Source organism: Pseudomonas acericola (SeqCode) (assembly GCF_053456465.1).
The window spans coordinates 1-115,343 of record NZ_JBRFJB010000008.1 but is presented as its reverse complement, the minus strand read 5'-3'; the positions used below and the strand labels follow the sequence as shown (position 1 = coordinate 115,343).

At 60.8% G+C, this 115,343-nt stretch carries 95 protein-coding genes and 1 tRNA gene (1 of these 96 running past the window's edge); 41 read left to right on the top strand and 55 right to left on the bottom strand.

Annotated elements, in window-relative coordinates:
* A protein-coding gene (locus tag ACU688_RS24035) for a CynX/NimT family MFS transporter (protein ID WP_448186633.1) crosses the window boundary here: on the bottom strand, nt 1–757 show its 5' portion. Its footprint begins 413 nt before the window's first position; 757 of the gene's 1,170 nt are visible here — the first part of the coding sequence; it begins with the start codon at nt 755–757; its stop codon lies beyond the left edge, outside the window.
* 108 nt (nt 758–865) lie between these two features.
* Here ACU688_RS24035 and ACU688_RS24030 point away from each other — a divergent pair, with 108 nt between their 5' ends.
* The 11 genes from ACU688_RS24030 to ACU688_RS23980 all read left to right on the top strand — a co-directional run bounded on the left by ACU688_RS24030 (nt 866) and on the right by ACU688_RS23980 (nt 10,030).
* Nucleotides 866–1,717, top strand: coding sequence for a LysR family transcriptional regulator (locus tag ACU688_RS24030; protein ID WP_448186632.1), 852 nt, complete (start codon nt 866–868; stop codon nt 1,715–1,717).
* Between the two features lie 240 nt (nt 1,718–1,957).
* Nucleotides 1,958–2,770, top strand: a complete 813-nt coding sequence (locus ACU688_RS24025; RefSeq protein ID WP_448186631.1) for an energy transducer TonB — start codon at nt 1,958–1,960, stop codon at nt 2,768–2,770.
* A gap of 51 nt (nt 2,771–2,821) precedes the next feature.
* Entirely contained in the window at nt 2,822–3,544 is a 723-nt protein-coding gene (locus ACU688_RS24020; protein ID WP_085986520.1) for a MotA/TolQ/ExbB proton channel family protein, read from the top strand.
* 1 nt (nt 3,545) lies between these two features.
* Complete coding sequence (locus ACU688_RS24015; protein ID WP_159932397.1) at nt 3,546–3,947, top strand: ExbD/TolR family protein; 402 nt, start codon at nt 3,546–3,548, stop codon at nt 3,945–3,947.
* A gap of 331 nt (nt 3,948–4,278) precedes the next feature.
* Nucleotides 4,279–4,860 carry an alpha/beta hydrolase gene (locus ACU688_RS24010; RefSeq protein ID WP_124526238.1) on the top strand — a complete coding sequence of 194 codons (582 nt, stop codon included), beginning with the start codon at nt 4,279–4,281 and terminating at the stop codon, nt 4,858–4,860.
* A 49-nt stretch (nt 4,861–4,909) separates the two neighbouring features.
* A complete protein-coding gene (locus tag ACU688_RS24005; RefSeq protein WP_448186630.1) occupies nt 4,910–5,830 on the top strand; it encodes a sigma 54-interacting transcriptional regulator in 921 nt (306 codons plus the stop codon).
* Nucleotides 5,831–5,974: 144 nt separating this feature from the next.
* Nucleotides 5,975–6,757, top strand: a complete 783-nt coding sequence (locus ACU688_RS24000) for a MetQ/NlpA family ABC transporter substrate-binding protein (RefSeq protein WP_448186629.1) — start codon at nt 5,975–5,977, stop codon at nt 6,755–6,757.
* Nucleotides 6,758–7,100: 343 nt separating this feature from the next.
* Nucleotides 7,101–7,766: an amino acid ABC transporter permease gene (locus ACU688_RS23995; protein ID WP_017736876.1), complete on the top strand. Its 666-nt coding sequence runs from the start codon at nt 7,101–7,103 to the stop codon at nt 7,764–7,766.
* The gene (locus tag ACU688_RS23990; RefSeq protein ID WP_159960790.1) at nt 7,747–8,406 is read left to right on the top strand and encodes an amino acid ABC transporter permease; all 660 of its coding nucleotides are present in this window, start codon (nt 7,747–7,749) and stop codon (nt 8,404–8,406) included. The genes ACU688_RS23995 and ACU688_RS23990 overlap by 20 nt, the downstream gene beginning before the upstream one ends.
* Nucleotides 8,403–9,179: an amino acid ABC transporter ATP-binding protein gene (locus ACU688_RS23985; RefSeq protein ID WP_448186628.1), complete on the top strand. Its 777-nt coding sequence runs from the start codon at nt 8,403–8,405 to the stop codon at nt 9,177–9,179. The genes ACU688_RS23990 and ACU688_RS23985 overlap by 4 nt, the downstream gene beginning before the upstream one ends.
* The gene (locus tag ACU688_RS23980) at nt 9,176–10,030 is read left to right on the top strand and encodes a transporter substrate-binding domain-containing protein (protein ID WP_017736879.1); all 855 of its coding nucleotides are present in this window, start codon (nt 9,176–9,178) and stop codon (nt 10,028–10,030) included. The genes ACU688_RS23985 and ACU688_RS23980 overlap by 4 nt, the downstream gene beginning before the upstream one ends.
* Before the next feature lie 124 nt (nt 10,031–10,154).
* Here ACU688_RS23980 and ACU688_RS23975 read toward each other — a convergent pair whose 3' ends face one another.
* Entirely contained in the window at nt 10,155–11,315 is a 1,161-nt protein-coding gene (locus ACU688_RS23975) for an AAA family ATPase (protein ID WP_448186627.1), read from the bottom strand.
* Nucleotides 11,316–11,436: 121 nt separating this feature from the next.
* On the opposite strand from ACU688_RS23975, the gene ACU688_RS23970 reads away from it, so the two are divergent.
* From ACU688_RS23970 to ACU688_RS23955, 4 genes are all read left to right on the top strand, one after another.
* Nucleotides 11,437–12,519 carry an efflux RND transporter periplasmic adaptor subunit gene (locus ACU688_RS23970; RefSeq protein WP_448186626.1) on the top strand — a complete coding sequence of 361 codons (1,083 nt, stop codon included), beginning with the start codon at nt 11,437–11,439 and terminating at the stop codon, nt 12,517–12,519.
* Nucleotides 12,516–13,586 carry an efflux RND transporter periplasmic adaptor subunit gene (locus ACU688_RS23965; RefSeq protein WP_448186625.1) on the top strand — a complete coding sequence of 357 codons (1,071 nt, stop codon included), beginning with the start codon at nt 12,516–12,518 and terminating at the stop codon, nt 13,584–13,586. The genes ACU688_RS23970 and ACU688_RS23965 overlap by 4 nt, the downstream gene beginning before the upstream one ends.
* The gene (locus ACU688_RS23960) at nt 13,583–16,642 is read left to right on the top strand and encodes an efflux RND transporter permease subunit (protein ID WP_448186624.1); all 3,060 of its coding nucleotides are present in this window, start codon (nt 13,583–13,585) and stop codon (nt 16,640–16,642) included. Before ACU688_RS23965 ends, ACU688_RS23960 begins: the two co-directional genes overlap by 4 nt.
* Nucleotides 16,643–16,856: 214 nt before the next feature.
* Nucleotides 16,857–19,031, top strand: coding sequence for a glycoside hydrolase (locus tag ACU688_RS23955; RefSeq protein ID WP_448186623.1), 2,175 nt, complete (start codon nt 16,857–16,859; stop codon nt 19,029–19,031).
* Between the two features lie 108 nt (nt 19,032–19,139).
* Here the strand turns inward: ACU688_RS23955 and ACU688_RS23950 are convergent, their stop codons facing one another.
* The 12 genes from ACU688_RS23950 to ACU688_RS23895 all read right to left on the bottom strand — a co-directional run bounded on the left by ACU688_RS23950 (nt 19,140) and on the right by ACU688_RS23895 (nt 31,107).
* A complete protein-coding gene (locus tag ACU688_RS23950; RefSeq protein ID WP_448186622.1) occupies nt 19,140–19,766 on the bottom strand; it encodes a class I SAM-dependent methyltransferase in 627 nt (208 codons plus the stop codon).
* Between the two features lie 39 nt (nt 19,767–19,805).
* Nucleotides 19,806–20,450 (bottom strand): methionine ABC transporter permease, encoded by a 645-nt coding sequence (locus ACU688_RS23945; protein WP_017736886.1) that lies wholly within the window; start codon nt 20,448–20,450, stop codon nt 19,806–19,808.
* Nucleotides 20,440–21,555 carry a methionine ABC transporter ATP-binding protein gene (locus tag ACU688_RS23940; protein ID WP_448186621.1) on the bottom strand — a complete coding sequence of 372 codons (1,116 nt, stop codon included), beginning with the start codon at nt 21,553–21,555 and terminating at the stop codon, nt 20,440–20,442. The genes ACU688_RS23945 and ACU688_RS23940 overlap by 11 nt, the downstream gene beginning before the upstream one ends.
* The gene (locus ACU688_RS23935; RefSeq protein WP_448186620.1) at nt 21,552–22,367 is read right to left on the bottom strand and encodes a MetQ/NlpA family ABC transporter substrate-binding protein; all 816 of its coding nucleotides are present in this window, start codon (nt 22,365–22,367) and stop codon (nt 21,552–21,554) included. The genes ACU688_RS23940 and ACU688_RS23935 overlap by 4 nt, the downstream gene beginning before the upstream one ends.
* A 72-nt stretch (nt 22,368–22,439) precedes the next feature.
* Nucleotides 22,440–23,792 carry an LLM class flavin-dependent oxidoreductase gene (locus ACU688_RS23930; protein WP_448186619.1) on the bottom strand — a complete coding sequence of 451 codons (1,353 nt, stop codon included), beginning with the start codon at nt 23,790–23,792 and terminating at the stop codon, nt 22,440–22,442.
* On the bottom strand, nt 23,792–24,985 hold the full coding sequence (locus tag ACU688_RS23925) for an SfnB family sulfur acquisition oxidoreductase (protein WP_448186618.1): 1,194 nt from the start codon (nt 24,983–24,985) through the stop codon (nt 23,792–23,794). Before ACU688_RS23925 ends, ACU688_RS23930 begins: the two co-directional genes overlap by 1 nt.
* A 39-nt stretch (nt 24,986–25,024) precedes the next feature.
* On the bottom strand, nt 25,025–26,266 hold the full coding sequence (locus ACU688_RS23920) for an SfnB family sulfur acquisition oxidoreductase (protein WP_448186617.1): 1,242 nt from the start codon (nt 26,264–26,266) through the stop codon (nt 25,025–25,027).
* Nucleotides 26,267–26,453: 187 nt separating this feature from the next.
* Nucleotides 26,454–27,218, bottom strand: coding sequence for a hypothetical protein (locus tag ACU688_RS23915; RefSeq protein WP_448186616.1), 765 nt, complete (start codon nt 27,216–27,218; stop codon nt 26,454–26,456).
* Nucleotides 27,219–27,608: 390 nt separating this feature from the next.
* Nucleotides 27,609–28,355 (bottom strand): L-cystine ABC transporter ATP-binding protein TcyN, encoded by a 747-nt coding sequence (tcyN, locus tag ACU688_RS23910; RefSeq protein WP_448186615.1) that lies wholly within the window; start codon nt 28,353–28,355, stop codon nt 27,609–27,611.
* Nucleotides 28,356–28,358: 3 nt separating this feature from the next.
* On the bottom strand, nt 28,359–29,024 hold the full coding sequence (tcyL, locus tag ACU688_RS23905; protein ID WP_003187646.1) for a cystine ABC transporter permease: 666 nt from the start codon (nt 29,022–29,024) through the stop codon (nt 28,359–28,361).
* Nucleotides 29,024–29,818, bottom strand: coding sequence for a cystine ABC transporter substrate-binding protein (gene tcyJ, locus ACU688_RS23900; protein WP_207040967.1), 795 nt, complete (start codon nt 29,816–29,818; stop codon nt 29,024–29,026). The genes tcyL and tcyJ overlap by 1 nt, the downstream gene beginning before the upstream one ends.
* A gap of 293 nt (nt 29,819–30,111) precedes the next feature.
* Nucleotides 30,112–31,107 (bottom strand): D-cysteine desulfhydrase, encoded by a 996-nt coding sequence (locus ACU688_RS23895; protein WP_448186614.1) that lies wholly within the window; start codon nt 31,105–31,107, stop codon nt 30,112–30,114.
* Nucleotides 31,108–31,274: 167 nt separating this feature from the next.
* On the opposite strand from ACU688_RS23895, the gene epsC reads away from it, so the two are divergent.
* Entirely contained in the window at nt 31,275–32,201 is a 927-nt protein-coding gene (gene epsC / locus ACU688_RS23890; protein WP_448186613.1) for a serine O-acetyltransferase EpsC, read from the top strand.
* Between the two features lie 5 nt (nt 32,202–32,206).
* Here the strand turns inward: epsC and ACU688_RS23885 are convergent, their stop codons facing one another.
* Nucleotides 32,207–37,285, bottom strand: a complete 5,079-nt coding sequence (locus ACU688_RS23885; RefSeq protein WP_448186612.1) for a dermonecrotic toxin domain-containing protein — start codon at nt 37,283–37,285, stop codon at nt 32,207–32,209.
* Between the two features lie 370 nt (nt 37,286–37,655).
* Here ACU688_RS23885 and betT point away from each other — a divergent pair, with 370 nt between their 5' ends.
* The 3 genes from betT to mgrA all read left to right on the top strand — a co-directional run bounded on the left by betT (nt 37,656) and on the right by mgrA (nt 42,295).
* On the top strand, nt 37,656–39,617 hold the full coding sequence (gene betT / locus ACU688_RS23880; RefSeq protein ID WP_257782090.1) for a choline transporter BetT: 1,962 nt from the start codon (nt 37,656–37,658) through the stop codon (nt 39,615–39,617).
* A 203-nt stretch (nt 39,618–39,820) separates the two neighbouring features.
* Entirely contained in the window at nt 39,821–41,149 is a 1,329-nt protein-coding gene (locus ACU688_RS23875; protein ID WP_448186691.1) for an OprD family outer membrane porin, read from the top strand.
* Nucleotides 41,150–41,257: 108 nt separating this feature from the next.
* Nucleotides 41,258–42,295, top strand: coding sequence for an L-glyceraldehyde 3-phosphate reductase (mgrA, locus tag ACU688_RS23870; protein WP_124526217.1), 1,038 nt, complete (start codon nt 41,258–41,260; stop codon nt 42,293–42,295).
* Between the two features lie 193 nt (nt 42,296–42,488).
* On the opposite strand, the gene ACU688_RS23865 is transcribed toward mgrA, so the two are convergent.
* The 9 genes from ACU688_RS23865 to ACU688_RS23825 form a co-directional block, all read right to left on the bottom strand.
* Nucleotides 42,489–42,911, bottom strand: coding sequence for a type II toxin-antitoxin system VapC family toxin (locus ACU688_RS23865; RefSeq protein ID WP_448186611.1), 423 nt, complete (start codon nt 42,909–42,911; stop codon nt 42,489–42,491).
* The gene (locus ACU688_RS23860) at nt 42,908–43,153 is read right to left on the bottom strand and encodes a FitA-like ribbon-helix-helix domain-containing protein (RefSeq protein ID WP_448186610.1); all 246 of its coding nucleotides are present in this window, start codon (nt 43,151–43,153) and stop codon (nt 42,908–42,910) included. The genes ACU688_RS23865 and ACU688_RS23860 overlap by 4 nt, the downstream gene beginning before the upstream one ends.
* A gap of 82 nt (nt 43,154–43,235) precedes the next feature.
* Nucleotides 43,236–44,072 (bottom strand): taurine dioxygenase, encoded by an 837-nt coding sequence (gene tauD, locus ACU688_RS23855; protein ID WP_448186609.1) that lies wholly within the window; start codon nt 44,070–44,072, stop codon nt 43,236–43,238.
* Between the two features lie 11 nt (nt 44,073–44,083).
* A complete protein-coding gene (tauC, locus tag ACU688_RS23850) occupies nt 44,084–44,917 on the bottom strand; it encodes a taurine ABC transporter permease TauC (protein WP_448186608.1) in 834 nt (277 codons plus the stop codon).
* Nucleotides 44,914–45,693: a taurine ABC transporter ATP-binding subunit gene (gene tauB / locus ACU688_RS23845; RefSeq protein WP_124526214.1), complete on the bottom strand. Its 780-nt coding sequence runs from the start codon at nt 45,691–45,693 to the stop codon at nt 44,914–44,916. Before tauB ends, tauC begins: the two co-directional genes overlap by 4 nt.
* A 16-nt stretch (nt 45,694–45,709) precedes the next feature.
* Entirely contained in the window at nt 45,710–46,687 is a 978-nt protein-coding gene (gene tauA, locus ACU688_RS23840; RefSeq protein WP_448186607.1) for a taurine ABC transporter substrate-binding protein, read from the bottom strand.
* A gap of 262 nt (nt 46,688–46,949) precedes the next feature.
* Nucleotides 46,950–48,533 (bottom strand): glutamate--cysteine ligase, encoded by a 1,584-nt coding sequence (gshA, locus tag ACU688_RS23835; protein WP_448186606.1) that lies wholly within the window; start codon nt 48,531–48,533, stop codon nt 46,950–46,952.
* 215 nt (nt 48,534–48,748) lie between these two features.
* Nucleotides 48,749–49,132, bottom strand: coding sequence for a PaaI family thioesterase (locus tag ACU688_RS23830; RefSeq protein ID WP_305432181.1), 384 nt, complete (start codon nt 49,130–49,132; stop codon nt 48,749–48,751).
* Nucleotides 49,132–51,465, bottom strand: a complete 2,334-nt coding sequence (locus tag ACU688_RS23825) for a Tex family protein (RefSeq protein ID WP_448186605.1) — start codon at nt 51,463–51,465, stop codon at nt 49,132–49,134. Before ACU688_RS23825 ends, ACU688_RS23830 begins: the two co-directional genes overlap by 1 nt.
* Before the next feature lie 354 nt (nt 51,466–51,819).
* On the opposite strand from ACU688_RS23825, the gene ompR reads away from it, so the two are divergent.
* Nucleotides 51,820–52,560 (top strand): osmolarity response regulator transcription factor OmpR, encoded by a 741-nt coding sequence (gene ompR, locus ACU688_RS23820; RefSeq protein ID WP_017737550.1) that lies wholly within the window; start codon nt 51,820–51,822, stop codon nt 52,558–52,560.
* A 117-nt stretch (nt 52,561–52,677) separates the two neighbouring features.
* Nucleotides 52,678–53,991 (top strand): ATP-binding protein, encoded by a 1,314-nt coding sequence (locus ACU688_RS23815; RefSeq protein ID WP_017737551.1) that lies wholly within the window; start codon nt 52,678–52,680, stop codon nt 53,989–53,991.
* A gap of 139 nt (nt 53,992–54,130) precedes the next feature.
* Here ACU688_RS23815 and rimK read toward each other — a convergent pair whose 3' ends face one another.
* Nucleotides 54,131–55,036, bottom strand: coding sequence for a 30S ribosomal protein S6--L-glutamate ligase (gene rimK, locus ACU688_RS23810; RefSeq protein WP_003187674.1), 906 nt, complete (start codon nt 55,034–55,036; stop codon nt 54,131–54,133).
* The gene (gene rimB, locus ACU688_RS23805) at nt 55,033–55,515 is read right to left on the bottom strand and encodes a retropepsin-like aspartic endopeptidase RimB (RefSeq protein ID WP_017737552.1); all 483 of its coding nucleotides are present in this window, start codon (nt 55,513–55,515) and stop codon (nt 55,033–55,035) included. The genes rimK and rimB overlap by 4 nt, the downstream gene beginning before the upstream one ends.
* 297 nt (nt 55,516–55,812) lie before the next feature.
* On the opposite strand from rimB, the gene ACU688_RS23800 reads away from it, so the two are divergent.
* The 3 genes from ACU688_RS23800 to ACU688_RS23790 all read left to right on the top strand — a co-directional run bounded on the left by ACU688_RS23800 (nt 55,813) and on the right by ACU688_RS23790 (nt 58,951).
* Entirely contained in the window at nt 55,813–56,220 is a 408-nt protein-coding gene (locus ACU688_RS23800) for a S4 domain-containing protein (protein ID WP_207041092.1), read from the top strand.
* Nucleotides 56,221–56,327: 107 nt separating this feature from the next.
* The gene (gene hslO, locus ACU688_RS23795) at nt 56,328–57,230 is read left to right on the top strand and encodes an Hsp33 family molecular chaperone HslO (RefSeq protein WP_448186604.1); all 903 of its coding nucleotides are present in this window, start codon (nt 56,328–56,330) and stop codon (nt 57,228–57,230) included.
* Between the two features lie 179 nt (nt 57,231–57,409).
* Nucleotides 57,410–58,951, top strand: a complete 1,542-nt coding sequence (locus tag ACU688_RS23790) for a phosphoenolpyruvate carboxykinase (RefSeq protein ID WP_448186603.1) — start codon at nt 57,410–57,412, stop codon at nt 58,949–58,951.
* Between the two features lie 249 nt (nt 58,952–59,200).
* Here ACU688_RS23790 and ACU688_RS23785 read toward each other — a convergent pair whose 3' ends face one another.
* Nucleotides 59,201–59,557: a DUF1493 family protein gene (locus tag ACU688_RS23785; RefSeq protein WP_448186690.1), complete on the bottom strand. Its 357-nt coding sequence runs from the start codon at nt 59,555–59,557 to the stop codon at nt 59,201–59,203.
* Between the two features lie 274 nt (nt 59,558–59,831).
* Nucleotides 59,832–60,314: a hypothetical protein gene (locus ACU688_RS23780; RefSeq protein WP_448186602.1), complete on the bottom strand. Its 483-nt coding sequence runs from the start codon at nt 60,312–60,314 to the stop codon at nt 59,832–59,834.
* Nucleotides 60,315–60,687: 373 nt separating this feature from the next.
* On the opposite strand from ACU688_RS23780, the gene ACU688_RS23775 reads away from it, so the two are divergent.
* The 3 genes from ACU688_RS23775 to ACU688_RS23765 all read left to right on the top strand — a co-directional run bounded on the left by ACU688_RS23775 (nt 60,688) and on the right by ACU688_RS23765 (nt 64,542).
* Entirely contained in the window at nt 60,688–61,863 is a 1,176-nt protein-coding gene (locus tag ACU688_RS23775) for a tetratricopeptide repeat protein (RefSeq protein ID WP_124526201.1), read from the top strand.
* Nucleotides 61,864–62,148: 285 nt separating this feature from the next.
* Complete coding sequence (locus ACU688_RS23770) at nt 62,149–64,086, top strand: RecQ family ATP-dependent DNA helicase (RefSeq protein ID WP_448186601.1); 1,938 nt, start codon at nt 62,149–62,151, stop codon at nt 64,084–64,086.
* A gap of 24 nt (nt 64,087–64,110) precedes the next feature.
* Entirely contained in the window at nt 64,111–64,542 is a 432-nt protein-coding gene (locus tag ACU688_RS23765) for an acyl-CoA thioesterase (protein WP_124526199.1), read from the top strand.
* Nucleotides 64,543–64,686: 144 nt separating this feature from the next.
* Here ACU688_RS23765 and ACU688_RS23760 read toward each other — a convergent pair whose 3' ends face one another.
* The 4 genes from ACU688_RS23760 to ACU688_RS23745 all read right to left on the bottom strand — a co-directional run bounded on the left by ACU688_RS23760 (nt 64,687) and on the right by ACU688_RS23745 (nt 69,530).
* Nucleotides 64,687–65,160: a glycine zipper domain-containing protein gene (locus ACU688_RS23760; RefSeq protein WP_017737565.1), complete on the bottom strand. Its 474-nt coding sequence runs from the start codon at nt 65,158–65,160 to the stop codon at nt 64,687–64,689.
* Between the two features lie 200 nt (nt 65,161–65,360).
* The gene (locus ACU688_RS23755; protein ID WP_017737566.1) at nt 65,361–67,709 is read right to left on the bottom strand and encodes an FdhF/YdeP family oxidoreductase; all 2,349 of its coding nucleotides are present in this window, start codon (nt 67,707–67,709) and stop codon (nt 65,361–65,363) included.
* Complete coding sequence (fdhD, locus tag ACU688_RS23750; RefSeq protein ID WP_448186600.1) at nt 67,706–68,545, bottom strand: formate dehydrogenase accessory sulfurtransferase FdhD; 840 nt, start codon at nt 68,543–68,545, stop codon at nt 67,706–67,708. Before fdhD ends, ACU688_RS23755 begins: the two co-directional genes overlap by 4 nt.
* Before the next feature lie 97 nt (nt 68,546–68,642).
* Nucleotides 68,643–69,530, bottom strand: coding sequence for a LysR family transcriptional regulator (locus tag ACU688_RS23745; RefSeq protein WP_448186599.1), 888 nt, complete (start codon nt 69,528–69,530; stop codon nt 68,643–68,645).
* A gap of 143 nt (nt 69,531–69,673) precedes the next feature.
* Between ACU688_RS23745 and lysM the strand changes: the two genes are divergently transcribed.
* Nucleotides 69,674–70,114: a peptidoglycan-binding protein LysM gene (lysM, locus tag ACU688_RS23740; RefSeq protein WP_257782597.1), complete on the top strand. Its 441-nt coding sequence runs from the start codon at nt 69,674–69,676 to the stop codon at nt 70,112–70,114.
* Between the two features lie 110 nt (nt 70,115–70,224).
* Here lysM and yrfG read toward each other — a convergent pair whose 3' ends face one another.
* Nucleotides 70,225–70,887 carry a GMP/IMP nucleotidase gene (gene yrfG, locus ACU688_RS23735; protein ID WP_017737570.1) on the bottom strand — a complete coding sequence of 221 codons (663 nt, stop codon included), beginning with the start codon at nt 70,885–70,887 and terminating at the stop codon, nt 70,225–70,227.
* Between the two features lie 87 nt (nt 70,888–70,974).
* On the opposite strand from yrfG, the gene nudE reads away from it, so the two are divergent.
* Together nudE and cysQ are read left to right on the top strand one after the other, a co-directional pair.
* Entirely contained in the window at nt 70,975–71,541 is a 567-nt protein-coding gene (gene nudE / locus ACU688_RS23730) for an ADP compounds hydrolase NudE (protein ID WP_017737571.1), read from the top strand.
* Nucleotides 71,538–72,374, top strand: a complete 837-nt coding sequence (cysQ, locus tag ACU688_RS23725) for a 3'(2'),5'-bisphosphate nucleotidase CysQ (RefSeq protein WP_448186598.1) — start codon at nt 71,538–71,540, stop codon at nt 72,372–72,374. Before nudE ends, cysQ begins: the two co-directional genes overlap by 4 nt.
* A gap of 138 nt (nt 72,375–72,512) precedes the next feature.
* On the opposite strand, the gene ACU688_RS23720 is transcribed toward cysQ, so the two are convergent.
* Genes ACU688_RS23720 through rfbB form a run of 7 tightly spaced genes read right to left on the bottom strand, consistent with a single transcriptional unit; the run spans nt 72,513 to nt 79,545 of the window.
* Nucleotides 72,513–72,968 (bottom strand): YiiD C-terminal domain-containing protein, encoded by a 456-nt coding sequence (locus ACU688_RS23720; RefSeq protein ID WP_448186597.1) that lies wholly within the window; start codon nt 72,966–72,968, stop codon nt 72,513–72,515.
* Nucleotides 72,965–74,341, bottom strand: coding sequence for a sigma-54-dependent transcriptional regulator (locus tag ACU688_RS23715; protein WP_448186596.1), 1,377 nt, complete (start codon nt 74,339–74,341; stop codon nt 72,965–72,967). Before ACU688_RS23715 ends, ACU688_RS23720 begins: the two co-directional genes overlap by 4 nt.
* A complete protein-coding gene (locus tag ACU688_RS23710) occupies nt 74,338–76,146 on the bottom strand; it encodes a sensor histidine kinase (RefSeq protein WP_448186595.1) in 1,809 nt (602 codons plus the stop codon). Before ACU688_RS23710 ends, ACU688_RS23715 begins: the two co-directional genes overlap by 4 nt.
* A 36-nt stretch (nt 76,147–76,182) precedes the next feature.
* Nucleotides 76,183–77,052 (bottom strand): dTDP-4-dehydrorhamnose reductase, encoded by an 870-nt coding sequence (gene rfbD / locus ACU688_RS23705; RefSeq protein ID WP_448186594.1) that lies wholly within the window; start codon nt 77,050–77,052, stop codon nt 76,183–76,185.
* Complete coding sequence (gene rfbC / locus ACU688_RS23700) at nt 77,049–77,594, bottom strand: dTDP-4-dehydrorhamnose 3,5-epimerase (RefSeq protein WP_448186593.1); 546 nt, start codon at nt 77,592–77,594, stop codon at nt 77,049–77,051. The genes rfbD and rfbC overlap by 4 nt, the downstream gene beginning before the upstream one ends.
* Complete coding sequence (gene rfbA / locus ACU688_RS23695; protein ID WP_448186592.1) at nt 77,591–78,466, bottom strand: glucose-1-phosphate thymidylyltransferase RfbA; 876 nt, start codon at nt 78,464–78,466, stop codon at nt 77,591–77,593. Before rfbA ends, rfbC begins: the two co-directional genes overlap by 4 nt.
* On the bottom strand, nt 78,463–79,545 hold the full coding sequence (rfbB, locus tag ACU688_RS23690; RefSeq protein ID WP_448186591.1) for a dTDP-glucose 4,6-dehydratase: 1,083 nt from the start codon (nt 79,543–79,545) through the stop codon (nt 78,463–78,465). The genes rfbA and rfbB overlap by 4 nt, the downstream gene beginning before the upstream one ends.
* Nucleotides 79,546–79,695: 150 nt before the next feature.
* On the opposite strand from rfbB, the gene ACU688_RS23685 reads away from it, so the two are divergent.
* The 3 genes from ACU688_RS23685 (at nt 79,696) to ACU688_RS23675 (ending at nt 84,272) form a co-directional block, all read left to right on the top strand.
* On the top strand, nt 79,696–82,596 hold the full coding sequence (locus tag ACU688_RS23685; RefSeq protein ID WP_448186590.1) for an aminotransferase: 2,901 nt from the start codon (nt 79,696–79,698) through the stop codon (nt 82,594–82,596).
* A gap of 122 nt (nt 82,597–82,718) precedes the next feature.
* Complete coding sequence (gene aguA, locus ACU688_RS23680) at nt 82,719–83,825, top strand: agmatine deiminase (protein WP_448186589.1); 1,107 nt, start codon at nt 82,719–82,721, stop codon at nt 83,823–83,825.
* 234 nt (nt 83,826–84,059) lie between these two features.
* A complete protein-coding gene (locus tag ACU688_RS23675) occupies nt 84,060–84,272 on the top strand; it encodes a hypothetical protein (protein ID WP_017737582.1) in 213 nt (70 codons plus the stop codon).
* 125 nt (nt 84,273–84,397) lie between these two features.
* Here ACU688_RS23675 and ACU688_RS23670 read toward each other — a convergent pair whose 3' ends face one another.
* Nucleotides 84,398–86,467, bottom strand: a complete 2,070-nt coding sequence (locus ACU688_RS23670; RefSeq protein ID WP_448186588.1) for a TonB-dependent receptor — start codon at nt 86,465–86,467, stop codon at nt 84,398–84,400.
* Between the two features lie 409 nt (nt 86,468–86,876).
* On the opposite strand from ACU688_RS23670, the gene ACU688_RS23665 reads away from it, so the two are divergent.
* Nucleotides 86,877–88,172, top strand: a complete 1,296-nt coding sequence (locus ACU688_RS23665; RefSeq protein ID WP_026136539.1) for an OprD family porin — start codon at nt 86,877–86,879, stop codon at nt 88,170–88,172.
* A 73-nt stretch (nt 88,173–88,245) separates the two neighbouring features.
* Here the strand turns inward: ACU688_RS23665 and ACU688_RS23660 are convergent, their stop codons facing one another.
* From ACU688_RS23660 to ACU688_RS23620, 9 genes are all read right to left on the bottom strand, one after another.
* The gene (locus tag ACU688_RS23660) at nt 88,246–90,375 is read right to left on the bottom strand and encodes a M48 family metallopeptidase (protein ID WP_448186587.1); all 2,130 of its coding nucleotides are present in this window, start codon (nt 90,373–90,375) and stop codon (nt 88,246–88,248) included.
* Nucleotides 90,376–90,441: 66 nt separating this feature from the next.
* Nucleotides 90,442–92,007 (bottom strand): M48 family metallopeptidase, encoded by a 1,566-nt coding sequence (locus ACU688_RS23655; RefSeq protein ID WP_448186586.1) that lies wholly within the window; start codon nt 92,005–92,007, stop codon nt 90,442–90,444.
* Between the two features lie 12 nt (nt 92,008–92,019).
* On the bottom strand, nt 92,020–92,385 hold the full coding sequence (locus ACU688_RS23650) for a hypothetical protein (protein WP_448186585.1): 366 nt from the start codon (nt 92,383–92,385) through the stop codon (nt 92,020–92,022).
* A gap of 38 nt (nt 92,386–92,423) precedes the next feature.
* Nucleotides 92,424–93,767 (bottom strand): CHASE2 domain-containing protein, encoded by a 1,344-nt coding sequence (locus ACU688_RS23645; protein WP_448186584.1) that lies wholly within the window; start codon nt 93,765–93,767, stop codon nt 92,424–92,426.
* A gap of 140 nt (nt 93,768–93,907) precedes the next feature.
* Complete coding sequence (locus tag ACU688_RS23640) at nt 93,908–96,337, bottom strand: TonB-dependent siderophore receptor (RefSeq protein WP_448186583.1); 2,430 nt, start codon at nt 96,335–96,337, stop codon at nt 93,908–93,910.
* A 99-nt stretch (nt 96,338–96,436) separates the two neighbouring features.
* On the bottom strand, nt 96,437–97,384 hold the full coding sequence (locus ACU688_RS23635) for a FecR domain-containing protein (RefSeq protein WP_448186582.1): 948 nt from the start codon (nt 97,382–97,384) through the stop codon (nt 96,437–96,439).
* Nucleotides 97,384–97,884, bottom strand: a complete 501-nt coding sequence (locus tag ACU688_RS23630; protein WP_207041053.1) for a sigma-70 family RNA polymerase sigma factor — start codon at nt 97,882–97,884, stop codon at nt 97,384–97,386. Before ACU688_RS23630 ends, ACU688_RS23635 begins: the two co-directional genes overlap by 1 nt.
* A 228-nt stretch (nt 97,885–98,112) precedes the next feature.
* Nucleotides 98,113–98,403, bottom strand: a complete 291-nt coding sequence (locus ACU688_RS23625) for a type II toxin-antitoxin system RelE/ParE family toxin (RefSeq protein WP_448186581.1) — start codon at nt 98,401–98,403, stop codon at nt 98,113–98,115.
* Complete coding sequence (locus ACU688_RS23620) at nt 98,366–98,632, bottom strand: CopG family ribbon-helix-helix protein (protein ID WP_448186580.1); 267 nt, start codon at nt 98,630–98,632, stop codon at nt 98,366–98,368. Before ACU688_RS23620 ends, ACU688_RS23625 begins: the two co-directional genes overlap by 38 nt.
* A 354-nt stretch (nt 98,633–98,986) precedes the next feature.
* Here ACU688_RS23620 and ACU688_RS23615 point away from each other — a divergent pair, with 354 nt between their 5' ends.
* From ACU688_RS23615 to ACU688_RS23600, 4 genes are all read left to right on the top strand, one after another.
* Nucleotides 98,987–99,322, top strand: a complete 336-nt coding sequence (locus tag ACU688_RS23615) for a DMT family transporter (protein ID WP_448186579.1) — start codon at nt 98,987–98,989, stop codon at nt 99,320–99,322.
* Nucleotides 99,319–100,215 (top strand): DMT family transporter, encoded by an 897-nt coding sequence (locus ACU688_RS23610; RefSeq protein ID WP_448186578.1) that lies wholly within the window; start codon nt 99,319–99,321, stop codon nt 100,213–100,215. Before ACU688_RS23615 ends, ACU688_RS23610 begins: the two co-directional genes overlap by 4 nt.
* A 25-nt stretch (nt 100,216–100,240) precedes the next feature.
* On the top strand, nt 100,241–101,125 hold the full coding sequence (locus ACU688_RS23605) for a hypothetical protein (protein WP_448186577.1): 885 nt from the start codon (nt 100,241–100,243) through the stop codon (nt 101,123–101,125).
* A 726-nt stretch (nt 101,126–101,851) separates the two neighbouring features.
* Nucleotides 101,852–102,997, top strand: coding sequence for a DUF4238 domain-containing protein (locus ACU688_RS23600; RefSeq protein ID WP_448186576.1), 1,146 nt, complete (start codon nt 101,852–101,854; stop codon nt 102,995–102,997).
* A 269-nt stretch (nt 102,998–103,266) separates the two neighbouring features.
* Here ACU688_RS23600 and ACU688_RS23595 read toward each other — a convergent pair whose 3' ends face one another.
* Complete coding sequence (locus ACU688_RS23595; RefSeq protein WP_448186575.1) at nt 103,267–104,298, bottom strand: hypothetical protein; 1,032 nt, start codon at nt 104,296–104,298, stop codon at nt 103,267–103,269.
* Nucleotides 104,299–105,472: 1,174 nt separating this feature from the next.
* Between ACU688_RS23595 and ACU688_RS23590 the strand changes: the two genes are divergently transcribed.
* Together ACU688_RS23590 and ACU688_RS23585 are read left to right on the top strand one after the other, a co-directional pair.
* A protein-coding gene (locus ACU688_RS23590) for an IS3 family transposase (protein WP_448186574.1) occupies nt 105,473–106,623 on the top strand; the annotation gives its coding sequence in 2 pieces (ribosomal slippage) (nt 105,473–105,710 and nt 105,710–106,623; 1,152 coding nt in all).
* A complete protein-coding gene (locus ACU688_RS23585) occupies nt 106,616–106,987 on the top strand; it encodes a hypothetical protein (protein ID WP_448186573.1) in 372 nt (123 codons plus the stop codon). The genes ACU688_RS23590 and ACU688_RS23585 overlap by 8 nt, the downstream gene beginning before the upstream one ends.
* A gap of 95 nt (nt 106,988–107,082) precedes the next feature.
* Here the strand turns inward: ACU688_RS23585 and ACU688_RS23580 are convergent.
* The 4 genes from ACU688_RS23580 to ACU688_RS23565 all read right to left on the bottom strand — a co-directional run bounded on the left by ACU688_RS23580 (nt 107,083) and on the right by ACU688_RS23565 (nt 112,184).
* A tRNA-Thr gene (locus ACU688_RS23580) sits at nt 107,083–107,158 on the bottom strand.
* Nucleotides 107,159–107,266: 108 nt separating this feature from the next.
* The gene (locus tag ACU688_RS23575; RefSeq protein WP_448186572.1) at nt 107,267–108,643 is read right to left on the bottom strand and encodes an HlyD family type I secretion periplasmic adaptor subunit; all 1,377 of its coding nucleotides are present in this window, start codon (nt 108,641–108,643) and stop codon (nt 107,267–107,269) included.
* Nucleotides 108,633–110,786, bottom strand: coding sequence for a type I secretion system permease/ATPase (locus ACU688_RS23570; RefSeq protein WP_017734865.1), 2,154 nt, complete (start codon nt 110,784–110,786; stop codon nt 108,633–108,635). The genes ACU688_RS23575 and ACU688_RS23570 overlap by 11 nt, the downstream gene beginning before the upstream one ends.
* A gap of 45 nt (nt 110,787–110,831) precedes the next feature.
* On the bottom strand, nt 110,832–112,184 hold the full coding sequence (locus ACU688_RS23565; RefSeq protein WP_207041060.1) for a TolC family outer membrane protein: 1,353 nt from the start codon (nt 112,182–112,184) through the stop codon (nt 110,832–110,834).
* A gap of 341 nt (nt 112,185–112,525) precedes the next feature.
* Between ACU688_RS23565 and ACU688_RS23560 the strand changes: the two genes are divergently transcribed.
* Nucleotides 112,526–115,343, top strand: a 2,818-nt coding sequence (locus ACU688_RS23560) for a retention module-containing protein (RefSeq protein ID WP_448186571.1), incomplete at its 3' end; no start/stop codon positions are given.

Below are 115,343 nucleotides of genomic sequence, written 5' to 3'. Positions count from 1 at the left end.
CGAGCACCTGGAAGATGGTCATGAACGCCAGCAACGAACCGCTGGGCAGCACGTCCCAGCCTAGCTGTTGATAAAACGCCGGCAGCCACGCCACCAGGCTCATATAGCCGCAGTTCACCAGGCCGAAATACAGCGCCAGCAACCACGCGCGCCGATTGCGCAGACCCTTGAACGCCGGGATCTCCCTGGCGCTTTTTTCCGCGCCCAGTGGCAACCACGCCCACAACAGCAACGCGCCCAGCGCCGGCAACAGCCACACGCCCAGGCCCGCCTGCCAATCGCCGAACTGCGTGGCCACCAGCGGGCTGAGCAGCGCCGCGAGCCCGCCGCCGGCCATCAATGAGGCCGAGTACACGCCCATCGCCACCGGCACGCGGTGCTGGAATTCGCGCTTGATCATCGCCGGCACCAGCGCCTGGATCAGCGCCACGCCAGCACCGCCCAGCAACGCCGTGACCAGCAGCGCAGCGCCCTGGCCCATCAGCCAGCGCGCGAGGCACGCCAGCAGGATCATCATCAGGCCCAGGGCGATGCCGCGCCGCTCACCCAACTGCGCCTCGACACGCACGCCGACCAACGCCACCAAGCCCATGCAAATTACCGGCAGGCTGGTGAGCAGGGCGCTGCTCTGGAAACTCAGGCCGGTGGCCAGGCGAATTTCGCCGAGCAATGGGCTGATGGAACTGAGGATCGGCCGCAGGTTGAGGCCCAGCACAATCAGCAGGCCCCAGCCGGCGAGGGATTTATTGAGGGTCATGCAGCGCCCTTGCGGCAGATAAATGAGGCGTGAGTATGGCCAGTGGCGCAGGTATTCTGAAATTAAATATAACCATGAAAACCAGTGGCAAATGGAATGGTGAGCGCCATGTTCGATCCCGTGTTGTTACGCAGCTTTGTCGCCGTGGTGGATTGCGGCAACTTCACCCGCGCCGCCGAGCGCCTGCACTTGACCCAATCCACCGTGAGCCAGCAGATCCGCCGCCTGGAAGACGTGGCCGGCTGCCAGTTGCTCGACCGCGACCAGCGTCATGTGGTCGCCACCACCGAGGGTGAACGCCTGCTGGCCTACGCGCGGCGCCTCCTCGCGCTGCATGAAGAGGCTGCCGATGTGTTGATCAACCAGCAGAGTGACGGCGTGTTGCGCCTCGGGGTGCCGGAGGATTTTGCCTCCGAGCGCCTGATGCCCTTGCTGTCGGCGTTTGTGCTGGCGTATCCACGGGTGCGCCTGGAAGTCACCAGCGGCCTCGGTCCGGAGTTGCAGCGCCAGTACCGCAGCGGCGAATTCGACGTGTTGCTGGTCAAGCAAATGGGCGACAGCGACGACTGCCTGGCCTCCTGGCCGGAGCCGCTGTGTTGGGTGGACAGCCGCAGCACGCCATCCCTGGGGCGTGACCCGCTGCCGCTGGTGGCGTTTCCGGTGGGCGGGTTGTACCGCAATGAAATGCTGCAACACCTGGAAGTGGGCGGCTGGCGCTGGCGCATTGGCTACTCCAGCGCGAGCCTGGCCAGTGTGTGTTCGGCGGTGGCGGCGGGGTTGGGGATCAGCTTGTTGCCGCGTCGTGTGGTGCAGGCGGGGCACCTGATCCTCGGCGAAGACAGCGGTTTGCCGGCGGTGCAGGGCGTGCGCCTGGCGTTGTATGCGCGCAACGGCTTGGGCGCGGCGGGGCAGTGTTTGCAGGGCGAGTTGTTCGATTTGTGCGCAAACAATCCCCATTGAGGCATGCCTTTGCTGAATATTTTGTATGCCTGTAAAGCATTGAAAAAAAACACCTCAGCGCCAGGCCACGGAAGACGTGGCTTTGGCGTTTCTGAATGTTTCGTTTATTCAGTTTAGATCTATGTATAACTTTAAAGATTACTTTAAGAGATAAGCGTCTGGCCCCGATGATTCAGCCCTCGACGGTCTTCCACGCAGGCCCGTCGGTTTTTTTGTTTCAAGACCGTAGGGAGTGAATCAATGGGCAATGTCCAGACCGCCGCCAGTGCACAAGAGGCGCAATGGCGCCAGGCACCGAGTGGTGAGTTGGTCGACCTTGGGCGGCCGCACCGCGCGCCGTTGGGGCAACTGCGAACGCAGAAGACCCCCAAGCGTTTCTCCAGCCGTCGCGAAGGGATTCTGCTGGGCCTGCTGGTGCTGGCCCTGCACGGTGCGGTGATCTACTGGGTGGCGCAGAAGCCCACGCCGGTGCTGCCGATCGTGCCGCCGGAAATTCCGCCGATGACCATCGAATTTTCCCAGCCGGCGCCGCCGGTGGTTGAACCGCCACCGCCCGTGCCGCCACCACCGCCGCCGCCTGTGGTCGAGCCACCGCCGCCGGTAGTGGATGAGTTGGCCGCCAAACCGGCGCCGCCAAAACCGATTCCAAAACCCAAGCCAAAGCCGGTGCCGAAGCCTGAGCCCAAGCCCGCACCGAAACCGGTCGAGCAACCGCCCGCGCCACCGACACCCGCACCGCCAGCGCCTCCTGCTCCACCGGCGCCGGCCCCGGTCACACCGGCTTCGGCCAACGCCGCGTACTTGAAGAACCCGGCGCCCGAATACCCGTCACTGGCCCAGCGCCGGGGCTGGGAAGGCACGGTGTTGCTGCGGGTGCATGTGCTGGCCAGCGGCAAGCCGGGTGAGATCCAGATCCAGAAAAGCAGCGGTCGCCAGCAACTCGACGACGCCGCACTGGCAGCGGTGAAGCGCTGGAGCTTCGTACCGGCCAAGCAGGGCGACGTGGCCCAGGACGGCTGGGTCAGCGTACCGATCGACTTCAAGATTCACTAACTATTCGGCTGCGGTGTGTTGCACACACCGCGACCTGCACAGAGGGAACACATCATGGCATTAGCATCTCCACTTGAATCCATCGAAAGCGCGGTGATCTGGCTGCTGGTGGTCTTTTCGGTCGCGACCTGGGGCCTGGCGCTGTTGAAGGGCGTGCAGTTCGGTCGCCTCAAGGCGCAGGATCGCAAGTTCCACAAACAGTTCTGGGCGGCGTCGAGCCTCGACTCGGCCGCCGAGCTGGCGGAAACCCAACCCGGCGCCGCTGCTCGTGTGGCCCAGGCCGGTTACGCGGCGATCCAGGTCGGTGACACCCCGCACGCTGCGGATTTGAGCCAGGCCATCAACCACCAGGACCGCCTCGAACGCGCCCTGCGCCAGCAGATCGTGCGTGAGCGTCGCTCCCTGGAAACCGGCCTGGCCGTGGTCGCCAGTATCGGCAGCACCTCGCCGTTTATCGGCCTGTTCGGCACCGTGTGGGGCATCATGGAAGCCCTCAAAGGCATCAGCGCCGCCGGCTCCGCCAGCCTCGAAACCGTGGCCGGGCCGATTGGTGCCGCGCTGGTTGCAACGGGCGTTGGTATTGCCGTCGCCGTGCCGGCGGTGCTGGTCTACAACTACTTCCTGCGTCGCCTCAAGCTCACCGCTGCCGACCTCGACGACTTCGCCCACGACTTCTACAGCCTGGCGCAGAAAAATTCGTTCCGCGTGCTGCTGCACCCGGCGCTGAACAAAACTGCGGCCGGCACCCCGCAAAAAGTGAAGGAGGCGTCCTGATATGGCCTTCTCCACGCAAGACAGTGATGAGGTGCTGAGCGAGATCAACGTCACGCCGCTGGTGGACGTGATGCTGGTGCTGCTGGTGGTGTTTATCGTCACCGCGCCGCTGCTGACCAACGCGATCCCGATCAACCTACCGAAGACCGAGGCCGTGGCGCCGGTGGAGCAGAAGGACCCGCTGGTGGTGAGCATCGACGGCGCTGGCAAAGTGTTTATCAACAAGGACGAAATCCAGCCGAACCTGCTGGAATTCAACCTGCAAGCGGCGAAGGCCAAGGACCCCGATGTGCGGGTGCAACTGCAGGCCGATGATGGCGTGAATTACGGCGAAGTGGCGCGCGCCATGGCGTCTATCGAACGCGCGGGGATTACCAAGCTGTCGGTGATTACCGCTCGTTAAGCGACACAAGCCTCGACAATTTTTTGGCCGTCTCCTTGGCAGGGTGCGGCCTTTTTTTTGCGCGCAATTTAACGAAAACCACCTTTTCCAATTTGGAACAGGGTCAATGTGGGAGCTGGCTTGCCTGCGATGCAGGCACCTCGGTGTATCAGTTGCACAGAGGGGATGCCATCGCAGGCAAGCCAGCTCCCACACAAGCCAGCTCCCACAGGTTGACTATCTGTGGGTTGTGAGTTTTTGGTTATTAATAAATAGCTTCTTATTCCTTAACGAATATAAAACCCGTCCCTATACTGTCCTACAACGTTAAACGCTGCAGGAGGGCACACCCATGCACAGCGAGTCGATTCGTTATCTGATCGTGCCGGGCTGGCAAGGATCGCCAGAAGATCATTGGCAAAGTCATTGGCAGAACAGCCTGCCCAACAGCGCCCGCGTGGAGCAGGCCGATTGGCTGACGCCGCGCCGCGAAGACTGGGTGGCCGCGCTGGCCGAGGCCATCGCCGCCGACAGCACGCCGGTGATCCTGATCGCCCATAGCCTGGGCTGCATCACCGTGGCGCATTGGGCGGCGACGGCGCCTGTGCAGTTCTTGCGGCAGGTGCGTGGCGCCTTGCTGGTGGCGCCGGCCGATGTCGAACGGCCTGCTTGCTCGCCGGCCCTGCGCAATTTCGCGCCGATTCCTACCGACCTGCTGCCGTTTCCGAGCCAGGTGGTCAGCTCCGACAACGACAGTGCCGTCAGCGCCCCACGGGCCCTGGAGTTGGCGCGTCAGTGGGGCGCCGAAGCCGGCATCCTCTCGGGCGCCGGGCATATCAATGTGAAATCCGGCCATCAGCGCTGGGAGCAGGGTTTTGCCTACCTCTATCGCCTGCAAAACCGCCTTGAGCACCACGCCCGCCGTAGTGCCTGAACATTTTTCAACGCCCCGTCCCTGAGTGGAGCCGGGGCGGGAGCCTGCCATGAGTCTGCATGAAACCTACGGCCAGCCACTGCTGACCTTTCCCGACGCCGATAAAAGCCCGCTGAGCATCCGCGCCAAGGCGCTGGTGTTTGTCGACCCCCGTTCGCGCCAACTGCGCGAAGACCTCGAAAGCCTCGCGCCGCGCGCCTTGCCCGTGTTGATTCGCGGCGAGACTGGCAGCGGCAAGGAGCTGCTGGCACGCCACATCCACCGTGGCAGCGATCGCGGCGGCTTGTTTGTGTCGGTCAACTGCGGCGCGATCAGCCCGACTTATGCCGACGCCGAGCTGTTCGGTTACGCCGCCGGCAGCCACAGCGGCGCCGCCAGCAGCCGGGCCGGCTGGTTTGGTTCGGCCAATGGCGGCACCTTGTACCTGGACGAGATCGGCGATTTGCCGTTGCCGATCCAGGTCAAACTGCTCGCCGCCCTGGAAAACCACGAAGTCACCCGTGTCGGCGCCCATCAGCCGAGCCCGGTGGATGTGCGCCTGGTCGCCGCCACCAGCATCGACCTGGCCCAGGCCGTGGCGGCGGGCAAGTTCCATGAGCGGCTGTTTCATTACCTGAGCGAAGGCCAGCTGGAACTGCCGGCGCTGCGTGAGCGAGTGGGCGATATCTTGTCCCTGGCGGAATATTTCCTCGGCATCTATAGCCAGCGCCTGGACCTGCCGGTGCCACTGATCAGCGACGCCGCCCAGCAGGTGCTGGAACAGCACAGCTGGCCGGGCAACACTCGCGAGCTGGAAAACGTTATTCACTTTGCGTTGCTGGTGAGCAGTGGCGACGAAATCCTGCCCGAACACTTGAACCTGCCGGTGGCGGGCTCGCCGCTGGAGCAAGTGCAGCGGATCTTCAACGCTGCCAGCCCGGCTGAGCAGGAAACGTTGAGGAACTTTCTATTTCAAAAAGCAGCTACATGAGCAAAATGGAATATCAAAGTGAATAAAAGATATTGTTCGGGAATAAAAAATCTAGGTATTGTCCGTTTCACGCCGCGATAGCACATCGCTGGCACATCACATAACAAGCGGCCGTCACCGACGCCCCGGAATTAAGGACACTGCATGAAAAAGGTTCTGTTGTTTACCGCGCTGGCGGCTGCCCTGACTGCAAGCTTCGCCCAAGCCAACGAGAAACTGGTGGTTGCTGCCACGCCGATCCCGCACGCGGAGATCCTTGAGCTGATCAAGCCGACCCTGGCCAAAGAAGGCGTGGACCTGGAAATCAAAGTCTTCACCGACTACGTACAACCCAACGTCCAAGTGGCCGAGAAGCGTCTGGACGCCAACTACTTCCAGACCCTGCCGTACCTGGAAAACTTCAACAAGGGCAAGGGCACCAACCTGGTGACCGTGGTCGGCGTGCACGTTGAACCGTTCGGCGGCTACTCGAAAAAGATCAAGAAAATCGAAGACCTGAAAGATGGCGCCACCGTGGCCATCCCGAACGAAGGCTCCAACAGCGGCCGTGCCCTGTTGCTGCTGCAAAAAGCTGGCGTGATCACCCTGAAAGATCCGACCAACGCCCTGGCCACGCCGAAAGACATCGCCAGCAACCCGAAACACCTGAAATTCAAAGAGCTGGAATCGGCCCTGCTGCCACGCGTGCTGGACCAGGTTGACCTGGACCTGATCAACACCAACTACGCCCTGGAAGCAGGCCTGAACCCAGCGAAAGACGCGCTGATCCTGGAAAGCTCGGATTCGCCGTACGTGAACTTCCTGGTGGCCCGCCCGGACAACAAGGACAGCGACGCGATCCAGAAACTGTCCAAGGCCCTGACCAGCCCGGAAGTCAAAGCCTTCATCGAGAAGAAGTACAGCGGCGCGGTCGTGCCGGCGTTCTGATGTAGCTGAAAACCCCCTTCAAGGTTTCAACGCCGACGGCTCCCACAGCGTCGGCGTTTTTTATTGGGCCTGGAATACGCTTAAAACTGTGGGAGCTGGCTTGCCTGCGATAGCGGTGTATCAGCCAGACCATCTGTATCTGACAGACCGCCATCGCAGGCAAGCCAGCTCCCACAGGGGATTTTTGCAAGTTTGCGGCAGTTAGGTTTTTGCGTGATATCAATATGCTATTTGGGTATTTAAATATTTGTTTTTATACCTTTAAAGTCTGCGCTACCCGACGTTACCCACGCCGGATCGAACCGCGCACGCCGCATTACCCCTGCGGCGTTTTGGACTGCCGATGACCTTCGATTTCGCATTTATCCTCACCACCCTGCCGGCGTTTTTAAAAGCCGTGGGGGTGACGCTGCAAGTGGGCCTGATCGCCATCGCCACCTCGCTGTTGGTGGCGCTGATCAACGCCGCGCTGCTGGTGTTTCGCACGCCGTACCTGTCACGCCTGGTGGCGCTGTACGTGGAGCTGGCGCGCAACACGCCGCTGCTGATCCAACTGTTTTTCGTCTACTTCGCGCTGCCGGCCCTGGGCTTCAATATCTCCGGGTTCTGGGCGGCGATCATCACCATGACCTTCCTCGGCGGCGCCTACCTCACCGAAGTATTGCGTGCCGGTGTGGAAGCGGTGCCGCTGGCGCAGATCGAGTCGGGCAAGTCCATCGGCCTGTCCGACTGGCAGCTGCTGCGCCATGTGATCCTGCCCCAGGCCGGCATTCTCAGCCTGCCGGCGCTGTTCGCCAATTTCATCTTCCTGCTCAAGGAGACCACCGTGGTCTCCGCCGTGGCGGTGCCGGAGATTCTCTACACCACCAAGAGCTACATCGCCCTCTACTACAAGACCTACGAAATGCTCGCCGTGCTGACGCTGATTTGCGTGCTGCTGTTCTTGCCGCTGTCGCTGCTGCTCAGCCGTCTGGAAAGGAGGCTCCAGCATGGCCAGTTCGGGTCTTGAGTTGTTGTGGGTGTCGTTGCCGCAACTGGGCAAGGGCGCTGCGCAAACCCTGTCGATTTCCTTCTTGAGCATCGCCTTCAGCACCGTCGGCGGCGTGCTTTACGGCGTGCTGCGCACCTTGAACAACAAGCTGATCAACGCGGTGTTGCGGGTGTACTTGGAACTGTTCCGCGCGATCCCGGTGCTGGTGTGGTTGTACCTGCTGTTTTTCGGCCTGCCGATTTTCTTCGGCCTGAGCATTCCGAGCTTCTGGTGCGCGGTGCTGGTGCTGTCGCTGTGGGGCGCCAGTGAGGTCGGCGAAGTGGTGCGCGGCGCGTTGCATTCGCTGCCCCGGGGCCAGCGTGAAGCGGGCTTGTCGATTGGCCTGTCCGATCCGCAGCTGTACGGCTATGTGCTGCTGCCCCAGGCACTCAAGCGCATGACGCCACCGACCATCAACGTCTACACGCGCATCATCAAGACCAGCTCCCTGGCGGTGCTGATCGGCGTGGTGGACGTGATCAAGGTCGGCCAGCAAATCATCGAACGCACCTACGAATCCGTGTTGATTTACGGCGTGCTGTTCCTGTTTTTCTTCTTTATCTGCTACCCGTTGTCGGCCGCCTCCAAGGTGCTGGAACGGCGCTGGGCCCAAGCATGAGCGCATTGATCGAGTTTCAGGGTTTCAACAAATATTTCGGCGAAGCGCAGGTGCTCAAGGGCATCGACCTGAGTGTGCAAAGCGGCGAAGTGGTGGTGATCCTCGGCCCCAGCGGCTGTGGCAAAAGCACCTTGCTGCGCTGCCTGAACGGGCTGGAAGTGGCCCACAGCGGTAGCCTGCGTTTTGCCGGAAACGAGCTGTTGGACAAAAAAACCGACTGGCGCCAAGTGCGCCAGGACATCGGCATGGTGTTCCAGAGCTACCACCTGTTCCCGCACATGAGCGTGCTCGACAACATCCTGCTCGGCCCGCTGAAGGTGCAAAAACGTGACCCCCGCGAAGCCCGCGAGCAAGCCGAAAAACTGCTGGAGCGCGTGGGCCTGGCCGACAAGCGCGACGCCTTCCCGCGCCAGCTCTCGGGCGGCCAGCAGCAACGCATCGCCATCGTCCGTTCGCTGTGCATGAACCCGCAAGTCATGCTGTTTGACGAGGTCACCGCCGCCCTCGACCCGGAAATGGTCAAGGAAGTGCTGGAAGTGATCCAGGGCCTGGCCCGCGATGGCATGACCCTGCTGATCGTCACCCACGAAATGGCCTTCGCCCGCGCCGTCGCCGACCGCGTGGTGTTTATGGAGGCCGGTCGCATCCTCGAACACAACACCCCCGAGGCATTCTTTACGAACCCGCAGACCGCACGCGCGCAGCAGTTCCTGGAGAAGTTCTCCTTTGTTTCAACACTGCCCAAAAAGACCAAGGAACTGGAGCTGACATGAAAAAACTACTGCTGCCACTGTTTGCCGTCGCCCTGCTGGCCGGCTGCGATAAAAAGGCCGAAGAGCCTGCCAAACCCGTCGCCGCTGCCGCGAGCGCTATCGACAAGATCAAGGCCCGCGACAAGCTGATCGTCGGCGTATTCACGGACAAGCCGCCGTTCGGCTTTGTGAACGAAGCCGGGCGCTACGTGGGTTTTGATACCGACATCGGCCGCCAATTCGCCAAGGATTTGCTCGGCGATGAAAACAAAGTCGAATTCGTCGCGGTCGAGCCGGCCAGCCGCATTCCGTTCCTGCAAAGCGACAAGGTCGACCTGATCCTCGCCAACATGACCGTGACGCCGGAGCGCAAGGAAGCGGTGGACTTCACCAACCCCAACCTGAAAGTCGCGGTGCAGGCCCTGGTGCCCAACGACAGCGTGGTGAAAAGCCTGGATGACCTGGCGACCCGCACCACCATCGTGACCACTGGCACTACCGCCGATATCTGGCTGACCAAAAACCACCCGGACTGGAAACTGCTCAAGTTCGAGAAAAACTCCGAATCGCTGCAAGCGCTGTCGGCGGGCCGTGGTGATGCGTATGCGCAAGACAACCTGGTGCTGTTCAGCTGGGCCAAGCAGAACCCGGGCTACCGCGTGCTGGAAGAGAAACTCGGTGATGAAGCGCCTATTGCGCCAGCGGTGAAGAAGGGCAACATCGAACTGCGCGACTGGGTGAATGCCGAGTTGGCGAAGTTGGGCGAGGAGAAGTTCCTGCTCAAGCTGTATGACCAATATGTGCGCAAAGAGCTGAGCGATGACACCAAGCCTGAGAGTGTGATTGTTGAAGGCGGTAAGTGGCAGGGTTGATCCCTTGCTTATGCGGTGAATGATCTACCGCTATCGCAGGCAAGCCAGCTCCCACATTTGAAGGTGTTCACCGTGCAAAATGTGGGAGCGGGCTTGCCCGCGATGAGGCCCTCCCAGTCACCCCCTATTCCGGCCAATGCCAAGCCGGCGCATCCAAAATCCCCTGCCCCACAATCCGCGTCTCCCCCAAGACCTTCTCCAGCACAATCGAATTGCACCCTTCATCCTGCTGCAACGCCGCAATCAACCGGCTGGCATGGGACACCACCCACACCTGGCACAGCCGGGACGCCTGGATAATCAAGCGCGCCAACGCCGGCAACAGGTCCGGGTGCAAGCTGGTTTCCGGCTCGTTAAGCACCATCATGGTCGGTGGCCGTGGCGTCAGCAGCGCCGCGATCAGCAACAGATAACGCAAGGTGCCGTCGGACAACTCCGCCGCCGACAACGGCCGCAGCAAGCCTTCCTGATAAAACTCAATTGCAAAGCGCCCACCCTGCAACGGCTGGATATTCAGGCGGGCGCCGGGGAACGCGTCGCTGACCGCGCGCTGCAATGCCTCGGGGTCGCCAATCTCACGGATGGTCTGCAACGCCGCCGCCAGGTCGCGCCCATCGTGATGCAGCACCGGCGTGCGCGTGCCCAGTTGCGGCTGGCGCACGGGCGCGTCCACATCGCTGCGAAAGTGATCATAAAAGCGCCAGCCGCGGATGTTTTCCCGCAGGATCAGTACCTCCGGCGAGCCACGCAGGCTGCCGACCTGATCGAACAGGCTGTGGTAGGTCGGTGTGTGCTGGGCCAGCACATCCCAGGCGCGCCCCTCCCGGGCACGTACCATGGGGCCGGAGCGCTGCACCAGCAGGCTGGCTGGACGATAGAGGTGGCCGGCCCAGATGCATTCCTTTTTGATCTCGGGGTCCAGGTAAAAGTAGCTGATACCCGGTGAAGGCAGCCCCATGGAGATGGCGTAGCTGAAGTCTTCGCCGGCGAACCCGAGCCGCAGGCGTTTGGTGCTGTTGCGCGCGCTGGCTTGTATCGGCACCTCGCCCTCACGCATACGCTTGCTGATAGTCTCTGGCCCGGCCCAGAAGGTCGAGTCCAGCCCGCCCTCACGGGCCAGCGCATTGATCACCCCGCCTTGGGCGGTTTCCGCCAGCAGGCGCAGGGCGCGGTACAGGTTGGATTTGCCGCTGCCATTGGGGCCTGTCACCAGGTTCAGCCGGTCCAGGGGCACCACCAATTTATTGATCGAGCGGTAATTGGCCACCGCGAGGGTCTTGAGCATGGGCATTCAATCATTGGGGGAACCGCTGGAGTATGGGAGCCTGCATACAGTTTAGGAACCCTCAACTAAGCTCACAGTCGCATACACATCTGGTTTATCGCATCACGCAAAAGGAGCCTGCATGGGCGGTCGTATTTGCACCTGTATTTTCGGACTTGGCCTACTGACGCTTCTAAGCGGTTGCGGTGAGGAAAAGGCCGAGCCCAAGCAGCATTCACGGGTCTTTGTGCAGACCGTGCAACCGGCGGATTTCGCCGCGGCGGTGACTCTCACCGGCGACATCCAGGCCCGCGTGCAAACCGATCTGTCATTTCGCGTCGGCGGCAAGATCATCCAGCGCATGGTCGATGTGGGTGACCGCGTCAGCGCCAAGCAAGTGCTGGCCAAGCTCGACCCCAAGGATTTGCAGACCAACGTCGATTCCGCCCTGGCCCAGGTCGTGGCCGAACAGGCGCGTGTCAAACAAACGGCGGCAGCCTTTGTGCGCCAGGAAAAACTCCTGCCCAAGGGCTACACCAGCCGCAGCGAATACGACGCCGCTCAGGCGGCCTTGCGCAGCAGCCAAAGCGCCCTGGTCGCCGCCCAGGCTCAATTGGCCAACGCCCGCGAGCAACTCGGCTACACCGCATTGATTGCCGACGCGCCCGGTGTGATTACTGCGCGCCAGGCCGAAGTGGGCCAGGTGGTGCAGGCCACCGTGCCGATCTTCAGCCTGGCCCAGGATGGCGAGCGCGATGCGGTGTTCAACGTCTACGAATCGCTGCTGGTGGAGCCACCGCCCGACGCGCCGATTACCGTGAGCCTGCTGGATAACCCCAGCATCAAGGCCCAAGGCAAGGTCCGCGAAGTCACCCCGGCCGTGGCCGCCAACACCGGCACCGTACAGGTGAAGATTGCCCTGGAGGCGCTGCCCAAGGGCATGCAGCTGGGCTCGGTGGTCAGCGCCACCGCCAATGGCCCGGCCAAACCGAGCATCGAACTGCCCTGGTCGGCCCTGACCAAAGACCTCAACGAACCCGCCGTGTGGTTGATCGACGGCGACGGCAAGGCGCAGTTGCACAAGGTCAGCGTGGCGCGTTACCTCACCGGCAAAGTCATCGTCAGCGAGGGCCTCAAGGGCGGCGAAAAGGTCGTGGTGGCCGGTGGGCAATTGCTCCACCCGGGCATGCTGGTCGAGATTGCCCAACAAGGAGCCCAGCCATGAAGCGCCTGACGGTTTTGCTCACCGCCAGCCTGTTGCTCGCGGCCTGCTCCAAGGAAGAGGCGCCGCCCGAACAGGTGCGCCCGGTGCTGTCCATGGAAGTGAAAGCCGAAGACCAGGCCAACCTCGGCCGCTTCGCCGGCACGATCCAGGCACGCTATGAAAGCAACCTGGGTTTCCGCGTACCCGGGCGCATCGCCCGGCGTGCCGTGGATGTCGGCGCCGAAGTGGAGCAGGGCGCCTTGCTTGCGGTGCTCGACCCCACCGACCAGCAAAACCAGCTGCGCGCGGCCCAGGGCGACCTGGCCAAGGTGCAGGCGAAATTTATCAACGCCCAGGCCAACGCACGCCGCCAGCAGGAGCTGTTCAACCGTGGCGTCGGCGCCCAGGCTCAGTTGGATGTGGCCCAGACCGACCTGAAAACCACCCAGGCGTCCCTGGATCAAGCCCAGGCGGCGGTCAACCAGGCCAAGGACCAGCTCAACTACGCCGAACTGCGCACCGACCACGCCGGCATCGTCACCGCCTGGAATGCCGAAGCCGGCCAGGTGGTCAGCGCCGGCCAGCAAGTGGTGACCCTGGCCCGCCCGGACATCAAGGAAGCGGTGATCGACCTGCCGGCTGGTCTGGCCGAACGGCTGCCGCCCGACGTGGTGTTCCTGGTCGCCGGGCAACTCGACCCGAGCGTGCACACCACCGCCATCGTGCGCGAGATCGAACCCCAGGCCCAAAGCGCCACGCGCACCCGTCGTGCGCGCCTGACCCTGGCCGAGACCCCGCCAGCCTTCCGCCTGGGCACGGCGATCAGCGTGACCCTGAGCACCGCCATCGCGCCGCGCATCGAAGTGCCGCTGAGCGCGTTGCAGGAGGTCGATGGCAAAACCCGCATCTGGCTGCTCGACACCCAAAGCCGCACCGTGCAACCGCGTGACATCACCGTCATCAGCCGTGACGCCGGCAGCGCCGTGCTCAACGGCGGCGTCAAACCCGGCGAGCGCATCGTCACTGCCGGCGTGAACAGCCTGAAACCCGGGCAGACAGTCAAAATCGACGAGGACAGCCCGCGATGAAAGGCAGCTTCAACTTATCCGACTGGGCCCTCAAGCATCAGTCCTTCGTCTGGTACCTGATGTTCGTCGCGCTGCTGATGGGCGTGTTCTCCTACATGAACCTGGGCCGCGAGGAAGACCCGTCCTTCACCATCAAGACCATGGTGATCCAGACCCGCTGGCCCGGCGCGACCCAGGAAGAAACCCTCAAGCAGGTCACCGACCGCATCGAGAAAAAACTCGAAGAGCTGGATTCCCTCGACTACGTGAAAAGCTACACCCGGCCGGGTGAGTCAACGGTGTTCGTGTTCTTGAAAGACACCACCAGCGCCAAGGACATCCCCCACATCTGGTACCTGGTGCACAAGAAGATCGACGACATTCGCGGCAGCTTCCCCCAGGGGTTGCAGGGGCCGTCGTTCAACGACGAGTTCGGTGATGTGTTCGGCTCGGTGTACGCGTTTACCGGCGACGGCCTGTCGATGCGCCAGTTGCGCGACTACGTGGAGCAGGTGCGCGCCGAGATCCGCTCGGTGCCGGGGCTGGGCAAGGTCGAGATGATCGGCCAGCAGGACGAAGTGATTTACCTGAATTTTTCCACGCGCAAACTGGCCGCACTGGGCATCGATCAGCGCCAGGTCGTGCAAAGCCTGCAATCGCAGAACGCGGTGACGCCCGCCGGGGTGATCGAGGCCGGGCCGGAGCGGATTTCGGTGCGCACGTCCGGGCAATTCGCCTCGGAAAAAGACCTGGCCGACGTCAACCTGCGGCTCAATGACCGCTTCTATCGGCTGGCGGACATCGCCGAGATTAGCCGTGGCTACGTCGACCCGGCGCGGCCGATGTTCCGTTTCAACGGCACGCCGGCGATTGGCTTGGCCATCGCGATGCAGAAGGGCGGCAATATCCAGGCATTCGGCAAGGCCCTGCATGAACGCATGGACGAACTGACCGCCGACCTGCCGGTGGGCGTTGGCGTGCACAAGGTCTCTGACCAGGCGGAAGTGGTGGAAGAGGCCGTCGGCGGCTTCACCAGTGCACTGTTTGAAGCGGTGATTATCGTGCTGGTGGTGAGTTTTATCAGCCTCGGCCTGCGTGCCGGGCTGGTGGTGGCGTGCTCGATCCCGTTGGTGCTGGCGCTGGTGTTCGTGTTCATGGAATACAGCGGCATCACCATGCAGCGCGTGTCGCTGGGCGCGTTGATCATCGCCCTCGGCCTGTTGGTGGACGACGCCATGATCACCGTGGAGATGATGATCACGCGCCTGGAAAAAGGCGAAACCAAGGAACAGGCGGCGACCTACGCCTATACGTCCACGGCGTTCCCGATGCTCACCGGCACGCTGGTGACGGTGGCGGGCTTCGTGCCGATTGGTCTCAACGCCAGCTCGGCGGGCGAATACACCTTCACCCTGTTTGCCGTGATCGCCGTGGCGATGCTGGTGTCATGGGTGGTGGCCGTGCTGTTTGCACCGGTGATTGGCGTGCATATCCTCAGCGCCAAGGTCAAACCCCACGATGCCGAGCCTGGGCGGATTGGTCGCGCGTTCAACGGCGGCATGCTCTGGGCCATGCGCAACCGCTGGTGGGCCATCGGCATCACCGTGGCGCTGTTTGTGGCGTCGGTGTTTTCCATGCAGTTCGTGCAGAACCAGTTCTTCCCGTCGTCGGATCGCCCGGAAATCCTGGTGGACCTGAACCTGCCGCAAAACGCCTCGATCAACGAGACGCGCAAGGCCGTGGACCGCCTTGAAGCGATCATCAAGGACGACCCGGACATTGCGCGCTGGAGCACGTACATCGGCCAGGGCGCGATCCGTTTCTACCTGCCGCTGGACCAGCAACTGGAAAACCCCTACTACGCGCAACTGGTGATCGTCAGCAAGGGCCTGGAAGAACGCGGTGAGTTGATAAAACGCCTGCAGAAGCGCCTGCGCGATGACTTCGTCGGTATCGGCAGCTTTGTGCAACCGCTGGAAATGGGCCCGCCGGTGGGGCGGCCGATCCAGTACCGCGTGTCCGGCAAGGACATCGACCAGGTGCGCAAACACGCGATCGAACTGGCCACGCTGCTCGACCAGAACACCCACCTGGGCGAGATCATCTACGACTGGAACGAACCCGGCAAAGTGCTGCGGGTGGACATCGCCCAGGACAAGGCGCGGCAACTGGGGTTGTCGTCGGAAGACGTCGCACAGTTGATGAACAGCGTGGTCAGCGGCGCCTCGGTGACCCAGGTGCATGACGATATCTACCTGATCAACGTGGTCGGCCGCGCCGAAGACGCCGAGCGCGGCACGCCGGAAACCTTGCAGAACTTGCAGATCGTTACGCCCAACGGCACGTCGATCCCGCTGCTGGCGTTCGCTACGGTGCGCTATGAGTTGGAACAGCCGCTGGTCTGGCGGCGCGACCGCAAGCCGACCATCACGATCAAGGCGTCGGTGCGCGATGAGATGCAGCCGACGGATCTGGTGAAACAGCTGGCGCCGACCATCGACAAATTCAACGCCGATTTGCCGGTGGGCTACAAGGTCGCCACTGGCGGCACCGTGGAAGAAAGCGGCAAGGCCCAGGGCCCGATTGCCAGCGTGGTGCCGTTGATGTTGTTCCTGATGGCGACGTTCCTGATGATCCAGTTGCACAGCGTGCAGAAGATGTTCCTGGTGGCCAGCGTCGCGCCGCTGGGGCTGATCGGCGTGGTCCTGGCGCTGATCCCCACGGGCACGCCCATGGGCTTTGTGGCGATCCTCGGCATCCTCGCGCTGATCGGCATCATCATCCGCAACTCGGTGATCCTGGTGACGCAGATCGACGAGTACGAAGTGGCCGGTTATTCACCGTGGGACGCGGTGGTGCAAGCCACCGAACACCGCCGCCGCCCGATCCTGCTGACCGCCGCGGCGGCGAGCCTGGGCATGATCCCCATCGCCCGTGAAGTGTTCTGGGGGCCGATGGCGTACGCGATGATTGGCGGGATCATCATTGCCACGCTGTTGACGTTGTTGTTCCTGCCGGCGCTGTATGTGGCCTGGTACAAGATCCGCGAACCAAAGCCGGAACAAAAGGCCGAATGAGGTCAAAAATGTGGGAGCGGGCTTGCCCGCGATAGCAGTCTGTCAGTCAACAATTTAGTGGCTGACCCACCGCAATCGCGGGCAAGCCCGCTCCCACAGTTGGATCTCCACAGGGCTGAGGGTCTGTGGGAAACCTCCCGAAACATCTATCACTGCCCTGTCAGGCAGCAGAGTGTTCTACCCTCCCGACCTCCACCCCGCCCGGTCGAACGCTATGAACTGGCATCGTCATCTTTTACTGCTCTGCACATTCCTCATCTCCCCGCTGGCCCTGGCCAGCACCGTCCTCGAAAACCCGCTGTGGCGTGTCGAACTCGACCCCGCCACCCTCGCCATCCGCGTAACGCCCAGCGGCCAGGCGCCGGTGCAGGCCTCCAGTGGTGTTGCGGCGCGTGCAGTCAGCGAACTCGCGCAGGACACCCGACAGGCCAGTTGGCAGTGGGGAGCATTCCGTGTGACGGCCAGCCTTGCGCAACGCGACTTGACGCTTGCCATCACCGCACGCGAGCCGGGTGAATTGCCGATCCTTCAACAACCCGCCAGCGCCGTTGGCAAGGGCTTGATCTGGCCATTGGCCGAAGGGCATTACGTGCCCGCCGACAATGCCGTCTGGAAAGCCTTCCTGCTGGAGCAGGGCGACATCAACACCACCCAGGACCTCAGCCTGCCGTTGTGGGGCATGGACCACGGCGGCTTCACCCTGAACTGGCTGCTGACCAACCCCTACAACAACCGCTTGCGCTGGCAGGACGACATGGCTTTGTCAGTGGCCCATGAGTTCACGGCGCTTGATCCCGCTGCACCCATGACCCTGATGCTGCATTTGGGCGATGCCGATCCCTTGGCAAGTGCCAAGCGCTATCGCCAATGGCTGGTTGAACAGGGCCGTTATGAGCCGCTTGCGGATAAGCTGCAACAGACACCCGAGGGCGGGAAATTGCTGGGGGCCAGCCACGTCTATCTGTGGGGCAATGACCTGCTGGCCCTGGATGATGTGCAGGACTGGCCGCTGCTGCTCAAGCGTCTGCGCGCCCATGAACTCAAGGGTCTGCTGGACAAGGAAGCAACGAACGTCTTGGCACAGACCGCACCGCTGAATCGCTACGAACAGACGGTGTTGCTCCGTGGCCTCAACGCGGCGATCAACAAAAAAGCCCGGCAAAGCTGGCAGGTAGACGAGCCCGACATGACGCGCCTCGCTGCGCGCTATGGCGAACTCCGCAGTGAACTGGCCATCGAGTTTGCCGGGGCGCTGCGCGACACCCCGGGCACGTGGGGCAGCCAGACGATCCAAGCATTGAGCCGTGCAGGTCTCCCACGCTTGCTGGTCACCCTGGGCGAAGGCTGGGAAGGCGGCCTCTGGCACCCCGAGGCGATTCGTACCGGAGTGGACGCCGGTTTCCTGATGGCGCCCTACGACTCCTATGAAACCGCCTTGTCCGCCAGCGAAAACCCCGACTGGACCACCGCTCACCTGGGCAGCCGGGCCTACCGTGACTGTGCGATTGTGTTGAAAACCGGCAAGCTGAAAACCGGTTTCCAGCAGTCGGGCCACTACACCGACCCACGTTGTGTGCGGCCGTTGTTGGAGGCGCGGGCGCAAGCGGTGCAAGCCAAGGCCGGCTTCAACGCCTGGTTCCTCGATGCCTACGCCACAGGCATGGTCTTCGACAGCTATCGCGACGGCGCGCCAATGACCCAGGCGCAAAATGCGGCTGGCAATATCGACGCATCGCGCTGGCTGAACGCCGCGCGCCAGTTGCCGACCGGTTCCGAGGACGGCAACGCGATCACCGCCCAGGGCATTCTGTTCGCCCATGGCATGCAGACGCCGGTGATTGGCTGGGGTGATCCCGCGATGACCCAAGACAAGCAATCGCCCCATTACGTCGGCAACTGGTACCCGCCGGAGCAACCGACGGTGTTTTTCAAACCGGTGCCGCTACAAGAACCGTTTCGCACCGTGCATTTCGAGCCGAGCATGCGCCTGCCGCTGTATCAGACGGTGTTCCATGGTTCGGTGATCACCACCCACCATTGGCTGTTCGACAGCCTCAAGCTGAGTAATGTGCGGGTCGAGAATGAGCTGACGCAGCTGCTCTACAACGTGCCGCCGCTCTACCACTTGAGTGCTGCGACGGTTAAGCAGCGGTTGCCGCTGATTGCGCGCCAGGACCGGTTTTTCCGGCCGTTGCACCAGCGGTTGGCGACGCAGGCCATGACTGGGTTTCGGTGGCTGACGGTGGATCGGTTGGTGCAGGAAACCACCTTTGCCGATGGCACGCGGTTGGTGGCGAATTTTGCTGCGGTCCCAAGAGAGGGGTATGGCGCGCGCAGCGTTACAGCGTTGGTGGTGGGTGAAAAACCTTTGGTGTATCAGGTGAAATAGCTATCGCAGGCAAGCCAGCTCCCACAGGTGAACGCATTCCAAATCGACAACTTGGTCAACTGTGGGAGCTGGCTTGCCTGCGATGAGGCCGGTCCAGTCAACCCACCTCTACAACTTGCGCCACACACTGGCCAACCAGGGCTGCTGCTCTCTCGGCAACCCCGCCGGTCGATAGTAATGCTCCAACTCCACAAACCCAGCCTCGCTCAGCAATGCCTGCCACGCCTCAAGGTCGTGATACGACCCATACCGCGGCCCATTCCAACCCTCCTGGTTCTCACCCCGAGGGTTGGAGCTGAACAACACGCCCCCGGCCTTCAACGCGCCATGCAGCTGCTTGAGCACACGCGGCAGTTCCTGCTTGGGGATATGAAACAGCACGGCATTGGCAAAGATCCCGTCGAAGCGTTCAGCCGGCAGGTCCAGCTTGAGGAAATCCTGTTGCAACACCTCACACCCGCTGTCTTCCCGCGCCATCTGTGCAAAACGCTCAGAGCCGTCCAGGCCCACGGCGGTATGCCCCATGCGCGTGAAGGTCTGCAAGTCGCGTCCCGGGCCGCAGCCGAAATCCAGCACGGTAAACGGCGCCGAGCCCTGGATATGGCGCAGCAGCGCGTCGATGTTCTGGCTCACATCGTGGTCGCGGGTGCCTGCACGGAAATCCTCGGCCACTTGGTTGTAGTGGCCGAGGGTGGTGGAGGTGATCTGGTCGAGGTCGTCGGGCTTGAGGGCCATGGTGGGCAATACCGGGTGCGGAGATGCCCTGACTATACCTCAGCGCTTGTTCAGCACCCGCGCCAACCGATCGCCGCCGAGCTGGATGAACGCCACCAGCACCACCAGCAGCACAATCACCGTCAGCATGATCTGCGTGTCAAAACGCTGATAGCCGTAGCGATAGGCAATGTCGCCCAAACCACCGGCGCCAATGGCCCCGGCCATGGCCGAGGAGTTGATCATCGTCACCAGGGTGATGGTGAACCCGCCGACAATCCCCGGCAGCGCTTCCGGCAACAGCACGTGCCAGATGATGTGCCAGCGCCGGCAGCCCATGGCCTGGGCGGCTTCGATCAAGCCATGATCGACCTCGCGCAAGCTCACCTCGGCAATCCGCGCAAAGAACGGCGTGGCGGCGATGGTCAGCGGTACCACCGCGGCCCACACGCCATAGGTGGTGCCGACGATCAGCCGGGTGAACGGGATCAACGCCACCATCAGGATCAAGAACGGAATCGAGCGGAACAGATTGACGAACGCCCCCAGCACGCGGTTCAACGCCGGTGCCTGGTAGATGCCGCCCTTGTCGCTGGTCACCAAAAACACCGCCAGCGGAATCCCCACCAGCAACGCGATCAGCGATGACACGCCGACCATCAACAAGGTGTCGATGGCGCCCTGCAATAAACGATCAAACCACATAGCCCAGCACCTCCGCCTGTTGTGCCCAATTGCCGGCGCGCTTGCGCAATTCATCGGCGCTGTGAGGCGAACCACTCACCGCCAGCAGCAATTGCCCCAAGGCATGGCCCTGGATGCGTTCCACACCGCCTTGCAGCAAGCGCACACGCCCGCCGAGGGCGCTGAACAGCGCGGCCAGGTCCGGCTCGTCGGCATCACTGCCGGTGAACTGCAAGCGCAGCACCACGGCCGCGTCGGCCGACGTCGAAGTGGCCTGCAGACGGCTTAGCAGTTCCTCCGGCAAGCCGTGTTGCAGCGGCGCCAGGAGGGTTTTGCTGACTTCATGTTGCGGGTCGCCAAACACCTGCCACACCGGGCCTTGCTCGACGATGTGGCCGTGCTCCAGCACCACCACGCGGTCGCAGATCTCGCGGATCACCGCCATCTCGTGGGTGATCAGCACGATGGTCAGGCCCAGGCGCCGGTTGATCTCGCGCAGCAGGCCGAGGATCGACTGGGTGGTCTCCGGGTCGAGGGCCGAGGTGGCCTCGTCGCACAGCAAAATCTCGGGGTCGTGCACCAGCGAGCGGGCGATGCCCACGCGCTGTTTCTGCCCGCCGGACAACTGCGCCGGGTAGGACTTGTGCTTGTCCTGCAAGCCCACCAAATCCAGCAGCTCGCGCACCTTCTGTTCGCGTTGGAGCTTGGGCACGCCGGCCACTTTCAGTGGCAGCTCGACGTTCTGCCACACGGTCTTGGCCGACATCAAATTGAAGTGCTGGAAGATCATGCCGATACGCCGACGCAGCGCCACCAGGCGGTCTTCGTCGTAGTCGCCGATGTCCACCTGATCGATCAGCACCCGCCCGCTGCTGGGTTGTTCCAGGCGGTTGATGGTGCGGATCAACGAGGATTTGCCGGCGCCGCTGCGGCCGATGATGCCGAACACCTCACCGCGCTGGATCGCCAGGTCGATGCCTTGCAGGGCATGCACCTTGCCGTCGTAGCTCTTGCCCAGGTTGATAAAGCGCACATGGGCGCGGTTAAGGTCCGGGTGCAGTTCGGTCTGCTCGGCGTCCCTGGGCGGTGTGCCCAGGTCGCGCAGTTGGGAGTGGGCGGCGGTCATTTTTTAGTTTCCCAGCCGACTTGGTAGAGCTTGCCCAGGGACTTGTCCAACGCAGCGCGCACCACCGGCGAGTGCTGGTAGATATCGACGAACTTGATCACGCGCGGGTCGGTGGTGCCCTTGGGCTGGGTGACGAACTGGATCACGTATTCCGGGTGGTCGAGGCCGTCGAACAGCAGCGCCGACTCGGCATCGAAGGTCTTGGACAGGCGGATATAGGCCGGGTAGCCCTGCACCAGATCGGCGTCGTCATAGGCGCGCACCAGTTGCACGGCCTCGACTTGCAGGATCTTGATCTTCTTCGGGTTGCTGACGATGTCTTCTTCGGTGGCCTTGTAGCCCACGCCCGGCTTGAGGGTGATCAGCCCCGCCTTGGCCAGCAATTGCAGGCCGCGCCCGCTGTTGATCGGGTCGTTGGCGATGGCCACGCTGGCGCCTTGGGGCAGGTCGTTGATGCTTTTGAATTTCTTCGAGTACAGGCCGACGTTGTTGATGATCCCCGGCGCGTACGGCACCAGGTCAAAACCGGCGGCGGCCTTGGCGTTTTCCAGGAACGGGATGTGCTGGAAGTAGTTCACGTCGATGTCGCCGGCGGCCAGGCTGACGTTGGGCGCGATCCAGTCGGTGAACTCCACCAGCTCGACTTTCAGGCCTTGCTTGCCGGCTTCGGCCACGGCGGCTTCCAGGGGGATGGCGAAGGCGGCGGTGGTGCCGACTTTCAGCGGCGCGTCGTTGGCGAACACCGCCGAGCTGAACAGGCCAAGGGCCAGGGCCAGTGCTTTGACTGGGTGGGCGAGCAGTGTTTTTTTCATAATGGTTTTCCAGTCATAAGGTAGTGATACAAACAATGGAGATCCCCTGTGGGAGCTGTTCACATTTTTAATTCAGTGTCGGTAGGTAGATCCGGTGTGTTGCTCAGGCAGGCGCGCGGTGTTGTGGAAAACTTTTTCCCTTAGTGTTCCAGTCTCATAAGCGGTCTTGTACGACCCACGCTTCTGCAACTCCGGCACCACCAGTTCAATGAAATCCACATAGCTTTCCGGCGTGACAATGCGCGTCAGGTTGAACCCATCCAACCCGGTCTCGCTGATCCACGACTCCAATTCATCCGCCACCTGCTCGGGCGAGCCCACCAGGGTGATATAGCGCCCGCCCAGCGCGTGTTGCTCCAGCAATTTGCGTCGGGTCCAGTCGTTGTTTTGCAGGTTCTTGGTGGCCGACTGGATCGCGTTGCTCTTCACGTACTGGATCGGTTCATCCAGTTCGTATTGCGAGAAATCAATCGCCGTGGACGCCGAGAAGTGCGCCACGCCGGCTTCCGCGCTGGCATAGCTGAGGTACTCGGCGTGCTTGGCCCAGGCCGCCTCTTCGGTGGCGCCGACGATGACGTTGAGGCCCATGAACACCTTGATGTCATCCGGGTTGCGCCCAGCTTCGACGGCGCTGGCGCGCACCTTGTCCACCTGGATCTTGGTCGCGGCCTTGTTTTGCCCACTGATAAACACGCACTCGGCATGCCGCCCGGCGAACAGCAAACCGCGATCCGAACTGCCGGCCTGGAACAGCACCGGCGTACGCTGCGGCGACGGCTCGCACAGGTGATAACCCTCCACCTGATAGAACTCGCCGTGGTGCTCGACCTTGTGCACCTTGCCCGGCTGGGCATACACCCGCGCCTGCGCGTCGTTGAGCACGGCGTCGTCTTCCCAGCTGCCTTCCCAGAGTTTGTAGAGCACCTCCAGGTACTCGTCGGCCTGGTCGTAGCGGCGGTCGTGCTCGACTTGCTCGGTGAGGCCCATGGCCTTGGCGGCGCTGTCGAGGTAGCCGGTGACGATGTTCCAGCCGACGCGGCCACGGCTCAGGTGGTCCAGCGTGGACATGCGCCGCGCGAACAGGTACGGCGGCTCGTAGGTGAGGTTGGCGGTGAGGCCGAAGCCGAGGTTTTTCGTCACCGCCGCCATCGCCGAGACCAACAGCAACGGGTCATTTACCGGCAGTTGGATCGACTCTTTGAGCGGTACGTCGATGGAGTTTTGGTAGACGTCGTACACGCCGACGATATCGGCGATGAACAGCCCGTCGAACAGCCCGCGCTCGAGGATTTGCGCCAGCTCGGTCCAGTATTCGATGGTCTTGTACTGGGTGGACGTGTCCCGTGGGTGCGTCCACATACCGTGGTTGATATGCCCGATGCAGTTCATGTTGAAGGCATTGAGCAGGATTTTTTTCTTGGCCATCAGATGGTCCCCCGCAGCGGCGGGTTTGCATCGTTGAGGTAGTAATTGCCCACCGCGTGGTACTTCCAGCGCACCGGGTCGTGCAGGGTGTGCACGCGGGCGTTGCGCCAGTGGCGGTCGAGGCCGTGTTCGGCCAGGGTCGCCTGGCTGCCGGCCAGTTCAAACAGCGTGCTGCCAGCGGCCAGGGAAATCTCGGTGCTCAAGGCGCGCACTTCGGCTACCGCAATCGAGGCGGCGGCGACGGTGTCGGCGGTGCTGTCGGCCTGGGCGCGGTCGAGGAATTCACCGGCGCGCTCAAGTAAAGCCTCGGCGGCGTGCAGACGGATGCTCAGGTGGCCGAAGCTTTTCAGGGTCAACGGGTCTTCGCTGGCTTTGTCGTTGCCGGAATCGATCCACGGGCGGGTCTTGGTGCGCACGAAGTGCAGCGCATCCTCAAAGGCGGCGCGGGCGATGCCGGTGTCGATGGCGGCGTGCAGGATCTGCGCCAGCGGGCCGACGGTGGTCGGGCGTTCGAAGGCGCTCTGGAACGGGATCACGTCGGCGGCGGCGACCCACACGTTGTCGAACACCACCGAACCGCTGCCGGTGGTGCGTTGGCCGAAGCCGCTCCAGTCGTCGATCACTGTCAGGCCGTCGCTGTCACGCGGGACGAAGGCCAGTTGCTGCACGCCGTGTTCGTCTACCACCGAAGTGGGGATGCGTTGGGCGTAGATCGCGCCGGTGGAATAGAACTTGCGGCCGCTGATGCGAAAACCATCGCCGTCGCGGGTGATCGAGGTGACGCGGTCGTGGGCGGTCTTGGTGCCCAGTTCGGCCAGGGCGTTGCCGAAACGCTGGCCGGCCAATACCTCGGCGTACAGGCGTTGTTGCTGCGCTGGCGTGCCGTTCACGCGCAGCACTTCGAGGGCGTAGAAATGGTTTTGTGGGATCTGGCCCAGGGAAGCATCCGCCTGGGCAATCAGCGCGATGACCTTGGCCAGGGTGACGTTGGATACGCCTGCGCCGCCGTACTCTTTTGGCACGCTGATGCCCCACAGCCCGGAGCGGGAAAACACGTCCAGTTCGGGCAAGGGCAGGCGGCGTTCGCGGTCGCGCTGGGCGCTGTCGCGGCGGAAGTCTTCGGCCAGGTCGCTGGCGACAACAAGGGCTTGTTCATCGCTGGTGATAACCGCGACGTTTGCAGAGAAAGTCATATGTGCTCCAGAAGCTTGTAGAGGAAGTGTTCTGGTCGGTTAAATCCAGGAGTGACGAGCCGGCAACGTGCCGTTCAATCGGTAGGCGCCGATGGCGTGATACTTCCAGCGCACCGGGTCGTGCAGGGTGTGCACCCGGGCGTTGCGCCAGTGGCGGTCGAGGTTGAACTCGGCGAGGGTGGCGCGGCTGCCGGCCAGTTCGAAGAGCTTTTCGCTGACCAGCAGCGACACTTCGGTGGTCAGCACTTTCGCTTCGGCCACGGCAATCGAGGCACGGGCGGCGGATTGCGCGGTGATTGGCGCGGCGCTGACCTGGTCCAGCACTTGGCCGGCCTTGCGCAGCAGCGCTTCGGCGGCGTGCAGTTCGATCTTCAGCTTGCCGATGTCGGCGATCACATACAGGTCATCGCTGGCGCGTTCGACCTTGGCGTCGATCCACGGGCGCGAGCGTTCGCGGACGAAGGCGATGGTGTCGTCGAGGGCGCCACGGGCGATGCCGGCGTCGATGGCGGCCTGGATCAGCTGCGAGACGGCGCCCTGGATGTTCGGGGTTTCGCCGATGCGCCAGTTTTCTACCACCAGCTCGGCGTCCACCGGTACCTGGTCCAGCAATACCGTGCCGCTGGCGGTGGTGCGCTGGCCGAAGCCCGACCAATCGTCAACGATGCGCAGCCCTTCAGTGCCACGGCGCACAAACGCCATGACCTGCTTGCCGTCGTCGTTGAGCGCCTTGACCGCCACCCAGTGGGCGAACAGCGCGCCGGTGGAGTAGAACTTCTGGCCGCTGATTACATAGCCGTCGCCCTTGGCGGTGATGCGCGCCTTAAGTTCCAGGGTGTTCTTGGTGCCGCGTTCCGGGCCGCCATTGCCGATGCGCCAGCCGTCGAGGACGCTCTGGAACAACTGCTTTTTCTGGCGTTCGGTGGCCGCGCCCTGCACCAGGTGCAGAATGCCGAAATGGTTCTGCGGGATCTGGCCGAGGGCCGGGTCGGCCGCGCTGATGATGGCGAATACGTCGGCCAGGGTCACGAAGGACACCTGCGGGCCGCCGTATTCACGGGGAATGGAAATGCTGCCCAGGCCACTGCGGGTGAACTGTTCGAGCTGTGCCCATGGCAGTTTGCGTTGCTGATCGCGCTGGGCGGCTTGCAGGCGTGCGGCCTGGGCCAACGCATGGGCAGCGTTCAGCGCCTCTGCGTCGTTGCGCAGCACGGTGGCTGGCAACAGCAGGGGGGCGACGTCCAGATCACTCTGGGGGGGTGTTTGAGCCAAGTTAGACATCAGCGCCGCTCCTTGGCTGCACGTAATGCCCTGGCGTTGTGCACCGGGGTAATTCTGACCATACCGACCTCGCATTCAATGAAATGAAAACAGAAAAATCAAAGATGTCCGGTGGTCCGGTGCATATACCCTAAGCGTGTTAAATATTTAAATAAACGTGATTTTTGGAATAAGCATAGAAGGTCCGTCACCCAGGTTCGCAGGGCGAGCCGATGGGGCGCGGCTGATAGATCAGCGCCGTCCCGGCCGGGCGGGTCGGCACCCCGGCGGCGATGCGCAAAGTGCGTGTTGGTGCCCAGCGTGAATTGTTGCCGACATGATCGAGGATGCAGTACGTGACCTCCAGGCGGCTGTCGTCGCCGGCTTCGACAATCACCGCCGAAGGCACCCACACCCGCACAGGCAGGCCGATGTCCCTGGCCTGGATCTTCGGCAGGTCCAGGCGCACATCGCCCCAGCGCAGGGTGATGGCGTCGCCGCGGGTCATGTTCAGGTAGGGCTCGATCGTCAGGGGGACGCCGCGCCGCACCTGGTTGGCGTTGACGCCGTAGCGGCGAATGGTCTCGGGCAGGCTGGCGGGGGCGAGGTTCAGGTTTTCGTCGCAGTACAGGGCAGAGGGCTGACCGCCCGGGTAGTTGGTCTTCACCCGCACCCGTGTCACGGCCGAGCGTGCGGCGGCGTGGCCGACTTGCATGACCTGATAATGCACCTGGGCCGGGCCATCCTGCACAAAGCTTTCCGGCACACGCAGGTGCGTGGGTGTGCCGACCTTGCAGGCGGTCACCCGGCGCGAGGCGGCAAAGCAGTTGTTCCAGAACAGCTCGATCAGGTCGCCTTCATCCATGTGGGGATAGGGTGCGATATCGACCTGCAGTTGTGCGGCAGCCAAGGCGTTGATGCCGTTTCGCAGGGCCTGTGGCAGGGTCGGCGCGGTGAGCAGGGTGTGCGTCATAAGTAATCTCCTTGATGCAGCCAGCAGCAATCGTTCCGGCCCTTTGCGCGGGTGCGGGCAGGGGCTGGAAAGAACGATTCAGTGAGTAGCCGGGATAGGATCCAATCCTCAGGGCGCTAGATAAGAGGGTTGGCCGAGAGGCGTCAATGGCGGCAAAGGGCTAAACGGCGGGTTGGGGGAGATTCAGAAGGGTCTGACTGGCGCGGGGAGATTCAGGTGGGGATGTAGCGACGGTTTACCTGTTGTTGCGAGGACTTTGTGTAGGAACAGCTGTGGCGAGGGAGCTTGCTCCCGCTGGAGTGCGCAGCGCTCCCAAAAATCTTGGGGCCGCTTCGCAGCCCAGCGGGAGCAAGCTCCCTCGCCACATTGAAGCTCACTTGCGAAGGGGGGTCAGTGCGCGAGGAATTTGCTCAGGAACTGCTTTGTGCGTTCTTCCTTGGGGTTGGCAAACAACGCCTTGGCTTCGCCTTGCTCGACGATCACGCCCTTGTCGAAAAAGATCACCCGGTTGGCCACGTCCCGCGCAAAGCTCATCTCGTGGGTGACGATGACCATGGTGCGGTTTTCTTCGGCCAGGCTGCGGATGGTCGCCAGCACTTCGCCAACCAGTTCCGGGTCGAGGGCCGAGGTGGGTTCGTCGAACAGGATCACTTCCGGCTCCATGGCCAGCGCCCGGGCAATCGCCACGCGCTGTTGCTGGCCGCCCGAGAGGCGTCGCGGGTAGGCGTCTTCCTTGCCCGCCAAGCCGACCCGTTCCAGCAGCTTGCGCCCGAGGGCGGTCGCCGCTTCGCGTGGCATCTTCTTGACCACGATCGGGCCTTCGATGACGTTTTCCAGCGCGGTGCGGTGGGGGAACAGGTTGAAGTTCTGAAACACAAAACCCACGTGCTGGCGCAAGCGCCGCACCAGGCCTTGTTGCTGGTTGATCGGCCTGCTGGTGTCGATCTCGATGTCACCCACCTTGATCCGGCCGCTGGTGGGTTGTTCGAGGAAATTCAGGCAGCGCAGAAAGGTGGTCTTGCCGGAACCGCTGGGGCCGATGATGGCGATGACTTCGCCTTCCTTGACCTCCAGGTCGATGCCGTTGAGCACCACCTGGCCCTTGAATTGTTTGGTCAGTTGTTCAACCACGATCATCGATCAAGACTCCAGGTCATGCCGGTTGACCCGGTCTTCCAGACGATTTTGCAAATGCGCCAGGATGCTCGCCAGAATCCAGTAGATCAGGGCGGCGGACAGGTACATGGTGAAGATTTCAAAGGTGCGTGCCGAGACCAGTTGCGCTTGGCGGAACAGCTCGGGCACCTGGATGGTGGCGGCCAGCGCCGTGTCCTTGACCAGCGAAATAAAGCTGTTGCCCAGTGGCGGCAATGCGGTGCGCATGGCCTGCGGCAGGATGGCCCGGCGCAGGGTTTGCGCGCGGGTCATGCCGATACTGGCCGCGGCTTCCCACTGGCCGCGCTCGATGGAGGCGATGGCGGCGCGCAGGATTTCACAGGCGTAGGCGGCCATGTTCAGCGAGAAGCCGATCATGGCGGCCGGGATCGGATCCAGCTCGATGCCCACTTGCGGCAAGCCGTAGTAGATCAAAAACAGCTGCACCAGCAAGGGCGTGCCGCGAAAGAACGACACGTAGACTCGGGCGGTCCAGCTCAACAGCTTGAAGCGCGATAAACGCATCAAGGCCAGGCCGAAGCCCAGCAGCAAACCGAAGAACATCCCGCCGAGGCTGAGAATCACCGTGTAATACGCGCCCTTGAGCAGAAAGGGCGCGGAGTCCAGCGCGAGTTGGAAACCTGCTTCCATTATTGAGTGACGTCAGCGGCGAAGTACTTCTCGGACAGCTTCTTCAAGGTGCCGTCGGCGCGCAGCTTGTCGAGGGCCTTGTTCACCGCGTCGAGCAGTTCAGGCTCGCCTTTGCGCAGGGCAACACCGGCTTCCTGGCGCGAGAACGCAGCGCCGGCAGCGGCGGTGTCGGTGGCTTTCTTGGCATATTCGAGGGCGGCCAGACGGTCGATCAGGATGGCGTCGGTGCGGCCGATGCGCAGGTCCTGGAACTTGGTTGGGTCGTCGTTGTAAGTCTTGATGATGGCTTTAGGCTGGTTGTCCTTGAGCCATTGTTCGTAGTTGGTGCCCAGGCCCACACCGACTTTCTTGCCGGCCAGGTCGTCGGCGGTCTTGATGGTGTCGACGTTTTTCGCCAGGGTCAGCGCTTGAATGCCGGAAACGGTGTACGGCTTGGAGAAGTCGTACTTCTTCTTGCGCTCTTCAGAGATGGTCACTTGGTTGACCACAGCGTCCAGGCGCTTGGATTCCAGGGCGGCGAGGATGCCGTCCCACGGTGTGGCTTGCAGCTTGACCTTGACGCCCAGCTCCTTGGCCAGGGCTTCGGACAGCTCTACTTCGAAGCCGCTGAGCTTGCCGCTTTCATCGACAAAGCTGAACGGTGGGTAGGTGCCTTCCAGGCCGATCTTGATTTCGCCGGCTTTTTTGATGTTGTCCAGCTGTTCGCCGGCAACGGCTTGGCCGATCAGGCCAGCGCCGAGTGCCAGGCCCAAAGTGCCCACCAGCAACGTGCGACGGAATACGGAAATAGTCATGAAGAGCCCCTGTGTTTTTGTGATGAGCGAAGCAGGTGACGCAGTAGTCGTATCCTGCCTTAAAGCGCGTAGCGCGTCTTCGCCTACGGCGCGATGATAAAGCCGGTTTTTAAGACTTGAAAATAATATAAAACTAATTTCATATTCCATTAAAGAATATGAGGCGATCTAATGTGGGAGCTGGCTTGCCTGCGATGGCGGTCTATCAGTTACAGATGAGCAAGCTGACCCGCCGCTATCGCAGCGATGCGGCGGCCCGACAAGCCAGCTCCCACATGTTGATCCCTGTTCCTTCAGCTAAATGCGGCGCCATAGGCAAACAACGCCGGCGCCCCACCGGTATGCAGGAAAATGATCGGCCCATCCTCAAACCGCTGACGCCCGATACCATCCAACAACCCGGCCATGGCCTTGCCAGTGTAGACCGGGTCCAGCAGCAAGCCTTCCTGGCTGGCCAGCAGCTTGATCGCCGCCAGGGTGCCGGCATTCGGCTCGCCATAGCGCGGGCCGAAGTATTCGTCCCAGAGGATCACCTTGAACGCCTCGGGAATCGCCACGCCGAGCAGCTCGGCGGTGCGTTCGGCCAGGCCTTCGACTTTCGGGCGCTGGGCTTCGTCGGTGCGCGAGACGGTGACGCCAATCACCGGCAAATCCGGCAACGTTTCGCTCAAGGCCAGGGCCAGGCCGCTGTGGGTGCCGGCGCTGCCGGAGGCCAGGACCACGGCGGCGAATTCGATCCCGCTGTCTTCGATCTGCGCGGCCAGCTCCAGGCCGGCGCGCACGTAACCGAGGGCGCCGAGGGCGTTGGAGCCGCCGATGGGCACCAGGTACGGCTTCTTGCCGTTGCTGCGCAGGCGCTCGGCGAGGGCGTGCAGTTGCTCGTCGGCGTTGTCGAGGTTTTCGACCAGCTCGACCTTGGCGTCGAACAACTCCAGCAACAGGCGGTTGCCGTTGCCCAGGTAGTTGGGGTCTTCGGTGCCGGTGGGGTTTTCCAGCAGGGCGACGCAACCGAGGCCGAGCTTGGCGGCCAGTGCAGCGGTCTGGCGCACGTGATTGGACTGGATCGCGCCGGCCGTCACCAGGGTGTCGGCGCCTTGGGCGATGGCATCGGCGGCGAGGTATTCGAGCTTGCGCAGCTTGTTGCCGCCCATCGCCAGGGGCGTGGTGTCATCGCGCTTGACGTAGATGTCGCGGCCCAGCCAGGCCGACAGCCGTTCGAGTTTTTCCAGGGCGGTGGCGCCGCCCAGCAGTTCCAGGCGGTTAAAGCGGTCGAGCTGTTGTTTGATCATGACTGCGCACGGTGGCTAAGTGATGGGGCGACTATAGGCAGGCACTTTTCATCGGGCAACCGCCAATCTGCTTATGCTCGATGGTTCTTAGCATCACACCATTGGTTCTTAAGGGCGGCCCGCCTGCATACCGTAAAGTGATGGCCATTTCGTCAGGAGTGAATACCGTGAGTGAGCGTTCCAGTCATTGGCAGTTACAGACCATCGTCAGCCAGTTGCGCGGCGCCCGGGACCAGTGGCGAACGCGCAATGGCCGCCTGAGCGGCGAGCATGGCGGGCGCGAGTTGCCGTCGCGCGAAGCGGTGGCGCAGATCCTTGAATCACTGTGCGGCGCGCTGTTCCCGATGCGCCTGGGGCCGGTGGACTTGCGCGAGGAAAGTGAAGACTTCTACGTCGGCCATACCCTCGACGTGGCGCTCAATGCCCTGCTGGCCCAGGCCCGCCTGGAACTGCGTTACGCCGCCCGCCAAAGCGGCCAGGATGACAGCGCGGTAGACGCCCATGCCATCCGCCTGATCCAGGACTTTGCCCTGGCCTTGCCGTCCCTGCGCAGCCTGCTGGACACCGACGTGCTGGCCGCCTACCACGGCGACCCGGCCGCGCGCAGCGTGGACGAAGTGCTGCTGTGCTACCCCGGCATCTTTGCGGTGATTCACCATCGCCTGGCGCATCACCTGTACCGCGCTGGGTTGCCGCTGTTGGCGCGCATCAGTGCGGAAATCGCCCATTCGGCCACTGGCATCGACATCCATCCCGGCGCGCAGATTGGCCCGAGCTTTTTTATCGACCACGGGACCGGCGTGGTCATCGGCGAAACCGCGATCATCGGCGAGCGCGTGCGTATCTACCAGGCTGTGACCCTAGGCGCCAAACGCTTCCCGGCGGATGAAGACGGGCAGTTGCAAAAAGGCCATCCACGCCACCCGATTGTCGAGGATGACGTGGTGATCTACGCCGGGGCGACGATCCTGGGGCGCATCACCATCGGCAAGGGCTCGACCATCGGCGGCAACGTGTGGCTGACCCGCAGCGTACCGAGCGGGGCGAATATCACCCAGGCCAACTTGCAGCACGATGACGGTACGCAAAAGTAAGCCCGTCACTCATCCAGCCGCGCCAGTGACAGGCGCGTCTGCTCGCGCAGCCACTCCTTGCGACGCTCCGCCAGGTCGTTGAAGAGTTGGTCGTACAACACGTCGGACATGACCTGGTCGGGCACCACGCGATCCTCGATTTGCAGCTGTTCCACCAGGCTTTTGATTGACGCAAGCAGCAGCGCTTTTTGCGCTTCGTCAGCAGCCTGGGCATACGCTTGCTGCTCGCTTTGCAGTTGGTCGAGCAGGATGAACTGTTGGTCGTTGCTTTCTTCGTTGGCCTGGTAGTCCTGGGCGTAACGCTCCTTGAGGAACGCCTCCCAGTACGGCTCCAGCAACATCTGGTTCACCAGCCCATCGCCCTCGCTCAGGGTGTCTACCGCCATGTAGGCCCGGGCGATGGAGGCTTTTGGCACATTGGCAGTGTCGCGATACACCATGTTGTCACTGACCCAAGGCAGTTCGAGGCGGTTCGACAGGCGCGTCTGATAGGCCAGGTAGATGCCCACTTCGTCCACGCTGCCAGGCTGGCCATCGACCACGTGGCTGGTCAGCCGCAAGCCCTTGCCGCCCTGGTCGAGCGGTTTGAGGCGGTCGGCGATGTCGGCGCGGACCACGTCGTTCAAAAGTTTGAGGCGCGCGGCACCCCTGGCCAGCTTGACGAGACGGTCTTCACCCTCGGCCGGCGTGCGGCTGTAAAGCCGTGCCTGGTGGGCGGTGACCTGGATGCCCATCTCGGTGAAGATCTGGCTGCCGGCGTCGGGGCACAGGCCGGGGAAACTGGAGAGGCGGAACAACACCTGACGCACTTGCGCGTCGTTGTGCATGCTCGACAGCATGTAGCGCACCTGGGATCTCAGGATCTGGCGGTTGCGTTCATAACGCACCTCGTCGGCCGGGTCTTCGAAAAACTCCGGGGGTTCGAGTTTCTTGATGACTTCGAAAAAGCCTTGTGAGCCATGTTCGTCTTCCAGTTCTGCCCAGATAGTGTCGAAGTGCTTTTGGTTGTCGTCGTCCAGGTCGGCTGTCCAGAAGTCGGATTCGCCTTTGGGCGGGTAGGTGCGATAAGGGTCAAGCCCGAGTGCGATTTTATGTTCGTCCCAAAGGTCCCGGGCTTCTGCGCTCAAGGTGGCGCGGTCCAGTCGCGCATACACCACGATGAATGCCTCTTCAGAGCCCTGGGTGACCGCTGGAATCGTGGTGATGGGATTGCCTGAAAGGTGCAGGTGAAACAGCGCGCCGCGTTCCTGCGCAAACAGCCCGACCGGCCAGTCGCTGATGCCGGTGCGAGACAGATCCAGCTCATCCAGTTCAGGCATCTTGCTGATATCTGGCGCCCGGCCCAGCGGGTTTTCCGCCAGGTAGATCAGGCGTAGCCGCGATAACTGCCGCAACTGCGCCACGGCAGCATCATCCAGGACAATCTGATTGCCACTCAGATCAATCGCCCGCAGCCGGCGCATCGCGGCAATCGGTTCGGGCAGCTTGTCCAGATGGTTGCTCGACAGATCAAGCTCTTTGAGGTTGGGAAAACGTTGCAGGAATTCGCTGTGCTCTGAGGTGAAGGCGCAGTCCTTCATGTAGAGGTGTGTGACGTGTGTCATCTCGATGGGCAACATCGGCAGTTCGTGGGACCACTCCACTTCACTCAAATCCAGGACGACATTTTTATCGGCGGGCCCGTATTTGTCGTGCAGCTTCGTGTAGCTGTCACGCCAGGCCTCTTTGAGTTTGCCTGCCAGCCGCGTCCTGACGCTACGTGTGACGGCTTCCAGGCGGCTTTGCGCAGGCCACGGGGTGGGCGCGCCTACATAGGCGTCCAGCGCGCGCTCAAGGGCTTTGCCTTCACGCTCCACATGCTCCAGTTGCGCCAGCCCCTCTGGCGTTTCGGCGTGGAGTGCAAAGTGCTTCACGCCTTGCTCGGACATCTGCGGCAGCCAATGCTTGACGCGCCCGCGCAGTGTCACGGGCGTGACCTCGACCTCGCGCAGGCTGCTGCTGTTGCCGCCGCCCAGCAGCGTCAGCGTTTCGGTGCGCGCCCGAGCGGGGATCGGCGGTTCGCTCAGGGCCAGCCGGCGTGTGGCGGGGGCCGCATTTTTTGCGATCAGCCATGTGCGCAGCTTGTCGCCGTCGGCGAAGGGTTTTTCGGCGGGCAGCGCCTGGAATACTGCGCTGTAGAAGTCCGTGGCGCCGTGGATCAGTTTGCCCTGGGGGTCGAACACCCGGTACAGGCCTTTGCGGTTGCGCACCAGGACCCTGATGTCGGCGGCGTCCTCGGCACCGACTTGGGTGCGCAGTTCGCCCCAGTAGGTGCGTTCACGCACCTCGATGCGCAGATTCGCCAGCCCGTCGGAGTAGATCCTGAGGGTATTGAGTGCCAGGTTTTCGGTGCTCGCCGACGGAGTCTTGCCATAGAAAATCTGCTCGAACATGCGCGAACTGGCGGCTTCGAAATCCAGCTCGCGGGCCTGGTTTTTCACCTCCAGCGGCAGGCGGTGCGCTTCGTCCATCACCCGCAGATCACGCCGACGGGTATGACGCACCAGGCGCTGGGCGATGCTCAGGGGGAGGTCGGGGTAATGGCTGCGCAGCAACTGGATGCGCGGGTCGTCGCTGGTTTCCTGGCGGGCGTAGACGTCGCGCGCGAGGGTGTCGCTCTGCTGTTCCACGTACTCCGCCAGGCGCTCGCGCAGCGCTTGTACGCGTTCCTCCGCCGGCAGCTGCCTGCCGAGCAGCCGGGCCAGTTGCAGGTCATCCAGGAAGGCCACGACTTTTTCCGCCAACCGGCCCGACATCACCTCATGGATGCTCAGGCTTAAGGCATCAGGGCCTTGCGCCTTGGCATGGCCATATCGGCGGGGCTCGCCGCTCAAGTCACTGCGTGGATACACCAGCAAGGCCTTGTCGCGGGGCCAGCCGTCCAGTTCGGTGATCATTTGCTCGAACCAGTCGGCCGCCGGGTCCAGGGGCAGGCCGGTGCGGATCGTGTCCACAGTGTTGCTGATCTGTTTGTCACAGTTGAAACGCTTGAGTGTGTCGGCCAGCAAGGGCGGCGTCGGCTCGTTGGTGAGGTACATATGGCGCAGCGCGCCGAACTCCACACCGCTGATCAGCCGCACCTGCGCCAGCTCACCGGCGCTGAGGCCGTGTGTCTGCGGCCCCAGGCGCCGTAGCAGGCGGCCATTGTTCCAGGTTCGCGGTTGTTCGCCGGCAAACACGCAAGCGCCGCTGCCGTTGAGCATGGCTGGCGGCCGGTAGGCGTCGGCGCGTTTGGGATGGGCGAGGTGGAACGCTTGGGTGATGGGGTCTTGGCGTACTTCATAGCGCTGGTTTTCCACCTTGGCAATCTGTTTGCCCCGATGCTGGTGCAGACCGTTTTCTGCGGGCATATGCCCGCGGGGCAAGCGCAGATTGATTTGCTGGTAGGGCGTGAGGTCCGGGTTCCATAAGCGCGTTTCACCGAGGGGTGTTTGTACCGGTTGCAGGCGTTCGACAAACGGCGACAGCTTCACCTTGGCGATCTCGGCGATGCCGCTGCCGACGTGGAACAGCGCGAGTTGCAGCACGTTGTCGGCCACCGCCAGCAGGTGCTCCCAGCCTTCGCGCTGCAACCCTTCGGTCCAATCGACGATGCCTTCGAACACATCATCCAGCATCTGGTAGGCGGTGTAGGCCAGCATCAACTCGCCCAGCACGGGCACAAATGGCGTGGCCACCAGCAGCGCAGCGTTGAAGATATCCGCGAGCATTTTTTCCAGGTTGTCCCACCAGGCCCAGCGTGCCATGCGGTCGGCGTACTCGGTGCTGATGGCGATTTCCCGCGCGTCGTTGACTAACTGGTTCAGCTTGACCCGGTAGAGGTAGTGCCAGAGGTTGTTCTGGTCGGGGTCATTGATACGGTTTTGCGTGTCGTCGCGGATGGCTTGGGTGCGAAATTGCAGGTTGGGTGCCTCCACCGGGTCTGGGCGCCAGCTGGGGCGGCTGTCTCCGGGTGTTTTGGCATGCCAGCGCACGGTGGCGAGCAGTGTGTTGAGCTGGTCGAAGAAACGCCCGCGTTCCGTGTGGGCCACGAACTGGCTGAAAAACTGTTGGTAGCTGGGGCGTGATGAATCCGCTGGCGGTGTGTTGTCGCGCAATTGGCCGGTGAGTTCTTTGATGAAGGCTTGGGAGGACGGGTATTCCTTCAAGGGGTGGGCGGGGTCTTCGGGGATGTAGACCAGAATCCGGTTGGGCCGCGCGTCCAACTGTGTGGGGGCGATTATCAGGATGCCGGTCAGGCGCGTGCCCAGGAGGTCGAGGGTGTAGAAGTCGACGGTTTGTCCAGCCAGTCGCAGCGGGCCTTCCCTTCGCAGCAGGGTCTGGATGAGAGTGTGGCTGTCTTCGGCGATGTCTTTTCGGGCCCGCGCCATGTGTGCCGCGCTGTTCAGGCCGGCCTTCAGGTTGGCGATGAGGGTGTGCCGCAGGGTGACGGCGACCGAGGCGTTATCGAAGCCCAGTGCCATCGCGAGGTGATGCCGGTAGCGCGCGCCGAGATCCAGATTGCGGCACAGGGTCTTGAAGGTTTCAGCGGTCAGGGGTTGGCCGGTCGTGGCGTGGACAAAGACCAGCGTCTCGCGCTGCCCCCGCGCATCCGCTGGCGCCAGGAATGCGTAATCGGAGAAGGTTTCAGCGGAGGAAAAATTGTGCAGGGCGGCTTCCAGTAGGGTGGTCGTGCGCGTGCTGACCCCCGGTCGCACATTGATCGCCCACCACGGCAGTTTGGCCGGGGCATACAGGCGGATCGAGGTGCTCATTACGTCGATATTGCCGTAGTCGCGCAGGGCATTTTTCAGCAAGGGCTCGGCGAAAGCCTTGAGGTCGTTGAGCGTGGCGAGCCGCTTGTCCACCGCATCCTGGCTGGCCCAATGGCTGCCAAGTGCTTGTTTGAATGCCGAGCGCCGAACCGCAGCGGGAGCAAGGCGCTGTAACTCGGGGATGTCGGGGGAGTGCTGCGCCAATGCCTTGAGGCGCTGTGGCGAGGTGCCTGGCAACCAGCGCGGTAGCCGTTGCTGGATGAAGTCAAAATGAATCGGTGTTTCAGACATGGCGCGATGACCTTTCGAAGGAGCCTGGGTCCTGCGATTGTGTTGAGCCTGCCTGTTGGAAAACCGCACATATTGCTCGGCGTTGTATGAAGACTCCGAAAAAATTGTGCTGAACGTTTTGTTAGCGCCACCCGTCATACCCATCCTTGGGCTAGTGTAGGAATTGTCTACCGCTCAGCCCTGCGATTAGTCCCGAACCGCCTATCCATGTTTAACTTGAATGCTCGTTCAAGTTAAACCCGGTGGTTCGCTGCCCGCTCACAACAGGAGGCTTACCTTTGCTGAGTCCGTTTTTTACAGCCACATCCCTCACCCTCGGGGTGCATCGTTCATGAGTGCATCGTCCACCCCACCCAGCGGCCTGGTGCGCATGAATGCGCCGGTCTTCTACTTTGCCGCCACCTTCATCCTGCTGTTCGGCTTGATTGTCATCGCGATTCCACAACAGGCCGGTGCCTGGCTGCTGGCCGCGCAAAACTGGGCGGCCAACACGGTCGGCTGGTACTACATGCTGGCGATGACCCTGTATCTGGTCTTCGTGGTGGTCACCGCGTTATCGGGCTACGGCAAGATAAAACTCGGTGCCGACCACGACGAGCCCGAATTCAGTTACCTGTCCTGGGCCGGCATGCTGTTCGCCGCCGGGATCAGCATCACGCTGTTTTTCTTCTGCGTCTCCGAGCCGCTGACGCACCTGGTGCAACCGCCGCAAGGCGCGCCGATGAACGCCGATGCGGCGCGCCAGGCCATGCAGATCCTGTTTCTGCACTGGGGCCTGCACGGCTGGGGCGTGTTCGCGTTTGTCGGCATGGCCCTGGCGTATTTCGCCTACCGGCATAACCTGCCGCTGGCGTTGCGTTCGGCGCTGTACCCGCTGATCGGCAAGCGCATCAACGGCCCCATCGGCTACGCGGTGGATGGCTTCGGCATCATCGCCACGGTGTTCGGCCTGGGCGCCGACATGGGCTTTGGTGTGCTGCACCTCAACTCGGGCCTGGACTACCTGTTTGGCATTGCCCATACACAGTGGATTCAGGTCGGCCTGATCACGTTGATGATGGGCGCGGCGATTATTGTCGCGGTGGCCGGCGTCGATAAGGGCGTGCGGGTGATGTCCGACATCAACATGCTGCTGGCCTGTGCGCTGCTGCTGTTTGTGTTGTTCGCCGGGCCCACCCAGCATTTGCTCAACACCCTGATCCAGAACCTCGGCGACTACCTGGGCGCCTTGCCGACCAAGAGTTTCGACGTGTACGCCTACGACAAACCCAGCGACTGGCTGGGCGGTTGGACGGTGTTCTACTGGGCCTGGTGGATTGCATGGTCGCCGTTCGTGGGCCTGTTTATCGCGCGTATTTCCCGTGGCCGGACCATCCGCGAATTCGTGTTTGGCGTGCTCCTGATCCCGCTGGGTTTCACCCTGGCGTGGATGTCGATTTTCGGCAACAGCGCCATCGACCAGGTGCTTAACCACGGCATGGCCGCGCTTGGCCAGTCGGCCATCGACAACCCGTCGATGAGCCTCTACCTGCTGCTGGAAACCTACCCGTGGAGCAAGACCGTGATTGCGGTCACGGTGTTTATCAGCTTTGTGTTCTTCGTCACCTCGGCCGACTCCGGCACCGTGGTGCTGTCCACACTGTCGTCCAAAGGCGGCAACGCTGATGAAGACGGGCCGAAATGGCTGCGGGTGTTCTGGGGCGTGATGACCGGGCTGGTCACCAGCGCGCTGCTGTTTGCCGGCAGCATCGACTCGCTGAAGTCCGCCGTGGTGCTGACCTCGTTGCCGTTCTCGCTGATCTTGCTGTTGATGATGTGGGGGCTGCACAAGGCGTTCTACCTCGAATCCCAGAAGCAGATCGCGCAGCTGCATTCGCTGGCGCCGGTCTCGGCCTCGCGCAGGGGCCGTGGCGGTTGGCGCCAGCGCCTGAGCCAGGCCGTGCACTTTCCGTCGCGGGATGAGGTGTACCGTTTCCTTGAATCGACGGTGCGCCCGGCGATTGAAGAAGTGACGGCGGTGTTTGTCGAGAAGGGCCTGAATGTGACGACGCAGCCCGACCCGGCCAACGACAGTGTCAGCCTGGAAATCGGCCATGGTGAGGAACATCCGTTCATCTACCAGGTGCAGATGCGTGGCTACTTCACGCCGTCGTTTGCCCGTGGCGGCATGGGTTCCAAAGAGCTCAACAACCGCCGCTACTACCGGGCGGAAGTGCACTTGGCCGAGGGTAGCCAGGACTATGATCTGGTGGGCTACACCAAGGAGCAGATCATCAACGACATCCTTGATCAGTACGAGCGGCATTTGCAGTTCTTGCATTTGGTGCGCTGATAGCCGGTTTGTGAAGCCAGCTCCCACAAAAAACCGCGCAAGGCCATGAATTACGGGGCTTTCTTAAACTTAATTTCATCCGTCGCACGCCGGTTTTGACGCGCAACTGTCATCTGTCCACCGCCTAATTGTGTGAAGCGTTTGACGCTTTCATTTCAGAACAGTGACGGAGACCGGTACCAATGAAGACGTTATTGAGCCCTATGGTGGGTGCCGCCATGGCGAGCTTTATGCTGTCCGCCCATGCCGATTTTATCGATGACAGCCACGCCGACGTGACCCTGCTCAATCGCTATCTCAACCAGCAGGGGCGCGATGTGGTGAACAGCAACGCCAAGGCCCACAGCATTCGTGATTGGGGCCAGGGTTTCGAGTTCAACTTCAAGTCCGGTTACACCGACGGGCCGGTGGGTTTTGGCCTCGACTTGCAGGCGTTCTACGGCTTGAAACTGGATTCCGGTGGCGACCTCAACGACAAGGATCACCAGAGCCGCTACCCCGGCAGCATGTTCCCGCTGGACAACGGCAAATCCGCCGACCAGTTCGGCGTGCTCAGCCCGACGTTCAAGATGCGCTTCGCCAAGGATGAGCTGCGCGTGGGCACGCTGTACGGCAACAACCCGGTGCTGGCCAACACCGACGGCCGTCTGTACCAGCAAACCAATACCGGTGTGCAACTGGTGTCCAAGGACCTCAGCGATTTCACCTTCACCGGCGGCGATATCTTCAAGACCAAGATCCGCAACGAAACCGGCGACCAGGGCATGATCACTGCGGGCGGCACCAAAGAGAGTGATCGCTTCCTGTTCGGCGGCGCCGACTACACCGGCATCCAGAACACCACGGTGAGCCTGTGGTATTCGAACCTTGAGGATTACTATCAGCAGTTCTTCGTGGGCGCCAAGCGCCATGACGCCTTGTCGGTGGGCGCACTGGACACCGACGTGCGCGTGTTCCGCAGCCTGGGTGTAGGCGGCAACGCCGACGGTGAAAAAGACTACGCCGCCAGCGGCCTTTACGGCGACGGCGTGAACAAGGGGCGCATCAACCAGACCACCGCCAGCCTGCTGGAGAGCTACAGCCTGGACGGCCACACCGTCGGCCTGGGCATCCAGAAAAACAGCGGCGAAAGCGATTTCCCCTACCTCGACTCCGGCCTGAACAGCGGCGACAACCGCCAGGGTCCTGGCTCAGGCGCCGACACGCCGGCACTGACCAACATGCAGTTGAACAAATTCCAGCACGCCGGCGAACGCACCTGGCTGGCGCAGTACAAATATGACTTGGGCAAACTCGGCGTACCCGGCCTGACCTTCTCGGCGGCCTATGCCCACGGCGATGACATCCGCACCGCACAAGGCACCACCAGCGAATGGGAGCGCAACGTGGCGGTGGCCTATCAAGTGCCGACCGGCACCCTCAAAGGCCTCGGTGTGACCTGGAAAAATGCCCACGCCAGCCCGGACATTACCGGCGCCACCGTGCAGGATGAAAACCGCTTTTATGTCAGCTACGTCGTTCCACTCTGGTAGGAAATTGCTGTAAAACGGAAGGGCAGACTTAAGCGATTCAGCTGGTTAAAAGGCCTGGGAATAAGGTTATTCCCAGGCCTTATTTGCCCTAAGCCCAGAGAGGATTCGATGACGTACATTGCTGCCGAAAACCGCTATGAATCTATCCCGTATCGCCGCGTAGGCCGCAGTGGATTGGTGCTGCCTGCACTGTCCCTGGGGCTGTGGCACAACTTTGGCGACAGCACCCCGATCGACACCCAGCGCGCCCTGCTGCGCACCGCGTTCGACCTCGGTATCAACCACTTCGACCTGGCCAACAACTACGGCCCGCCGTACGGCAGCGCCGAGATCAATTTCGGCCGTTTGCTGCGCGAAGATTTCAAGCACTACCGCGATGAGCTGATCATCTCCAGCAAGGCCGGTTGGGACATGTGGCCCGGCCCTTACGGCCAGGGCGGCGGCTCGCGCAAATACATCCTCGCGAGCCTGGACCAGAGCCTGCAACGCCTGGGCGTCGACTACGTGGACATCTTCTACTCCCACCGTTTCGACGCCGACACCCCACTGGAAGAAACCGCCAGCGCCCTCGCCACTGCCGTGCAACAGGGCAAGGCGTTGTACATCGGTATCTCGTCCTACTCCGGCGTGAAAACCCGCGAAATCGCCGCCCTGCTCAAAGAGTGGAAAGTGCCGCTGCTGATCCATCAGCCGGCCTACAACCTGCTCAACCGCTGGGTGGAAAAAGACCTGCTGGACACCACCGAAGAGCTCGGTGCCGGGGTGATTGCGTTCACGCCATTGGCCCAGGGTTTGCTGACCGACAAATACCTCAACGGCGTACCGGCCGACGCGCGGGTAAACCGCCCGGGTGGCGGCTCGTTGCAGGCCAAGCACTTGTCCGAAGCGAACATTGCCCACGTGCGCGCGCTGAACGAAATCGCCCAGCGTCGTGGTCAGAGCCTGGCGCAATTGGCCTTGGCGTGGACGCTGCGTGATCCACGGGTGACCAGTGCGCTAATCGGTGCCAGCCGGCCAGAGCAGATCATCGAGAACGTTGGGGCGTTGAAGAACCTGCATTTCAGCGCAGAAGAACTGGCGGAGATCGACCGGTTTGCCCAGGAAGGCGGGATCAACCTGTGGGAAAAGCCATCCACCGCTGAGTAACCGGCAGGCAGTACTCGGTCAATGTGGGAGCGAGCAAGCCCGCTCCCACATTGGATTTATAGCGTTGCGAAGAGCGCTGGTACACCCCGATTAGTGTGGGAGCCGGGCTTGCCCGCGATGGCGGTGGGTCAGTTGATGAAGTGTTGCCTGATCCACCGCTATCGCAGGCAAGCCAGCTTCCACACTTTGATCTTCATAAGGCGGTCCACGGGTTGATGATACTTACCCCGGTGTCTTCGAAATCTTTAACGTTTCTTGTTGCCAGCTTTGTTTGTCGCGCACGACAGATCGCGGCTATCTGTGCGTCAGCTAACCCAACAGGTTTCCCAGATTTTTCGCGAGTGGTCACTAGCTTCGAGTAATGCAGTGCCGCGCCTGCATCGAATGGCAGGATGCGGTCAGCAAAGTCGTCTTCGAACATCGCCAATGCGTGAGTTTGTAGACTGTGCTTGCGTTTCCCGTCAGGCAAACGCTCGATGCCGTGAAGAATTTCCGACATCGTAATGGCGGTGATGAACAGCTCTTCAGCGGCTTGGTTGTCAATCCAGCGAAGCACTGCTTCTGCAGGCGCAGCTCGCATCAATTCAGACAGGACATTGGTATCGAGTACGATCATTCATCGAACTCCACCGTCCTCACGGGGGTATTGCGCTCGGGTAAGTCCAGATCCAGGCCACCTGCTTGTGCAAAACGCGCATGAATTCTGCTACCCAGCCCTTGGCTTTTGCCGACGGTTACCAAGGACTTGCGCAAAATCAGACGAGCTTCTTCTTCCATAGAGTGCCCGTTGTGGGCGGCTTCGATGCGCAAGAGCTCCTTGATGCTGTCATCTAGATTACGAATGGTAAGGCTGGCCATGGGACTGTCCTCATGCAATCAATGAAATCATTGATAGCATAGCGGCTGTCCTGGGGATTCGACGAGCCCGCCCATCGGATCCTCAGAACGGCACATCCCCCAAGATCGTCGCCCGGTGCATCACCCGCCGCTGCGGCCGGTAATCATCCACGGCGTAATGCTGGGTCACGCGGTTGTCCCAGAACGCGACGTCGTTTTCCTGCCAGCGCCAGCGAATGGTGAACTCCGGACGCGTCGCGTGGGCGAACAGCAGCTTGAGAATCGCCTCGCTTTCCGCCGGTTCAAGTTCATTGATCCGGGTGGTGAACCCTTCGCTGACAAACAACGACTTGCGCCCACTCACCGGATGCGTACGCACCACCGGGTGGGACAACGGCGGATTCTTCCTGCGGGTTTCTTCCCAGCGCGCCAGGTCTTCGGCGCTGTTGCCAAAGCGCTCCAACGGGAAGGATTTGGTGAAGTCGTGTGTCGCCGTCAGCCCGTCGAGCAAGCGCTTCAGTGGCGCTGACAGCGCTTCATACGCCGCAATCCCGCTGGCCCACAACGTATCGCCGCCAAACGCCGGCAGCAGCTTGGCACTGAGTACCGCGCCGAGCGCCGGGGTGGGCAGGAAGGTTACGTCGGTGTGCCATACGGCGTTGTCACGTACGTCGGTGACGGCTGTGTCGAGGATCAGCACTTCCGGCTGTTCCGGCACGTTGGGGTAGATCGGGTGGATATGCAGGTCGCCGAAATTCGCCGCGAACCGCGCTTGCTGTTGCGGGGTGATGACCTGGCCCCGGAAGAACAGCACCGAGTGGGTGAGCAACGCCTGTTCGATGGCGTCGCGCTGTTCGAGGTTCAGCGGCTGGGTGATATCGACGCCACTGATTTCGGCGCCGAGGGCGATGCTCAAGGGGGTAACGGTCAGGCTGCTCATGCTGTTCTCACTCAATGTGCCTGGCCATGCCATGGCACCAATTTACGCTGCAGGGCACGCAAGCCCATTTCCATGGCGAAGGCGATCAGGGCGATGACCAGGATGCCCAGCACCACCACATCGGTGACCAGGAACTGCGCCGCCGACTGCACCATAAAGCCCAGGCCGCTGGTGGCCGCGATCAATTCGGCGGCGACCAGCGTAGACCAACCCACCCCCAAACCAATGCGCACGCCGGTGAGGATGTCGGGCAGGGCGCTCGGCAAAATCACATGGCGGATCAACTGGGCGCGAGTTGCCCCCAACGACTGCGCCGCACGCAGCTTGGCCGGGTCAACAGTACGCACGCCGGTCGCGGTGGCGATGGCGATCGGCGCAAAGATCGCCAGGTAGATCAGCAACACCTTGGACAGCTCGCCAATGCCGCACCAGATCACGATCAACGGCAGGTAGGCCAGCGGCGGAATCGGCCGGTAAAACTCGATCAACGGGTCGAGAATACCCCGGGCGATACGGTTGGAACCGATGGCAATCCCCACCGGTACGGCGGTCAGCACGGCAAAACCGAGGCCCAGGCCGATGCGGCTGAGGCTCGCGCCCAGGTGCTGCCACAGGGTGGAATCCATATAACCCGTGGTCGCCAGCAGCCAGCCCTTTTGCAGCACGGCGGACGGCGGCGGCAGGAACAGCGGCTCGATAAGGCCGGTGGCAGTCACGGCCCACCAGATTGCCAACAGGGCGATAAGGGTCAGTACGCTGATCCAGCGGGTGCTCAAGCTGCGGCGCACGGGGATAACCGCATGTGCCGCTGGCTTAGCGACGGCGGGGATTTCGTAGCTGCTCATGCGGACACCTGCCGTTGGGAGAACACTTTGCCCAGCACGTGTTCGCGGGTTTCGATAAAGCGTGGGTCGGACTTGATCGCCCGCGCCGATTCACCGGCGGCGTAGCGCTGGCCGAAGTCCAGGCTCAGGCGTTCGACGATTTGCCCTGGGTTGGGCGCAAGGAGGATCAGGTCCGTGGCGAGGAAGACCGCCTCTTCGATGTCGTGGGTAATCAGGAACACCGGCTTGGCCGTGCGCCGCCAGACTTGCAGCAGCAACTCCTGCATCTGTTCGCGGGTGAACGCATCGAGGGCGCCGAAGGGTTCGTCCATCAGCAATACGCGTGGGTCGGCGGCCAGCGCACGGGCCAGGCCGACGCGTTGTTTCTGGCCACCGGATAGTTGCCAGATGCGACGGCTGTCGAAACCGGCGAGGTCCACCAGCGCAAGCATTTCCCGGGCGCGCACTTCACGTTGCGCCTTGGGCACGCCGGCCAGCTCCAGGCCGAAGCCGACGTTGGCCAGCACGTCCTGCCAGGGCAGCAGGGCGTCGTCCTGGAACACCACGCCGCGTTCGGCGCTGGGGCCTTTGACCGGCACGCCGTCGAGGGTGATGCGCCCGGAAGAGGGTTCGACAAAACCGGCGATCAGGTTCAACAGCGAAGTCTTGCCACTGCCGGACGGGCCGAGGGCCACCAGCAATTGCTGGGGCCCCAGGTCGATTGAGATGTCAGACAGTACCGGTTCTGTGGCGCCTGGGTACTGTGCGCTGATGCGCTCCAGTTGTAGCAAGGCCATCGCGATGAACTCCTGATCAGTTGGTAATGAACTTGGCGCTGACGTAAGGGGCGTAGTCCGGCAGTACGGCGTCGACCTTGCCTTGTTCCTTGAGGAACGCGGCGGTGTCGGTCACGGCCTTGGTGGTCGGCGCGCCCAGCAGGGTCACCTGGTCGGCGGCCAGCGGGTAGACGTTGCCTTGCAGCAGCAGCGGGATATCGCTGGCCTTGGCGCCGGAGAGTTTCACCAGCTTGTCGACGTTGCCTGTGTCGGCGATCCACGCTTGTGGGTCTTTGCGGTAGGCGGCGTAGGCATCCAGGGTGACTTTGGCAAAAGCTGTGACGATTTCCGGGTGCTTGGCGGCGAAGTCCTTACGCACGATCCAGGCATCGAAGGTCGGTGCGCCAAACTTGGCCAGTTCGCCGGAGGTGATCAGCACCTTGCCGTTTTCCTTGGCCACGCCCAGGGCGGGGTCCCATACGTAGGTGGCGTCGATGTCACCACGCTTCCAGGCGGCGATGATCGCCGGTGGCGCGAGGTTGAGGATGGTCACTTTCGACGGGTCGATGTTCCAGTGCTTCAGCGCGGCCAACAGGCTGTAGTGGCCGGTGGACACGAAGGGCACGGCGATTTTCTTGCCGATCAGGTCCTGCGGGCCGTTGATCCCCGAACCATTGCGCGCCACCAGGGCTTCGGCGCCGCCGATCTGGGTGGCGACGAGGAAGGTTTCCACCGGCACTTTGCGGGTGATGGCAGCGGTCAGCGGGCTGGAACCGAGGTAGCCGATCTGCACGTCGCCGGAAGCAATGGCGGCGATGATGTCGGCGCCATTGTCGAATTTGCGCCAGTCGATCTTGGCGTTGGTGGCTTTTTCATACGCGCCGTCGGCCTGGGCGACTTTGGCCGGGTCCACGGTGGTCTGGTAAGCGATGGTCACATCCGCCGCCTGGGCAAACAGGCTGGCACCGGCCAGGGACAATGCGGCCAGGAGGCGCAGAGGGGTCAGTAGTTTCAAGGGGAAGCTCCTCAATCAGGCGGCCGAGGGTCGGCGTGTGAGGAGACTAAATGATCTAAGAACTCGAAAATAAATAACATTTTCGAATTAGCTTATGAGGAGACGCGTGAACGCAGATCTTCAGCGCGCAGGTGTAAATGTGGGAGCTGGCTTGCCTGCGATAGCGGTGGCACATTCAACATAGTTGTTGACTGAACCACCGCTATCGCAGGCAAGCCAGCTCCCACACAAGCCAGGCTCCACAGAGGGGCCGGGTTCTGTTTTAGTTGCTGATGGCGAGAATGCTGGCCTGGTACGAGCCAACAAACACATCAAAATCACCCACTTCGTTCTGCTCCAGCTCTGCCTGCTGTGCCAGCGACTTGCGCGCCAGTTCTTCAAAGTGCGCTTGCTCTGCCGCCGGCAGCGGTTCGCTGCGGAAATGCTCGGCATGCACCTGGCTCTGGTGCAGGGAGAACTGCGCAAAGCTCTGTTTACGCTCGGCCATCGCCGCCAGCACCTGGGCCGACGGGGTCAGGGACGGGTCCTGGACCTTCGCCAGCTGGGCGTCCAGCGCCTGGCTGTGTTCGTTGATGCCGTGGCTCTCATCGAGCAGGGCGGCCAACGGGGCGATCTTCTCCAGTAGCTCGGTGGCCCATTCCTTCATGCCCACAGGCTGGCCGTCGCGCTGCAATTGCAGGCCCGGACGGCGACCTTCCTTGACCACGCTGAGGAAGTTGGCCGTGGCATTGCCGCACTCGTTGCTGGCGAACAACGGGCTGTCGTTCAGCGCGCAGTACAGCAGGAAGGCGTCGAGGAAACGCGACTCCGGCAGGTCGATGCCCATCGGCAGGAACGGGTTGATGTCCAGGCAGCGCACTTCGATGTACTGGATGCCACGGGCCATCAGCGCCTGGATCGGCCGCTCGCCGGTGTAGGTCACACGTTTTGGGCGGATGTTGGAGTAGTACTCGTTTTCGATCTGCAGGATGTTGGTGTTGAGCTGCACCCACTCACCGTCCTTGTGCGTGCCGATTTCGACGTACGGCGCGTAGGGCGTTGCTACCGCTTCACGCAGGCTGTCGGTGTAGCTGTTCAAATCGTTGTAGCACGGCGTAAGACCGGCCTGGGCATTGCTCTGGTAACCCAGGTCGCTCATGCGCAGGCTGGTGGCGTACGGCAGGTACAGGGTGTCGGCGTCGAGTACTTCGAGCTGGTGCGAGCGACCGCGCAGGAAACCGGCGTCCAGGGCCGGCGAAGCACCAAACAGGTACATCAGCAGCCAGCTGTAGCGGCGGAAATTGCGGATCAGTGCGATGTAGGCCGTGGACTGGTAATCGCGGTCGGTGCCGACAAATCCCTCAGTCTCCTTGAGCAACGGCCACAACTGTTCCGGCAGGGAGAAGTTGTAGTGGATGCCGGCGATGCACTGCATGGTCTTGCCGTAACGCAGGGCCAGGCCTTTGCGGTACACGTACTTGAGCTGTCCGATATTGGACGTGCCGTAGTAGGCAATTGGAATGTCTTCCTCGGCCGGCAGCGGGCACGGCATCGAGGGGCTCCACAGGTATTCGCTGCCGAGCTTGGTGTAGGCAAAGCGATGGATCTTGTCCAGGCTGCTCAGGGTATCGGCCGGGTTGGGCAGGGCGGGAGTGATGAACTCGAGCAACGATTCCGAGTAGTCGGTGGTGATCTGTTCGTGGGTCAACGCGGCGCCCAGGGCTTCGGGGTGCGGCGTTTGTGCCAGGCGGCCTTCGCCGGTGACGCGCAGGCATTCGCGCTCGATGCCGTGCAAGCACTGCTCTAGCAGGGAGAGGTGTTCGCGCTTGCCGAGCAAAGCCAGGCGGCGGTTGAGAAGTTCGCTCAAGTTGGATTCCTTCACGCGTCAGTCGCCCCAATATGGGGGTGGGCAGGACGGTCTACAAGGGTGAAGTTAAAACTGGCGTGATCGCCTGGTCTAGAGTCGATTTGACCCGCTCTGAAAAAGCCGACTTCACTCCATGAATTGGGCTATAGCGCAGCAAGAAAATTCCGACGCTGTTTAGTGCAGCGCCGAAATTAACTCAAATCGAGGGTGGGGAGCTATAGGACAGCGAAGGTGCCTTGTGCTTTTGCGACCAGTTTTTCGTCCTGGTACACATCCGCCTCGACCACCAGGGTGCGTCGCCCGGCGTGAATCACCCGGCCGGTGCACAGCACGTCACCGTCTTCGACGGCGCGGATGTAGTTGATTTTGCACTCGATGGTCGCGCTCTGCTGGTCGAAACCATGGACGCTGGAACAGGCCAGCCCCATCGTAATGTCCACCAGGCTGAAAATCGCCCCGCCATGGAGCTTGCCCGCGCGGTTGCGCAGGTGCGGCTCCAGGGTCAGGGCCACCTCGGCAACGCCTTCCTCAAGGCGTTGCAGGCGGCAGCCGATCAGTTCGCTGAACGCGCTCTGGGTCAAGCCGGCCGGGATTTCCATCAGCGTTTCTTCAACTGCTTGGCGTTGGCGAACAGCGAGGCCATGGCGTTGTTGCTTGGCGCGGCGGTCGGGGTTTCCTTGCGCGGCGCGTTTTCCGGGCGGTTCTGCGACTGGCGCGGCGCCGAGCCTGGGCGGGCGCCACGGGCACCGTCGATTTTCTCGCCAGGGGTGTCGCTCATGCGCATCGACAGGCCGACGCGTTTGCGCGGGATATCGACTTCCATGACCTTGACCTTGACCACGTCACCGGCTTTCACCGCCTCACGCGGGTCCTTGATGAATTTCTCCGAAAGCGCAGAGATATGCACCAAACCGTCCTGATGCACGCCGATATCCACAAACGCGCCGAAGTTGGTCACGTTGGTCACCACGCCTTCGAGGATCATGCCCAGCTCCAGGTCCTTGAGGTCTTCGACACCGTCCTGGAACTCGGCGGTCTTGAACTCGGGACGTGGGTCGCGGCCAGGTTTTTCCAGCTCTTGCAGGATGTCGGTGATGGTTGGTACGCCGAAGGTTTCATCGGTGTACTTCTTCGGGTCCAGGCGCTTGAGGAACGCGGCGTCGCCGATCAGCGAGCGGATGTCGCGGTCGGTCTCGGCGGCGATGCGTTGCACCAGCGGGTAGGCTTCCGGGTGGACGGCGGACGAATCCAGCGGGTTGTCGCCGTTCATGACGCGTAGGAAGCCTGCGGCTTGTTCGAAGGTTTTTTCACCGAGGCGCGCGACTTTTTTCAGTGCGGCGCGGGTTTTGAAGGCGCCGTTTTCGTCACGGTGGGTGACGATGTTCTGCGCCAGGGTGGCGTTGAGGCCGGAGATCCGTGCCAGCAGCGCTACGGAAGCGGTGTTCACGTCCACGCCCACGGCGTTTACGCAGTCTTCCACGACCGCATCCAGGCCGCGCGCCAGTTTCAGCTGCGACACGTCGTGCTGGTACTGGCCGACGCCGATGGATTTCGGGTCGATCTTCACCAATTCGGCCAACGGGTCTTGCAGGCGGCGGGCAATGGACACCGCGCCACGGATCGACACATCGAGGTCCGGGAATTCCTTGGAGGCCAGTTCCGACGCCGAGTACACCGAAGCACCGGCCTCGGAGACCATGACTTTGGTCATCTTCATGGCTGGGTATTTCTTGATCAGCTCGGCGGCCAGCTTGTCGGTTTCACGGCTGGCGGTGCCGTTGCCGATGGCGATCAGGTCCACGGCGTGCTTGGCGCACAGGGCGGCGAGGATCGCCAGGGTCTGGTCCCACTTGTTGTGCGGCACGTGCGGGTACACGGTGGCGTGGTCCAGCAGCTTGCCGGTGGAATCGACCACCGCGACCTTGCAGCCGGTACGCAGGCCCGGGTCGAGACCCAGGGTCGCACGCGGGCCGGCCGGTGCGGCCAGCAGCAGGTCGTGCAGGTTGTGGGCGAACACGTTGATCGCCTCGGTTTCGGCGCCGTCGCGCAGCTCGCCGAGCAGGTCGGTTTCGAGGTGGGTGTAGAGCTTGACCTTCCAGGTCCAGCGCACCACTTCACCGAGCCACTTATCCGCAGGACGATTCTGATTCTGGATGCCGAATTGTTGACCGATCATGCCTTCGCACGGGTGCATGGTGCCCGGCAGCTCGTCGCCGACTTTCAGCGCGGAGCTGAGAATACCTTCGTTGCGCCCGCGGAAAATGGCCAGCGCACGGTGGGACGGCATGCTCTTGAGCGGTTCGTCGTGTTCGAAGTAATCGCGGAACTTGGCGCCTTCTTCCTCTTTGCCGGCGATCACGCGGGCGCTGAGGATGGATTCCTGCTTCAGGTACGTGCGCAGTTTTTCCAGCAGGCTGGCGTCTTCGGCGAAACGCTCCATGAGGATGTACTTGGCGCCTTCGAGGGCGGCTTTGACGTCGGCGACGCCTTTTTCTGCGTCGATGAAGCGTGCGGCTTCGGTGTCCGGGGTCAGCGATGGGTCGTTGAACAGGCCGTCGGCCAGCTCGCCGAGGCCGGCTTCCAGGGCGATCTGGCCCTTGGTGCGGCGCTTCTGTTTGTACGGCAGGTAGAGGTCTTCGAGGCGGGTCTTGGTGTCGGCGAGCTTGATGTCGCGCTCAAGTTGCGGGGTCAGCTTGCCCTGTTCTTCGATGCTGGCGAGGATGCTGATGCGCCGTTCGTCGAGTTCTCGCAGGTAGCGCAGGCGCTCTTCCAGGTGACGCAGTTGGATGTCGTCGAGGCTGCCGGTCACTTCTTTACGGTAACGGGCGATGAAGGGCACCGTGGAGCCCTCATCCAGTAGAGCGACGGCCGCTTCGACCTGTTGCGGGCGTACACCGAGTTCCTCGGCGATGCGGCTGTTGATGCTGTCCATAAAACCACCTGAAATTCTGAAAGCAGCCCGCAGGCCCGTAAAACAAGGCCTTGCGCGGCTGGTTGAGCGGCCCGACTGGCGCCGCTGCCTGGGTCAAGAGGCAGCCTATTGACCCTCGAAATCGAAAAAATCACGACAAGCGGGTAAAAAAAGCCCGGCAGTAAACGGTAACGATCTGACGTTGCCCTGCACGAAGGCGCCGCATTATAACCAGCGTTCTGTCCTTGGGGGGACTGTGCCAAAGGTTGTAGGGCGCGGGTTCGCTGGCAGTAGAGGAAAAATCTGCTAACAATGCACACGGTGCGTATAACGGCAGCTACGCCATAATGCGCGCCGAGATAAGAGGAGCATCCAATGAGCAGCACTGCACAAACTGCTGAAGGCGAAAAAATTCTCATCGTTGACGACGATCCGGGGCTGAGCAGCCTGCTGGAGCGTTTCTTCAACTCCAAAGGCTACCGTGCCCGCGCGGTGCCGAACACCGAGCAGATGGACCGTCTGCTGGGGCGTGAAGTATTCAACCTGGTCGTCCTCGACCTGATGCTGCCCGGCGAAGACGGCCTGACCGCCTGCAAGCGCCTGCGCAGCGCGAACAACCAGATCCCGATCATCATGCTGACCGCCAAGGGCGATGAGCTGAGCCGCATCAAGGGCCTGGAACTGGGCGCTGATGACTACCTGGCCAAGCCGTTCAACCCGGACGAGCTGATGGCGCGGGTCAAGGCCGTATTGCGTCGCCAGGCACCGCCGGTTCCAGGCGCACCGGGCAGCGAAGACGAAAGCGTCACGTTTGGCGACTACGAACTGTCGCTGGCGACCCGTGAGCTCAAGCGTGGCGATGAAGTGCACATGCTGACCACGGGCGAATTCGCCGTGCTCAAGGCGCTGGTCATGAACGCACGCCAGCCGCTGACCCGCGACAAGCTGATGAACCTGGCCCGTGGCCGGGAATGGGACGCCCTGGAGCGCTCCATCGATGTGCAGATCTCCCGTCTGCGCCGGATGATCGAGCCGGACCCGTCCAAGCCACGGTATATCCAGACCGTGTGGGGCGTGGGTTACGTGTTTGTGCCGGACGGCACTGCAACCAAGTGACCGAAGATTTGCAGGAACGGGCATCCATGGGTTCGGCTCCGTGAGGGTCGACGGGATGCCCGGCGTCTGCAATTCTGCGAGCGCCGCTCATTCCTGCAAGGTGTCTAGCTGTCTTCTATGAAAACCCCGCTGTGGTTCCCGCAAAGCTTTTTCTCCCGCACCCTTTGGCTGGTGCTGATCGTCGTTCTGTTTTCCAAGGCACTCACCCTGGTTTATCTGTTGATGAACGAGGACGTGCTGGTGGATCGACAATACAGTCACGGTGTCGCCCTGACGCTGCGCGCCTACTGGGCTGCCGACCCTGAGAACCGCGAGAAGATCGCCAAGGCCGCCACCCTGGTGCGCGTCGCCGGCGCCGGTGTGCCGGAGGGCGAGCAGCATTGGCCCTACAGCGAGATCTACCAGCGCCAGATGCAGGCCGAACTGGGTGAAGACACCGAGGTGCGGTTGCGCATGCATGTATCGCCCGCGTTGTGGGTGCGTGCGCCGAGCCTGGGCGAGGATTGGCTGAAAGTGCCGCTGTACCCGCACCCGTTGCGGGGGCAGAAGATCTGGAACGTGTTGGGATGGTTCCTGGCCATTGGCTTGCTTTCTACGGCGTCCGCGTGGATTTTTGTGCGCCAGCTCAACCAGCCGCTCAAACGCCTGGTGTTTGCCGCCCGCCAACTGGGCCAGGGGCGCAGTGTGCGCCTGCCGGTCAGCGACACCCCCAGTGAGATGACCGAGGTGTACGGCGCGTTCAACCAGATGGCGGAGGACGTCGAACAGGCCGGGCGCGAACGCGAGCTGATGCTGGCGGGGGTGTCCCATGACCTGCGCACGCCGTTGACGCGTTTGCGGCTGTCACTGGAGTTGATGGGCAACCACAACGACCTCACCGACGACATGGTGCGGGATATCGAGGACATGGACGCGATCCTCGATCAGTTCCTGGCATTTATCCGTGATGGCCGTGACGAAGTGGTGGAGGAAGTGGACCTGACGGACCTGGTGCGTGAGGTGGTAGCGCCTTACAACCAGAATGGCGAACAGGTGCGTATGCGCCTGGAACCGATCCAGCCGTTTGCGCTGCGTCGGGTGTCGATGAAGCGCCTGTTGAACAACCTGATCGGCAACGCCTTGCACCACGCGGGTTCCGATGTGGAAGTGGCGGCGTACGTGTCCGGCGACAGTGCTGCGCCTTATGTTGTGCTGAGCGTGATGGACCGTGGCACCGGGATCGACCCGGCGGAGCTGGAAGGTATCTTCAACCCATTCACCCGTGGCGACCGTGCCCGGGGCGGCAAAGGCACTGGCCTTGGGCTGGCGATTGTGCGGCGGATTGCCTCGATGCATGGCGGCAATGTTGAGTTGCGCAACCGTGAAGGCGGGGGGTTGGAAGCGCGGGTGCGGTTGCCGTTGGGTCTGATGTTGCCGAGAGACGCGGTCTAAGCAACAACTCAGATCAAATGTGGGAGCGGGCTTGCTCGCGAAAGCGGTCTTTCAGTCACTGATGTGCTGTCTGATCCACCGCTTTCGCGAGCAAGCCCGCTCCCATATTGTTTTGTGGTGTTTCAAAAGCCGCGTTTTATCAGCCCTTGCCCTTGGTCCGCGTCATATTCGGCCCGCCATTCTTCTCCAGGTGCTGAATGATGATCCCCGCCACATCCTTGCCTGTGGTGGTTTCAATCCCTTCCAGGCCCGGCGATGAGTTGACCTCCATCACCAGCGGCCCGTGGTTGGAACGCAAGATATCCACACCTGCCACGCTCAACCCCATGACCTTGGCCGCCCGCAGCGCAGTCATGCGCTCTTCCGGGGTGATCTTGATCAGGCTGGCGCTGCCGCCACGGTGCAGGTTGGAGCGGAACTCACCCGGCTTGGCCTGGCGTTTCATCGCCGCAATCACCTTGTCGCCCACCACGAAGCAGCGGATATCCGCACCGCCGGCTTCCTTGATGTATTCCTGCACCATGATGTTCTGCTTGAGGCCCATGAATGCCTCGATCACCGACTCTGCCGCCGTCGCAGTTTCACACAGCACCACGCCGATACCCTGGGTGCCTTCCAGCACCTTGATCACCAGTGGTGCGCCGTTGACCATCTCGATCAGGTCGGGGATGTCGTCCGGGGAGTGGGCAAAGCCGGTGACCGGCAGGCCGATGCCACGACGTGACAGCAGTTGCAGCGAGCGCAGTTTGTCCCGCGAGCGGGCGATGGCCACCGATTCGTTGAGGGGGAACACGCCCATCATTTCAAACTGGCGCAGCACCGCGCAGCCATAAAACGTCACCGAAGCACCGATACGCGGGATGACCGCATCGAAGCCTTCCAGGGGTTTGCCCCGGTAGTGGATCTGCGGCTTGTGGCTGGCAATGTTCATATAGGCACGCAACGTGTCGATCACCACCATTTCGTGGCCACGTTCGGTGCCGGCCTCGACCAGGCGGCGGGTGGAATACAGACGCGGGTTTCGCGACAGCACAGCAATCTTCATGCAGCACCTGGGGCAGAAATAGTAGAGACCGGGAACACCGGCTTGTCTTGTACGTACTTGACGCCGGGATTGACCACCAACTGGCCGTCAATCAGCGCCTTGGAGCCGAGCAACAGGCGGTAACGCATGGCTTTGCGGCAGGCCAGGGTGAATTCCACCCGCCATACCCGATCACCCAGCGCGAGGGTGGTGCTGATCACATAGCGCACCTGCGCATGGCCGTTGGAGCTCTTGATGGTTTTCATCGTCACCAGGGGCGCTTCACAGCGGCGGTGACGCAATTGCACCACGCTGCCCAGGTGCGCGGTAAAGCGCACCCAGTTCTCACCGTCGCGCTCAAAAGGCTCGATATCGGTGGCGTGCAGGCTTGAGGTGCTGGCGCCGGTGTCGATCTTGGCGCGCAGGCCGGCCACTCCCAAGTCGGGAAGTGCCACCCACTCACGCAGACCCACAACGGTCAAATGGTCAAATGTCTTCAATATGGGTAACCGGTCATTCAGAAATGTTTCGAAGTCTTCGAGGACAGTAACGTCCAACTGCGCATGGATTGTGACAATCCCCGACCATCCGTGACGGGGCGGCGCCGAATTCGCGGTATTCACGCAGAATATTCGGCAAATGGCGACAGATATCGCTCAGGTGCCGGTAATCAGTCGATGCAATGGAAAGTCACGTAAAACTCCAGCCGCCTGGCGTATCTTAGGTGAGCCTTGAGGTTTATGCGTCGAAGGGTTTCAACAGTAAAGTTGCGACATTTTTCAGAGCGAGGAATTCAAGTGGCTCAAAAGCAGGAAGAGGAAGAAAAGGTCCGTTTGGACAAGTGGTTGTGGGCGGCGCGTTTTTATAAAACCCGTGCCCTGGCCAAGGCCGCCATCGAGAGCGGCAAGGTGCACCATCGCGGCGAGCGCTGCAAGCCGGGCAAGGAACCGCGCGTCGGAGATGAGTTTCAGATTCGCACAGGGTTTGATGAAAAGACTGTCGTAGTGCAGGCGCTTTCCGCTGTACGCCGTGGCGCACCTGAAGCCCAGGCGCTGTACGCTGAAACCGAGGCCAGTATCGCCAAGCGCGAAAATGCGGCAGCGATGCGCAAAGCCGGCGCCATCGGCATGACCACCGATGGCAAACCGAGCAAGAAACAACGTCGCGACCTGTTCAAGTTTCGCGGTAGCGGAAACGACGACTGAGGCCACCGGCAATCGCCCAAAGTGTCACTTGGCTTGGAACTGCCTCGGTTTGTTCATAAACTGCTGCATCTTCGCGTCAATATTCTTCAATTCAGATACCCAGACCTATGACTGATCTACCGGATACCGACTTCACCCAACGCTTCATCTTCGACGAGACCGACGCCCGTGGCGAACTGGTGTCGCTGGAGCGCAGCTACGCCGAAGTCCTCGCCAAGCACGCCTACCCTGAGCCGGTCGCACAATTGCTCGGTGAGTTGATGGCGGCTGCGGCGCTGCTGGTGGGCACCATGAAGTTCGACGGTTTGCTGATCCTGCAGGCCCGTTCCGAAGGCCCGATCCCGTTGCTGATGATCGAGTGCTCCAGCGAGCGCGATATCCGTGGCCTGGCCCGTTACGAGGCCGACCAGATCGCCCCGGACGCGACCCTGTCCGACCTGATGCCCAACGGCGTGTTGGCGCTCACCGTCGACCCGACCGAAGGCCAGCGCTACCAGGGCATCGTCGACCTCGACGGCGAGACCCTGTCGGATTGCTTCACCAACTATTTCGTGATGTCCCAGCAAGTGGGCACCAAGTTCTGGCTCAACGCCGACGGCCATCGCGCCCGTGGCCTGCTGCTGCAACAACTGCCCGCCGACCGCATCAAGGACGACGACGATCGCGCGGAAAGCTGGCGCGGCCTCACCGCCCTGGCCGGCACGCTTACGGCGGAAGAACTGCTGGGCCTGAGCAACGAAACCATCCTGCACCGCCTCTACCACGAAGAAGCCGTGCGTCTATTCGACGCACAGTCCCTGCGCTTCAATTGCAGCTGCTCACGCGAGCGCTCGGCCAACGCGCTGGTCAGCCTGGGCCTGGACGATGCACAGAACCTGGTGGTGGAACACGGTGGTCATATCGAGATCGACTGCCAGTTCTGCAATGAGCGCTACCTGTTCGATGCCGCCGATGTAACGCAATTGTTCGCCGGCGCAGGCATCGACACCCCTTCCGATACCCGCCACTAAAACGTTTAAGCACAGGTAAATCACCTGACAAACGCCGGATTAGCGCAGTTCTGACGGGAGGGCCCTACTCTTTTTGGGCTTTTCTGGCATAATCCGGCCCACTTTTTTCGCGGTAGTAGTGCGCAACTTTCTACTACAAAACGTTTGGAGCACTCGGCCATAGGCCGACGGGGAACCTCATGACGCAAGCCAATAACGCCGTATACACCGATCTGAGTGTTGACGATCTGGTCAAAGAAGCCCTGCAGCGCGGTGAAGGCGTGCTTGCCGATACTGGCGCGCTGGTCGTAGAAACCGGTCACCGTACCGGTCGTTCGCCAGTCGATCGTTTCATCGTTGAAGAGCCTACTACCCAGGACGCCATCGCCTGGGGCCCGATCAACCGCAAGTTCCCGGCCGACAAGTTCGATGCCCTGTGGGCTCGCGTCGAGGCGTTCAACAACGCGCAAGAGCATTTCGTTTCCCACGTTCACGTAGGTGCGGCCGAAGACCACTACCTCGCCGTGAAAATGACCACCCAGACTGCCTGGCAGAACCTGTTCGGTCGTTGCCTGTTCATCAACCCGGCGCAGTACAACCCGGCCGGCCGTGATGAATGGCAAGTGCTCAACGTGGCCAACTTCGAGTGCGTGCCAGAGCGTGATGGCACCAACTCCGACGGTTGCGTGATCCTCAACTTCGCCCAGAAGAAAGTGCTGATCGCCGGCATGCGTTACGCCGGTGAAATGAAGAAAGCCATGTTCTCGGTGCAGAACTTCCTGCTGCCAGCTTCCGACGTACTGCCAATGCACTGCGCCGCCAACATCGGCGAAGCAGGCGACGTGACCCTGTTCTTCGGTCTGTCGGGCACCGGTAAAACCACCCTGTCCGCCGACGAAAGCCGTTACCTGATCGGTGACGACGAACACGGCTGGGGCGAAGGCGTGGTGTTCAACATCGAAGGCGGTTGCTATGCCAAGTGCATCGACCTCTCCGAGAAGAACGAGCCAGTTATCTGGAAAGCCATCAAGCACGGCGCCGTGCTGGAAAACGTCGTGATCAACGACGCCAAGCACGCCGACTACACCGACGTCAGCCTGACCCAGAACAGCCGCGCCGCCTACCCGCTGGAGCACGTTGCCAAGCGTTCCGAGAAGAACCTGGGCGGCGAGCCAAACGCGGTGATCTTCCTGACCTGCGACCTGACTGGCGTACTGCCGCCGGTGTCGATTCTCAGCGAAGAACAAGCGGCCTACCACTTCCTGTCCGGCTACACCGCACTGGTGGGCTCGACCGAAATGGGTTCCGGCGGCGGCATCAAGTCGACCTTCTCCACCTGCTTCGGCGCACCATTCTTCCCGCGTCCGGCTGGCGAATACGCAGAGCTGCTGATCAAGCGCATCCGTGGTTTCGGCTCCAAGGTCTACCTGGTCAACACCGGCTGGACCGGCGGCGGCTACGGCGTTGGCAACCGCTTCAACATCCCGACCACTCGCGGCGTGATCGCAGCGATCCAGAGCGGCGCGTTGATCGGTGCACAAACCGAACACCTCGACACCATCAACCTCGACGTGCCGTTGGCCGTACCGGGCGTTGAAACTGGCCTGTTGAACCCACGCAACACCTGGGCCGACAAGGCTGCCTACGATGAAGCCGCGAAGGCGCTGGCTGGCTTGTTCATCGAGAACTTCAAGAAGTTTGAAGTGAGCGATGCGATCAAGGCTGCGGGTCCTAAGTTGTAAGATTCGGTCGTTGTGAAAAAGCCGCCTCTTGTGAGGCGGCTTTTTTGTGCGTGTAAGGTCCTTGCTGGTTCGTGCGCGGCTTGCCCTAACCCCATCAGTCAAGAGCAAAGACTGTACCTGTGGCGAGGGAGCTTGCTCCCGCTGGGCCGCAAAGCGGCCCCAGTCTTTTAAAAAAATGGGACTGCTGCGCAGTCCAGCGGGAGCAAGCTCCCTCGCCACAAATCACTGTCCCCCCATATGTGGTTGGGGTCAGCTTAGGTTTTCCAGGGTTTGCGTGTCCCAGCTGTGGGTCTTGATCGCTAGGTACAGCATGCCGATGGTCAGCGGGATTTTGTCGCCTCGACCCTTGGCGCGATGCTTCAGGAAGACATCGAACACCGGTGGGTTGAAGTAGCGATACGCGTCGTAGTCGCCCATATCGAGCGCAAATTCCTCCTCCATAGCTTCCATGAACTGCTTGGCCTCCGCACCGTCGCAACCGAGGTCGAAGTTGATCGCGGTTTGCAGGCGCAGGGTCTTGTGTTTCGGCAAGCCGATTTCTTCGTGCAGCAGTTGCAGGAGTTGCTGCATGGCGAGGTCTTCGGGGAAGTCGGCGGCGAGGTTCATGGTGGGGGCACGCAGGAGTGGGTGAGGGGGATGGTTGTGGTGCAGGCGGTATTTGTTGCGGGTGATGAAGAGTGCCAAGCCTATCAAGATTAGGGCGAGAGGTAAGAGTTGGATGTTCAGGATGATGGCGACGTAGGGTAGCCAAAACAACAAGGTTAACCCCGTTGCGATGAAGGTGACGGCGAAGCGTTTTCTTAAGATGCAGTCGGTTATTTTGTAATAGAGCAGTAGATGGAGGGCAAAAAACAGTGCTGTTTGTAGGTAGACCCACTGACTAAGATTCATCTGAGTACACATGTATTGAGATGCTTGAACGCTGTGGGCCTATGCCCCCGCTGACCTGAGCATCTAGGCCTATGATGATGTCTGCGCTATGGAAATTGCGGAGCCTGCGAGATATCAAATCGCTGACAGCATTTTCTACTATCGACTCTGCTTTGCTGGAAATGAGCCCCACAGGGGCTGCCACGGCACCAGAAATGATTTCTTTGATGAGGTTGTTTCGGTTGTTCAGACTGTCGGCCTGTTTTCTTGTCAGGGGTTTTGAAATGACCACGGTCATGAGGCACGGTAGATCTCCGGCGAGCATTTTTTCGTAAAGGTTCAGCAGTCGCATGCGAATTTCTACGGCCGAAGTTTTTGCGTCTAGCAGGCAAAGGGTGTTGAGCGCTCGTCGGTCGCTGGGCATCACTCTGAGGCGAATCACCGTGAAAGTGACGCCGTAGTGCCCGATGTATTGAGTCCTTTCGATGTTCACAGGGTGTTGTCCAGGCCGTGGAAAGAGCGCTAGTTTCGGTCAGGCGAATGTGGGTTTTGTAGAGGGGCGCGTGAGTGTTTTCAGCAGTTTAGGAAGCGGATGGCGCGGTGTTTGGCGGTTTCTTACAGTGCCGTCCGGCATTGGTAGCTTGGCAGTGATTTCACAGGAAAAACGCGCCAACTGTGGGAGCCGGGCTTGCCCGCGATGGCGGTGGGGCAGGTAGGGAATTATCGGCTGAAACACCGCGATCGCAGGCGCGATAAAAACCACGTCACATTTTGTACAAAAAAACTGCCAGCTCGCTGAATTCAGCGTATGTTGCAGCGCAAAATCTTGTAGGGCGATTCTGCCCACTACTTAAAGGGAGTTAAGCATGGGTTTGCTTCGTGTCGCCTCGGCGATGTCATTGTGTGCGGTAGCGTTTTCAGTCCAGGCCGAACAGTTGCCGATTGAAGTGCTCAGCGCAGTGGTCAAGGACCAGAAAATCGCCGACGCCGAAGTGCTGCTGCAACGCAACGGCGCGCAAAACGTCGTGGGCCGCACCAACGCCCAAGGCCAGGTGGTCCTCACCAGCGCGGCCGCCGATGATGGCAGCAGCCTGCTGATCATCAAGAAACCCGGCTATTCCAACCTGGTGGTGAAGTGCCCGTGCAAGGGCATGACCTACGCGATCAGCCCTGTGATGGAAAACCTCGACGGCCTGCGCGTCGTGCTGACTTGGGGCCGCAACCCGTCAGACCTCGACTCCCACATGATTTTCCCGGGCAACAACATCTACTACGCCAGCAAAAAGGGCACTGATGCCGAGCTGGACGTGGATGACACCGACAGCTACGGCCCGGAAACCATCACCCTGCAGAAAAAACACTACGGCGAAAGCTACGTGTATGCCGTGCATGACTACTCCAACCAGTCCTACCCGAATTCGAGCCAGCTGTCCGACAGCGAAGCCAAGGTGTTCGTGTACATGGGGCAATCCCTGGTCCGCACCTACTACGTGCCGAAAAACCGCACCGGCAACCTGTGGACCGTGTTCCGCATGACTGGCAGCGGCGACTTCCAGGACATCAACAGCTTCACCGGCGTCACCGTGGATGCGGCGAACGTACTGAACGAAGTCAAACCGTTGCTGGATGACAGCGTGGCCGTTACCGAAGTGGTTGTCAGTTCTTCCGTACAGGCTGATGCGAAGAAGCTGAACCTGAAAGGTGAAGCGGCCTACCAGGCGGGTAACCTGGATCAGGCGATTGACTACTTCCGCCAGGCCATCGATTTGGATAACAGCTTCGGCAAGGCCTACGGCAACCTGGGCTTGGCGTATCAGAAGGCCGGCAACACAGCCGAGTCGATCTGGGCCAACCGCAAGGCCATCGCGTTGGCGTCGGGTGCCAATGCGGCGACCGTGCGTGCCGGGTCTTACTACAACATTGCGCGGATCTATGAAGCGGCCGGGCAGTTCCAGGATGCGTTGCGTCACTACCAGTTGGCCAAAGAGCAAAAGGCCAACCCTGTGTATGACACGGCAATTGAGCGCGTGAAGAACCGCTGATTCAGCCATAGCGCAGAACACAAAATGTGGGAGCGGGCTTGCTCGCGAATGCGGTGTATCAGTCACAGATATTTCGACTGGACTACCGTATTCGCGGGCAAGCCCGCTCCCACATTTGGTTTTGTGTTTTTCTGTTATATCTGTGGAAAATTCCTACTTCGGCCCTGGGCCATCCCCTGCGCTGTGTATCATCCTGTCTCTTTTTTCCATGCGACCTTTCTCGATCCGCTGAACTTCCCGGGCTATGTTTTCAAGCCAACTCAGCGGTCAATGGAGTGACAGCCTATGCACGACACCCTCCAGCAGGTCTTTGGTTACCCACAGTTTCGTTTGGGCCAGGAACAGACGGTCAGCGCCGTGCTGGCCGGCCGTTCCGCCGCCGCGATTTTCCCCACCGGCTCAGGCAAGTCCCTGTGTTACCAGCTGTCGGCCGTGCTGCTGCCGCACCTGACGCTGGTGGTGTCACCGTTGTTGGCGTTGATGCAGGACCAGTTGGGTTTCCTGCAACGCCATGGCATTTCAGCGGGCAGCATCGACTCGGCGCAGAGTCGTGAAGACGCCAATGACGTGATGGCCCGCGCGCGCTCGGGTGAGTTGAAAATTTTGATGATTTCCGTGGAGCGCTTGAAGAACGAGCGCTTTCGCAACTTTCTGCAAAGCGTGCAGATTTCGCTGTTGGTGGTGGATGAGGCGCACTGTATTTCCGAATGGGGCCACAACTTCCGTCCGGACTATTTGAAGCTGCCGGACTACCAGCGGCAGTTCAATATCCCACAAGCACTGCTGTTGACGGCTACAGCAACGCCCAAGGTGATTGCCGACATGCAGGCGAAGTTCGCCATCGCCCCAAACGATGTGGTCACCACGGGCTTCTACAGGCCCAATCTCAACCTGTTGGTGGAGCCGGTCAGCGGGGCGGACAAGCGCCGGCGGCTGGTGCAGTGGATGAGCGAGCGGGCGAACCAGCCGAGCATCGTCTACGTCACCCTGCAAAAAACCGCCGAGCAGATTGCCGAGCACCTCAATCGCAACGGCATCCAGGCCGAGGCCTATCACGCTGGTTTGCCCCACGATAAGCGCGAGGGCATCCAGCAGCGTTTCATGGGCGGGCGCTCCAACTGCATCGTCGCCACCATCGCGTTTGGCATGGGCATCGACAAGAGTGATATCCGCAATGTGGTGCACTTCGACCTGCCCAAATCCATCGAGAACTACAGCCAGGAAATCGGCCGCGCGGGGCGAGATGGGCAGCCGTCCGACTGCCTGGTGTTGGCCAACCGCGATAGCCTCAACGTGCTGGAAAACTTCGTGTATGGCGATACGCCAGAGCAGGACGGCATCCGCCGTGTGCTGGAGGAGTTGCAGGCGGCGCGGGGCGATGGGCAGTGGGAGTTTCTGCTGCGCTCGCTGTCGGACCACAGCAACATCCGCGAGTTGCCGCTGAAGACCCTGTTGGTACAGTTGGAGCTCAAGGGCGTGATTGCGCCGCGCTACGCGTTTTATGCGGAATACCGCTTCAAGTACCTGATCGAGCCCGACGCGTTGTTGGCAAGGTTTAGCGGTGAGCGGCAGCAGTTTGTCGCGGCGATTGTCGAGGTGTGCAAGCGTGCCAGGACCTGGGCCACGGTGGATTTCGACGCGCTGTATCAACAGCACAACGCCGGACGCGACCGTGTGGTGAAGGCGCTGGATTATTTCCAGGAACAGGGCCTGATCGAGTTGGAAAGCAAGCAGATGACCGAGGTCTACAGCCTGCTGGACACGGATTTTGATCCACAGGCGATGAGCGCCGAGTTATACACAGGCTTCAAGCAACACGAGGTCGGCGAGGTGGCGCGGATTCACGCCATGCTCGACCTGTTCGCCACCGAGCGCTGCCTGGGGCAGCGCCTGGCGCAGTATTTTGGAGATGAAAACGCGCCGCTGCGCTGCGGGCATTGCTCGGTTTGCCACGGTGATGTTGCGCACTTGCCGGCGCCGCCCGCTTTGCCGCCGCTTGTGGATAAAAACTTCATGGGGCTGTGCGGTGATTTTATCCACAGGCATCATCAGTACACCGGCCAACTGCCCGAAGCGGAACGCCTGACGCGGTTCCTCGGCGGCATCAGCGTGCCGTTGTTTACCAAGTTGAAGGCGCGGAGTATTCCGGGTTTTGCTGCGCTGGAAGACTATCCGTATGCCGAGGTCCGCGAGTGGGCCGAAGCCCATTTGCAGGACCTTTAAACCCACCTACACGAGATGCGCCCGATGCCCGATTCAGTGCCCCAACGTGCCGACTACCTTCACTTCCAGCCGATCATCACGCGCTGGCACGACAACGATGTGTATGGGCATGTAAACAACGTCACCTACTACAGCTTTTTCGACACGGCGGTGAACACCTACCTGATCGAACAGGGTGGTTTGGATATTCACGACGGCAAGGTGGTGGGCTTTGTGGTGAGCTCGGCGTGCGACTACTTTGCGTCGATCGCCTTTCCCGAGCGCATCGAGATCGGCCTGCGGGTGGGCAAGTTGGGCAATAGCTCGGTGCAATACGAGTTGGCGGTGTTCAAGGCGGGCGAAGATGACGCCTGCGCGGCGGGGCGCTTTGTGCATGTGTTTGTGGAGCGCGGGTCGAACCAGCCGGTGGCGATTGCGGGGGTTTTGCGCGAGGCGTTGCAGCGGTTGGTGGTCTGATCGCAATCAGTGGAGATCAAATGTGGGAGCTGGCTTGCCTGCGATAGCGGTGTGTCAGGTTAAACAGTATTGCCTGACAGTTCGCCATCGCGGGCAAGCCCGCTCCCACATTTTTTAGCCTGCGGTGCCTTTTAGATCGCGGGCTTACCGGTGACGGTAGTGATGCTTGTTCTTGCGATGCCCATAGGCATGCCCACGGCCACGATGATCATCACGATCATAACGACGGTTGTCGCGCGAACGGCGATCATCGTCATCGCTCTTGTTGCCCATGTAGTTACCCAGCGCACCACCCGCACCACCGCCGGCGGCTGCGCCGATCAGGCTGCCAGTGCTGCCGCCGACACTGCGGCCGACCACGTTGCCGCCGGCTGCGCCCAATGCGCCGCCAATGGCTGCTTCGCCACGGCTGCGTTTGTCGGCGCCGACCGCACTACCACCCGCGCCGCCCAGGGCTGCGCCGATGGTCGAGCCGGTGTTGCCGCCGAGTTGCTGGCCAACAACCGAACCTAGAACCCCGCCCAATGCGCCGCCTACACCGGCTTCGGTGGTGCCACCGGCCATGGCTGCGCCACTGACCAGGCCAAGGGACAACAAGAGAATCGAGGAGAACTTCATTCAGGGAAACCTCAAGGGGATGACGGCGCGATCCTGAGGCTGTATCGACATTGTGACAATAGAAATCCGACCAGTAACACGAGTTGTGCACAATTAGCTAAGTTATTGTTTTAAATAGGGAACTTAAGTCGATTTGGTAGGTCTTTAGCTCTTCGGAACGGCCGCTTTTATGCAAAAGCGGCCTTTTTTGTGCCCGTGATTTACGCCGTGCGCGCCATGATCAAGCCGTTGTCACTCGCCGCTTCCAAACGAATCGCGACAAATTTCGACGTTGGTGTATGGCTGCCGTCCCCCGTGCTTTCCAGCGGCACCAGCGGGTTCACTTCCGGGTAGTAGGCGGCTGCCTGCCCCGCCGGAATATCAAACGCCAGCAAGGTGAAGCCTTTCACCCGGCGCTCACGGCCGTCTTCCCACAGCGACACGATGTCCGCCTTCTGCCCCGGCTTGAAGCCCAGGCGGATGATGTCGGCTTCGTTGACGAACAACACGTCACGCTGACCCTTGACCCCACGGTAGCGGTCGTCCAGGCCATAAATCGTGGTGTTGTACTGATCGTGGGAGCGCATCGACTGCATGATCAGGTCCGGCACGCGGCCCGTGGCGTGGGTGCGTTCGTGGATCAGGTCCTTGGGCAGGATGTTCGCGCGGAAATTGGCGCGTCCCGAAGGCGTGTTCCAGCGCCGTGCGCCGGCGGAGTTGCCCAGGTAGAAACCGCCCGGGTTTTTGATCTTCTCGTTGAAGTCCTTGAAGCCTGGAATGGTGTCGGCGATCAGGTCGCGGATGCGCCCGTAATCGGCCACCAGCCAGTTCCAGTCCACCGGCTTGCTGCCCAGGGTGGCAGCGGCGATGCCGGCGAGGATGGCGGGTTCGGATTTCATCAGCTTCGACAGCGGCTGCAACTGGCCGTTGGAGCCGTGGACCATGCTGAACGAGTCTTCCACCGTTACTGCTTGCGGGCCATCGGCCTGGATGTCGATGTCGGTGCGGCCCAGGCACGGCAGGATCAGCGCGTCTTTTCCGTGCATCAGGTGGCTGCGGTTGAGCTTGGTGCTGATCTGCACGGTCAGGTCGCAGTTGCGCAAGGCTTGAAAGGTGCGCGGGCTGTCTGGTGTGGCTTGGGCGAAGTTGCCGCCCAAACCGATAAACACCTTGGAGCGGCCTTCGAGCATGGCGTGGATCGCTTCCACCACGTTGTGGCCGTTTTCCCGCGGCACCTGGAATTGGAAGCGACGCTCCAGGGCGTCGAGGAACGCCACCGGTGGCCGCTCGTTGATACCCATGGTGCGGTCGCCCTGCACGTTGCTGTGGCCACGCACCGGGCACAGGCCGGCGCCGGGGCGGCCGATGTTGCCGCGCAGCAGCATCAGGTTGGCGATTTCCTGGATGGTCGGCACCGAGTGGCGGTGCTGGGTGATGCCCATCGCCCAGCACATGATCACGTTCTTGCCTTTGGCGTACATGCGCGCCGCTTGCTCGATCTCCACCAGGGTCAGGCCGGACTGCTCGACGATTTCATCCCAGGAGGTGTCGTCGATCTTGGCCAGGTAATCCAGCACGTTGACCGTGTGTTCGTTGAGGAAGTCGTGGTCGAACACAGCTTCCTTGCCTTCGGCCTGGGCCTGGCGTTCCCACAGCAGCAGGAACTTGGCCATGCCGCGCAGGATGGCCATGTCGCCACCCAGCGCTGGGCGGAAGTAGGCGGTGTTGGTCGGTTTGTCGCCGTTGGTGAGCATTTCCAGCGGGTGCTGCGGGTGCTGGAAGCGTTCCAGGCCGCGCTCTTTCAGCGGGTTTATGCACACCACCTGGGCGCCGCGTGTGACCGCTTCGCGCAGTGGTTCGAGCATGCGCGGGTGGTTGGTGCCGGGGTTCTGGCCCCAGACGAAGATGGCGTCGGCATGTTCAAAATCGTCAAAGGTCACGGTGCCTTTGCCCACGCCCACGCTTTGCGCCAGGGCGACGCCGCTGGCTTCGTGGCACATGTTCGAGCAGTCCGGGAAGTTGTTGGTGCCAAACGAGCGCACAAACAGCTGATACAGGTACGCCGCTTCGTTGCTCGCGCGGCCCGAGGTGTAGAACTCGGCCATGTCCGGGCTGGGCAGGGCGTTGAGGTGCTTGCCCACCAGGTCGAACGCGGCTTCCCAACTGATGGGCTGGTAGCGGTCTGTCTCGGCGTCGTAGCGCATCGGCTCGGTCAGGCGGCCCTGGTATTCCAGCCAATAGTCGCTTTGTGCCGTCAGCGAAGTGACGCTGTGCTTGGCGAAAAACGCCGCATCCACGCGGCGCTTGGTGGCTTCCCAGTTCACCGCCTTGGCGCCGTTTTCGCAGAACTTGACCATGCCGCTTTCCGGCGAGTCACCCCAGGCGCAGCCCGGGCAGTCGAAGCCGCCGTTCTGGTTGGTCTTGAGCATCATGCGCAGGTTTTTCAGGGCGTTGTCGCTGGTCAGCCAGGCCTGCGCCACGCTGATCAGCGCGCCCCAGCCGCCAGCCGCACCTTTGTAGGGCTTGTAGCGCGGGGTTGGGGTTTGGTCGGCTTGGTTATGATTGCTCACGGCTGGTTCTCCATCACAGGGCTGTAGACCCGCGGCGCACTTTTCTGCGGCAGGTGGATGAGATTGAGGTTATGCCGGCGGGCCCATTGCAAGGCCAGGCCGGTGGGCGACGACAGGCTGACCAGGGTCTGGATGCCCGCGCGCAAAACTTTCTGGATCAGCTCCAGGCTGCAACGGCTGGTGACAATCGCCAGGCCGCCGTCGGTCGGAATCTTTTGGCGGACCAGCGCGCCGATCAACTTATCCAGGGCGTTGTGCCGGCCGATGTCTTCGCGGCCCAGCAGCAATTCGCCCTGATGGTTCATAAACACGGCGGCATGCACGGCGCCGCTGTGCTGGCCCAACGGTTGAAACGCGCTGATGCGCTGGCGCAGGCCGTCGAGCCACTCGGCAGGCGGCAATGGCGCGCCGGGCAGCACTTGCAGGTCGGGCAGGGCTTGTTCCACCGCCTCCACGCCGCACAGGCCACAGCCGCTGGTGCCGGCCAATTGGCGGCGCTGCTGCTTGAGATTCCAGAAGGCACGGCTGGAAATCTGCACCTGGGCATAGTGGGCTGAGCCCGAACCGCTGAGTTTCAGGTCATAAATGTCGCTAACGTCGGTGATAATGCCGCTGCCGAGACTGAAGCCAACGATAAAGTCTTCCAGGTCGGTGGGTGTCACCAGCATGACCGCCTGGCTGATGTCGTTATAGGCAATCGCCAACGCCACTTCTTCCGCCAGCGCGGTGCTGGCGACTTCGGTGTGTTCGAGATTGCAAAACTGGTAGCTCTGACTGGCGGCGGGCGCGGGCGTTTCAGAGGCGGGCGCCGCGCAGACTGGGCGCTTGGCGTTCATGGGGCTGTACCACCGGCGGATTGATCAGTGTTTAGACTAGGCGCGACAAAGCGTCGCGTCTAATTGCCAGTACTGATCTACCGATAGATGACGTCGATCAAGGCGGGTTTTGCGATTTCTGAAACAGCGCGAAACACGCTTCGGCCAATGCTGAGCGCGGCGCGCTGCGGCGCATGATCAGCCCGAGGCGCGCCAGGGTGTGGGCGTCTTCGATCGGTTGCAGGCGCAGATGCTCGGTCAGCGCGTCCAGGCCGCCGTCCAGTGGCATCACCGCGCAACACAGGCCGCCGTGCACAGCTTGTAACAACTGATGGACGGCGTCGGTTTGCAGCAGCGGTTGCGGGTTGAGCCCACGGCTGTGGAAGTTATGGTCGATGGATTGGCGAAAGTGCATGCCGCTGGTGAGCATGCCCAAGGGCAATTCCGTCAGCGCCTCCCAGCTCAGCGGTTTGTCGCCAAAGCTGAAGAAACGCTGGTCGTAGAGCAGGCCCATACGGGTTTCGCCCAAGGCCAGGGAGTCGAAGCGTTCATTGTCCAGGCGCTCCAGGTAGGACACGCCGAGGTCCAGGCGGTTGCTCGCCAGTTGTTCAAGGATTTGCTCGGAGCTGAGCGCCGACAGCTCAAACCGCAGGCTGGGGTGCTCTTTATGCAGTTGTTGCATCAAGGCCAGCGGATCAAAGCTCGACAGCGGCACCACACCCAGGCGCAACGTACCGACCAGGTTGCCGCGACAGGCGGCGGCTTCGGCCTGCAAGCCGTCATAGGCGGCCAGCACCGTGCGGGCCCAGGCCAGCACGCGTTCACCGGGGGCGGTAAAGCCTTCGAAGCGTTGGCCGCGATTGACCAACGGCAGGTCGAGTTCTTCTTCGAGGCTGCGCAGGCGCATCGACAGGGTCGGCTGGGTAATGTGGCACCGTGCTGCGGCTTGGCCGAAGTGACGGGTTTCGTCGAGGGCGATGAGGAATTTCAGCTGTTTGATGTCCATCTTCGCTCCGGGGCTTGTTCCAATGGCGGGGGGGATTCTAGCGCGTGTAGGAGTCGTCTGGTCATTGGTCGGGCTGGAACCAGGTTCTGTAGGACTGGTCTAGTCTTTGGCATCTGGAACTTAAACCCAAAGGAGAGCGAACCATGAGCATTTTTAGCTTTGTTAAGGAAGCGGGCGCGAAGTTGATCGACCTGTTGACACCGGGCAATGCCAACGCCGGTGAGAATCTGAAAAAGCATATTGAAGATGTGGGGCTGGGCAACCCGAACGTGCATGCCACCGTTGACGGCGACAAAGTGACGATCACCGGTGAAGTCGCCAGCCAGGAAGAGAAAGAAAAGATCATTTTGGCGGCAGGCAATATTGCTGGTGTTGCGAGTGTTGAAGATCAGATTACGGTGTCTGGCCCAGTGGTTGCGGCCGCTCGTTTTGTCGTGGTGAAGAAGGGTGACACGCTGAGCGCTATTTCCCTGGCGGTGTATGGCAACGCCAACCAGTACAACAAGATCTTCGAGGCCAACAAGCCGATGTTGTCGCACCCGGACAAAATTTACCCAGGGCAGACGCTGCGCATTCCTGAGTAATACACGGACCAAAATGTGGGAGCGGGCTTGCTCGCGAAGGCGGAGTGTCAGTCACCAGATTAATTGACTGAACCACCGCCTTCGCGAGCAAGCCCGCTCCCACAATGGGTTCAGAGTCCGCCAATGAGATCGCGGTAGTCTTCGACTGCGGCAAATTCCCCAGTGTCTTTTGGACCTTTTTTACTGTCCGGCTCTTTCACCGCCAACAAATGCCCCACCCCAAACGCCCGCGCACTGCGCAAAATCGGCAAGGTGTCGTCGATAAACAGGCTGCGTGCCGGGTCAAAGCCGATATCGGCTTGCAGCGCATCCCAGAATTGCGGGTTTTCCTTGGCGAAACCGTAGTCGTGGGAGCTGATCAACCGTTCGAAATACGGCGCCAGTTCAATGCGTTCCAACTTCAATGACAGCGAGTCGCGATGCGCGTTGGTGATCATGATTACGCGCTTGCCGGCCTGCTTGATCGCCGCCAGAAAGGTATCGGCATCCGGGCGCAGGGCAATGAGGTGGGCGGTTTCCAGCTTGAGTTCGCGCACCGGCAGCTTCAGTTCGGCACTCCAGAAATCCAGGCAATACCATTGCAACTGTCCGGCGTTACGCTCGAACAGCGGCTGCAGTTCCATCTCGGCCATGGCCCGGCTCACCCCGTGCAACTCGGCGTAGCGTTGCGGCAGGTGTTCCATCCAGAAATGGTTGTCGTAATGCAGGTCGAGCAAGGTGCCGTCCATGTCCAGCAGGACGGTGTCGATGGCGTGCCAGGGCAAAGAGGGCATGGGGCAGTCTCATGTAAGTAGAAATATCCGACACAAACAATCGGAAAAGCCACGGTATAGTAACCCGATCACGCCAAGGAGCCGCTTATGCGCCAGAAACCCACCGTCCTCGCCCGCGAAATAGTCGCCAGTAGCCGTTTGTTCCGCGTGGAGGAAGTGCAATTGCGCTTCTCCAATGGCGTTGAACGGACCTACGAGCGCCTGGTGGGCCGCGGTGCCGGCTACGGCGCAGTGATGATCGTGGCGATGCTCGATGACGAGCATGCGGTGCTGGTGGAAGAGTACTGCGGCGGCACCGACGAGTATGAATTGTCCCTGCCCAAGGGCCTGATCGAACCCGGCGAAGACGTGTTGGCGGCGGCCGAGCGGGAGCTCAAGGAAGAAGCGGGCTACGGCGCACGCCAGCTGGAGCTGATTACCGAGCTGTCGTTGTCGCCGGGGTACATGAGCCAGAAAATCCAGGTGGTGCTGGCCACCGATCTCTACGAAGAACGCCTGGAAGGCGATGAGCCTGAGCCGATGCGCGTGGACAAGGTCAACCTGCGCGAGCTGTCGCAGCTTGCGCAAAACGAGCAGTTCAGCGAGGGCCGCGCGCTGGCCGCGTTGTATCTGGTACGAGACCTGTTGACCCAGCGTGGAGCGTTTGACGCATGAGCGAATTGTTTTTGGGCCACCCGTTTATTGCCCCGGTGATCGAGCTGGCGCGTCAAGCTGGCGAAGTGATCCTGCCGTACTGGCGCGCCAATGTGGCCGTGACGGCCAAGGCCGATGACTCGCCGGTGACGGCGGCCGACCTGGCGGCGCACCATCTGATTCTTGCCGGGCTGACCGCGCTGGACCCAAGCATCCCGGTGCTGTCCGAAGAAGATGCCGATATCGACCAGAGCGTACGCGCCGGTTGGCAGCGCTGGTGGCTGGTTGATCCGCTGGATGGCACCAAGGAGTTTATCGCCGGCAGCGAAGAATTTACCGTGAATATCGCCTTGATCGAGCAGGGTCGCGTGGTGTTTGGCGTGGTATCGATGCCCACCAGCGGGCGTTGTTATTTCGGCGGTGCGGGCCTGGGCGCGTGGCGTTCGGACGTGAACGAAGCGCCCAGGCAGATCCAGGTGCGCACAGCCCCAGCGGCGGGCGAAGCGTTCACCGTGGTTGCCAGTCGGCGCCACAGCAGCCCGGAGCAGGAGCGTTTGCTGGCGGGATTGAGCGAAGGCTTGGGTGAGCTGAAACTGGCGAATATCGGCAGCTCGTTGAAGTTCTGCCTGTTGGCGGAGGGCAGTGCGGATTGCTATCCGCGCCTGGCGCCGACGTCGCAGTGGGACACCGCAGCGGCCCAGGGGGTGCTGGAAGGCGCGGGCGGCGAAGTGTTGGAGTTGAGCGGTGTGCCGTTCAGTTATCCGGCGCGGGAATCGTTGTTGAATCCGTTCTTTTTGGCGTTGCCGGCAAAAGCGGCATGGCGCGAACGTTTACTGGCGTTGGCACGCTCCTGAGACTTGCATAATTCAATGTGGGAGCTGGCTTGCCTGCGATGGCATCACTGCGGTTTAACTGACAGACCGAGGCGCCTGCATCGCAGGCAAGCCAGCTCCCACATAAACCCCTTTCACAGTAGTTTTGTGTGAAGGCTTTCAGCGGTGCAGGACGTACTGGCCAGTGAAGGTCACTGCGCGGTCTTCGCTGCCCTCATTCACAATCCACGTCTCCAGCGTCAACCTTGCGCGACCATAGCGCTTGTACGTCGCCACAAACCGCTTCCACACCTTGTCTTCCGGCGCCTGACACACCACCGTCGCATCCCGCGTGACGGGCAACGGATAACTGATCTGCCCCTCTTGAATCACAATATGCCCGTCTTCAATCCCTTCCTCACGCAACTGCAAATGCAGCCAGCCCCAACCCGCCAGCACCGCGCCGCAATACAGGCTGCCGCCAAACATGGTGCTCTTGTGGTTGATATTGGCCTGCAACGGCAGGTGCAGTTCCAGCCGCCCGTGTTGCCAGTCGCGCACTTTGAGGCCCATCTCCCGGGTCAGGGGGATGTCGTGGTGCAGCACCGATTCCAGGTAATCGCTGGCGTGGGTCATTCGTCGTCACCGCTTTGGTTGGCGAAGTTCAGGCCGTGCTTGCGCAGTTTGTCGTGCAAGGTCTTGCGCGGCACGCCCAAGGCTTCGGCGAGGCTGCGCATGGAGCCGTGGGGGCGGGTCAGTTCGGCGGCGATCAGGCTTTTTTCGAACTGCTCGACCTGCTCGCTCAAGCCGCCCGACGTGGAGGTCAAAACACTGGCGAAGGGATTGTCCGGCGTAGCGTCCAGCGCCAATTCCAGCCCGAGGGCGAAGCGTTCGGCGGCGTTCTGCAACTCACGCACATTGCCCGGCCAGCTGTGGCGCAGCAGCAGCGCGCGCTGGCCCGGTTGCAGTTCGTGCAGTGTCAGGCCGTGGCGGCTGCTGGCTTCATCGGCGAAGTGCTGGAACAGCATCAACGCGTCTTCACCGCGCTCACGCAGGGGCGGGATGCGCAGCGAGGCAACGTTGAGGCGGTAATACAAGTCGGCGCGAAAGCGGCCCTGGTCGGCCGACTGGCGCAAGTCTTCCTTGGTGGCGGCGATGATGCGGATATCCAGCGGGATCAGCTGATTACCGCCCAGGCGTTCTACCACGCGCTCTTGCAGGAGGCGCAGCAGCTTGACCTGCACATCCAGGCTCATGCTTTCGATTTCATCGAGGAACAGCGTGCCGCCGTTGGCGAATTCGAACTTGCCGATGCGACGTTTCTGCGCGCCGGTAAACGCGCCGGGCTCGTGGCCGAACAGCTCACTTTCCACCACTGATTCGGCGAGGGCGCCAGCGTTGATCGCCACGAACGGTCCGCTGCGCCGGCTGGACAGATCGTGCAACGCCCGCGCGACCACTTCTTTGCCGGCGCCGGTCTCGCCGAGGATCAGCACATCGGCCTTGGTCGCCGCCAGGGCGCCGATCTGCTCGCGCAGGCGCAGCATTTGCGGCGAGTGGCCCACCAGGCGCGTGCTCAGTTGCTGGCGGTCGCTGAGGGCCAGGCGCAGGCTGCGGTTGTCCAGCACCAGGCGGCGCAGGGCCAGGGCGCGGCGCACGCTGTCGAGCAGGGCGTCGCTGGCGAAGGGTTTTTCCAGGAAATCATAGGCACCAGCGCGCATGGCCTGCACCGCCAGCGGCACGTCGCCATGGCCGGTGATCAGCAACACCGGCAGGTCCGGGTCCTGGCCGTGCAGTTCGGCGAGCAGCTCCAGGCCGTCCATGCCGGGCATGCGGATGTCGCTGACCACCACCCCCGGCCAATCCCGCGACAGGCGCGCGGTGAGGCCGCTGGCTTCGCCCAGGGGCAGGACTTTCAGCCCGGCCAGGTCCAGGGTCTGGCACAGGGCCTGACGCAGGTGTGGATCGTCGTCGATCAACACCACCTGAATCCCGTTGTCGATACTCATACGCTGCGGTCCTCGGACGGTTGCAGACTGACGCCCGGCGAGCCGGCACGCAATTTCAGGGTTAACAGCGCGCCGCCTTCCTTGTGGTTGGCGAACAACAGTTCGCCGCCAAAGGCACGCATCAAGGTGTCGCAGATCGCCAGGCCGAGGCCAAGGCCCTGGGTGCGCGTCTTGGTGGTGTAGAACGGCTCGCTGGCGCGGCCCAGGGCTTCCATGCAAAAGCCCGGGCCGTTGTCGCGAATGTACAGGTTGACGCCCTGTTCGGTGGTTTCGGCACTCAACCAGAGTTTGCGCGGCGGGCCTTTTTCGGTGAGGGCGTCGAGGGCGTTGGCCAGCAGGTTGCCGAGCACCTGGCGCAGACGGGTTTCGCCGGCCTGCACCCACAGCGTTGCCTCGGGCATGTCGCGGATCAGTTCGACTTCCATCGAGCGCCGTCGCTTGGCCAGCAAGGCCAGCGCGTCGTCCAGCGCCGGTTGCAGGCCGACGCTTTCCGGCGCATGCCGGTCGCGGCGAGCAAAGGCGCGCAGGTGGGCGATGATCGAGGCCATGCGCCCGGTCAGTTCGCTGATCAGCTTGAGGTTGCCGCGCGCATCGTCGGTGCGCTGGTGGTCGAGGAGGATCTCGGCGTTTTCCGCATAGCTGCGGATTGCCGCCAACGGCTGGTTGAGCTCGTGGCTGATACTCGCCGACATGGTGCCCAGCGCCGACAGCTTGCCCGCTTGTACCAGGTCATCCTGGGCGCGCACCAGTTCCTGCTGCGCCTGTTCGCGTTCCAGCACTTCCTGTTTCAGGCGCCGGTTCAGGCCTTCGAGGTCGCTGGTCCGCTCGATCACCCGCGCTTCCAACTCGCGGCGCGCCTTGGCTTCGAAGGCGATGCGCTCCAGGTAGTGGCGGCGGCGCTGCATCATCAATCCGAGCAACAGCATCAGCACCAGCAACGTCGCGCCGCCGACGGCGACTACGGTGCGCACCGGGCGGTTGATCAAGGATTGCGGCGCGAGGATTTCCACGTTCCAGCCGGTCTCGGCAATCGCCGTGGATTGGCGTAGCCAGGCCGTGGAGCTGAGGGTCAGCGGCTGCGGATCGCGGGTCGGGTAAGGCTGGATGGCGATGATCGCCTGGCGCTCTTCGGCGGTCAGCGGGCGGGTCGCACGGAAGCGCCATTGCGGGCGTGAGGTGAGGATTACCACGCCGTTGTGGTCGGTCACCAGCAGTTGTTCCGGGGTGTTGCCCCACAGGCTTTCGGTGTGGTCCAGGTCGACCTTGACCACCAGCACGCCAATGATGTTGTCGCCATCGCGCACGGCGGCGGCGAAGAAGTAGCCGCGCTTGGCCGAGGTGGTGCCCAGGCCGAAAAACCGCCCCAGGCGCCCGGCCATGGCTTCGCTGAAATACGGCCGGAAGGAAAAATTACGCCCGACAAAACTGTCCTGTTTATCCCAGTTCGACGCGGCCAGGGTCTTGCCGTGGGTGTCCATCAGGTACATCACCTCCACCCCGGCCTGGGCGGCGACGTCCTTGAGCAACTGGTTGGCGTTGGTCAGGTTGGTGCTCACCTGCGGCGCGTCCAGCGCCGTGCGCAGGGCCGGCAGGTCGCCGAGGATCTGCGGCAGCACCTCGAAGCGGTGCAGGGTGCCGAGCAGGTTGGCGACGTACAGGTCGAGGGTCTGGCGGTTCTGCCCGGCCAGTTCGTTGCGGTAATAACGCTCGGCCAGATGCTCCAGCGGCCATAGCAGCGGCGCCAGGCACAACGCCAACAGGGCGAGGCTGCGCCAGCGGGGTCTTCGCGGGAGGGTTGGAGTCATGGGAGTCGGGCGCCTGTGGGTACAGGCGCATTATGCCTAGTGCTGCGCGGCAAGACACTCGCGCAATGCGTCCTGCCAGCGGGGTTGGCTGACGTGCCACTGCTGTTGCAGGCGGCTGCAATCGAGGCGCGAGTTCAGCGGGCGCTGGGCGGGTGTGGGGTAGGCGCTGGAGGGGATCGCCTCCAGTTCGGCGCAGGCCTTGCCCTCGGCGCGCAGCTGTTGGGCGATGGCTTGGGCGAAGCCGAACCATGAGGTTTCGCCCTGGGCGGTCAGGTGATAGACGCCCCATTCACCGGCTGCGCTGGCCTGCCAGCGCTCGATCAGGGCGCGGGTGCTATTGGCGATGCTGCCCGCCCAGGTCGGCGCGCCGATCTGGTCGGCGACGATGCGCATCTGCGGCTTCTCTTGCAGCAGGCGTTGCATGGTCAGCAGGAAATTCTTGCCGTGGTTGGAATACACCCAACTGGTGCGCAGGATCAGGTACTCGCCGCCCACCGCCGCAATCGCCTGCTCGCCGGCCAGCTTGCTTTGGCCGTAGACGCTCAGTGGGTTCGGTGTGTCGCTTTCGGTGTAGGGCGCCGATTTGCGGCCATCGAACACATAGTCGGTGGAGTAGTGGATCAACGGCACGCCCAGGGCCTTGGCTTCTTCGGCAAGGATGCCGGGCGCGATGGCGTTGATCGCGAACGCGGCGTCCGGCTCGCTTTCGGCCAGGTCTACGGCGGTGTGGGCGGCGGCGTTGATGATCAGGCCGGGGCGGTGGGCGCGGACTTGCTGGCGGATGTGCTCGGGGTTGGCCAGGTCCAATTGGTCGCGGCCGAGCACGATGAGTTCGCCCAAACCCTGGAGTCGCTGTTGCAGTGCCTGGGAGACTTGGCCGTGTTGGCCTGTGATCAGAATCTTCATGGGAAAAGATCGGCTTCCATCAACAATTTTCCCGCCTGGTCCTTGGCCGACAGTTGCGGCACTTCGCGCAACTCCCAGTCGATGGCCAGCGTCGGGTCATTCCACAGGATGCTACGCTCGGCACTCGGCTGGTAATAGTCGGTGGTCTTGTACAGGAACTCGGCGAAATCGCTGAGCACCACAAAACCATGGGCGAAGCCTTCCGGCACCCACAGTTGGCGGTGGTTCTGCGCCGACAGCCGCACGCCGACCCATTGGCCGAAGTTCGGCGAGCTGCGGCGGATGTCCACGGCCACGTCCAGCACCTCGCCGGCGGTGACGCGTACCAGTTTTCCCTGGGTGTGTTCGAGCTGATAGTGCAGGCCGCGCAGCACGCCTTTTTGCGAGCGTGAGTGGTTGTCCTGCACAAAGTCACGCTGCAACCCGGTGGCCTCGGCAAAGGCCCTGGCGTTGAAGCTTTCGTAGAAAAAACCGCGCTCGTCACCGAACACCTTGGGCTCAAGGATCAGCACGCCGGGCAGTGCGGTGTCGACCACGTTCACTGGTTGTCTCCCGCCAGCGAATAGAGGTACTGGCCGTAGCTGGTTTTGCCGAAATACTTGGCGCGTTCGAGCAAGTGTTCGCGGTCGATCCAGCCGCTGGCGTAGGCGATTTCTTCGAGGCACGCGACCTTCAAACCCTGGCGGCGCTCGATGGTCTGCACGTACTGCGAGGCGTCCAGCAGGCTGTCGTGGGTGCCGGTGTCGAGCCAGGCGAAGCCACGGCCGAAGCGTTCCACCTGCAAGTCGCCGCGACGCAGGTAGGCGTTGTTGACGTCGGTGATTTCCAGCTCGCCCCGGGCCGATGGCTTGACCGCCTTGGCGATCTCGATCACGTCGTTGTCGTAGAAATACAGGCCGGTCACCGCATAGCTGGACTTGGGCACCGCCGGTTTTTCCTCGATGGACAGGGCGCGGCCTTCGCTGTCGAAGTCGATCACACCGAAGCGTTCCGGGTCTTTGACCCAGTAGCCGAACACCGTGGCGCCTTTGCCGCGCTGTACCGCTGCGTGTAACTGCGCGCTGAAGCTTTGGCCGTGGAAGATGTTATCGCCGAGGATCAGGCACACCGGGTCGCTGCCAATGAACTGCTCGCCAATCAGGAAGGCTTGCGCCAGGCCGTCCGGCGACGGTTGTTCGGCGTAGCTGAACGTGACGCCGAACTGGCTGCCGTCGCCCAGCAGGTTGCGGTACTGCGGCAGGTCGGCCGGGGTGGAGATCACCAGGATGTCCTTGATGCCGGCCAGCATCAGCACCGAGATCGGGTAGTAGATCATCGGTTTGTCATACACCGGCAACAGCTGTTTGGACACACCCAGGGTGATGGGGTGCAGACGCGTGCCGGAGCCACCGGCCAGTACGATTCCTTTCATCATGCGATCAGATCCTTCATGTCGGTGTTGCCCAATCGTTGACCCTGATAACTGCCGTCCTGGACCCTGCGGCACCATTCCAGGTTATCGAGGTACCACTGCACGGTTTTGCGTAGACCGGTTTCAAAGGTTTCCTGCGGCACCCAGCCCAGTTCGCGCTGGATCTTGCCTGCATCGATGGCGTAGCGCTGATCGTGGCCGGGGCGGTCTTTGACGAAGGTGATCAGGTCGGCGTAGTGCGTCACGCCGGGCGGATGCTGCGGCGCCAGTTCTTCCAGCAGCGCGCAGATACTGCGCACCACGTCGATGTTCTTTTGCTCGTTGTGGCCGCCGATGTTGTAGGTCTCGCCCACCACGCCTTGCGTCACCACCTTGAGCAGCACCCGTGCGTGGTCTTCGACAAACAGCCAGTCGCGCACCTGCAAACCATCACCATAGACCGGCAACGGCTTGCCCGCGAGGGCGTTGAGGATCACCAGCGGGATGAGTTTTTCCGGGAAATGGTACGGCCCGTAGTTGTTTGAACAGTTGGTCAGCAGCACCGGCAGGCCGTAGGTGCGCTGCCAGGCGCGCACCAGGTGGTCGGACGCTGCCTTGCTCGCGGAGTAGGGCGAGCTGGGGGCGTAGGGCGTGGTTTCGGTGAAGAGGTCGTCCACGCCGTGCAGGTCGCCGTACACCTCGTCGGTGGAGATGTGGTGGAAGCGGAATGTGCTTTTTGCCGCTGGAGCGAGGGTCTGCCAGTAACCCCGGGCGGCCTCCAGCAAGCTGTAGGTGCCGACGATATTGGTCTGGATAAAATCCGACGGGCCGTCGATGGAGCGGTCCACGTGGGACTCGGCCGCCAGGTGCATGATCGCCTGCGGCTCGAAGCGCGCGAGCACGGCGCTGACGGTGGCCTGGTCAATGATGTCGGCCTGGACGAACTCGTAGCGGCTGTTGGACGCGATGGACGTCAGCGATTCCAGGTTGCCGGCGTAGGTGAGTTTGTCGAGGTTGAGCACTTCATGCTCGGTGTGCTGGATCAGGTGACGCACCAGAGCAGAACCGATAAAACCGGCGCCACCGGTAATAAGAATGCGCATGTCGGGGCCCTTTTCCTTTTGACGGACATTTAGCGAATGGAGCATAGCCTGTGTTACTGCGCGGGGTGGGGCAGGATGTGTCAGGGGGTTGCACAAGCCCCCTGAACAATGGCGAACTAAGCACCTGATAAAAATACCGAGGTTGCCCCGATGCTGCTCGCCACGCTGATTCACCGCGCCAGTCTACCCTGCCCGCAAGTGGGCCCCGAGCAGGCAGCGCAATTGTTGGGGCAGCATTATGGCCTGGCTGGCACCTTGCAATCATTGGGCAGCCAGCAAGACCTCAATTACAAGGTGGACAGCCCTCGCGGCCGATTTGTTCTGAAAATCTGCCGGGGCGACTACGCAGCCGTGGAGCTGCAGGCCCAGCACGCTGCGCTCAATAGCCTGCAAGGCGTGCGCGTGCCCAACGTGATCAAGGCGCTGAACGGCGAAGAACTGCTGACCGTCACCCTCGACGGGCAAACCCTGCACCTGCGCGTGCTTGATTACATCGACGGCCAGCCGCTGACCCATCTGCCGCACCTGGGGCGCAGGGTGATCGCAGGCTTTGGTGAACTGTGCGGGCGCATGAGCCTGGCCCTGGCGGAGTTCGCCCATCCGGGCCTGGAGCGCACGTTGCAGTGGGACCCACGCCACGCGCGGGAGCTGATCGCGCACTTGCTGGCGACCTTGCCAGAGCTGCCGCACCGCGCCGCGCTGGAACAGGTCGCCGCGCAGGTTGAAGCGCGCATCCATCCGCTGGCGGAGCAATTGCCGTGGCAAGCCGTGCACATGGACATCACCGATGACAATGTCGTGTGGCAGCGCGATGCCGCGCGGCAGTGGCAGGTCGAGGGCGTGATTTATTTCGGCGACCTGGTGCACACCTGGCGTATTGCCGACCTGTCGGTGACCTGCGCGGCGTTGCTGCATCACGCCGAGGGCGATCCCTTTGCGATCTTGCCGGCGATCCAGGCGTGCCACGCGGTGACGCCGTTGCAGCGCGCCGAGCTACAGGTGCTGTGGCCGCTGATCGTGGCGCGTGCGGCGGTGTTGGTGTTGAGCAGCGAGCAACAGCAGGGTCTGGACCCGGATAACACTTACCTGCTGAAAAACGCCGAGCACGAGTGGGAGATCTTCCACGTGGCCACGTCGGTGCCGTTCGAGTTGATGGAAGCGGCGATTCTGCGCAGCGTCGGCGAAGACCTGCCGGCGGTGGCCAGCGCGGATTTCGCGCCGTTGTTGCCGGGGCTGGTGGGGCGCGAATTTGCCTTGATCGACCTCGGCGTACTCAGCCCGCATTTCGAGGCGGGCAACTGGGAGCAACCGGGGATTGATCGCCGTTTTCTGGATGAAGCGGCGGCGGTGCATGGGCTGGCGGCCAGCCGTTATGGCCAGTATCGGCTGTCGCAGACCTGCCCGGACAGTGCCGTTGAACCGGCGACGTTCCCGCTGCATGTCGAGCTGCATATGCCCCACGGCACGCTGTTGGAAGTGCCGTTCGCCGGGACGTTGCAGCACGGCGCGGACGGCCTGCTCAGTGTGCAGGGCGTGGCGATGAGCCTGCGCTTGTGGGGCGTGAACACCGTGTTGAACGCTGGCGCGCTGCTGGTCGAGGGCCAAGTGCTGGGTGAGGTGCATGGGCCGTTGACCGTGCAACTGTGCCGCGCCGAGGTGGAACCGCCGCTGTTCTGCACGCCGTCGCGGGCGCAGGCGTGGCAAGCCTTGTGCCCATCGCCCGCGACTTTGCTGGGGCTGGCCTGCGACGCCGAACCGGAGCTGGACCCGGAGGCCCTGCTGGCGCGCCGCGATGCCAGCTTTGCCCGCTCGCAAAAACACTATTACGTCGACCCGCCGCGCATTGAGCGCGGCTGGCGCAACCACTTGATCGACATGCAGGGCCGTTCCTACCTGGACATGCTCAACAACGTCGCGGTGCTCGGCCACGGTCACCCGCGCATGGCGGCGGTGGCGGCGCGGCAGTGGTCGCTTCTCAATACCAACTCGCGTTTCCACTACGCGGCAATTGCGGAATTTTCCGAGCGTTTGCTGGCGCTGGCGCCGAAAGGCATGGACCGGGTGTTCCTGGTCAACAGCGGTACCGAAGCCAATGACCTGGCGATCCGCCTGGCCTGGGCCTACAGCGGCGGGCGCGACATGCTCAGCGTGCTGGAGGCGTATCACGGCTGGTCGGTGGCGGCGGATGCGGTATCCACCTCGATTGCCGACAACCCCCAGGCGTTGAGCAGCCGCCCGGACTGGGTGCACCCGGTGACCGCGCCGAATACCTATCGCGGCGAGTTCCGTGGGCCGGACAGTGCGCCGGATTACGTACGAAGCGTGGAACACAACCTGGCGAAAATCGCCGCGAGCAAACGCCAACTGGCGGGTTTCATCTGCGAACCGGTGTACGGCAATGCCGGGGGCATCTCGTTGCCGGCCGGCTATTTGCAGCAGGTGTACGGGCTGGTGCGCGCCCGGGGCGGCGTGTGCATCGCCGACGAGGTGCAGGTCGGTTACGGGCGCATGGGCCACTTCTTCTGGGGCTTTGAAGAACAGGGCGTGGTGCCGGACATCATCACCATGGCCAAGGGCATGGGCAACGGCCAGCCGCTGGGCGCGGTGATTACCCGTCGCGACATCGCCGAGGCACTGGAGGCCGAGGGGTATTTCTTCTCGTCGTCGGGGGGCAGCCCGGTCAGTTGCCGCATCGGCATGGCGGTGCTGGACGTGATGGCCGAAGAAAAGCTGTGGGAAAACGCCCAGGTGGTTGGCGGGCATTTCAAGGCGCGGTTGGAAGAACTGATCGACCTGCATCCATTGGTCGGCGCGGTCCATGGTTCCGGCTTCTATCTGGGCCTGGAGTTGGTCCGCGACCGTCAGACCCTGGAGCCGGCCAGCGAAGAAACCGCGCTGCTGTGTGATCGCCTGCGCGAGCTGGGCATTTTCATGCAGCCGACGGGGGATTATCTGAACATCTTCAAGATCAAGCCGCCGATGGTTACCTCTAAACGCAGTGTGGATTTCTTCGTCGACATGCTGTCGAAGGTGCTCGGCGAGCAATTATAATTAATCGATTCTTATCGGCTATTTAATGTCATATTTATCGCCGATGATCCTTGAGCGCTTTTAACGCCGATTTTTATCCGTTATAAAGTCGGCCTTTACCCCCATTCGGAGTCTTGATCGCCATGACCACCCTGCACAGCACCCCCCGCGCCGATGGCTTTCATATGCCTGCCGAATGGGCGCCACAAACCCAAACCTGGATGATCTGGCCCGAGCGCCCGGACAACTGGCGCCTGGGCGGCAAGCCGGCGCAGGCGGCGCATGTGTCGGTGGCCAAGGCTATTGCGCGTTTCGAACCGGTGACCGTGGCGGTGTCTGCGGGCCAGTACGAAAATGCGCGTGCGCGCCTGGATGTGCCGAATATCCGCGTGGTGGAGATGTCCAGCGACGACGCCTGGGTGCGCGACACCGGTCCGACCTTCGTGATCAACGGCAGCGGCGAAGTGCGCGGCGTGAACTGGGATTTCAACGCCTGGGGCGGCTTTGACGGCGGCCTGTACGCGCCGTGGAACCGCGACTCGCAGGTGGGCGGCAAGATCCTCGAGATCGAACGCGCGCCACGCTACCGCACCGAAGGCTTCGTGCTGGAAGGCGGCTCGATCCACGTTGACGGCGAAGGTACGCTGATCACCACCGAAGAGTGCCTGCTCAACCGCAATCGCAACCCGCACCTGGACCGCGCGGCGATCGAGGCGGTGCTCAGCGCCAACCTGGCTGTGGATAAAATCATCTGGCTGCCGGACGGCCTGTTCAACGACGAAACCGACGGCCATGTGGATAACTTCTGCTGCTACGTGCGCCCCGGCGAAGTGCTGCTGGCCTGGACCGACGACGCGCAAGACCCGAACTACGCACGCTGCCACGCGGCCATGGACGTGCTGCAAAGCAGCACCGACGCCCAGGGCCGCGCGTTTACCGTGCATAAAATGCCGATCCCGGGGCCGCTGTACGCCACCGAGGAAGAATGCGCCGGTGTTGACCCGGTGGACGGTTCGCAGGAGCGTAATCCGACCGTGCGCCTGGCGGGTTCCTACGTGAATTTCCTGATCGTCAACGGCGGCATCATCGCGCCAAGCTTCGATGACCCGATGGACGGCCCGGCGAAGAAGATCCTGCAGGACCTGTTCCCGCAGCACGAAGTGGTGATGGTGCCGGGCCGTGAACTGTTACTGGGCGGCGGCAATATCCATTGCCTGACCCAACAACAGCCGGCTCCGCAGAAAAAGTGAGTGCAGTTGTAACAGCAGCATGACGGTGACCGGGTACTGAGCAGTTCCGGCAGTCATGGCAAGCCCGCGGCCCAGCAAGGTCGCGGGCTTTTTTGTGGGTAAATGCCTACAAAAACCGGGGGTTGGCATAGCTCTTGTATCGCTGTTGCAACAGTGATCGAGGTTTATGACTAAGCAGTTCTGTCATAAACCTTGAGTAAGTTAGCCGCTCAAGCAGTAGGAGAGAGCGCTGAAATGAGTCCTCAAATCAACCTGATGTACACGCGCACGTTTCACCCGATGCGGGTCAACGGCGACGCGATCCAAGCACTGGGGCTCTGGTTGAAGGAAAACGGCTCACGGAAGAGCAGGCTGCCTGATTTGCGCAGTGTGTTGAGCGAGCGGTATCCGGTGGGGCTGTTCAGTGAGGATGAAGTGCACGTGTTGTGTGACCTGCTGAAAAACTAAAGAACACTGCAATCAAAAATGTGGGAGCTGGCTTGCCTGCGATAGCGGTGTGTCAGCCCCACATCAGGTGCTGACCCACCGCTATCGCAGGCAAGCCAGCTCCCACATTGGTTCTGTGCTCGGGCTTAGAAGCTGTAGGTACCGGTTACGACCAGGCTACGCGGCTCGCCCGGCTGAATCTGCGCCACACTCGTCGCCGACGCGTAGTAGTTTTTGTCGGCAATATTGTTCAGCGCCGCGCGTACATCCCATTCTTTCTGACGGAACCCGGCCAACGCATCCCAGCGGCCGTAGCCCGGCAGCACCACGGTGTTGAGGCTGTCGGCGTAACGGTCGCCCACCAGGGTCAAGCCGGTTTCCGCGTACCAGCCCATCTCCGGTTTCCAGGTGATAAACAGGCTGCCATTGCGCTTGGCCACGTCGTTGACGCGCTTGCCTTCAAAGCCGTTGTTGTCCTTCACCACGGTGGCGTCTTGCACGCCGATCCCCCCGCGTACGTACCAGTTGCCGACGATCTTGCCGGTGGCGGTCAACTCGACGCCGCGTGAACGTTGCAGGCCGCTGAGCAGGGTGATGGTGCGGTCCAGTGGGTCGGCAGTGCGGCGGTTGTAGAGTTCCAGCTCGTACACGGCCAGGGTGGTGCTCAGGCGGTCGTCGAGCCAGTCGCTTTTGACGCCGATTTCCTTTTGCTTGGTCAGCTCGGGGCTGAGGTCGTTGGCGCCGGGGGTGGCACTCGGGGTGATGCCGATCAGGCCGCCGCCGGCTGGGGAGAACGTCTTGCTCCATGAGGCGTAGAACGAGTGGTTTTCCAGGGGCGTCCACACCAGACCGATGCGTGGGCTGGCGTTGTGGCTGTCGACGTTTTGCTGGAGGTTGTTCAGTTTGTTTTTTGTGTCGACTTCAAAGCGGTCGTAGCGCAGCCCGGCGAGGACTTGCCATTGATCGTTCAGGCGCAGTTGGTCCTGCACGTAAATGGCACGGCTTTCGACTTCGGTGTGGTTGTTGCTCGATACGCTCATGCGCCCGATGTGGCTCAGGTGGCGGTTGGGCTGGTTGAGGTCGAGGCTCGGCACGCTGTTGCCACCGTTGTAGAGCTTCGGATCGCGACGTTGGCTGCCCATTTCGACGCCGGTGAGCAGGCGATGCTCGAGGCCGAAGGTGCTGAAACTGCCTTCCAGCTCGACGTTGTTGGTGATGTTGAAGGTGCGCAGGTCCTGCTGCCAGCGCTGGCGCGTGACGCTGTTGGTTCTCGGCACGTAAGCGACTTGATACGTGTTGTCGAAATCGCTGTCGAGCTTGAACAGGCCGAGGGTCTGGCGCAGTTGCCAGTTGTCGTTGAGCTCATAGGCGAGCTTGGAGCGCAGCGACTGGGACTTGTCATCGATGTAATCGCGGCTGTCGCCGTAGGTGGTGCTGCGGCTCACATCGGCCGGGCGGCCATTGACGCCGGGGATGCCACGGTCGGGCGTGCGGTTGTAGCGGCTGTATTCGTATTGCACCAGCCAGTTCAGGTCGGGCGTGAGCTGCCAGCTCATGGACGGTGCGAACAGTTGGCGGTTGCCGCTGACGCCATGACGGAAGCTGTTGTTGTCCTGGTTGCCCATGTTCAGGCGCAGGCTGATGGTGTCGCTGGGGTCGGTGCTCAAGTCGGCGTACAGGCTGCGCAAATCATTGCTGCCGCCTTGGGCTTCGATGCTGGATTTGTGCCCGGCGGTGGGCAGTTTGCTCACGCGGTTGACGATCCCTCCCTGACCGCCTCGCCCGTAGAGTACTGCGGCCGGGCCCTTGAGCACTTCGATGCGCTCGATGTTGTGCAGGTCGCGGATGTATTGGCTGTCGTCGCGGATGCCGTCGAGGTAGAAGTCGTTGCTTGCGTCGAAACCGCGAATGCGCAAGCTGTCGAAGCGCGTGTCGGCGCCGCTGCTGACGTTGGGAATGCCGCTTAACGCCTGGCCCAGGTCATTGGTGCCGTAGGACCGCAGGCTTTCCGTTTTCACCGAGTCGATGGCCTGGGGCACATAACGCACCGGGGTGGCGGTGCGCGTGGCGGTGCTGGTTTCCTTGATGCGCGGGTCGTCTTCGTCAGCTTCGGCGCTGATCGAAGTAGTGGGCAAGGTGGTGGCAGCACAGGCAAAACCAGCGGACAGCAGAACGGAGAGCCCAAGGGTGATGGGCGTCAGGCGTGGGGCAGGCATGGGGAAATGTATCCGAATTGTTTGGGAGGAGAATTGCGCGTTAATGGTAATGCTTTGCATTAACGCTCGTTATGGATTCCCAAATGTATCGGCTTTGAAATGTGTTACAGAATGTGTTTAGAGGGTCGTTTGATCGGGGTTTTTGTCGTTTTCAGAGGCGCTGTAGGCCGTTGCTTAGAATTATTTCGCCTAAATACAGACGATTCGCGAAATTGACACATAGTTCCGGGCGCGACTAGGATTGCGCCCAACGCCTGTGGCTAACAGCCATGACTCATCCAATAAAAAAAGGCCCGCGGCAGTTTAGTCGTCCGCGGGCCTTCTTTTTTCCGGGAAAAGTCGACACCAGAAAGCAATACGGAGCCTGGTGTCATAGCGCGTACTCAACCAGTAATAAGGAATATAAGAAATGTTGAAGCAACGGATGAGTCTGATCGCTCTGGGGATTTTGAGCGCATCGACAGCAATGGCCAACGACCAGGAACAGTCCAAGGGTTTCGTTGAAGACAGCCACCTGAACATCGCGGCACGTAACGCTTACATTAGCCGTGACTACAAAAACCACAACCAGGACAAAGCTGAATGGGGCCAAGGCTTCATCGGCAAGTTCGAGTCCGGTTTCACCCAAGGCACCGTGGGTGTGGGTGTGGACGTACTGGGCCAATACGCTATCCGTCTGGACGGTGGTAAAGGTCGCAGCGGCGGCGGCGGCATCGACTTCTTCAAGCAAGGCGACAGCGGCGCTGCAGCCAACGACCTGGCCAAGGGCGGCGCAGCGGTGAAGGCGCGTATCTCCAACACCGTACTGAAATACGGCCAGCAACTGCCGAACGTACCGGTCCTGGCCTACGACAGCGGCCGTCTGCTGGCGGAAACCTACGAGGGCACCTCGATCGTTTCCAAAGAAATCGCCGGCCTGCAACTGGACGCTGGTCATTTCACCAAGCAAGGCCGTAAAAGCGCCGAAGGCAGCGACAGCGGCCACCTGAAGAGCATCGACTACGTCGGCGGTAGCTACAAGTTCACCGAAAGCCTGTCGGCCGCGCTGTACGCTTCCGATATGCAGGACGTGCTGAAGAAGCAATACGTCAACGTGAACTACGTGCTGGCCCTGCCAGAGAAGCAGTCGCTGACGTTCGACTTCAACGGCTACAAAACCAAGCTGGACAAAGATTTCGCCCAGCTGACCCAAGGCGATCAAGACGCCCGCGACAACAAAATCTGGAGCCTGGCGGCTACTTGGGCTGTTGGCGCACACAGCTTCACCGTCGCTCACCAGCGCAGCACCGGTGACACCGGCTACCTGTACAGCGGCTACCACCAGGACAACAAGAACAGCGGCATCGGCGACGGTGGCAACACCATCCTGCTGGCCAACTCCTACTGGTCTGACTTCAACGGCAAGGACGAGCGTTCCTGGCAGGTTGGCTACGGCCTGGACTTCAGCGCCTACGGCGTGCCTGGCCTGAGCTACAACGTTGCCTACGTGCGCGGTACCAACATTGACGACGGTACCAACCGCGGCAATGGCACCGAGCGCGAAATCTTCAACCAGTTCAAATACGTGGTTCAGAGCGGCCCAGCCAAAGACCTGAGCCTGCGTGCTCGTGCCTCGTGGTTGCGCGTTTCGAACAACGCCAGCAACTACAACATTGGTGGTAACGAACTGCGTCTGTTCGCTGACTACCCGATCAACGTTTTCTAAGTGATCGGCCGTAGCGCCTGATTTCAGGCGATAAAAAACCCCGACTGGTTCGGGGTTTTTTTATGCCGCGGGATCAGTCCTCGCGGTGCTGCAAAATGCTGCGGGCCAGTGCGGCGTTCTTGTAGTCGAGCATCATCGACAGCCCTTCGTAGGGCTCGATCTTTTTGCCGTCTATGCACAACTGCGCCATCAGCAGCAGCACCTGGCGTTTCTTCTTGTTGACCCGTACGCCGGGCACGCCGAATGCGGTCTTGCGTGTTTCGGGCAAAGGCGCCTCGGGTGTCAGTTGGATCGTCACCCAAATCCCCTGGACGAACTGCAAGGTGATCTCGTCGATATGCTCGATGGGCAGCGGCTGCGCCAGGTTGTTGAACACAAAATGCTCAGGCGTGAGGCGCAAGGCAGTCTGTGGCGCGCGCTTGAAGCGGCGGATGCCCAGCCACAGCAGCGCCAGGCCGATAACGCCGAGGCTTGCGCCTGCGCCGAGGGCTGAAAGAGGCGTGCCCTTCATGCGCTCCGGGGCAAGCCATGGGCGGCTCATGGCAAACAGGCCCGCCAGCACAAAGGGCAGGCCCGACACCGCCATCAACGCGCCGCGCCATGCGCCGCCTTCGTGCAATTCGCGCTCGCCTTCGGCCGAAGCCGCCAGGGTTTCCAGCAGGTGGGTCTGCGCAGATTCTTCGGATGCCGTCACCGCGATCAAGTCCTGCGTCAATTGCGCGCGCAGTGTGTGCGGCGCGCTGAAGCAGGCGTCGATTTGCGCGTTCGCGGCTTCGGCGTGCACGGCGCGGGTGGCGCTGTGCATCGCGTCTTCCAACGGCACGTGCAGGGCCTGCAAGCGCTCGCCATTGGACGGATGGGAATCGGTTGGGTGTGGCTGATGAATGTCCAGCGCCTCGGCTGGCAGGTGCAGCTCAGCGCCTTGCAGCGCGTTGAGCACGGCAGCGGGCAAGTCGCGTTCAGTGGCGTTTTCGCACAGGGTCATCAATGCGTCGTCGATAGGCGCCTGCAACACCGAGACCCGCAACAGCGCCGAAGCGGCAGCCGCATTGCCCACCAGCCGTGCGCCGGCGGCATCCGCGAGCAATTCGCGCTCGCGGCTCCAACGGTTCACCGCATGATCAAAACGCTGCATGAAAAACATGCCGAGCATGAACGACGGGCGCATCAAGCGGCCCTGGATCGGGTCGCTGGCTGCCATTGTTTCGAGCAATCCACAGAGGCTGCGGTGGACCCCGTCGTAGATCGGCAAGAAACGCAGGCTGTACGCGGTGTCGTCGCCGGCAAAGTGCGCCAGTTCATGGCCGATCACTGCGCCGATTTCTTCACGGTCCAGCAGCCCCAGGTAGAGCAACGGGATGTGCAGGGTGCGCCCGTGCAACAGTGTTTCTGCCGGCATCACCAGGGCGTCGCTCGACGTTACGTAGAAGCCTTGGGTCAGGCTCACCACGATATGCTCCGGTGGCAACGCGCCTAGCCTGGCCGCCAGCTCATCGACATGGCGCCACAGGCCCGGCGCCTGCTCAGGCGTGACGCGCTGCCCGAACATCTCCAGCGGCGTGGGCTCGAACATCGCCAGCATGGGGCGCAGTTGCTTGAGCAACAGCCAGATCGAATACAGGCAAAACGCGGCGACGACCCCGAGCATGCCCATCAGCTTTATCTCGCCGCTGCCAAGCCGGCCTACGTGCCACAACGCCAAGCCCTCGAAGGCCAGTACCAGCGCCACCGTCGCGGCCATCGCCACCACATGGCTCACCAGCACATAGGGCAGTAGGCGGCTGCCGAGGGAGAACACCTGCAACAACTTCTCCCGAGACTGCTGCGCGCGCTGGCCGGCCCAGTACGTGCCGGCCAGTGCCGCCAGGCCGATGAAGGCCGCCAGCAGGCCGAGGCCGATCACCCACGGTGCCAGTGCGCGCAAGACGCGGTTGATGCGATGGGCGGTGGGCAGCTCGGCTTCGGTTTTTTCTACCCGTGCGAGGGCCTCTTGAACGGTGATGAGCCCCTCGGGTGGGGGAATTGCAGATGGGGGTTGTCTGGCTGCTACTGCTTGCAGTGGTTGCTTGTAGTTCGCGAGGTTGAGGCGCAGTTCAACCAGCGCCGTAGCGGCGCGGTCAGCCCGCTGGAGCTCCCAGCCGCCAAGGGCGGCCAGGAGCAAGGGGAAAACAACCAGCAGGCAGATCAGCTTCAGGGCGTTCATGGGAATCCGTTCACAACGCGGGAAATTTTCCGGTTATACCGAAGAACCGCGTTTAAGGGATACCCGTCAGGCCTTCAACGGCGCCAGTTTCTTGCAGTTCTCCTTGCGCGTCGGGTACTGCTCGCACTTGCGCAGCACGCTTTGCACCTGTTGCGCGTTCTGCATTTGCTGGTTGGCCAGCAGCTTCTCGGTGATGAACAGCTCCTCCGAACCGAGGTGGCGCTCGGCCTTGTCGATCATCGCCAGCGCCGATTGCCCATCGCCGCGCTTGAGGTGGTAGCTGATCATCAGGTCATAGGTCGAAGGGCCGGCCAGCGACCAGTCCTTGATCGCCTGCAACTCTTTGATCGCCTCGCTGCTTCTACCTTGGGCCAGGCGCACGGTGTAGGCGGTGCGACGGATGCCCGGTTGATCCTTGACCGGCGAAGCGAGCGCCTTGCGCACAAAACCATCGGCGTCGGACACCTTGTTTTTCTCCAGGGCGTCGGTGGCGAAGTAGGCGTCTTTGTAGCCCTGCATGGCCTTCGCCACTTGCGGCGTATTCTTCATGGTCGTCCAGCTTTGCGGGCTGACCCGGGCGCGGCGTTCCTGGCGGTATTCGCGCTGCAAGTACTGGCGCAGCTCGGTGTCGCGGTCCATTGCCGACATGTGCGAGCGGTTGAAGTATTGGGTGGTCGCGGTGATCCCGGTGGTCAAGCCGTCCTTGACCAGCACGTCCAGCTCTTTGGTGAACTGGTTGAGGTTGAACTGCTGCAACGAGTCCTGCATGGCGTTCTTGCGCGCGGTGAGAAAGCCGGTGAGCAACGGTTTTTGCTTGCCCTGGAAGTCATTCAAGCGCTCCAGGCTATGGGTCGCGGCGCGGGGCGCGTAGCCGGCGCGGATCATCAGGTCGGTGCCGAGCAAGTCGGCCTGGTCTTCCTGGCTGCGGCCCCAGGCGGTGCTCCACACGTGGTCGGAAAATGTGTTGGCCAGCGTGGTGTACAGCACCGTGTTGCCGATGGTTTTCTGGGTGCCGGCCGGGTCTTTGCTGAACACTTTCATGGTGCCGGAACTGCGGTCGATGCCAGTGTCGGCGGCCATCGTGGCCAGGGCAACCGTGGAGGCGACGGTGGTGAACATCTCTTTTTGCTGCTGGAAGGCGGCCATGCGGTCATGGTGATGCAGCAGCACGTGGCTCATCTCGTGGCCGAGCATCGCGGCGATTTCATCTTCGCTGCCGACGTTATCGAGCATGCCCAGCGGCACGAACAGATTGCCGTACGGGTCCGCCGAAGGCCCGAAGCCGTAGCTGTCGGTGATCTTCACCTGCAACGTCGGCAACTCCCCCGGCCAGCCCTTGGACAGGCGCGTGACGATGCCCTGCAAGTACACCTGCAACATCGGGATATCCACCAGGTTCTGCTGGCGCGCTTCAGCGGCCGGCACTGCCCGGCCGTCGTAGCTCAAGCGTTGCTGGCTCTGGCGTTGCGGGTCGAGCTTGTAGTACTGGCGCACGTCGGTGTTGTCCACGTAGTGGCCCTGCACCCTGGATTGGGTCGACGGGCCCACCAGGTTCATGAACGCCTGGTCCGCCCCCTTCAATGTCGCGCAACCGCTGAGCAGTGCGCTGGCCAGCAATAGATATCCCTTCACCGCCACGCTCCTTTATTGATTGCAGCCCGCACCAAAACCGATGGTCGAGGCATTGCGGCTGTCTTTGGTCTGGCTCTTGGTTAGGCCCTGGCAAGGCAGCTCGACGATATTGAGCGGCGGCACGATGCGCAGGTCCATGGTGTCCAGCCAGACTTTCTGGCCGGCCAGTTCCACCTGCACCAGGTCCAGCGCCTTGTTGTACTGCAACACCGGCACCGGCTGGCTGGGCGTGTCTTTTTTCGGCAGCTCGCGCTGTTGTTTGCCCTGCTCATCCAACACCGCCACCGGGTCGGCGAGGAAGGCCATGATGTTGTGGGTTTCGGCCCAGGCGCCTTGAGTGAACAGGGCGGCGAGCAATACGATCAGGTGTTTGTTCATCCTTGGGTTCCTTGAGTCAAAAAAACACAGCGGTGCCTTCAGCGATCGCGGTCGAACCAGGCTTCGATCCGTTCGCTGAACAGCACCAATGACAGCAACACAATGCCCAGCACGTTGACCGGGGTGATGTGGTTCAGGCTCAGCAGCACACTCAGCGCGATGAGCACCGACATCACCAACAGCCACGATGGGCATGGCGACGTGAAAAACCAGATTTCCTGGCGCCGCCAACGGCTCCAGGTGCGATAGCCCGCCAGCCGCCGCGCGTGCAGGGCCTTAAGCAGGGCGATCAAGGCGAGCAGGCCGATCTCGACAAAGTCCAGCCAATGGAAGGGCAGGCCGGGCAGGTTGGCGGGCTCGTGGTCGTAGGCCATGCCGTCGTTGATCAGGTTATCCAGGGCCATGGCGTGCAGGTACACGCCGGGGAGTTGGCCGTGCACCGGCGACTCCACCAGGTCGCCGGTGGAGGTGATGTTGGCACCGACCAGCACCAGGCGGTCGCGCAGTAGTTCGGCGATCAGTTCTTGGTCTTGCGGGTCGCTGACTTCCAGGTCGCTGGCCGCCAAGGTCAGCGTGTAGGGGCAGCGCGCCTGGGCCGAATCGTCGAGTTTCCAGAACACCGCCTGGAACAACTGCACCACCGCTTCCAGCAAAAAATGCCGCGCCGGTGCGCAATGGCCGATGTCGGCGATGCGCGCTTGTTCCGGTGCGAGTTTCAGGCCCCATTGCACGGCGATGGGCTGCATCTGTGCGGCGACTTGCGCATCCACCGGCGGCTGTTTGCACGGCTGGGTGGAGCAGAAGTGTCGGTACATCGCCAGGGCTGGCGTTTCCATCAGCCCTATCGGGGTGTTCACCGCCAGCGGGTACTTGTCGTCCACGCCTTCCCATGCCACCAGGCCCGGCCGGCTGACCTCGACAAACGGCGCCAGCGTATTGGCCTGGCCCGCCTCGCCACGCACCACGCCGGTATTGGCCAACCACAGCGGAATGCCTTGGCGTTGATAACGCTCGAACACGTTCGCCAATAATTGGCTGCCCCGCGCCGGGTCGCCGAACGAGTGGTCGTGGCTGTAGAGCAAATCCACAAACACTGCCTTGGGCTTGTACGCGAGCAAGCGCTTGAACAGCTTGCTCTGCTCGCCATAGGGCATCGGCCAGGAAGTCTGGTTGCGCATCAGGTAGGCGTCGTCGATCAGGATCACGGCCACCTGTTGCTGGCCGGTGCTGGGGTAATTGCTGGCGAACAGACGGTTGAGCCACTGCGAAGAGGCCTTGTCACTGGAACTGGCCAGGCCGAACGGGTCGAGAATCGCCAGCAGCACGATAAATGCGGCCAGCCAATAGCGGCGGTATTTGAACAGCGGGGGGTTCGACAACATCCGTGTCTCGATAAAAAGCACAAGCAAGACAGGGTTTTTAGCGGAGCGGGGAGGGGGTGTCAATTGGAAAAGTGGCTAAGTGCCATTGCGTTGGGCAAATGCAAACCCCTCGGCCAGCCTGTGGCCGAGGGGTGTCGCGGTCAGAAATTCCAGCGCGTGCTGAGCATCACGTTGCGTGGGTCGCCGTAGTAGGCCGAGTTATAGAAGCCGATGTTGGTGTAGTAGGTCTTGTCGAAGACGTTGTTGACGTTGAGCGTGGCCGAGACGTTGTCGGTGATCTGGTAGCGGGCCATCAGGTCCAGCAACCACAGCGGTTCCTGGGAAAAGTTGTCCTGGCTGCCAGTGGTGTAGTTGTTGGTCAACAGTTTCCAGCCGGTGCCTTGCCAGCGCACGCCGCTGCCCAGGGTGAGTTTGTCCAGCGGACCGGTCAGCTTGTAGCTGGTGTAGAGGTTGAACTGGTCTTCCGGTTCCCAGGTGGACAGCTTCTCGCCCTGCTTGTCGCGCATGATCTTGTGGGTGTAGCCCGCCTGTAATTGCCAGCCGGGGGCCAGTTCGCCGGAGATTTCCGCTTCGTAGCCCTTGGTCTTCGATTCCACCCCTTTATAGGCGCCGTACAGCCCGGGGATGGTTTCGGAGACATAGCTGTCGTCGCTGACCGCGCGGTTGTCCTCGTGGATTTCAAAGTAGGCGAGGCTGGCGTTCAGGCGGCCATCGAAGAATTCGCCCTTGAGCCCGATCTCGTAGTTCTGGCCTTCATCCGGCTCCACCGGTTTGTTGTTGAGGTCGCGGTATTCGCGCTGCGGCAGGTAGATCTCGGTGTAGCTGGCGTATGCCGAGAGGTTGTCGTTGAGGTCGTAGGTGAGGCCGGCGTAGGGCACGACCTTGCCGGTGTCCTTGACCTGGCTGGTGCCGGTGACTTCGAAGTTGTTGACCCGGGTGCCGAGCATCAGGTGCATGGCGTCCGTCACGTTGAAGCGGGCGGTGACGTAGCCGGCGCTCTGGCGGGTGGTTTCGTCGTTGTAATTCGTCATCGGGCCACGGCCTGGTTCTGCGGCGTCGCCATCCCAGGGGAAGTAGTCGTGGCTGTTGCCGTTGACGTGGACGGCGGCGGTGTAGTCTTTGCCGGTCCAGCGCGAGCGCGACACCGAGGTGCCGACCACCAGCTCATGTTCGCGGCCAAACAGGCTGAACGGGCCGGTGGCGTACAGGTCGCCGGTGTCGCTGGTGGTTTCACCGTAGTAGGCACGGGTCAGCATCGTGGCTTTGCCGGTGGTTGCATTCGGGCTCAGCAGCGCGGACAGCGGCGCGTCGTAGCCGTTGATCTGGTGGTTGTACTGCGCCTTGCCCACCCAGCCGTTGGCGAATTCGTGTTCGAGGGTGGCGAAGCCGGTGCGCGTGTACTGCGCCCACGAGCTGAACTTGGCGCCGTTGTTGAACGAACGCGGTGTGCTGATACGGTTGCCGGACAAATCGTACAGCGCTGCCGAACCGGACCAGCTGGAGCCCTGCGGGTCGCTGTCCTGGTAGTCGGCGCCGACGGTCAGCAGTGTGTCGGGTGACAAGTCGAACTCGAGGATGCCGTAGTACACGGCGGTCTGGCGCTGATAGTGGTCGAGGAACGAGTGCTTGTCCTGATAGGCCGCGACGGCGCGCCCACGCACGTTGCCCGACTCGGTCAGCGGGCCGCTGACGTCCACTTCCGAGCGATAGTTGTCCCAGGAACCCGCGCCCAGGTCGATGTAGCCCTTGAATTCCGAGGTGGGTTTCTTGCGCACCATATTGATCGTGCCACCCAGGCCGCCGGCGCCGGTGAGCAGGCCGGTGGCGCCCTTGAGGATCTCGACGCGGTCGTAGATCACCGTGTCGGTGAGGGTGTGGCCGGATGAATATTGTGCGTCCTGCAGGATCGGGATGCCGTCGTACTGGAAGTTGCGAATGGCAAAGCCACGGGAGTAGTAGGACGTGCGCTCACTGTCGTAAGCCGCGACGGTGATGCCCGGCGTGTGGCGCATCACGTCGTCGAGGGACTTGAGGCTGAAGTCGTCCATGGCCTGGCGGGTTACCACGGAGATCGACTGCGGCGTCTCGCGTGGGGTCAGCACCAGTTTGGTCGCGGTGGCGATGGTGCCCGGTGTGTAGGAGCCGCTGCCTTCGGTCACGGTGCCCAGTTGGTTGGTGGTGACTTCGGTGGCGCGCAGTTGCAAGGGGCCGTCGCTGGTGCTGGCGACCAGTACATAACCGCCGTTGCTCTGACGTTGCGCCGCCAGGCCGCTGTTGGCCAGCAATCGCGCCAGGCCCTCTTCAACGGTGTACGCGCCCTTGAGCCCTTCGCTGGTGAGGTTGCGCGTCTGCTGGGTATCGAACGAAATCGTCACGCCCGCCTGCACGCCGAATTGGGTCAGGGCATTTCCGAGCGAGCCCGGCGCAATCTCGTACGCGGCCTGGCTCTGGGCGTGTGCGGGAGTGGCTTGCAGCGCCAGCGCGGGCAGGCTGGCCAGGGTCAAACCAAACAGCGCCAGGCGCACGGCACGGGCCATGGCCGTCTTGGCGGTAAGAGGAAGCGGGAGCATTCGATTGTCCTTGCGTAGTCTTGGCAGAGAGCCGCTGTGTGCGCGGCTTGTGTCATTGACGGATGAGAATCGAAATCAGCAAGGTTGCTTGTGGTTTTTTTACAGGGCTTCGACGCTGACCCAGTAGCGCGTCAGGTACGTCACTTTCACCGGTAGGGATTTGCCCAGGTTTTGTAGGACGGTGTCAGTGTCATCAATCCGAAACGCCCCGGAGATGCTCAAGTTCTGTACCTGCGGCGCACAGCGCAACACACCGGGGCGGTAGCGGCCCAACTGGGTGATGAAATCCCCCAGGCGCCAGTCGTCCACGCTCAGCATGCCCTGGACCCAGGCGGTTGAGCCTTGGGGCAACGGGTGAGGGCGGCCAATGGCATCGCGGTCGAAGCTGACTTGTTGGCCGGCTTCCAGGGTGAGTCGTTGCGTGTCATTGCGGCGTGGGCGAACTTCGACAGCGGCCTGTTCGACGCCCACTTCGGTGTGATCGCCCCATTGGCGCACGCTGAATTGGGTGCCGAGTGCGCGCACGTTGCCATCGCTGGTGGTCACGCTGAACGGTCGCTGGGCCGGGTCCTTGGCGGTTTGCACGAGGATCTCGCCCTGGTACAGCTGGATCAGGCGTTGCTGGCCGTCGAACTGGATATCCAGTGATGTATCGACATTCATCTCCAACCGCGTGCCATCGTCCAGTTGCAGCGAGCGCCGCTCACCGGCGTGGGTGCGTTGCCCGGCGAGCATCGAGCGATACGGCACCTGCTCCACCGCCAGCCATGAACCTGCGCCAACGGCCATCAGCATGCCGAGAATCTTCAGTACGTCACGCCGCTGCTGCTGCGCCGCCCCCAACCCGGAAAGCGCCGCCCGCTGCGGCATTCGCGCCCACTGCTGTTGCAGCGCTTCCACCCGCGCCCAGGCCGCCGCGTGTTGCGGGCTCGCCTGCAACCACTCCTGCCAGGCGAGGGTACGCGCCTCGTCGGGTGCGCCGTCGTTCAGCTGCACGTACCAGGTGGCGGCGGCTTCCAGTGTCTTCAGATCCAGCGGCGCGGCCATCAGGGTTCGACCAGCAACAGGCACTGGGTCATGGCGCGGATCAAATGATTCTTCACCGTCGTCACCGACACGCCAAACCGCTCTGCGGCTGCCACGTAGGTCAGGCCTTCGAGTTGCACCGCGAGGAAAATCTCCCGCGTACGTGTGCCCAATTCATCGAGCAGGCTGTCGATCGCCAGCAACATCTCGATAATCGACAAGCGCACCTCCGGCGACACCGCCACCGGTTCCGGCTGTTGTGCCAGCGCGAACAGGTACGCCTGCTCGATCGCCCGACGGCGGGATTTGTCGATCAACAGCGAGCGGGCGATGGCGCTTAGATAGCCGCGAGGCTCACGAATCGGCGCCGTATTGCGGGCCGTCATGACGCGTATGAAGGTGTCCTGCGCCAAGTCAGACGCATCCGCCGCATTGCCCAGACGCACGCGCAACCAGCCTTTTAGCCAACTGTTGTGTTCGCTGTAGAGCTGATGAAGCGCGGAGTGATCGAGGGGCGACATGAGCGGGCCATTGGGGAGTAAATGGTAATAGCTCTCATTATTGTGATGGTAGGGTATTTAGGCAAGGGGCATTCGATGCTGGATGAACGGTGTTGAGTCAATTTAAAATTGCTTTTCTTCATACATCAGAAACCACAAAGCCCCGCGCGCGGGGCTTTGTACTGTGGAGCTGAATCGTGACCTACTGACTTGTAATCAGTAGGTCCTCTTGCTTGAACATTTTACGTATCACCAATCTTCACGACGCTCCGAATGCTGATGAAGAATTCGAAACACTATCACTCGATCACCTTGCAGGCTGTACGTAGCCCGATACGGGTAGGTGGTGATGATGAGCTCCCGGCAATCGGGGCTTGGAGACGCTTTACCCGCGTTAGGGAAGCGCTCCAGCATCTCCAGACTGCTGAGAATATGGAAGACGGCAGCCTCCCCCAGCTCAGCGCCAACTAATGCTTCGTAGTGCTCGTAAATTCCATCCAGGTCACTTTCCGCTTTGCTGCTTAATGCGATCTTCGGCACGTTTTACCCACTTAGCCTTTACGGCATCCAGATCAGTGACGTTGCCGGCTGCAGCATCCTCGATGCCTTTTTGCACGGCTTTGAAATGCCAGGACTCATCGGCCATATAGCGGCTCAAGGCTCGCTGCAGATGGTATTGACGATCTCGGTCGGTCGCGTGTGCCAGTTGATCCAACTCGTTGGCAAGCTCGGGCTTCACTCGGAAAGACAGAACGGGAGAGGCTGCCATAACGTTGCTCCATACATATTCTGTATACGCTGTGTACACGGTATGCAGACGTTAGGCTTTGGGGGGTAGGTGGTCAATAGCTGTTTGTCGGTTGGGCGAAGGCGATCGGGAATGGGGGCATTGCGCCTGTTGATGGCGGGCAGATCGCCGGACATTGATCTGAGTGACAGGCACGTCGTGCGCCAACCGAAATATTCAGTAACGAGAGGACGTTATTGCGTAAAATTATAAAAACCTTGGATCCAATTCTTGAAAATTCACTTTTGGCAGCCTAGGGTATTCACTGTTAGGTACCGCTAGACAACACACCTTCCACTGACTGTTCGGTATAAACAGTCAGTGTTGGAGGTTTCCGTGTCTGTCATTCATTGGTCTTGGTTTATTATTGGCATCAGTGTCGTGCTCGAGTTTGCTGGCACGATGGCCTTGAAATACTCCAATGGGTTTAACTTATTCTGGCCCTCTTTATTCACCGTATTATTTTACGGTGGCGCTGTTGTACTTATGGCGGTGGCGTCAAAGGTACTTGATATCAGTGTGATGTATTCCCTTTGGGCTTCATCCAGCGCCGTCCTAATTGCCGTCGGCAGTTATTGGTTGTTTTCGGAACACTTCACTGTTTATAAAGTCACGGGTGTTGGGCTTTTGATTGCCAGCATTTTTGTCTTGAACCTGGGTGATCTGTCATGAACGCCGCCTTGTTTTGGTCGTGGGCGTTGGTGGGGATCACGGTGTTGTGGGGCTGGTCGTTTGTTGCAATTCACGCCGCCCTGTTGGAGATCAGTGCCTCTTCTTTTAACGCGTATCGCTTTTTAACCGGTGCGCTCGTTATTCTGCTGTTCGTGCCCAAACGCATTATTAACATGCGCCGGTTGGATATTGCTTACGGTGGGGTAGCGGGGGCAGCCTTGTTTTTTGCCTTCGCCTTTCAAACCAGTGGTCTGCGCTGGACCAGTGCCTCCAATGCCAGTTTTATCACGGGCTTGGCGATTGTTTTCACGCCGATGTTTGCGTATTTAATCCTCAAGTCAAAGCCCAGTAAAAAACAGGCGCTGGGCGCCCTGATCGCCACAGTGGGTCTTGGGTTGCTTACCCTCAAAGGCATCAGCATCCACTTCGGGGATCTGCTGGTCCTGGCCTGCGCGGTGTTTACGGCGTTGCATATCGTGGTGCTGTCGAAGTACAGCAAAGGTATTGACTCGGCAGCGTTGGCGTTCGTACAAGTGTTGGTCGTAGGGCTGTTGTCCTTGATCTGGAGCCTTGGCGAGAACGCTTTGGATGTACCCAAGACACCTGCGGTGTTCTGGGCCATCGGTATCATCGGGGTGGCAGGTACTGCACTTGCCTACTTCGTCCAGACCAGGGCACAGGTGGAGGCTTCGCCCTCCAGGATTGCCTTGATCCTGGTACTGGAACCCGTGTTTGGTGGTTTATTCGGCTACGTGCTAGGAGGTGATCGACTAGGGATGGTGAATATAGTAGGTGCGTGTCTTATCGTTGTCGGCATGGTGGTCACTGAATGTGAAATTGATGCGCTGAGTATTAAACGCTTTAAGTCTAAAGCTAATATCAAAGCCAATTAATCAATATTATGTTGGGAGAACTTCCATGCCTGCTACAAATTTGTCGGCATTTAATGCCGAGCTTAAACCGTCGACTGAATTGTTCCTGATTGATAGAAAGCAAGTAGTCCCCATGCCGTGGGCGCAATGGGCGGCGGAAATTGTCAACAAGGGCTATGCGATCGTCACGATCACACCGTCCATGCAAACGGACTTCCGGGAAATGCAGAAGTTGATTGATGGAGTCTCAATCAGCGAGAAGAAAAAATTCAGTTTTGTCGAGCGGACTGACGGATTTTACCCGGTGGGTTATTCCTATCTTAAATCAGTCGTTAATTCTGATTTGTGTGAAACTTTCAACTATTGGAAGCGCTACAAGGCCGAACATGCCGCATGGGACTTCAGTCAGACTGACTTTTATGCGCGCGCGGAAAGTTACGAGGCGCAAGCTGCCCGGTATGGTCAACATTTGATCGAGGCGATTGGCGATCACTACGGATACGCCGAGAAAATCGATATCGGCAGGGACTCCTATCTGCAGTTCAACCACTACCGTGAAGAGCTGCGTGCCTCCGGCAGGAAATACCTTCAGCAGCGTCACGAAGACGGTCACCTGCTCACCCTTATCAAACCCAATGGACCTGGCCTGGTCATCTACATCGACGACACCGAATGCTTGGTCGACCTGGGCCCTGATCAAGCCATCGTGATCAGCGGTTCGCTGCTGACCCTGCTCACCGAAGGGGATATCGAACCCACCTACCATGCCGTGGTCAACTTCACACTTCCGGTTGCCCGTTGTTCGGTGGTCTACAACATCAATGTCCTTGCCTCCCAACTGCCAGGGATGCGGTCGGGGCGTAACATTGAGATCTTTGAGCCGGCCAATGCCCAACACATGCAGTTTGGGCACAACCCGTTGGCGCAGTAGGTGACGGGGATATCTACGAGGACAGGCCTTGACCGGCAATGGTTGAGGCTTTGTTAACGGTCCATGCTTTCTGAAGGCCAGCATCTCTATTGGAGGCGGCGATGAAAATTGGCCGTGATTTGAGATCCCCAGAAACAACAAAGCCCCTGCATTTCTGCAGGGGCTTCGTTTTGTATGGTGCCGGCACCAGACGAACGGTGTGTTTCGGCGGGGCCAGGTTTTTCGGGCGTCTGGAGTTCGTTGGAAAATTCGGCGTACCCCAACTAGTAACTATAAATAAATCAGCTAGTTATGGCGTTCGGTGGAATCGAATTCGGGATTTTTTAGATGTCAGCACATTGTCGGTCGGTAAGTAATTCAGAGCCGCATACGAATGGTACACCTCCTGAATTCAAACGTTGTTGATCATCTCTTCCGTAGAGAATAGGCAGGAATCCGCGAAAAGCTGCCGTGGCGACAGGCAACAGACGGCCGCTTTCTGCCTCTCGCGACGGGCAGAGAACGGCCAAAAGCGGATCCTCCGGCAAGTGAGAGTAGCGTGGCACGATAAGCTGCAGTAGCATCGAGCCATCAACGCATAAGGGATAATCCGAAACAGTCCTGCTCCGAAAAATGCAGTCCAGTAGGCATTGGGCTTTCCAGTCTGCCACTTCGTAAAAGCCGACTTTTCAAAGTCCCCCTAGGTATGCAGTTTTGCTCTCACCGAATGGTTATTTGGATGTAAATGTGGAAAAAAAAGAAAAAAAGAAAAATCAGCATTATGTACCGCAGTACTATTTTAAATTTTTTAATGGCAAGCAGGCTTTTATTTCAGTATTTCTTGTTTCCAAAGGTAAAGTTATTCCTTCAAGCTCTGTTGCCGACCAGGCTTCAAAGTCATATTTTTATGGGGATGCAGAGATAGAGAATGAAGTTTGCATCGTTGAGAATAGGCTGAGGAAGCACATAGTAGACGTTCTGAACACGGGGTCTATAGATAAAAGGCAAAAGCTTTCACTCATTGAGTATATTGCATATCAGGAGGCGAGAACCTCTAAGAAGCGAGCGGAAACCTCTAGTGCCTTTCGTACAATAGAGGCGTTCGTGGACCTTGAGGATAAAGTTAAAGATATTGAAGCTGCAAAGTCCTGGCATGCAAGAAATTCCATTTCCAGCTTTGCGGCAGATGAGGCGAAATGGCATTGGCGGCAAATGTTATTGGCTTTATCCTCTACTTGGTCAATGAGCGATTTGAGTTGCATACTGCTAGAAAATAATACAGAAATCCCATTCGTATTTTCAGATTCTCCAGTGGTATTTCTGAATCACCATATGTCTGATTTTTCCGAGTTTGGTATTGTTGGAACAATGTCCAAGGGTTTGGTGGTGGTTTTTCCGATTGATCCTAGTTATTGTGTTTTGCTATATGATCCGGATGCTTATCGTTTGACCTTGCCGTATGCCCGGACCTTCGACAAAACCAGATCAGTTTTGGCTGTCTCTGAGTCAGATGTTCAAGTGGTAAATACGTTGCAGTACTTGAATTCTGAAAACTGCGTGTATTCAGCAGACATAAAATATTTGAAGTCTTTCTTGAGCAGGCCAAGACCTGAAAGTCGTGCAGGATTTGATTGTGCCATTGACGCTGTTGTGGATACGCCTGACAAATTTACATTAAAATTCCATGGCGCTTTCAAAGGCGGTGCTGTCTTTCCAGACCTACCATTTTTTGACTATAAGAAATCGAAACGTTTTGTTCAGGCTCGCCCAAAGCCATTAAAAATTTATGAGGAGCGACAAAAGAGGAGGTTTGGTTTGCTGAACGATAAAAAATTCCTTCGCAAGCTAGCAGGGATGAATTTTGAGCAGATGATGGATGCTCTTAGAGTATGAAGCACAACTCTACTGCTGAAAGCTATCAACAAAAGTGGGCCGAGTCGCCCCTGGTTTTCGTAGAAAGCTTTCGCTTTGAGAGGCCGCTTCTGGCCGATTTCTGCCTTCCACGACCGGCCGAAACCGACCCAAAGCGGACATCCACCGATGACTGCTATCGGCTAGAAGCGGACACTCGCGGTTGTCTAGAAAGGGTGAGGCGATTTGCTCTTTCCTATCTCATGCAGTCTGACCTAAAGATAAATAAGCACATTATAAATATTATAGCTTTATCGAGTTCTTGTCGAAGATGCAAACTGCTTCAATGAATCAAACATTTTTTGCTCATATACACCTGGGGAAAAAGGCACTGAGTTGGATGCATACACTGCGCCACGGACGTCAGATATGAAAATCCTCGCTGGAGACGCATTTCCTAGGAATGCCTTAAAACGTTCCCTGTCTGCAGCAGTCATAGACTGAATCTCATCCGATTCAAATTTGATAACTTTATAAGACTGAGACTGCAAAGTTGCAGCTTCGGGCGAGCTATCGTAATCGCTCATTTTCATGGGGAAATCGAGATAATTACCTTCCCCTAGGTTCGCTCGAAAGAGAGCCTGTGGTTTCAATGAGGTTGCTCCGCTTCCTTGATTCCCTATTGCGCACGTGATTACCAATTTAGCTCTGCTTGGCATTACATTTGATTTAAAGTCTGCCCACTGCTTATTTGCTTCTTTGTATTTGGAGTTCGTGCTGTCTCTAAGTTTTCTTTTACTCTCAAGCTGTTGGTTTATACTAAGGCGTAATGTTTCAATTTTTTTCTCGGTAGTAAAAACTTCAGTAGCAGTTTGCGGCGACCGGGCGCCTAATAAAACACGTAGTCCCCCGGATCCTTCTAGGTCTTCGTCTAGATTGGTTAAAGTGTCTAATGTGGATTTTTGATCAGCTCCCGACATTGCTGAACCCAGTTTTTTTTCTGACTTTTCAATATCCTCAGTCATTGAGTGGATATTGTTCTTGTGGGTAAGTAGGATGCGATCTATTTCTTCTGGGGAGTAATCGCGGTCTTTAGATTGTGAATAAAAAGGTCGGTCCTCATTCGCAATAAGAGACTTTAAAGAGGATAGCTCTGCAAATTTTACAAGGTCGACCGGTTGCGAACTTGTAGCTTTAACAGATGTGACCTCTAGAATAATGTCCGGAGACTTGAAGTCATGGAATTGACTAAGGAAAACAACTAGAACCACCACAATGCTTGCAAAGAACTGCCAAGTTTTTATGATGAAATTTTTCATTATCGAAAGGGCTGGGTTGACCACTTTTAACTTCCTTTTAAGAATTTTATCATGATATCATATTGATATCTCAGCTATAAAGTAACACTTACAGCTGTTGCAGTGCTCCGCCTTTTCATCGGCCCGCAGCGTCCTATTGCAAAATGGTATGACGGTCTGCTTCTGGCCGATTGCTGCCTATGCTGGGGTCAGCGGCAACAAGCAAACGGCCCAAAGCGGCCTCCCGCCAACGGAATTCGCCGGGACAGTCAAGCAGTGTCGACTTCATCCTTCTTGCCTGCTGCCCACCTGAAGCTAAGCCTGTCATCGCGATCTATCACAAACAGCCCTGACCAGATAGCCAACCAGAACTGAGCTGTCACAAGCGGGGGTAGTGCCATGATCCGCCCAATACCTCGAAGGAGTGTCTGTATGACTGGTTTGCGGCGTGGGCCTGTTGCGTAAGGCGAATACACTCGATTTCTGGGAAGCCCAAAGCACAAACGCCAATACATGGCGATTTCTCCCTTAGCAAACTTTATCGCATTACAGTTCCACCAATGCCCCCACTGATACATCCACTCATCACTCAGGATCCAACTTTGGGATAGGTATGAACGCATAGTATTACAAGGTGGAAGAGCCTCTCCGCTCGAAAGCCTTACAACACACTGCCGCAATTCGACCTCTTCGACAGAGAATGCTATTTCCTCTCGGAGGCCTCCAACAAAATCCAGAACCGGAACATTTATCAAGTTCCAGACCATCGGGGTTCGGTCAACTTCACAAACAGATATTTTGTCCTGATAGCGGACGCCAGCGCCACGGGCCTCGAAATAAAGATCCACATTTGACAGTCTCTGACCGGTCGATCTTAAGGCAAGCTTAGAGACATGGGGTTTGTGATCTTTCGGCTGCGCCAGCCTCAAGGAATACTCTAGGTAGTCTCCTAATGGCTCCCACCGCGATCCGAGTTGATGACGAGAATTCCATTTTCGATGTGATCCAACATAGGTCTTGTATAGCAGCACCCTGGTTACACGCTGCCAAACCCAGGAAGCGGCTTTTACGATCAAGTTGAACGGAAGAGGCAGACCCAAATGAAACTCCAAAGTGCAAGCACGCAGGCCAGTTGGCCTTAGCATCCCATGCGTCACTGAATCGCCCCGGGTTTCCTAGACACCTCTTTGCCTTAAACTGAGGCCAATTAGGAGGTGCCATGAGCAACCCACGTTATCCCGAAGAATTCAAAATCCAAGCGGTCAATCAAGTGACCGAAAAACAGCTGCCTGTCGCTGATGTAGCGGCCCGTCTCGGCGTGTCGACGCATAGCCTCTATGCCTGGATAAAGCGTTACAGCAAACCTCAAGAAGAACGGCAGCAGGATGATGATCAGCACGCTGAACTGCGTCGTCTGCGAGCGGAACTCAAGCGCGTCACTGAAGAGCGAGACATATTAAAAAAGGCCGCCGCGTACTTTGCCAAGGAGTGCGGCTGAAGTACGCCTTCATCAAGCAGCACACGGGCGACTATTCGATTCGACGGCTTTGCCTGACGCTGAAAGTCCATCCAAGCGGTTATTACGCCTGGCTGTCTGAGCCGCAATCGGTACGTGCCAAAGACGACCAGCGACTGTTGGGTTTGATCAAGCATTCCTGGCTTGAGAGCGGCGGCGTTTATGGCTATCGCAAAATCCATGATGATCTGCGCGAGATCGGTGAAGACTGTGGTCGCCATCGTGTGGCGAGGCTGATGCGTCTTGAGGGGTTGCGCTCTCAGACAGGGTATCGACGCCGCCCTGGAAAGCACGGCGGTAAGCCAGCGGTCGCCTCACCCAATTTACTGAAGCGCCAGTTTGATGTTGTAGAACCCAACAAGGTTTGGGTCACCGACATCACCTACATTCGTACGTATGAAGGCTGGTTGTATTTGGCAGTGGTGCTGGATCTGTTTTCTCGTCAGGTCGTTGGCTGGTCAATGAAGTCGCAGATGACCAGTGATTTGGCCATTGATGCGTTATTGATGGCGGTTTGGAGGCGAAAACCGAAGCAGGAAGTGATGGTTCACAGCGATCAGGGCAGCCAATATAGTAGCTCCGATTGGCGCAGCTTTTTGAAGGCGAACAACTTAGTCGCCAGCATGAGTCGTCGTGGGAACTGTCATGACAATGCCGTGGCCGAGAGCTTTTTTCAGCTTCTGAAACGGGAACGGATCAAGCGGAAAATCTACACCACACGGGAAGATGCTCGTAGTGATGTGTTCGATTACATCGAGATGTTTTACAACGCAAAACGTCGTCATGGTTTCAACAATCAGCTGTCGCCGGTAGAGTTTGAAAAACGTTACGTAATGAGCTTGCAAGGTGTCTAGAGAATCCGGGGCGATTCAGTTGCAGGCTATTGGACGTTCTCAGGGGATGTTTGATGGTGGGCCTAAACCTATTACGTTCACGATACCTGTTGATGATGGTTACAACAGAGTTTACCGAGGCAACATCAGTAAAATTGGAATGCTTCCTGCGGATCAAGCCGCACAGGTTGTGCGATTTTATCAGTACGCAGATGCCTTCAAAATCGACGTATCGGAAACTGGCTGTTTGGGTAGAGGTACCAAGCGACATGAGGATTTCAAAGCGGTCGCTGATTTACTTCAGCAGCTTTTGGAGCTGGGGAGCGAGCTCGTAGCGCCAAGAAGCAAACGCAGATGGACGTTTGGAATATCAGCAAAAAAATGAGGTGTGGACACTTTGTGGACGTTTTCACTGAAGTGTCAGGCTGAATCTCCAAACCCCAGAAACCACAAAGCCCCGCATTGCGGGGCTTCGAGATATGGTGCCGGCACCAGGAGTCGAACCCGGGACCTACTGATTACAAGTCAGTTGCTCTACCAACTGAGCTATACCGGCGTGTTGGGCGACGATTATAGCGACTGCCAAGGTTCTGTAAACCCCTGAAATCTGACTATTTTTGCGAAAACCCAAGTTTTCGCATCCCCGCCCCACATTTCCCCGCAATCAACGCTCGTGCATCGCCTCGGCGCGGGACTTGATGATCGGTTTGAGCAGGTAGCTCAAGATGCTCTTCTTGCCGGTGATGATGTCCACCGAAGCCACCATCCCGGGGATGATCAGCAGTGGCTTCTCGTCGGTGCCGAGGTGGCTGCGGTCGGTGCGCAGTTTGATGATGTAGAAGGTGTTTTTCTTCTCTTCATCCATCACGGTGTCGGCGCCGATCTGTTCGAGTTTGCCTTTGAGGCCGCCGTAGATGGTGTAGTCGTAGGCGGTGAATTTGATCATGGCTTCCTGGCCGGGGTGCAGGAAGGCGATGTCTTGCGGGCGGATCTTGGCTTCGACCAGGATCGTGTCGTCCAGTGGCACCACTTCGGCCATGTCGCTGCCGGGCTGGATCACGCCGCCGACGGTGTTGACCAGCATCTGCTTGACGATGCCGCGCACGGGCGAGGTGACCATGGTGCGGCTGACGCGGTCTTCCAAGCCCTTGGAGGTGGCTTGCGCCTTGCTTAGCATGGTGCGGGCTTCGTTCAGCTGGGCGAGGGCTTCGCTGCGGAACTTGCCGCGGGTTTCGTCGACTTTGCGCTGCACTTCGTTGATCGCCGCCTGGGCGCGGGGGATGGCCAGGGTGGTGCCGTCGAGCATGCCGCGGGTTTCCACTTCCGAGCGCTTGAGGCGCAGGACTTCTACCGGCGAAATGGCGCCCTGTGCGACCAGCGGTTCGGACATGCCGATCTCCTGGCGCAGCAGGTTCAGGCTGTTGCGGTACTGCTCCTGCTTGGAGCTGAACTCACGCAGTTCTTGCTGGCGTTGCAGCAGCTGTTGTTGCAGCCCGCCAATTTCGTCGGCCAGTTGCTGGCGGCGGCTGGCGTACAGCGATTCTTCGTTCGACACCTGGTTGGGCACGGCTTTGCGTGCGGCGTCGGTGATCTTCAGCGGGCGGTCGTCGACTTCCGCGCTGAGGCGTTCCACACGCAGTTCCATGGACACACGCTCGGCTTCGGTTTCGCCGACGTTGGAGGCAAAGCGCGTGTCGTCCAGGCGGATCAGCGGCGCGCCGGCCTCGACGATCTGGCCTTCGTGCACATAGATCTGGGCGACGATGCCGCCCTCCAGGTTCTGGATCTTCTGGATGCGCGACGACGGGATCGCCTTGCCTTCGCCCTTGGTCACTTCGTCGATGATCGCGAAGTGGGCCCACAGCAGCATGAACACGAAAAAGCCGATCACGCCCCAGATGGTCAGGCGCACGATGCGCGGGGCGTCGTCGATCAGGGCTTTTTCGACTTCGGGCAGGGGCTGGTCATCCAGCGAGTCGCTGCCCTTGAAGTAGCGGAAGATCACATCTTTCCAACGGCCTGGGCCGGACTTAAGCAACACTGATCTGCCCCTTTTTCAGCGCTTCCATGACGGCCGCTTTTGGACCGTCTGCGAGTATCTGGCCACGGTCGATCACCAGCAGGCGATCCACCAGGCTCAACAGCGAGGCGCGGTGGGTGACCAGAATCACCGTCTTGTTTTCGATGACGGCTTGCAAGCGCTGTTTCAGGCGCTCTTCACCGGTGTTGTCCATGGCGCTGGTCGGTTCGTCCAGCAGCAGGATCGGCGGGTTGAGCAGCAACGCACGGGCCAGGGCGACGTTCTGGCGTTGGCCGCCCGAGAGGTTCTGCCCGCGCTCGCCCACCTGCAACTCGTAGCCTTGCGGGTGCAGCCTGGCGAATTCATGCACGCCAGCCAGTTCGGCGGCTTGCAGCACCATTTCATCGTCCACGTAGCGCGCACCCGAGACCAGGTTGTCGCGCAGGGTGCCGGCCAGCAGTTGGATGTCCTGGGCGACGTAACCGATGTTGTGGCGCAGCTCGCTGACGTCGATCTGGCGGATGTCTACACCGTCCACCAGCAACGAGCCGGAGTCCGGTTGATACAGGCCCACCAGCAGCTTGGCCAGCGAGCTTTTGCCCGAGCCGCTGCGGCCGATGATGCCGATTTTTTCGCCAGGGCGGACGTTCAGGTTGATCCCGCGCAGTGCCGGGTTCTGCTGGTCCGGGTAGGTGAAATTGACTTCGCGGAAGGTCATCGCGCCTTGCAGCGTCTTGCGGCTGAGGGGGCGTTCGTCGAAGTTGCGTTCCTGCGGCAGCTCCATCATCTGGTCCACCGAAACCATTGTTACCTTGGCTTGCTGGTAACGCGTCAGCAGGCCCGACAACTGGGCCAATGGGCCGAGTGCGCGGCCGCTGAGCATGTAGCAGGCCACCAGGCCGCCCATGCTCAGGGTGCCGTCGATGATCTGGTACACACCAAAAATGATCATCGCCACGCCGGCCACTTGCTGGATCAGCAGCGTGATGTTCATCGCCAGGCCGGACAGAACCTTGACCCGCAGCTCCAGGCGGCTGAGGGTGCCAATGGTTTGTTCCCACTGGTATTGGCGTTCGCTTTCGGCGTTGTTGACCTTCACCGCATCCAGCCCGGCGAGGGTTTCGATCAGGCTCGACTGGCGCTCGGCGCCCAGGGCCATGGTGCGCTCAAGTGTCGCGGTCAGCGGTTTTTGCAGGAAGTGGCCGATGCCCAGGGCGAGCGGGAAGGCGACGATGGGGATCCACACCAGGTGGCCGCCCAACAACGCGATCACGCCGAGGATGATCAAGGTAAACGGCAAATCGATCAGGCTGGCGAGGGTCAGGGACGTGAGGAAGTCGCGCATCCCCTGGAACTCGTGGATGTTTGACGCGTAGCTGCCGACGCGCGCCGGGCGCATTTTCATCGACATGCCGACAATGCGCTCAAACAGCGTCGCCGAAATGATCAGGTCGGTTTTCTTGCCCGCCAAGTCCAGGCACAGGCTGCGCATGCTCTTGAGCAGCAGGTCGAACAGATAGGCGCCGCAAATACCGATGGCCAGCACCCACAGGGTAGCGGTGGCCTGGTTCGGCACGACGCGGTCATACACGTTCATCACGAACAACGGCGCGGCCAGGGCGATCAGGTTGATCACCAGGCTTGCGGCGATGGCGTCGGCGTACAGCCAGCGTGAACGCTTGAGGGTGTCTTTGAACCACGAGCGAGCGCGTGGGATCAGGGTGCCGCTGGTTACGTCAAATTTATGCTGCGGCTGGGCGAAGAAAACCCGACCGCTGTAATCTTGACTCAGCACTTCACGGCTGACGTGGACTTCGCCACCGTCACTTTCGCTGAGCAGCAGGCGGGCGGTATCACCCTCCCAGCCCAGCAGCACCGCACTGCGTCCTTCCTTTAATAGCAGCAAGGCCGGCAATGCGATGGAGGGGATCTGTTCCAGCTTGCGTTGCAGCAACCGCCCCTGCAAACCCGCCCGCGCTGCTGCGCGCGGCAGCAGGTCGGCGCTCATGCGCTGGCCTGCCAGCGGCAAGCCGGTGGTCAGCATGGCCCGGCTGGCGGGCTTGTAATGCAGGGAGCAGAGAGCCAACAACCCATCTAGCAATGGGTCGTCATGCTGAGTGCGCGGGTCATGGTTGAGTTGCGCCACACCAATTTCAGGATCCAAGCTGACTCTCTCTTAAGCGGTTTTGTGGTTCAACGCCGTCAAGAATCAGTTCATCCCTGGCAGGTTTACCGACGGTTTAATATCGTTTTGCACAACTGATGCCATCGGAGCAACCACGCCCTGACTTTTCAGCAGTTGGCCCATGTCGGCCTTGATACGGTACTGCGTGTAGATATGCAGGCTTTTGATCTGGGCCAAACGCTGCTGAGCGGTGAACAGTTCGTTCTCGCTGTCGAGCAAGTCGAGCAGTGTACGCTCACCGAGGCTGAACTGCTGCTGGTACGAGGTGCGAACTTTGGTGCTGCGGTCCACGTATTGCTGCGCGATCGGTACCTGTTGGGTGGCGTTGTTGTAGGCGTTCCACGCCAGGCCCAATTCTTCGTTCAACTGGCGCAGGGCGTTGTTGCGGATATCCAGCGCCTGGGTGGCCTGGGAAGCCTTGGATTGCAGGCTGGCTTTGTCGCTACCGCCGTTGTACAGGTTGAACTGCATGTTCAGCATCGCGGAATAACCATTGTCATGGCCTTCGTCGCCGCCGACGTTGTTGTTGGCGGAGCGTTGCAGCACCGCATCAAAACGCGGGTAGAAGGTCGACTTGGCGGCTTCGTACTGCTTTTCGGCAGCGGCGATGTCGGATTCGGCCGAGCGCAGCACCGGGCTGTCGGCGATCATCTGGCGACGGGCTTCATCCAGGCTGGCAGGCAGTGCGGTGACAACGCCCAATGGCTTTTCAAGTTGATCGGGTTCTTTGCCGACAACGCTGAAGAAGTTGGTGTTGGCGTCTGCCAGGTTGGTCTGCTCGGTGATCAGGTTGTTTTGCGCTTGGGCCAGTCGGGCTTCGGCCTGGTCCATGTCCGCCATTCTTCCGACGCCACGGCTGGTGCGCAGTTTGATCTGGTCAAAAATACGTTCGTGGCTTTTCAGGTTGTCTTCTGCCAGTTGCACCATCTCGCGACGGGTCAGGACATCCAGATACACCTGGGCGACGGTCAGCGCGGTGCGCTCGGAAGTGTTCAGCAGTGCATAGCCACGGGAGTTGGCGGTGGCTTGTTGGCGGCCGACTTCATTAACGGTGCCAAAGCCCTGGAACAAATTTTGTTGCAGGCGGATGGTCGACTCGCCGCGGTTCAGGGTTTTCCAGTCATGGCTGTTGCTGGCGGCGCGGGTCGAGGTGTTGTCGGAGCTTTCGCGGCCATAACCACCCAACAGGTCCACTTTAGGCAGGTAGCCGCCCTGGGCTTCGCGGACTTGGTAGTCAGCGGCAATGCGCGCATTGATGGCAGCCTGGATCTCAGGATGGTTCTGCACCGCGTCTTGCATCGCTTCCGGCAGGGTCTGGGCCTGGACGAAACTGGCGGCTAGAGCAAACGGCACGGCTTTAAAAAGGTGCAAACGCATTCTGATGTTTCCCCGGGATTGGTTGCCTTAAAAACGCAACAAACGTGAAAAATTGCATTGGAATTGGCAACCGAAATGACTGCTTGTCATAGGAACCTGGTAGTCCAAACAGAAAGTCGCGAGCCGATTAAATATCAATGTGACATTACCGGGCGGATTGTTTAGGATGGCGCCAAATAGGTCAATACCTTGACGGAAAAGTAATTTGCTGAATTAAACAACAAATTATTGACGCCAAATATTTCACACTTAGTTACGTACTCCAGCTATCGAATCGGCATAGGTAATGAGGCCGGTCTCCATGATGGATACCCCGAACGGTAATACACGGAGAGTCTTTTATGAGCAGCGTTGCGGTCGTCAAAAGCATTGTCGGTCAAGTGTTTGCGGTATCCCCGGAAGGGATTCGTCGCCTGCTTGTAGAAGGGGATCGTCTGTTCGCCGGTGAGCAGGTTGATACGGGCGCCGCAGGCGCCGTATCCCTGGAGCTGGCTGATGGCCGCACCATCGACTTGGGCCGTGACACTCAGTGGAGCGCGAACGCTCCTGATTCCGTCACCGACCTCAGTGCCGCCACCGCTCAAGCTGCACCGTCCGTCGCCGAATTGCAGCAAGCCATCGCTGCTGGTGCTGACCCGACCCAAGACCTCGAAGCCACCGCAGCCGGCCCGACCTCTGCCGGCGCCGACGGCGCTGCTGGCGGCGGCCACAGCTTTGTCGTGCTGGAAGCCACCGCAGGCGTGGTTGACCCCACCATCGGTTACCCGACGACCGGCTTGAATGCCGGTGACGCAGTGGGCACCACCCAAACCGGCGCCACCGACACCAACGGCCCCGATGCGCGCAGCGTCACCATCACCCTGACCGCCACACCGAGCATCACCGAAGCCGGTGGCGTTGTGGTCTACACCGTATTCATCACCCAGGCGCCGACCAGCGACCTGACCGTTACCTTGTCCAACGGCCTCTCCGTAGTGATCGCCGCCGGCCAGACCTCGGGCGCGCTGAACGTCACGTTCGCGGGTAACGACACGCCTTACCTGGACGCCTCGTCGATCTCCGCGACCATCACCGGCACCGCCGGCGGCGGCAACCTGATCATCACCACTGACCCGGCGCCAGCGGTTACCCAGATCAACGACACCATCGACACCACCACCGTCACGCTGACCGCGACCCCGTCGGTGAATGAAGGCGGCCAGATCGTCTACACCGCGACCGTGAACAACCCGGCGCAGACCGACGTCGTCATCAAGCTGTCCAACAACACCACCATCACCATCGAAGCCGGTAAATCCTCCGGCACGGTCAGCGTCGACACGCCTGCCAACCTGGCGGATGGCAAAGACCTGAACGTCAGCGTCACGATTACCGGCGCCACCGGTGGCAACTACGAAGACCTGGCGATCAACCCTGCGCCGGCAACTTCCACCGTTGTCGCTGTTGACGATCCGAGCGTATTGACGCCGGATACCAACACAATCGCTGAAGATGGCGTCGCCACCGGCAACGTGCTGAGCAACGACAGCGACATCGACAACGTGTTGAGCGTGGCCACCTTCCAGGTGGGCGGCAACACTTATAACGCCGGCCAAACGGCCAATATCGAAGGCGTGGGTAGCATCACCATTGGTGCCGATGGCGCCTACACCTTTACCCCGGTCAAGGATTACAACGGTGAAGTGCCGACCATTGGCTACACCACCAACACCGGCTCCAGCAGCACGCTGAATGTGACGGTGACGCCGGTGAACGATGCGCCGGTGATCGAAGTGACGGGCAACACCCTGATCGAAAACACCGCCGTCGCCGGCACTGTGGCGGGCACCTTTGTGGCTCGCGACGCAGAAACGCCAGCTGACCAGCTGAAAATCGCATTTACGGGCGACAGCAACAAAGATGGTTACTACGCCATCGTCGATAACAATGTCGTGCTGACCCAAAAGGGCGCGGACTTTGTGAATGCCGGCAATCAACTGCCGAAGATCGACCTGACCGTCACCGACCCAGAAGGCCTGAACTCCAGCAACAACGCCCAGCCGACCGTCACCCTGCAAAACGACGTGCCGGTGATTGAGGTGGTTGCCAATACCATCGTTGAAGACACCGCTACAGCGGGCACCGTCGCTGGTACTTTCACCGCGACCGACGAAGAGACGCCGCGTGAAGGCCTGACTATTTCCTTCACGGGCAACAGCAACGCTGATGGCTACTACAGCATCGTTGGCAATAACGTAGTGCTGACCCAGAAGGGTGCGGATTTTGTTAACGCCGGCAATCAATTGCCGAAGATTGACCTGACGGTTACTGACCCTCAGGGTGCGAACTCCACGGGTTCCGACCAGCCGGTTGTTACTCTGCAAAACGATGTGCCGGTGATCACTGTTGTTGCTAACACGCTGGAAGAAAACTCCGCTGCTGCGGGTACTGTCGCCGGTACTTTCACTGCTAGCGATGAAGAGACGCCGCGTGATGGCTTGACCATTTCCTTCACGGGCAACAGCAACGCTGATGGCTACTACAGCATCGTCGGTAACAACGTTGTGCTGACCCAGAAGGGTGCGGATTTTGTTAATGCCGGCAACCAGTTGCCGAAGATCGACCTGACGGTTACCGATCCAGAAGGCCTGAACTCCAACGGTTCCGACCAGCCAGTGGTTAACCTGCATAACGACGTGCCGGTTATCACCGTTACCGCCAACACCCTGGAAGAAAACTCGGCCGCTGAAGGTACCGTCGCCGGTACGTTCGTTGCGAAAGACGAAGAAACCCCACGTGAAGGCCTGACCATCAGCTTCACGCCAGGCACCAACGACGCTGGCTACTACGCCATTTCCGGCAACAACGTTGTGCTGACCAAAGCAGGCGCCGACTTCGTCAACGCCGGCAACCAGCTGCCAAAAATCGACCTGACCGTCACCGATCCTCAGGGCCTGAGCTCCACCGGTTCCGACCAGCCAGCCGTCAACCTGCACAACGATGTGCCGGTGATTGATGTTGTTGCCAACACCCTGGAAGAAAACTCCGCCGTAGAAGGCACCGTCGCCGGTACCTTCACCGCAACCGACGAAGAAACCCCGCGTGCAGGCCTGACCATCACTTTCACGCCGGGCACCAACGCTGCTGGCTACTACGCCATCGTTGGCGACAACGTCGTGC

Excerpts from the sequence above, each read along its gene's own strand:
- ACU688_RS23825 (WP_448186605.1), bottom strand. The coding sequence starts at position 51,465 with ATGGACAGCATCAACAGCCGCATCGCCGAGGAACTCGGTGTACGCCCG.
- rfbB (WP_448186591.1), bottom strand. The coding sequence starts at position 79,545 with ATGCGCATTCTTATTACCGGTGGCGCCGGTTTTATCGGTTCTGCTCTG.
- tcyJ (WP_207040967.1), bottom strand. The coding sequence starts at position 29,818 with ATGACTATTTCCGTATTCCGTCGCACGTTGCTGGTGGGCACTTTGGGC.
- ACU688_RS23645 (WP_448186584.1), bottom strand. The coding sequence starts at position 93,767 with ATGTTGTCGAACCCCCCGCTGTTCAAATACCGCCGCTATTGGCTGGCC.
- ACU688_RS23970 (WP_448186626.1), top strand. The coding sequence starts at position 11,437 with ATGGGCGGTCGTATTTGCACCTGTATTTTCGGACTTGGCCTACTGACG.
- ACU688_RS23660 (WP_448186587.1), bottom strand. The coding sequence starts at position 90,375 with ATGAACGCCCTGAAGCTGATCTGCCTGCTGGTTGTTTTCCCCTTGCTC.
- aguA (WP_448186589.1), top strand. The coding sequence starts at position 82,719 with ATGACCACCCTGCACAGCACCCCCCGCGCCGATGGCTTTCATATGCCT.
- ACU688_RS23955 (WP_448186623.1), top strand. The coding sequence starts at position 16,857 with ATGAACTGGCATCGTCATCTTTTACTGCTCTGCACATTCCTCATCTCC.
- ACU688_RS23650 (WP_448186585.1), bottom strand. The coding sequence starts at position 92,385 with ATGAACAAACACCTGATCGTATTGCTCGCCGCCCTGTTCACTCAAGGC.
- ACU688_RS23770 (WP_448186601.1), top strand. The coding sequence starts at position 62,149 with ATGCACGACACCCTCCAGCAGGTCTTTGGTTACCCACAGTTTCGTTTG.
- rimK (WP_003187674.1), bottom strand. The coding sequence starts at position 55,036 with ATGAAGATTGCTGTGCTGTCGCGAAACCCGCGTCTGTATTCCACCCGC.
- ACU688_RS23620 (WP_448186580.1), bottom strand. The coding sequence starts at position 98,632 with ATGGCAGCCTCTCCCGTTCTGTCTTTCCGAGTGAAGCCCGAGCTTGCC.
- ACU688_RS23760 (WP_017737565.1), bottom strand. The coding sequence starts at position 65,160 with ATGAAGTTCTCCTCGATTCTCTTGTTGTCCCTTGGCCTGGTCAGTGGC.
- hslO (WP_448186604.1), top strand. The coding sequence starts at position 56,328 with ATGACTGATCTACCGGATACCGACTTCACCCAACGCTTCATCTTCGAC.
- tcyL (WP_003187646.1), bottom strand. The coding sequence starts at position 29,024 with ATGGAAGCAGGTTTCCAACTCGCGCTGGACTCCGCGCCCTTTCTGCTC.
- ACU688_RS24010 (WP_124526238.1), top strand. The coding sequence starts at position 4,279 with ATGCACAGCGAGTCGATTCGTTATCTGATCGTGCCGGGCTGGCAAGGA.
- ACU688_RS23865 (WP_448186611.1), bottom strand. The coding sequence starts at position 42,911 with ATGATCGTACTCGATACCAATGTCCTGTCTGAATTGATGCGAGCTGCG.
- ACU688_RS23830 (WP_305432181.1), bottom strand. The coding sequence starts at position 49,132 with ATGGAAATCCCGGCCGGCTTGACCCAGAGCGCGTTCAGCGAACTGATC.
- tauB (WP_124526214.1), bottom strand. The coding sequence starts at position 45,693 with ATGGCCTTGCTACAACTGGAGCGCATCAGCGCACAGTACCCAGGCGCC.
- ACU688_RS23785 (WP_448186690.1), bottom strand. The coding sequence starts at position 59,557 with ATGAACCTCGCCGCCGACTTCCCCGAAGACCTCGCCATGCAGCAACTC.
- ACU688_RS23895 (WP_448186614.1), bottom strand. The coding sequence starts at position 31,107 with ATGATCAAACAACAGCTCGACCGCTTTAACCGCCTGGAACTGCTGGGC.
- ACU688_RS23925 (WP_448186618.1), bottom strand. The coding sequence starts at position 24,985 with ATGACTTTCTCTGCAAACGTCGCGGTTATCACCAGCGATGAACAAGCC.
- ACU688_RS23685 (WP_448186590.1), top strand. The coding sequence starts at position 79,696 with ATGCTGCTCGCCACGCTGATTCACCGCGCCAGTCTACCCTGCCCGCAA.
- ACU688_RS23790 (WP_448186603.1), top strand. The coding sequence starts at position 57,410 with ATGACGCAAGCCAATAACGCCGTATACACCGATCTGAGTGTTGACGAT.
- ACU688_RS23775 (WP_124526201.1), top strand. The coding sequence starts at position 60,688 with ATGGGTTTGCTTCGTGTCGCCTCGGCGATGTCATTGTGTGCGGTAGCG.
- rfbD (WP_448186594.1), bottom strand. The coding sequence starts at position 77,052 with ATGAAGATTCTGATCACAGGCCAACACGGCCAAGTCTCCCAGGCACTG.
- tauD (WP_448186609.1), bottom strand. The coding sequence starts at position 44,072 with ATGAGCAGCCTGACCGTTACCCCCTTGAGCATCGCCCTCGGCGCCGAA.
- ACU688_RS23815 (WP_017737551.1), top strand. The coding sequence starts at position 52,678 with ATGAAAACCCCGCTGTGGTTCCCGCAAAGCTTTTTCTCCCGCACCCTT.
- ACU688_RS23745 (WP_448186599.1), bottom strand. The coding sequence starts at position 69,530 with ATGGACATCAAACAGCTGAAATTCCTCATCGCCCTCGACGAAACCCGT.
- ACU688_RS23920 (WP_448186617.1), bottom strand. The coding sequence starts at position 26,266 with ATGTCTAACTTGGCTCAAACACCCCCCCAGAGTGATCTGGACGTCGCC.
- ACU688_RS23975 (WP_448186627.1), bottom strand. The coding sequence starts at position 11,315 with ATGCTCAAGACCCTCGCGGTGGCCAATTACCGCTCGATCAATAAATTG.
- ACU688_RS23985 (WP_448186628.1), top strand. The coding sequence starts at position 8,403 with ATGAGCGCATTGATCGAGTTTCAGGGTTTCAACAAATATTTCGGCGAA.
- mgrA (WP_124526217.1), top strand. The coding sequence starts at position 41,258 with ATGACGTACATTGCTGCCGAAAACCGCTATGAATCTATCCCGTATCGC.
- tauC (WP_448186608.1), bottom strand. The coding sequence starts at position 44,917 with ATGAGCAGCTACGAAATCCCCGCCGTCGCTAAGCCAGCGGCACATGCG.
- ACU688_RS23605 (WP_448186577.1), top strand. The coding sequence starts at position 100,241 with ATGCCTGCTACAAATTTGTCGGCATTTAATGCCGAGCTTAAACCGTCG.
- ACU688_RS23990 (WP_159960790.1), top strand. The coding sequence starts at position 7,747 with ATGGCCAGTTCGGGTCTTGAGTTGTTGTGGGTGTCGTTGCCGCAACTG.
- yrfG (WP_017737570.1), bottom strand. The coding sequence starts at position 70,887 with ATGCCCTCTTTGCCCTGGCACGCCATCGACACCGTCCTGCTGGACATG.
- cysQ (WP_448186598.1), top strand. The coding sequence starts at position 71,538 with ATGAGCGAATTGTTTTTGGGCCACCCGTTTATTGCCCCGGTGATCGAG.
- ACU688_RS23995 (WP_017736876.1), top strand. The coding sequence starts at position 7,101 with ATGACCTTCGATTTCGCATTTATCCTCACCACCCTGCCGGCGTTTTTA.
- ACU688_RS23565 (WP_207041060.1), bottom strand. The coding sequence starts at position 112,184 with ATGCGTTTGCACCTTTTTAAAGCCGTGCCGTTTGCTCTAGCCGCCAGT.
- ACU688_RS23635 (WP_448186582.1), bottom strand. The coding sequence starts at position 97,384 with ATGGCCGCGCCGCTGGATCTGAAGACACTGGAAGCCGCCGCCACCTGG.
- lysM (WP_257782597.1), top strand. The coding sequence starts at position 69,674 with ATGAGCATTTTTAGCTTTGTTAAGGAAGCGGGCGCGAAGTTGATCGAC.
- nudE (WP_017737571.1), top strand. The coding sequence starts at position 70,975 with ATGCGCCAGAAACCCACCGTCCTCGCCCGCGAAATAGTCGCCAGTAGC.
- ACU688_RS24025 (WP_448186631.1), top strand. The coding sequence starts at position 1,958 with ATGGGCAATGTCCAGACCGCCGCCAGTGCACAAGAGGCGCAATGGCGC.
- ACU688_RS23765 (WP_124526199.1), top strand. The coding sequence starts at position 64,111 with ATGCCCGATTCAGTGCCCCAACGTGCCGACTACCTTCACTTCCAGCCG.
- ACU688_RS23980 (WP_017736879.1), top strand. The coding sequence starts at position 9,176 with ATGAAAAAACTACTGCTGCCACTGTTTGCCGTCGCCCTGCTGGCCGGC.
- ACU688_RS24030 (WP_448186632.1), top strand. The coding sequence starts at position 866 with ATGTTCGATCCCGTGTTGTTACGCAGCTTTGTCGCCGTGGTGGATTGC.
- ACU688_RS23965 (WP_448186625.1), top strand. The coding sequence starts at position 12,516 with ATGAAGCGCCTGACGGTTTTGCTCACCGCCAGCCTGTTGCTCGCGGCC.
- ACU688_RS23935 (WP_448186620.1), bottom strand. The coding sequence starts at position 22,367 with ATGAAAAAAACACTGCTCGCCCACCCAGTCAAAGCACTGGCCCTGGCC.
- ACU688_RS23715 (WP_448186596.1), bottom strand. The coding sequence starts at position 74,341 with ATGAGTATCGACAACGGGATTCAGGTGGTGTTGATCGACGACGATCCA.
- ACU688_RS23610 (WP_448186578.1), top strand. The coding sequence starts at position 99,319 with ATGAACGCCGCCTTGTTTTGGTCGTGGGCGTTGGTGGGGATCACGGTG.
- ompR (WP_017737550.1), top strand. The coding sequence starts at position 51,820 with ATGAGCAGCACTGCACAAACTGCTGAAGGCGAAAAAATTCTCATCGTT.
- ACU688_RS23720 (WP_448186597.1), bottom strand. The coding sequence starts at position 72,968 with ATGACCCACGCCAGCGATTACCTGGAATCGGTGCTGCACCACGACATC.
- ACU688_RS23950 (WP_448186622.1), bottom strand. The coding sequence starts at position 19,766 with ATGGCCCTCAAGCCCGACGACCTCGACCAGATCACCTCCACCACCCTC.
- ACU688_RS23860 (WP_448186610.1), bottom strand. The coding sequence starts at position 43,153 with ATGGCCAGCCTTACCATTCGTAATCTAGATGACAGCATCAAGGAGCTC.
- ACU688_RS23945 (WP_017736886.1), bottom strand. The coding sequence starts at position 20,450 with ATGTGGTTTGATCGTTTATTGCAGGGCGCCATCGACACCTTGTTGATG.
- ACU688_RS23710 (WP_448186595.1), bottom strand. The coding sequence starts at position 76,146 with ATGACTCCAACCCTCCCGCGAAGACCCCGCTGGCGCAGCCTCGCCCTG.
- ACU688_RS23630 (WP_207041053.1), bottom strand. The coding sequence starts at position 97,884 with ATGTCGCCCCTCGATCACTCCGCGCTTCATCAGCTCTACAGCGAACAC.
- ACU688_RS23930 (WP_448186619.1), bottom strand. The coding sequence starts at position 23,792 with ATGGCCAAGAAAAAAATCCTGCTCAATGCCTTCAACATGAACTGCATC.
- ACU688_RS23875 (WP_448186691.1), top strand. The coding sequence starts at position 39,821 with ATGGTGGGTGCCGCCATGGCGAGCTTTATGCTGTCCGCCCATGCCGAT.
- ACU688_RS23640 (WP_448186583.1), bottom strand. The coding sequence starts at position 96,337 with ATGCTCCCGCTTCCTCTTACCGCCAAGACGGCCATGGCCCGTGCCGTG.
- betT (WP_257782090.1), top strand. The coding sequence starts at position 37,656 with ATGAATGCGCCGGTCTTCTACTTTGCCGCCACCTTCATCCTGCTGTTC.
- tcyN (WP_448186615.1), bottom strand. The coding sequence starts at position 28,355 with ATGATCGTGGTTGAACAACTGACCAAACAATTCAAGGGCCAGGTGGTG.
- fdhD (WP_448186600.1), bottom strand. The coding sequence starts at position 68,545 with ATGAACGCCAAGCGCCCAGTCTGCGCGGCGCCCGCCTCTGAAACGCCC.
- ACU688_RS23675 (WP_017737582.1), top strand. The coding sequence starts at position 84,060 with ATGAGTCCTCAAATCAACCTGATGTACACGCGCACGTTTCACCCGATG.
- ACU688_RS23885 (WP_448186612.1), bottom strand. The coding sequence starts at position 37,285 with ATGTCTGAAACACCGATTCATTTTGACTTCATCCAGCAACGGCTACCG.
- ACU688_RS23670 (WP_448186588.1), bottom strand. The coding sequence starts at position 86,467 with ATGCCTGCCCCACGCCTGACGCCCATCACCCTTGGGCTCTCCGTTCTG.
- ACU688_RS23960 (WP_448186624.1), top strand. The coding sequence starts at position 13,583 with ATGAAAGGCAGCTTCAACTTATCCGACTGGGCCCTCAAGCATCAGTCC.
- ACU688_RS24005 (WP_448186630.1), top strand. The coding sequence starts at position 4,910 with ATGAGTCTGCATGAAACCTACGGCCAGCCACTGCTGACCTTTCCCGAC.
- rfbA (WP_448186592.1), bottom strand. The coding sequence starts at position 78,466 with ATGATGAAAGGAATCGTACTGGCCGGTGGCTCCGGCACGCGTCTGCAC.
- ACU688_RS23915 (WP_448186616.1), bottom strand. The coding sequence starts at position 27,218 with ATGACGCACACCCTGCTCACCGCGCCGACCCTGCCACAGGCCCTGCGA.
- ACU688_RS24000 (WP_448186629.1), top strand. The coding sequence starts at position 5,975 with ATGAAAAAGGTTCTGTTGTTTACCGCGCTGGCGGCTGCCCTGACTGCA.
- ACU688_RS24015 (WP_159932397.1), top strand. The coding sequence starts at position 3,546 with ATGGCCTTCTCCACGCAAGACAGTGATGAGGTGCTGAGCGAGATCAAC.
- ACU688_RS23940 (WP_448186621.1), bottom strand. The coding sequence starts at position 21,555 with ATGACCGCCGCCCACTCCCAACTGCGCGACCTGGGCACACCGCCCAGG.
- ACU688_RS23665 (WP_026136539.1), top strand. The coding sequence starts at position 86,877 with ATGTTGAAGCAACGGATGAGTCTGATCGCTCTGGGGATTTTGAGCGCA.